The 115343-nt window shown below is 59.6% G+C and carries 105 protein-coding genes and 1 pseudogene (2 of these 106 cut by a window edge); 72 read left to right on the forward strand and 34 right to left on the reverse strand.

Annotated elements, in window-relative coordinates; genetic code table 11:
• The 5 genes in view from FHT86_RS15680 to FHT86_RS15700 are tightly spaced (at most 9 nt apart) and all read right to left on the reverse strand, a layout consistent with a single transcriptional unit that may run on beyond the window.
• Positions 1-999: the 5' portion of an ABC transporter ATP-binding protein gene (locus FHT86_RS15680; protein WP_133707707.1), read on the reverse strand. The gene continues 15 nt to the left of window position 1, outside the view; only the first 999 of its 1014 coding nucleotides appear in the window; the start codon lies at positions 997-999; its stop codon lies off the left edge, out of view.
• On the reverse strand, positions 996-2054 hold the full coding sequence (locus tag FHT86_RS15685; protein ID WP_133707708.1) for an ABC transporter ATP-binding protein: 1059 nt from the start codon (positions 2052-2054) through the stop codon (positions 996-998). Before FHT86_RS15685 ends, FHT86_RS15680 begins: the two co-directional genes overlap by 4 nt.
• 9 nt (positions 2055-2063) lie before the next feature.
• A complete protein-coding gene (locus FHT86_RS15690) occupies positions 2064-2936 on the reverse strand; it encodes an ABC transporter permease (RefSeq protein ID WP_208116660.1) in 873 nt (290 codons plus the stop codon).
• Positions 2933-3865 (reverse strand): ABC transporter permease, encoded by a 933-nt coding sequence (locus FHT86_RS15695; protein ID WP_133707709.1) that lies wholly within the window; start codon positions 3863-3865, stop codon positions 2933-2935. Before FHT86_RS15695 ends, FHT86_RS15690 begins: the two co-directional genes overlap by 4 nt.
• Before the next feature lie 6 nt (positions 3866-3871).
• Positions 3872-5449, reverse strand: a complete 1578-nt coding sequence (locus tag FHT86_RS15700) for an ABC transporter substrate-binding protein (protein WP_133707710.1) — start codon at positions 5447-5449, stop codon at positions 3872-3874.
• 251 nt (positions 5450-5700) lie between these two features.
• Here FHT86_RS15700 and FHT86_RS15705 point away from each other — a divergent pair, with 251 nt between their 5' ends.
• From FHT86_RS15705 to FHT86_RS15715, 3 genes are all read left to right on the forward strand, one after another.
• On the forward strand, positions 5701-6252 hold the full coding sequence (locus tag FHT86_RS15705) for a TetR/AcrR family transcriptional regulator (RefSeq protein WP_246779526.1): 552 nt from the start codon (positions 5701-5703) through the stop codon (positions 6250-6252).
• Positions 6253-6683: 431 nt separating this feature from the next.
• Complete coding sequence (locus FHT86_RS15710; RefSeq protein ID WP_133707712.1) at positions 6684-7457, forward strand: SDR family NAD(P)-dependent oxidoreductase; 774 nt, start codon at positions 6684-6686, stop codon at positions 7455-7457.
• Positions 7458-7505: 48 nt separating this feature from the next.
• On the forward strand, positions 7506-7808 hold the full coding sequence (locus FHT86_RS15715; protein ID WP_133707713.1) for a putative quinol monooxygenase: 303 nt from the start codon (positions 7506-7508) through the stop codon (positions 7806-7808).
• A 12-nt stretch (positions 7809-7820) separates the two neighbouring features.
• Here FHT86_RS15715 and FHT86_RS15720 read toward each other — a convergent pair whose 3' ends face one another.
• Complete coding sequence (locus FHT86_RS15720) at positions 7821-8930, reverse strand: LacI family DNA-binding transcriptional regulator (RefSeq protein WP_133707714.1); 1110 nt, start codon at positions 8928-8930, stop codon at positions 7821-7823.
• 470 nt (positions 8931-9400) lie between these two features.
• On the opposite strand from FHT86_RS15720, the gene FHT86_RS15725 reads away from it, so the two are divergent.
• The 6 genes from FHT86_RS15725 (at position 9401) to FHT86_RS15750 (ending at position 16356) form a co-directional block, all read left to right on the forward strand.
• On the forward strand, positions 9401-10435 hold the full coding sequence (locus FHT86_RS15725) for a ketopantoate reductase family protein (protein WP_133707715.1): 1035 nt from the start codon (positions 9401-9403) through the stop codon (positions 10433-10435).
• Positions 10436-10536: 101 nt separating this feature from the next.
• The gene (locus tag FHT86_RS15730) at positions 10537-11598 is read left to right on the forward strand and encodes a ketopantoate reductase family protein (RefSeq protein ID WP_133707716.1); all 1062 of its coding nucleotides are present in this window, start codon (positions 10537-10539) and stop codon (positions 11596-11598) included.
• Positions 11599-11656: 58 nt separating this feature from the next.
• Positions 11657-12763 (forward strand): sugar ABC transporter substrate-binding protein, encoded by a 1107-nt coding sequence (locus FHT86_RS15735; RefSeq protein ID WP_133707717.1) that lies wholly within the window; start codon positions 11657-11659, stop codon positions 12761-12763.
• Positions 12764-12779: 16 nt separating this feature from the next.
• The gene (locus FHT86_RS15740) at positions 12780-13805 is read left to right on the forward strand and encodes an ABC transporter permease (protein ID WP_133707718.1); all 1026 of its coding nucleotides are present in this window, start codon (positions 12780-12782) and stop codon (positions 13803-13805) included.
• Positions 13802-15319, forward strand: a complete 1518-nt coding sequence (locus FHT86_RS15745) for a sugar ABC transporter ATP-binding protein (RefSeq protein ID WP_133707719.1) — start codon at positions 13802-13804, stop codon at positions 15317-15319. The genes FHT86_RS15740 and FHT86_RS15745 overlap by 4 nt, the downstream gene beginning before the upstream one ends.
• Before the next feature lie 56 nt (positions 15320-15375).
• Positions 15376-16356 (forward strand): ABC transporter permease, encoded by a 981-nt coding sequence (locus FHT86_RS15750; RefSeq protein WP_133707720.1) that lies wholly within the window; start codon positions 15376-15378, stop codon positions 16354-16356.
• Positions 16357-16496: 140 nt separating this feature from the next.
• On the opposite strand, the gene FHT86_RS38065 is transcribed toward FHT86_RS15750, so the two are convergent.
• Both FHT86_RS38065 and FHT86_RS15760 read right to left on the reverse strand, forming a co-directional pair.
• Positions 16497-18218 carry an extracellular solute-binding protein gene (locus tag FHT86_RS38065; RefSeq protein WP_133707721.1) on the reverse strand — a complete coding sequence of 574 codons (1722 nt, stop codon included), beginning with the start codon at positions 18216-18218 and terminating at the stop codon, positions 16497-16499.
• A 68-nt stretch (positions 18219-18286) separates the two neighbouring features.
• Entirely contained in the window at positions 18287-19213 is a 927-nt protein-coding gene (locus FHT86_RS15760) for an NAD(P)-dependent oxidoreductase (protein ID WP_133707722.1), read from the reverse strand.
• Positions 19214-19793: 580 nt separating this feature from the next.
• Between FHT86_RS15760 and FHT86_RS15765 the strand changes: the two genes are divergently transcribed.
• The 16 genes from FHT86_RS15765 (at position 19794) to FHT86_RS15840 (ending at position 36593) form a co-directional block, all read left to right on the forward strand.
• Entirely contained in the window at positions 19794-20582 is a 789-nt protein-coding gene (locus FHT86_RS15765; RefSeq protein ID WP_133707723.1) for a glucose 1-dehydrogenase, read from the forward strand.
• A 10-nt stretch (positions 20583-20592) separates the two neighbouring features.
• Positions 20593-20760: a hypothetical protein gene (locus FHT86_RS15770; RefSeq protein WP_166656830.1), complete on the forward strand. Its 168-nt coding sequence runs from the start codon at positions 20593-20595 to the stop codon at positions 20758-20760.
• A 17-nt stretch (positions 20761-20777) separates the two neighbouring features.
• Positions 20778-21851, forward strand: coding sequence for a zinc-binding dehydrogenase (locus FHT86_RS15775; RefSeq protein ID WP_133707724.1), 1074 nt, complete (start codon positions 20778-20780; stop codon positions 21849-21851).
• 2 nt (positions 21852-21853) lie between these two features.
• Positions 21854-22621, forward strand: a complete 768-nt coding sequence (locus FHT86_RS15780; RefSeq protein WP_133707725.1) for an SDR family NAD(P)-dependent oxidoreductase — start codon at positions 21854-21856, stop codon at positions 22619-22621.
• 18 nt (positions 22622-22639) lie between these two features.
• The gene (locus FHT86_RS15785; protein WP_037198012.1) at positions 22640-22924 is read left to right on the forward strand and encodes a YciI family protein; all 285 of its coding nucleotides are present in this window, start codon (positions 22640-22642) and stop codon (positions 22922-22924) included.
• Positions 22921-23934: a Gfo/Idh/MocA family protein gene (locus tag FHT86_RS15790; RefSeq protein WP_133707726.1), complete on the forward strand. Its 1014-nt coding sequence runs from the start codon at positions 22921-22923 to the stop codon at positions 23932-23934. The genes FHT86_RS15785 and FHT86_RS15790 overlap by 4 nt, the downstream gene beginning before the upstream one ends.
• 10 nt (positions 23935-23944) lie before the next feature.
• Entirely contained in the window at positions 23945-24928 is a 984-nt protein-coding gene (locus FHT86_RS15795; protein ID WP_133707727.1) for a zinc-binding dehydrogenase, read from the forward strand.
• 3 nt (positions 24929-24931) lie between these two features.
• The gene (locus tag FHT86_RS15800; RefSeq protein WP_133707728.1) at positions 24932-25990 is read left to right on the forward strand and encodes an SDR family oxidoreductase; all 1059 of its coding nucleotides are present in this window, start codon (positions 24932-24934) and stop codon (positions 25988-25990) included.
• Positions 25991-26009: 19 nt separating this feature from the next.
• On the forward strand, positions 26010-26891 hold the full coding sequence (locus FHT86_RS15805; protein WP_133707729.1) for an intradiol ring-cleavage dioxygenase: 882 nt from the start codon (positions 26010-26012) through the stop codon (positions 26889-26891).
• 10 nt (positions 26892-26901) lie between these two features.
• Positions 26902-27966: a maleylacetate reductase gene (locus FHT86_RS15810; RefSeq protein ID WP_246779527.1), complete on the forward strand. Its 1065-nt coding sequence runs from the start codon at positions 26902-26904 to the stop codon at positions 27964-27966.
• Between the two features lie 200 nt (positions 27967-28166).
• Entirely contained in the window at positions 28167-28451 is a 285-nt protein-coding gene (locus FHT86_RS15815) for a YciI family protein (protein ID WP_133707731.1), read from the forward strand.
• A gap of 364 nt (positions 28452-28815) precedes the next feature.
• On the forward strand, positions 28816-29841 hold the full coding sequence (locus FHT86_RS15820) for an ABC transporter permease (RefSeq protein ID WP_133707732.1): 1026 nt from the start codon (positions 28816-28818) through the stop codon (positions 29839-29841).
• On the forward strand, positions 29838-30905 hold the full coding sequence (locus tag FHT86_RS15825; protein ID WP_133707733.1) for a substrate-binding domain-containing protein: 1068 nt from the start codon (positions 29838-29840) through the stop codon (positions 30903-30905). The genes FHT86_RS15820 and FHT86_RS15825 overlap by 4 nt, the downstream gene beginning before the upstream one ends.
• A 71-nt stretch (positions 30906-30976) precedes the next feature.
• Positions 30977-33481 carry an ATP-binding cassette domain-containing protein gene (locus FHT86_RS15830; protein WP_133707734.1) on the forward strand — a complete coding sequence of 835 codons (2505 nt, stop codon included), beginning with the start codon at positions 30977-30979 and terminating at the stop codon, positions 33479-33481.
• A gap of 130 nt (positions 33482-33611) precedes the next feature.
• On the forward strand, positions 33612-34127 hold the full coding sequence (locus FHT86_RS15835; protein ID WP_133707735.1) for a VOC family protein: 516 nt from the start codon (positions 33612-33614) through the stop codon (positions 34125-34127).
• A 693-nt stretch (positions 34128-34820) separates the two neighbouring features.
• Positions 34821-36593, forward strand: a complete 1773-nt coding sequence (locus tag FHT86_RS15840) for an FAD-dependent oxidoreductase (RefSeq protein WP_133707736.1) — start codon at positions 34821-34823, stop codon at positions 36591-36593.
• A 137-nt stretch (positions 36594-36730) separates the two neighbouring features.
• Here the strand turns inward: FHT86_RS15840 and gcvA are convergent, their stop codons facing one another.
• The gene (gene gcvA, locus FHT86_RS15845; protein WP_133707737.1) at positions 36731-37633 is read right to left on the reverse strand and encodes a transcriptional regulator GcvA; all 903 of its coding nucleotides are present in this window, start codon (positions 37631-37633) and stop codon (positions 36731-36733) included.
• A 227-nt stretch (positions 37634-37860) separates the two neighbouring features.
• On the opposite strand from gcvA, the gene leuC reads away from it, so the two are divergent.
• The 25 genes from leuC (at position 37861) to FHT86_RS15970 (ending at position 60839) form a co-directional block, all read left to right on the forward strand.
• Positions 37861-39276, forward strand: coding sequence for a 3-isopropylmalate dehydratase large subunit (gene leuC / locus FHT86_RS15850; protein WP_133707738.1), 1416 nt, complete (start codon positions 37861-37863; stop codon positions 39274-39276).
• A complete protein-coding gene (gene leuD, locus FHT86_RS15855) occupies positions 39273-39911 on the forward strand; it encodes a 3-isopropylmalate dehydratase small subunit (RefSeq protein WP_133707739.1) in 639 nt (212 codons plus the stop codon). Before leuC ends, leuD begins: the two co-directional genes overlap by 4 nt.
• Positions 39908-40792, forward strand: a complete 885-nt coding sequence (locus tag FHT86_RS15860; RefSeq protein ID WP_166656831.1) for an oxaloacetate decarboxylase — start codon at positions 39908-39910, stop codon at positions 40790-40792. Before leuD ends, FHT86_RS15860 begins: the two co-directional genes overlap by 4 nt.
• A 103-nt stretch (positions 40793-40895) precedes the next feature.
• Positions 40896-41894: an ABC transporter substrate-binding protein gene (locus FHT86_RS15865; RefSeq protein ID WP_166656832.1), complete on the forward strand. Its 999-nt coding sequence runs from the start codon at positions 40896-40898 to the stop codon at positions 41892-41894.
• A complete protein-coding gene (locus FHT86_RS15870; RefSeq protein WP_133707742.1) occupies positions 41891-42697 on the forward strand; it encodes an ABC transporter ATP-binding protein in 807 nt (268 codons plus the stop codon). Before FHT86_RS15865 ends, FHT86_RS15870 begins: the two co-directional genes overlap by 4 nt.
• Positions 42697-43449 (forward strand): ABC transporter permease, encoded by a 753-nt coding sequence (locus FHT86_RS15875; RefSeq protein ID WP_133707743.1) that lies wholly within the window; start codon positions 42697-42699, stop codon positions 43447-43449. The genes FHT86_RS15870 and FHT86_RS15875 overlap by 1 nt, the downstream gene beginning before the upstream one ends.
• Positions 43449-44195: an ABC transporter permease gene (locus FHT86_RS15880; protein ID WP_133707744.1), complete on the forward strand. Its 747-nt coding sequence runs from the start codon at positions 43449-43451 to the stop codon at positions 44193-44195. Before FHT86_RS15875 ends, FHT86_RS15880 begins: the two co-directional genes overlap by 1 nt.
• A gap of 318 nt (positions 44196-44513) precedes the next feature.
• Positions 44514-45287, forward strand: coding sequence for a GntR family transcriptional regulator (locus FHT86_RS15885; RefSeq protein WP_133707745.1), 774 nt, complete (start codon positions 44514-44516; stop codon positions 45285-45287).
• Positions 45284-46207 (forward strand): carbohydrate kinase family protein, encoded by a 924-nt coding sequence (locus FHT86_RS15890; RefSeq protein ID WP_133707746.1) that lies wholly within the window; start codon positions 45284-45286, stop codon positions 46205-46207. Before FHT86_RS15885 ends, FHT86_RS15890 begins: the two co-directional genes overlap by 4 nt.
• Complete coding sequence (locus FHT86_RS15895; RefSeq protein ID WP_133707747.1) at positions 46204-47052, forward strand: BtpA/SgcQ family protein; 849 nt, start codon at positions 46204-46206, stop codon at positions 47050-47052. The genes FHT86_RS15890 and FHT86_RS15895 overlap by 4 nt, the downstream gene beginning before the upstream one ends.
• On the forward strand, positions 47049-47768 hold the full coding sequence (locus tag FHT86_RS15900; RefSeq protein WP_133707748.1) for a hypothetical protein: 720 nt from the start codon (positions 47049-47051) through the stop codon (positions 47766-47768). The genes FHT86_RS15895 and FHT86_RS15900 overlap by 4 nt, the downstream gene beginning before the upstream one ends.
• Before the next feature lie 9 nt (positions 47769-47777).
• Complete coding sequence (locus FHT86_RS15905) at positions 47778-48086, forward strand: hypothetical protein (protein ID WP_133707749.1); 309 nt, start codon at positions 47778-47780, stop codon at positions 48084-48086.
• A complete protein-coding gene (locus tag FHT86_RS15910; RefSeq protein WP_133707750.1) occupies positions 48083-48853 on the forward strand; it encodes an ATP-binding cassette domain-containing protein in 771 nt (256 codons plus the stop codon). Before FHT86_RS15905 ends, FHT86_RS15910 begins: the two co-directional genes overlap by 4 nt.
• On the forward strand, positions 48850-49899 hold the full coding sequence (locus FHT86_RS15915) for an ABC transporter permease (protein WP_208116661.1): 1050 nt from the start codon (positions 48850-48852) through the stop codon (positions 49897-49899). The genes FHT86_RS15910 and FHT86_RS15915 overlap by 4 nt, the downstream gene beginning before the upstream one ends.
• A 37-nt stretch (positions 49900-49936) precedes the next feature.
• Positions 49937-50884: an ABC transporter substrate-binding protein gene (locus FHT86_RS15920; RefSeq protein ID WP_133707751.1), complete on the forward strand. Its 948-nt coding sequence runs from the start codon at positions 49937-49939 to the stop codon at positions 50882-50884.
• 180 nt (positions 50885-51064) lie between these two features.
• Positions 51065-51799, forward strand: coding sequence for a GntR family transcriptional regulator (locus FHT86_RS15925; RefSeq protein ID WP_166656833.1), 735 nt, complete (start codon positions 51065-51067; stop codon positions 51797-51799).
• Between the two features lie 209 nt (positions 51800-52008).
• Positions 52009-53526 carry an ABC transporter substrate-binding protein gene (locus FHT86_RS15930; protein WP_133707753.1) on the forward strand — a complete coding sequence of 506 codons (1518 nt, stop codon included), beginning with the start codon at positions 52009-52011 and terminating at the stop codon, positions 53524-53526.
• Positions 53527-53633: 107 nt separating this feature from the next.
• A complete protein-coding gene (locus FHT86_RS15935; RefSeq protein ID WP_133707754.1) occupies positions 53634-54491 on the forward strand; it encodes a BtpA/SgcQ family protein in 858 nt (285 codons plus the stop codon).
• Between the two features lie 7 nt (positions 54492-54498).
• A complete protein-coding gene (locus FHT86_RS15940; protein ID WP_133707755.1) occupies positions 54499-55407 on the forward strand; it encodes a PfkB family carbohydrate kinase in 909 nt (302 codons plus the stop codon).
• Position 55408: 1 nt separating this feature from the next.
• Positions 55409-56401 (forward strand): ABC transporter ATP-binding protein, encoded by a 993-nt coding sequence (locus FHT86_RS15945; protein ID WP_133707756.1) that lies wholly within the window; start codon positions 55409-55411, stop codon positions 56399-56401.
• Positions 56398-57483, forward strand: a complete 1086-nt coding sequence (locus FHT86_RS15950; RefSeq protein WP_133707757.1) for an ABC transporter ATP-binding protein — start codon at positions 56398-56400, stop codon at positions 57481-57483. The genes FHT86_RS15945 and FHT86_RS15950 overlap by 4 nt, the downstream gene beginning before the upstream one ends.
• Complete coding sequence (locus FHT86_RS15955) at positions 57480-58424, forward strand: ABC transporter permease (RefSeq protein WP_133707758.1); 945 nt, start codon at positions 57480-57482, stop codon at positions 58422-58424. The genes FHT86_RS15950 and FHT86_RS15955 overlap by 4 nt, the downstream gene beginning before the upstream one ends.
• The gene (locus FHT86_RS15960; RefSeq protein ID WP_133707759.1) at positions 58421-59263 is read left to right on the forward strand and encodes an ABC transporter permease; all 843 of its coding nucleotides are present in this window, start codon (positions 58421-58423) and stop codon (positions 59261-59263) included. Before FHT86_RS15955 ends, FHT86_RS15960 begins: the two co-directional genes overlap by 4 nt.
• 17 nt (positions 59264-59280) lie before the next feature.
• The gene (locus FHT86_RS15965; protein ID WP_133707760.1) at positions 59281-60054 is read left to right on the forward strand and encodes a glutamine amidotransferase; all 774 of its coding nucleotides are present in this window, start codon (positions 59281-59283) and stop codon (positions 60052-60054) included.
• Between the two features lie 491 nt (positions 60055-60545).
• Positions 60546-60839, forward strand: a complete 294-nt coding sequence (locus tag FHT86_RS15970; RefSeq protein ID WP_133707761.1) for a DUF6916 family protein — start codon at positions 60546-60548, stop codon at positions 60837-60839.
• Here the strand turns inward: FHT86_RS15970 and FHT86_RS15975 are convergent.
• The 5 genes from FHT86_RS15975 to FHT86_RS15995 all read right to left on the reverse strand — a co-directional run bounded on the left by FHT86_RS15975 (position 60832) and on the right by FHT86_RS15995 (position 69531).
• Positions 60832-61410, reverse strand: a complete 579-nt coding sequence (locus tag FHT86_RS15975; protein WP_133707762.1) for a GNAT family N-acetyltransferase — start codon at positions 61408-61410, stop codon at positions 60832-60834. The two genes, FHT86_RS15970 and FHT86_RS15975, sit on opposite strands and share 8 nt — an antisense overlap.
• 5 nt (positions 61411-61415) lie before the next feature.
• Positions 61416-62009 carry a phage tail protein gene (locus FHT86_RS15980; protein WP_208116662.1) on the reverse strand — a complete coding sequence of 198 codons (594 nt, stop codon included), beginning with the start codon at positions 62007-62009 and terminating at the stop codon, positions 61416-61418.
• On the reverse strand, positions 61979-62509 hold the full coding sequence (locus FHT86_RS15985) for a phage tail protein (RefSeq protein ID WP_133707764.1): 531 nt from the start codon (positions 62507-62509) through the stop codon (positions 61979-61981). Before FHT86_RS15985 ends, FHT86_RS15980 begins: the two co-directional genes overlap by 31 nt.
• A gap of 37 nt (positions 62510-62546) precedes the next feature.
• The gene (locus FHT86_RS15990) at positions 62547-63077 is read right to left on the reverse strand and encodes a phage tail protein (protein WP_133707765.1); all 531 of its coding nucleotides are present in this window, start codon (positions 63075-63077) and stop codon (positions 62547-62549) included.
• A 295-nt stretch (positions 63078-63372) separates the two neighbouring features.
• On the reverse strand, positions 63373-69531 hold the full coding sequence (locus FHT86_RS15995) for a putative Ig domain-containing protein (protein ID WP_133707766.1): 6159 nt from the start codon (positions 69529-69531) through the stop codon (positions 63373-63375).
• Between the two features lie 1278 nt (positions 69532-70809).
• Between FHT86_RS15995 and FHT86_RS16000 the strand changes: the two genes are divergently transcribed.
• Complete coding sequence (locus FHT86_RS16000; protein ID WP_133707767.1) at positions 70810-72093, forward strand: DUF3422 family protein; 1284 nt, start codon at positions 70810-70812, stop codon at positions 72091-72093.
• Positions 72094-72100: 7 nt separating this feature from the next.
• Positions 72101-72222: pseudogene (locus tag FHT86_RS38070) on the forward strand (IS6 family transposase); the annotation flags it as partial.
• On the opposite strand, the gene FHT86_RS38475 reads toward FHT86_RS38070, so the two are convergent.
• The 3 genes from FHT86_RS38475 to FHT86_RS38480 form a co-directional block, all read right to left on the reverse strand.
• A complete protein-coding gene (locus FHT86_RS38475; RefSeq protein WP_281413686.1) occupies positions 72189-72314 on the reverse strand; it encodes a hypothetical protein in 126 nt (41 codons plus the stop codon). The pseudogene FHT86_RS38070 and the gene FHT86_RS38475 overlap by 34 nt on opposite strands.
• A 318-nt stretch (positions 72315-72632) precedes the next feature.
• Entirely contained in the window at positions 72633-73802 is a 1170-nt protein-coding gene (locus tag FHT86_RS16005; RefSeq protein ID WP_312862356.1) for an aldose epimerase family protein, read from the reverse strand.
• Positions 73803-73959: 157 nt separating this feature from the next.
• Positions 73960-74088: a hypothetical protein gene (locus tag FHT86_RS38480; protein ID WP_281413673.1), complete on the reverse strand. Its 129-nt coding sequence runs from the start codon at positions 74086-74088 to the stop codon at positions 73960-73962.
• A gap of 336 nt (positions 74089-74424) precedes the next feature.
• Here FHT86_RS38480 and bioB point away from each other — a divergent pair, with 336 nt between their 5' ends.
• The 6 genes from bioB to FHT86_RS16035 all read left to right on the forward strand — a co-directional run bounded on the left by bioB (position 74425) and on the right by FHT86_RS16035 (position 81010).
• Positions 74425-75417, forward strand: coding sequence for a biotin synthase BioB (gene bioB / locus FHT86_RS16010; protein WP_166656843.1), 993 nt, complete (start codon positions 74425-74427; stop codon positions 75415-75417).
• Entirely contained in the window at positions 75414-76559 is a 1146-nt protein-coding gene (locus FHT86_RS16015) for an 8-amino-7-oxononanoate synthase (protein ID WP_133707768.1), read from the forward strand. Before bioB ends, FHT86_RS16015 begins: the two co-directional genes overlap by 4 nt.
• Positions 76556-77194, forward strand: coding sequence for a dethiobiotin synthase (gene bioD / locus FHT86_RS16020; RefSeq protein WP_133707769.1), 639 nt, complete (start codon positions 76556-76558; stop codon positions 77192-77194). Before FHT86_RS16015 ends, bioD begins: the two co-directional genes overlap by 4 nt.
• Positions 77191-78459 carry an adenosylmethionine--8-amino-7-oxononanoate transaminase gene (locus FHT86_RS16025; RefSeq protein ID WP_133707770.1) on the forward strand — a complete coding sequence of 423 codons (1269 nt, stop codon included), beginning with the start codon at positions 77191-77193 and terminating at the stop codon, positions 78457-78459. Before bioD ends, FHT86_RS16025 begins: the two co-directional genes overlap by 4 nt.
• Complete coding sequence (locus FHT86_RS16030) at positions 78459-79445, forward strand: beta-ketoacyl-ACP synthase III (protein WP_133707771.1); 987 nt, start codon at positions 78459-78461, stop codon at positions 79443-79445. Before FHT86_RS16025 ends, FHT86_RS16030 begins: the two co-directional genes overlap by 1 nt.
• Before the next feature lie 299 nt (positions 79446-79744).
• Positions 79745-81010, forward strand: coding sequence for a S41 family peptidase (locus FHT86_RS16035; protein ID WP_246779528.1), 1266 nt, complete (start codon positions 79745-79747; stop codon positions 81008-81010).
• Positions 81011-81209: 199 nt separating this feature from the next.
• On the opposite strand, the gene FHT86_RS16040 is transcribed toward FHT86_RS16035, so the two are convergent.
• From FHT86_RS16040 to FHT86_RS16055, 4 genes are all read right to left on the reverse strand, one after another.
• A complete protein-coding gene (locus FHT86_RS16040) occupies positions 81210-82505 on the reverse strand; it encodes an acetamidase/formamidase family protein (RefSeq protein WP_133707772.1) in 1296 nt (431 codons plus the stop codon).
• Positions 82506-82527: 22 nt separating this feature from the next.
• Entirely contained in the window at positions 82528-84150 is a 1623-nt protein-coding gene (locus FHT86_RS38485; protein WP_133707773.1) for an amino acid ABC transporter permease/ATP-binding protein, read from the reverse strand.
• An 86-nt stretch (positions 84151-84236) separates the two neighbouring features.
• Positions 84237-85112 (reverse strand): ABC transporter substrate-binding protein, encoded by an 876-nt coding sequence (locus FHT86_RS16050; protein ID WP_166656835.1) that lies wholly within the window; start codon positions 85110-85112, stop codon positions 84237-84239.
• A gap of 67 nt (positions 85113-85179) precedes the next feature.
• A complete protein-coding gene (locus FHT86_RS16055; protein WP_133707775.1) occupies positions 85180-86112 on the reverse strand; it encodes a polysaccharide deacetylase family protein in 933 nt (310 codons plus the stop codon).
• A 419-nt stretch (positions 86113-86531) separates the two neighbouring features.
• Between FHT86_RS16055 and FHT86_RS16060 the strand changes: the two genes are divergently transcribed.
• Complete coding sequence (locus FHT86_RS16060; protein ID WP_166656836.1) at positions 86532-87233, forward strand: FadR/GntR family transcriptional regulator; 702 nt, start codon at positions 86532-86534, stop codon at positions 87231-87233.
• Between the two features lie 248 nt (positions 87234-87481).
• Here the strand turns inward: FHT86_RS16060 and FHT86_RS16065 are convergent, their stop codons facing one another.
• On the reverse strand, positions 87482-88159 hold the full coding sequence (locus tag FHT86_RS16065) for a GntR family transcriptional regulator (protein WP_133707777.1): 678 nt from the start codon (positions 88157-88159) through the stop codon (positions 87482-87484).
• 201 nt (positions 88160-88360) lie between these two features.
• On the opposite strand from FHT86_RS16065, the gene mdcA reads away from it, so the two are divergent.
• The 8 genes from mdcA to FHT86_RS16105 all read left to right on the forward strand — a co-directional run bounded on the left by mdcA (position 88361) and on the right by FHT86_RS16105 (position 96025).
• Positions 88361-90007 carry a malonate decarboxylase subunit alpha gene (gene mdcA, locus FHT86_RS16070; RefSeq protein ID WP_133707778.1) on the forward strand — a complete coding sequence of 549 codons (1647 nt, stop codon included), beginning with the start codon at positions 88361-88363 and terminating at the stop codon, positions 90005-90007.
• Positions 90008-90023: 16 nt separating this feature from the next.
• Entirely contained in the window at positions 90024-90341 is a 318-nt protein-coding gene (mdcC, locus tag FHT86_RS16075; protein ID WP_133707779.1) for a malonate decarboxylase acyl carrier protein, read from the forward strand.
• The gene (locus FHT86_RS16080; protein WP_133707780.1) at positions 90338-91237 is read left to right on the forward strand and encodes a biotin-independent malonate decarboxylase subunit beta; all 900 of its coding nucleotides are present in this window, start codon (positions 90338-90340) and stop codon (positions 91235-91237) included. The genes mdcC and FHT86_RS16080 overlap by 4 nt, the downstream gene beginning before the upstream one ends.
• Positions 91224-91940, forward strand: a complete 717-nt coding sequence (gene mdcE / locus FHT86_RS16085) for a biotin-independent malonate decarboxylase subunit gamma (protein ID WP_133707781.1) — start codon at positions 91224-91226, stop codon at positions 91938-91940. Before FHT86_RS16080 ends, mdcE begins: the two co-directional genes overlap by 14 nt.
• Positions 91933-92580: a malonate decarboxylase holo-[acyl-carrier-protein] synthase gene (gene mdcG / locus FHT86_RS16090; protein ID WP_133707782.1), complete on the forward strand. Its 648-nt coding sequence runs from the start codon at positions 91933-91935 to the stop codon at positions 92578-92580. Before mdcE ends, mdcG begins: the two co-directional genes overlap by 8 nt.
• Complete coding sequence (gene mdcB / locus FHT86_RS16095) at positions 92577-93428, forward strand: triphosphoribosyl-dephospho-CoA synthase MdcB (protein WP_133707783.1); 852 nt, start codon at positions 92577-92579, stop codon at positions 93426-93428. The genes mdcG and mdcB overlap by 4 nt, the downstream gene beginning before the upstream one ends.
• A complete protein-coding gene (locus tag FHT86_RS16100) occupies positions 93422-94342 on the forward strand; it encodes an acyltransferase domain-containing protein (RefSeq protein ID WP_133707784.1) in 921 nt (306 codons plus the stop codon). The genes mdcB and FHT86_RS16100 overlap by 7 nt, the downstream gene beginning before the upstream one ends.
• A 315-nt stretch (positions 94343-94657) precedes the next feature.
• Positions 94658-96025: an acetyl-CoA hydrolase/transferase family protein gene (locus FHT86_RS16105; RefSeq protein ID WP_133707785.1), complete on the forward strand. Its 1368-nt coding sequence runs from the start codon at positions 94658-94660 to the stop codon at positions 96023-96025.
• A gap of 65 nt (positions 96026-96090) precedes the next feature.
• On the opposite strand, the gene FHT86_RS16110 is transcribed toward FHT86_RS16105, so the two are convergent.
• From FHT86_RS16110 to FHT86_RS16125, 4 genes are all read right to left on the reverse strand, one after another.
• Positions 96091-97164 (reverse strand): ABC transporter ATP-binding protein, encoded by a 1074-nt coding sequence (locus tag FHT86_RS16110; protein ID WP_133707786.1) that lies wholly within the window; start codon positions 97162-97164, stop codon positions 96091-96093.
• Between the two features lie 22 nt (positions 97165-97186).
• The gene (locus FHT86_RS38085; RefSeq protein WP_208116663.1) at positions 97187-98071 is read right to left on the reverse strand and encodes a carbohydrate ABC transporter permease; all 885 of its coding nucleotides are present in this window, start codon (positions 98069-98071) and stop codon (positions 97187-97189) included.
• Positions 98068-98970, reverse strand: a complete 903-nt coding sequence (locus tag FHT86_RS16120) for a carbohydrate ABC transporter permease (protein ID WP_133707787.1) — start codon at positions 98968-98970, stop codon at positions 98068-98070. Before FHT86_RS16120 ends, FHT86_RS38085 begins: the two co-directional genes overlap by 4 nt.
• A gap of 154 nt (positions 98971-99124) precedes the next feature.
• On the reverse strand, positions 99125-100465 hold the full coding sequence (locus tag FHT86_RS16125) for an ABC transporter substrate-binding protein (protein ID WP_133707788.1): 1341 nt from the start codon (positions 100463-100465) through the stop codon (positions 99125-99127).
• Positions 100466-100738: 273 nt separating this feature from the next.
• On the opposite strand from FHT86_RS16125, the gene FHT86_RS16130 reads away from it, so the two are divergent.
• The gene (locus FHT86_RS16130) at positions 100739-101761 is read left to right on the forward strand and encodes a LacI family DNA-binding transcriptional regulator (protein WP_133707789.1); all 1023 of its coding nucleotides are present in this window, start codon (positions 100739-100741) and stop codon (positions 101759-101761) included.
• A gap of 155 nt (positions 101762-101916) precedes the next feature.
• Positions 101917-103416 (forward strand): aldehyde dehydrogenase family protein, encoded by a 1500-nt coding sequence (locus FHT86_RS16135; RefSeq protein WP_133707790.1) that lies wholly within the window; start codon positions 101917-101919, stop codon positions 103414-103416.
• 261 nt (positions 103417-103677) lie between these two features.
• Here the strand turns inward: FHT86_RS16135 and FHT86_RS16140 are convergent, their stop codons facing one another.
• On the reverse strand, positions 103678-105087 hold the full coding sequence (locus tag FHT86_RS16140; protein ID WP_133707791.1) for an FAD-binding oxidoreductase: 1410 nt from the start codon (positions 105085-105087) through the stop codon (positions 103678-103680).
• Positions 105088-105196: 109 nt separating this feature from the next.
• On the opposite strand from FHT86_RS16140, the gene FHT86_RS16145 reads away from it, so the two are divergent.
• Positions 105197-106102 (forward strand): LysR substrate-binding domain-containing protein, encoded by a 906-nt coding sequence (locus tag FHT86_RS16145; RefSeq protein WP_133707792.1) that lies wholly within the window; start codon positions 105197-105199, stop codon positions 106100-106102.
• 206 nt (positions 106103-106308) lie between these two features.
• Here FHT86_RS16145 and FHT86_RS16150 read toward each other — a convergent pair whose 3' ends face one another.
• Positions 106309-107859: a trimethylamine methyltransferase family protein gene (locus FHT86_RS16150; RefSeq protein WP_166656837.1), complete on the reverse strand. Its 1551-nt coding sequence runs from the start codon at positions 107857-107859 to the stop codon at positions 106309-106311.
• Between the two features lie 88 nt (positions 107860-107947).
• Between FHT86_RS16150 and FHT86_RS16155 the strand changes: the two genes are divergently transcribed.
• The gene (locus FHT86_RS16155) at positions 107948-108874 is read left to right on the forward strand and encodes a LysR substrate-binding domain-containing protein (protein WP_133707793.1); all 927 of its coding nucleotides are present in this window, start codon (positions 107948-107950) and stop codon (positions 108872-108874) included.
• 47 nt (positions 108875-108921) lie between these two features.
• Here the strand turns inward: FHT86_RS16155 and FHT86_RS16160 are convergent, their stop codons facing one another.
• On the reverse strand, positions 108922-109419 hold the full coding sequence (locus FHT86_RS16160; protein ID WP_133707794.1) for an SRPBCC domain-containing protein: 498 nt from the start codon (positions 109417-109419) through the stop codon (positions 108922-108924).
• Positions 109420-109507: 88 nt separating this feature from the next.
• A complete protein-coding gene (locus FHT86_RS16165) occupies positions 109508-110494 on the reverse strand; it encodes a zinc-dependent alcohol dehydrogenase family protein (RefSeq protein WP_133707795.1) in 987 nt (328 codons plus the stop codon).
• 101 nt (positions 110495-110595) lie between these two features.
• Between FHT86_RS16165 and FHT86_RS16170 the strand changes: the two genes are divergently transcribed.
• Entirely contained in the window at positions 110596-111501 is a 906-nt protein-coding gene (locus FHT86_RS16170; RefSeq protein ID WP_133707796.1) for a LysR family transcriptional regulator, read from the forward strand.
• A gap of 176 nt (positions 111502-111677) precedes the next feature.
• Here FHT86_RS16170 and FHT86_RS16175 read toward each other — a convergent pair whose 3' ends face one another.
• The 4 genes from FHT86_RS16175 to FHT86_RS16185 form a co-directional block, all read right to left on the reverse strand.
• Positions 111678-112925 (reverse strand): MFS transporter, encoded by a 1248-nt coding sequence (locus FHT86_RS16175; RefSeq protein WP_166656838.1) that lies wholly within the window; start codon positions 112923-112925, stop codon positions 111678-111680.
• Between the two features lie 224 nt (positions 112926-113149).
• Positions 113150-113284, reverse strand: a complete 135-nt coding sequence (locus tag FHT86_RS38490) for a hypothetical protein (protein WP_281413674.1) — start codon at positions 113282-113284, stop codon at positions 113150-113152.
• On the reverse strand, positions 113274-114581 hold the full coding sequence (locus FHT86_RS16180; protein WP_133707798.1) for an aspartate aminotransferase family protein: 1308 nt from the start codon (positions 114579-114581) through the stop codon (positions 113274-113276). The genes FHT86_RS38490 and FHT86_RS16180 overlap by 11 nt, the downstream gene beginning before the upstream one ends.
• On the reverse strand, positions 114578-115343 hold the 3' portion of the coding sequence (locus tag FHT86_RS16185; protein ID WP_133707799.1) for a phosphotransferase. It continues 293 nt past the right edge of the window; the window shows 766 of its 1059 coding nt (coding positions 294-1059); its start codon lies beyond the right edge, outside the window; its stop codon occupies positions 114578-114580. The genes FHT86_RS16180 and FHT86_RS16185 overlap by 4 nt, the downstream gene beginning before the upstream one ends.

The raw sequence follows: 115343 nt of genomic DNA on the forward strand, positions 1-115343 counted from the left end.
ACTTGCAAGAGATGGAGCCGGTTCAGCCGGCATTGCCGCCCAGCAGGCAACCGAATGGCCCGGGGCAACCTCGACTGCCTCGGGTTGGCTGACGGCACAGCGTTCGAAGGCGAGAGGGCAACGGTTTCGAAAGCGGCAGCCGGTCGGCAGATGAACGGGATCGGGCGGGTCGCCGAGGCGCGGTACGGGCTCGTCACGTCGGGCAATATCCATGGATGGGACGGCCGCGAGCAAGGCCTGCGTATAGGGATGTTGTGGATTTTCAAACAGGCGCTGCCGGGGAGCTATTTCGACGATGCGTCCGTAATACATCACGGCAACCCGATCGGCGATATATTCGACGACCGCGAGATTGTGGGATACGAACAGCAAGGCGAGTTCGAATTCCTCGCGCAGATCCCTGAGCAGATTCAGGATCTGTGCCTGCACGGAAACATCGAGCGCCGACACTGGCTCGTCGCAGACGATCAAACTTGGCTGCAGCACGAGGGCACGCGCAATGCCGATGCGTTGCAGCTGTCCGCCGGAGAGTTCGTGCGGATAACGGAAGCGATGCTCCGGCCTGAGACCGACCTTGGCAAAAATCGCCGCCACGGCGTCATCCCGCTCGGACGGCTCCAGCATCTCCTGAATGTCGAGCGCCATGCGCACGGAGGAGCCGACTGTTCGTCGCGGATCGAAACAGGCCTTGGGATTCTGGAATACAAGCTGCGCAAACCGGCGCTGCTGCTTGAGTTTTTCCGGCGGCAGGGAAAACAGATCCTGGTTACGGAAGAAGACTTGGCCCGAACTCGGGCGTTGCAAAGCGAGAACGGTCCGTCCGAGCGTGCTTTTGCCGCAACCGGATTCACCGACAAGGCCCAGGGTCTCGCCGCGCTCGAGCGTGAGACTGACGCCGTCGACCGCATTAACGTAGCCCGAGGTGGCGCCGAACAGTCCCTTGCGCACGGGGTATCGAACGTGCAGCGAATCGACCTGTAAAAGCGGCGGCAATTTCATGGTCTGCCCTCCAGCGGAAGAGACATCTCCGCGACGCTCTGCGGCAGGTTGATCGATCTGTCGCTTGCCCAGCAGCGTGTCCGGTGCCCCTCATGCGACGTCTGAAACGGCGGCTGCTCCGTGAGGCAACGGTCGAGCTGCAGCGAACGGCGAACCTCGCATCGCGGCGCAAAGGCGCATCCTGGCGATGGACGGCTGAGATCGGGAATGCCGCCCGGAATATCCTGCAGGCGGCCCGCGCCGGCATTGCCGAGCCGTGGGGCGGCGCGCAGCAGACCGCGGGCATAAGGGTGCTGTGGCTCTACCAACATCTCAGCCACAGGGCCGTCTTCGACAATTCGCCCCGCATACATGACGGCGACGCGATCCGCGAGTTTGGCAACCACGCCAAGATCATGGGTGACCAGAAGCAGAGACGTTCCGAAATTGCGACAGCTTTCGCGCAGAAGCTCAAGAATCTGCGCCTGAATGGTGACATCGAGCGCGGTTGTCGGCTCATCTGCGATCAGCAGCCGTGGTTTCAGCGCCAGCGCGATGGCGATCATCACGCGTTGTGCCTGGCCGCCGGAAAGTTGATGCGGATAGGCAAGCGCTTTTTCCTCGGGCGCGGGGATGCCGACCGAGCGCAACAGCGCAATCGCACCGTCCCATGCCGCACGGCGATCGAGGCCGCCTTGATGACGCAGCGGCTCCGCGACCTGCCAGCCAATCCGGCGCACCGGATTGAGACAGCCATGCGGCTGCTGGAAGATGATCCCGATGTCGCGGCCGCGCAGTTGCGTGAGCTCCTTCTTTGACATGCCGAGTACATCGCGGCCGTCAAACAGGATCTCGCCGCCGGCAATCGTTCCAGGCGACTGAATCAGCCGGAGGATCGAGAGCGCCAACACCGACTTGCCGGAACCGGATTCCCCGACCAGTCCCAGGATCTCACCGGGCGCGATCGTCAGATCGACGCCTTGGACAGCGTTGACGGTACCGCGCTCCGATTTGAATTGCGTCTGGAGGGCGCGGATATCGAGAAGCGGTTTGGCGTGTGAGGGAGGGGAGGTCATCAGCATATCTCAACTCTGCGGGTCCAGGACGTCCCGCAGCCCGTTGCCGAGGATGTTCAAGCCAAAAATCGAAATGAAGAGAGCCATGCCCGGCGCCGCGACGGCCCACCAGGCCGAGAAAAGATAGGTGCGCGAATTGACGAGCATGACACCCCATTCGGGTGCAGGCGGCTGGGTTCCGAGTCCTGCGAAGGACAGCGCCGACGCGAGAAGTGCGGCGAGCGGCGTTGCGAAGGAGAGATAGACGATCAGCGGTGAGAGCACGTTGGGCAAGACCGTGAAGAAGAGGATTTCGGTCTCGCTCGCTCCAAGTGCTCGAGCGCTGACAACATAGTCTTCACGCTTGACCGTCAGGACGGTGCTGCGCACCAGTCGCGCATACCCTGGTATGCCGGCAATTCCGACCGCGGCCATGCCTGTCCACAGGCTCGGACCCAGGATTGCGACAACGACCAGCACCATGAGGATGTAGGGAAAAGCCAGCAGGATGTCGATCATGCGCATGATGATCCCATCGGCAAGCGCCGAACCCGCGCCGGCGATCAGCCCGAGCGTCGTGCCGATCGTCGCTGAAATTGAAGCGGTGACCGCGCAGATGAGCAGGAAGTAGCGCGTGCCGTACATGATGCGGCTGAACAGGTCCCGGCCGACTTCGTCGGTACCGAACCAATGCTGCCAGGTCGGTGGCTTCAGCCGGCCCATCGGATTGATAGCAAAGGGATCGTAGGGCGTGATCAGAGGCGCGAAGGCCGCGAGAAGGATAAGTACGGCGAGCACACTGCCGCCGAGCGCGGCAGACGGATTTCGGAGCAGGCGGCGAAAGAGCTGTCGCCCGCGTGATGGCATATGAAAGATCGGTTCTTCGATGAGGATATCGCTCATGACACCAACTCCACGCGTGGATCGAGCCAGGCATATAAAACGTCAGCAACGAGATTGATGACGAGGTAGGTCACCGCGCTTACCAGGATGATCGCCTGCGTCAGGGCAAAGTCTCGCCATTGGATCGCGTTGACCGCCAGTTCACCGATGCCATGCCAGCTGAAGATGGTTTCGACGATGAAGGCGCCGCCGAGCAGATTGCCGATCTGCAACCCGACCACCGTTAAGACGACGATCAGGGCATTGGGAAGCGCGTGCCGCAGGAGGAGCGCGGTTTCACTGGCACCCCTTGCGCGCGCCGCCTGGATGTAGTCCCGGCGCAGGACATCGATCATGCTGGCGCGTGCGACACGCGATAGCGGTGCCGCTTCAATCAGGCCTAGCGACAACGCAGGCAGAAGAATGGCCATCGGACCGTGCGGGACGACGGGCAGCAGTCGCAACCATACCGACACGACCAGGATCAGCAGCAGTCCGAAAAAGAATGCCGGCATTGAGATGCCGAACAAGCCGATGGTGGTGGCCGTGACGTCAAGCCAGGTGTTGCGCTTGGCCGCGGCGAGAATGCCGGTGACAAGTCCGATCACCAGCGCAATGACGAGCGATGCGCCGGTCAAAAGGATCGTATTGACGTAGCGGTAGCCGATTTCGTCGATGACGGGCTTACGCAAGCGTATGGACTCGCCGAGATTGCCGTGCAGCAGATCGGCCACATAGAAATAGAACTGCTGATACCATGGCAGATCCAGATGGTATTTGGCGCGAAGCGTGGCGATCGCCTGCGCGGCATCCTTTTCCGACAGCTGTCCCTGGTACATGGCAGTGACAGCGTCGGTCGGGATCAGGGCCTTCATCAGGAAGGTGATCAGCAAAATGCCGATCACCACCGGGATGAGGAGGAGTAGACGCCTGACAACGTACTGAGCCATGGCCGGTTATGCCGTAATCTTGAGATCGCCAGCGTAGAGATAGCCAAGATAGTCGAGGCGATACCCCTCGAGCGTCTTTTGGGTGACGGTAATCGGCCAGTCAGTCAGTAGCGGCAGGATCAGCCGGTCTTCCAGTATTGCCTGTTGCGCATCGCTGACGAATTGCATGCGCTTAGCCGGATCGAGTGCCGTGTCCGCGCCGTCCAGGGCGTTGTCGATTGCAGAATTGACAGGCAGGAGCTGCCGGTGGCCTGGAGAGCGGAAGAGTTGCGACATGACGCTCGGATCGGACCAGGTCCAGCGATTGAGATCCATGTCCCAATCGGGCTTCAATAGGCCGGGGTAGAAAGTGCCCCAGTCGGCTGTGCTAACATCGACCTGAATGCCGACTGCGGCCAGATTGGCCTGAATGACGGCTAGGGCTCGTTCCGTTGTGCTGTCGGCATAGCTACGAACGGTGAAGTGGGCGGCGACACCATTCTTGGCGCGGACGCCGCCGTTGTCTTTCCAGCCGGCTGCGTCGAGAAGCTCCATGGCCTTTGTCGCATTGAAGGGCGTGCCGTATTTCTGGGCTACGGCGTCGTCGTAGCCGGGAATGCCGCGAGACAGCGGGCCGAGCGCAATCGTGCCGTTGCCGCCGAATGCCGCCGCCAGCACGGAATCGCGGTCGATGGCATAGCTGATCGCCTCGCGGAACGCCTTGTCGTCGAAAGGTGCCTTCTTGTAGTCGAACTCCATGAACATCAGGTTCTTGGCATGCTGATCGTTGATGATCGCGTATTGCGGGTCATCGGTCAGTGGCTTCACCGCGTCGGCCGTCAACTGAGCCGCATCAAGTTCCTGCGTCTGCAGCGCCGAGGTGACGACGCCTTCCTCGGTCATGACATTGAGCGTGATGCCATCGAGATAGGGCAGACCTTGATTGGCGGCGTCCGGACGGAACTGTTTGAAATTCGGATTGCGGACGAGTTCGATCTTCGTGCCGGGCGTCCAGCTGTCGAACATGAACGGTCCGGTGCCGACGGGGTGGCGTGCATAGGCGGAACCGGCGGCTTTGACGGCTGTCGGCGAATTGAATCCGAAATAGGACTGCCCGAGGAGATTGATGAACGGCGCGAAGGGCTTCGAGAAATGGAAGACGACGGTGGTGTCGTCAGGTGCGTCGACCTTCTGCAGCGGACCGATAATGCCCTTGGAAGGCGAAGCGCTATTCGGATCCAGGATCGTATCGAACAGGAATTTAACGGCATCGGCGTTGAACGGCGTGCCGTCGTGGAAGGTTTTGCCGCTCTTCAGCTTGAAGGTGATGGCCGTGCCGTCCGCGCTTGCCTGCCAGGATTCGGCGAGCCACGGCTGAGCCTGACCCTTGTCGTCGAGGTAGATCAGGCTTTCGAGAATGTAGTTGCCCAATACGCTGCTGACGGCAAGCGATATGCTCTGCACATTATAAAGGCCTTCAGGATCAATTTGTAGGCGAAAACGCGCCACTGACGGCGATTGGGCGCGAGACGGAAGCGGAAGGCCAAGCGCCAGAGTGCCGGCAGATACAGCGGATAAAAGCGTAAATTGACGTCGGTTAAGCATGGAAATTCCCCTTTTTATTATTGAGGGAATGATTCCGTGACACCCATTGGTGCAAAGGGGCGTCACGCCCTCTAATCCGAATATTTACTCGGATTTGCGTTTGACGCAAGGGCAGATATTTGTGCAGGTGCAATTTTCTTGCCAGAATGGAATCGTGCCGGAAAAGGGAGAATCAAATGCCGGGGAAATCGAGCGCGGCGGCCAAGCGAACACCGGTTCAGGCCCGCTCGCGTAAAATCAAGGCGACGATCATGGAGGCTGCCCACAACGTCATGAGGGAGCGGGGAATCCGGGCCATCACGACGAATTCGATCGCCGAGCGCGCCGATATCAAAGTCGCTTCGATCTACGACTATTTTCCGAACAAAGAAGCAATCATCGCCGAGATCTACGAGGAGAAGCTCGCTCAGGTCCGCAATTTCCTAGAGAAAGGCACGAAGAAGATCGAAAAGAAGGACTGGCGCACACAGCTTGCCGGTCTTCTGCGGGAAACCTGGACTTATCAGCTGGATATTGGGCTAGATCGTACAATAGTCGACGCGTCCTACTACTACGAAGATCTGCTGCGTATCGCCCGTGCTCACTCACATTTGTTTGCCTCGAATTACGTGGAGCTTTTAACCCGGCTAGGCTCGAGGTGGACCGAAGATCAGCTCTTCGATCTTGGAATCAGCATTTATACGCTGGTAAATGCAACATGGAGTTATTGGCGTCTAACCGAAACGCAGGAGCCCGTCGCCATCGAACGCCAAATCATGCTCACTGTGGCACTGATCGAGCCTGCTCTGGAACAGCCTGTTTAGGAATACTGGCATTGAATATGCCTTTCCAATGCCGCTTGGCAGATGGGTTGGTTGCACGCCTCCCGCCGGCATCGAAAGTGCCATGAGTATGTGGTCCATGAGCCATGGATGGGCATGATTTCCACTGCTGGTCGACGGTCCTACTCCCCGCCGACGCTTTCGGGAACAGATCAAAATACCATTGATGCCATTGTCGCCGACGCGGCAGAGCGATGGCGATCCTTCTTGGGTGGAGACGACAGTAGATGTCGTCCCCACCCAGTGGGATCATGCACTGCTGTAAGGGCAGCGCGTCGCTGAGTTTTCCGTTTCTGGATCGACGCACTCCGCTAGAGGTGAACGGATGAAATCCAAAATGGATAATTGTACGGTTCTCATCCCGAAAATTATTCGTAGTCTTTCCCGAAGAGCTTGGGAGGAGCGACGAAATAATGGCGGATACGAAGCTTTGCATTCTGACGGGTGCTGCCGGTGAAGTTGGTCGGGCAACAGCCAGACGCTTCGCGGAAAGCGGCTGGTCGATGATCCTGTGCGATCGCACTACCGAGGTCGCAATTCTTGCGAAGGAACTTTCGGCCGAGTTCGGCCGCACCTGTCTGGGCATTCAGATGGATCTGGCGAACGATCAGGAAGTCGACCAGGTTGCAAAGACGGCTTCTGACACCGGCATTCCACTGCGCTTTCTAGGCCTCGTGGCCGCGATCAACCATCCGGCTGTCAGCATCGAGAACATGGATATGGCCATATGGGACCGGGTGCACAACGTAAATCTGCGCGCGAACGTCAAGTTCATCAGCGCGTGTGTGCCGCTGCTGCGCAAGGCGGGTAAGGCTTCCATCGTGACTGTTGCCAGTTTCTGGGGCCGTGAAGGCCATGCCTATTTCAGCCCCTATTGCGCATCGAAAGCCGCACTGATTTCGCTGACGCAGAGTGTCGCCGCGGAACTTGCGCCGGATATCAGGGTAAACTGCGTTGCTCCGGGCAATATCAACACGCCGATGCATTTCAACGCGCTTGCGGTTGAGGCCGAAAAACGCGGAATTTCCGCGGATGAAATGCGTGAGATCGAATGGGGCAAGATCCCCATGGGTCGTCCTGCGGAAACGGCGGAGATAGCATCTGCAATTCATTTTCTGTCTACCGACGACGCCAGCTATTTCATAGGCGCGACGCTGGACGTCAACGGCGGCTGCCGATTCACCTAACTAGGCGGCAATCGAGACGCGAATTGGAAGTTCAGGGGAGAAGAACGAATGTCGGACCAGCTAACGGTCATCGCGCATCTGGTGGCGCGCCCGGATAAGATCCAGGACACCAAGGAATTTCTGATGTCGCTGATCGAGCGCACGCGCTCGGAAGCGGGCTGCGTCGATTATCATTTGCATCAGAGCCAGGAAGACCCTGCGAACTTTGCGTTCTATGAAAATTGGACCAATCGCGCAGCGCTGGATGAGCATATGGAAACGCCGTATCTCAAGGAACTGATTGCACGAAAGAACGAGTTTTTCAAAGTAGACCCGGACATCCGCATGTTGACGATGATTTCGCCGCGATGACATCCGTCTGGTTCAAACGCTTATCGGCTCCGATTGGGTAACAATCGGCGAAGGATCGGAACTCGATCCAGGCTTGCGTGCCGGTCCGGTACTGCCTCTTAGCACCAGATGAGGGGTGAGGAGTATGCGTTTTACCGGTTGCGAGTGATTTTTGATCAGGCTCATCAGCAGGTCGGCGCTCTCGAATCCGAGGTCGCGGCCGGCGGTGTGCAAAGTGGTCAATGGCGGCGACAACAGGTTCATGAACGGTAGATCGTTGACGCCGGCAAGTGAAATCTGTTCGGGACAAGCGACGCCAGCCGACTTCAGGGCGACGAGGCAGCCGACGGCGAGCAGGTCGTTGAAGGCGAGGACGGCGGTGCTGGTCAGTCCGGATGCAAGCATATGTCCCATGATCCGCTCACCTTCCGCGACATCATAGGCTCGCGCCTCAACGACATCGAAACGACAACCGGCCGCCTTCGCAAGGCGGGTCGCCGCATTGAACCCCGCCAGCCTGTTTTGAGCGGTAGAGGCCGCGAGCGGCGGCGTTACATAGGTGATGTCCTTATGACCCAGTTCAAGAACGTGCTCGACGATCGCCTGAACGCCTGCCGCATCGTCCATCGCGACCGAAGACATCCGGGCGTGCCGAGGATCCCGAAGAACGGCGACGGTCGGTATGCCCAGTTCCAGGCAAAGCTCGACTGACGGGTCGTTCAACTCGAAGCTTGCGACGACGAGCCCAGCGACGAACTGGCTGCTCATGCGCTCGACGATTGATCGGAGTTTGATGGGACTGTAGTCCGAGTTCGCAACGAACGTGACATAGCCATCTTCCGCGACGCGTTCTTCTACCGAAGCGATGATGGGAGAAAACAGGGGATCGCTGAGATTGGGGACGATGAGGCCGATCGTTCCCGTCTTCTGCGTCCGAAGGCTGGAGGCGAGACTGTTGCGCTTGTAGCCGAGCTGCTCGGCAACCTTTTCGATCTTGCGGACGACCTTGCTCGATATCCGATGGCTCGTCCCTGGATTCAGCGCACGCGACGCGGTCGAGACGTGCACGCCGGCGCCGTTGGCGACGTCGACGATGGTGACGCGCGGGCGCTTGCTTTGGTGACGCTGCGGGGTATCGCTCATTCGGTGCCGGGTTACTTCAACGTTCGGATTCGATTAACTGGGAAAATAAGCGATCAAACCTTTGCACACAAGGTGGGTAATAGAGTGACGGCGGCCGACTTACAGTCACCCCAGGCGAACGAGCTATTTCCATCTATGCAATCTTTGATGTTGAGTGCTGTTCGGAATTCCCCTTTTGGTAAGCGACGGCGCAGTCGGCAAGCCCTGAGCGCGTCCTTTTGCCGGCCTGCTTTTTCGAAAGCGTGACACTGTTGAAAAAGTTTTTTTAGATTTAGACAAACGGTTGCTCTTACTTCAAATTTTTATAAGCGGTTGGATAATTTATAAAAATCGACAAAAGGCCGGGTTTTTGGACGAGCAGTTGCAAAAATTTGAGCAAACGTTTGCACTTGACTCGATTGGCGATGCTCTCTAACCATGCCTGCGGATGGAACGGCACAGTGCGGTGCCGGAAATGGAGAGAACGCACGATGTCCTGGGAATCTGAGCGCAATTTGAAGATTGCATTCGTCGGCACCGGCGCGCAGGGCGCGTCGATCGGCGCCGACTTTGCGCTTGCCGGCCTCGACGTGACGTTCATCGAACAATGGCCGGAGCATGTCGACGCAATGAACAAGCACGGCATCACCGTCAACATGCCTATGCGGTCCATTTATGCAAACGTTCGCGCAAAACATCTTTGCCAGGTGGCCGAATTACGGCAGCGGTTCGACGTCATATTCCTCGTGGTCAAGGCTTATGACACCCGCTGGACATGTCAGCTGGTTGAGCCGGTTCTTGCGTCTGAGGGACTTGTCGTAGGTGTCCAGAACGGAATGACGCAGCATGCGATCGCGTCCGTCGTCGGCGCTGAGCGAACGGTCGGGGCCGTATTCGACATGGCCTCCAACATGTTCACGCCCGGCGTGACAAACCGGCAGAACGATCACGATACGTCCTGGTTTGCGCTCGGCGCGCTCGATCCGGCGAATCGTGAGCGTGTGGAAAGAGTTGCTGAATTGCTGCGGCTGAGCGGTCGCGTCGAGGTAACGGACGATATCGCCTCGGCCAAGTGGATGAAGCTGATCGTTAATGCAGCGCAGTTGGTTCCGTCCGCGATCCTCAATCTGCCGTTTGCAGAGGCGGTCAGGGTGCCCGGGATGGCAAAGGTGATGCGAGCAGCCGGTTACGAGGCGATGCGCGCGGCTCAGGCTGACGGTGCAAGCATTGTTCCGATCCTTGGTATGCCTCCGACGACGACGAATGATCCCGAGCGCTATGTCGACGAGATCTTCGACGAAGTGCTCAAGACCTTCATGATGCCGGATACGCTGACGACCGTCCTTCAGGACTGGCGCAAGGGTCGGCGCGGAGAGGTCCTGGATATCAACGGACATGTCGTGGAGACGCTGGAAAGAGCGGGGCAAGGCGCTCCGGTCAACCGCCGGATCGTCGAGATCGCCCGCTCGATCGAGCAAGGAAGTCTGACGGCGCAAGTGACGAACAGTTCCCTCTTTGCGGCGTGACAAGGCGCTTGCGACCTGAGGTTCAAAGGTCCGGCAGACCGGACAGGATTGACTGAAACAATGCGTGCACGAGCCGCACGCCATCGGAGAAGGAGAGTCATATGGGTTGGGATAAGGCGCGCGGCCCGCGGATCGCATTTCTGGGAACAGGGGCACAAGGCGCGTCCATCGGGGCCGACTTCGTATTGGCCGGGCTCGACGTCACCTTCATCGAGCAGTGGCCGGACCATGTCATGGCCATCCGCGAGCACGGGATCACCGTGAATCTGCCGAGCCGCACCATCAATGCGAAGGTCCCGGCGCTGCATCTCTGCCAGGTGGCGGAAATCAAGGAGCCTTTCGACGTCGTTTTTCTCGTGGTCAAGGCCTACGACACCAAGTGGGCATGCCAGCTCATCGAACCCTGCCTTGCTCCGGACGGAGTGATCGTCGGGCTTCAGAATGGCATGACGCATGAGGACATCGCCGCCGTGGTTGGTCGCGAGCGCACGATCGGTGCTGTGATCGAGATCGCTTCCAACATGTTCGTTCCCGGCGTCACGAACCGGCAGAACGATCATGACACGTCGTGGTTCGCACTCGGCGCGCTCGACCCCAAGACGCAGGAGCGGGTGGAAGACGTTGCCGATCTGCTGCGCAATTCCGGCACGGTCGAAGTGATGGAAGACATTCGTTCCGCAAAGTGGATGAAGCTCGTCGTCAATGCCGCCGAGCTCATCCCATCGGCGATCATCAACCTGCCGCTGGCGGATGCTGCACGCGCACCCGGCATGCTCGAGGTCATGCGGGCGGCGGGATACGAGGCAATGCAGGCAGCATTGGCGGACGGCGCCAAGATCGTCCCGATCATCGGCATGCCGCCGGTCACGACGAACCATCCGGAGCGCTACGTCGATCAGATCTTCGAGGAAGTGCTGAAGACCTTCTCGCAGGCCGACACGCTGACGACGTCGCTTCAGGACTGGCGCAAGGGGCGCCGCGCTGAGGTGCAGGAGGTCAACGGATGGGTCGTCGATATCCTTCGTGCCCATGGGCAGAAAGCGCCGGTAAATCAGCGCGTTATGGAGGTCGCCTACGATATCGAGGCCGGCCGGATCGAAGCGCGACCAGAGAATGCGGCCCTAATGATCGAAACATACCGGGCCGTGGCCGACCGTCGATAAGTCGCGGCGGTCGGGCGGCAGGCGAAGCATCAACTTTTAACCTGAGGAGGAGAATGGCATGAAATCACATCTGAAATTCGGCGCCATCGCGCGATGGCTTCTGACGTCCGCAGCGGTCTGCGCGAGCATCGCATTACCGGCCGCGCATGCGAACGCCGGCGAGGCGAAGGGTGGCAAGCTAATCGTCGGCATCGACGAGACGGCTTCCGAATATTGGTCGGAATATCTGCAGGGCGTGAAGGACATTGGCGAGTCGCTCGGCAAGGATCCGACCGTGCTCACCAGCAACTATCAGGGCGATCAGCTGCTCGCGCAGCTCGGGGCCACCTATTCCGCTGGCTGCAATCAGTGCGCTCTTGCCACCGATCCGTCGTCGAATGCGTTCGTCAAGGCTGTGGTCAACCGGTCGGCCAAGGCGAAGGTCCATGTCGTCACGATCTGGAATCGGCCCGAGGACATCCATCCCTGGGATACGGAATCCAAATATTGGGTCGCCCACACCTCCTTCGATGGTGTGATGTCGGGCTATTATCAGGTCATGGCGCTTTGCAAGGCGCTGAACGGCAAGGGCAAGATCGCCGCGATCGAAGGCGTGCCGTCCACCCCACCGGCCTATCAGCGCATCGCCGGCCTGAAAAAGGGCCTAAAGGAATGCCCCGGCCTTGAGCTCGTCGACACGCAGGTCGGCGACTGGCAGGAAACCAAGGCGCAGAATATCACCCGCACCTGGCTTGCGCGCTATGGAGATCAGCTGCAGGGCATCTTCGCATCCAACGATGCCATGGGCCGCGGCGCTGTCGCCGCGCTGAAGGAAAAGGGACTGAACGGCAAGGTTCTGGTCACCGGTTCCGACGGTTCGAATATCGGGCTGGAAATGGTCAAGAACGGCGACATGCTGGCGACCGTCTGGAACGATCCCGTCCTGCAGGGCGCAGTTTCCATGTCGCTTGCCTATGCGGCCGCCGTCGGCGACATCGATGCCGAGAAGCTCACCCATGCGCAGCGCGACTTCTACATCAAGCAGGATGTCGTGACCAAGGACAATGTCGACAAGTATCTCGACCTGAAGAAGAACGCGCCGAAATACACCTACGACGAAATCAAGAAGGACTTCTGGAAGGACTCGGCAGGTCAGATTCCGGAAGGCGCAAACGAGAACAAGTAATCGGAAGGAGGGGTCGATGGAGGCCGCTACCAGTATGAACTCCAAAACGGTCGCTCGCTCGCTGACGCTTTTTGGCGAGATCAGAAGCAAATCGTCATGGACCCAGTTTGCGGGCCCCGTTGTGGCGCTCATCGTGCTGTCCGTGGGCTTCCAGCTGGTCAGCGGTAGCTTCTTTACGATCGACAACCTCAAATCCGTGATAGAGGCAGCGGCGGTTCCCGCAATTCTCGCCGCTGCCATCAGCTTCGTCGTCATCATGGGATCCATCGATCTATCGCTGGAAGGCACCATGGCGACGACGAGCATGATCGTTGCCCTTCTCGTCGCAAACGGGGTCAACGGCAACGATTACGGCATGGTCGGATTGCTGGCGGCGCTGGCCGTCGGCCTCGCCTTCGGCCTCTTCAACGCCGTCCTCAATGCGGTGCTGCAGATGCCGTCGCTGATCGTGACGCTCGGAACCTGGTTCGTCGGGCTGGGCATCGCGGCAGTCCTGTTTCCTGCCCGTGTCCCGCAGATCAACGATCCGCTCATTCTCAACCTTGCCCGCCTCCGGCTCTTCGATTTGAGCCTGGTCGTCTACATCGCGCTCGCCGTCATCGTCGTCAGCCAATTGGTCCTGAACTTCACGAGGCTCGGGCGCATGATCTACGCGATCGGCGGCGACGAAGGCCTGCTCGTGGCTTCCGGCCTGCGTATTCGATGGGTCAAGATCGCCGCTTTCTCGATTTGCGGTTTGCTGGCCGGCATGTGCGGCGTGCTGCTGTCCGCACAGCTCAGCACCGGAAATGCGAATATCGGCAGTGGACTTCTGTTTCCGGCCATCAGCGCGGCCGTTCTTGGCGGCACTGTGCTGACGGGCGGGCGCGGCGGCGCGGTTCAATCCGCGCTCGGTGCGTTGATCCTGGAGGTGCTGAACAATGGCCTCATCCAGATCGGCGCCGGTCCCTACACCCGCCACATCATCAGCGGCGCGGTCATCGTGATCGCCGTCGCCGCAGGCGGCTGGCATCGCCGCCGCAAACTGAGGGTCGTAAAATGACAGGCTCGCTCGTTCTCAAAGGTGTCCGCAAGACCTACGGCAGCGTCGTCGCACTCGAAGGCATCGATTTGGAAATTCCCGCGGGCCAGGTGCTCGGGCTGATCGGCCAAAACGGCTCAGGCAAGTCCACACTGCTGAAGATATTGGCGGGGCTGGCGGCGCCGGATCAAGGTGAGATCATTCTCGACGGGCAGCCGATCGTCCTGGATTCGGCCGCGACAGCTAGTCGCTACGGCATCGGCATGGTGCATCAGGAGCAGTCCCTGATCCCCAACCTGACCGTTGCGGAAAATATCTTCCTGGATAAGCCGCACCCTGCCAAGAGAAACGGCCTCTACCGATGGGGCGCTCTGAACAGGGCCGCACAGGCGCAGCTGCATAAGATCTCGGTCGAGTTGCCGACCCGCGCGCTTGTCGAGGATTTGCGGTTTGCCGAGCGCCAGCAGGTCGAACTTGCCAAGGTTCTGGCGATCGAGGAACTCGTCGACAGACCGCCGATCATCCTGTTCGACGAGCCGACCTCGGTTTTGACGCCGGATGAGATCAAGCTTCTCTTCAAGCAGATCAACAGATTGCGCGGCAACGCGACGATCGTCTTCGTGTCGCACCGTCTGGAAGAGGTCTTGGAAATCAGCGACCGCATCGTCGTCATGACCGACGGCCGCAAGGTGGCCGAGAGAGACAGCGGTTCGGTTGACCGCAATGAACTCTATGAACTGATGGTCGGTCGGCAGCGGGTTACCGATGCCAGATCGGATCGGAAGCCCGCAGGGCAGGCCTCGACGCCGGTTCTCAAGATCGAGCGGCTGAGCAGCGGCCAGCATTTTCGCAACGTCAACTTCGAACTTCGGCGCGGCGAAATCCTCGGCATCGCCGGCGTGCTCGGCTCCGGGGCCGAGGAAGTTTGCCGGGCAGTCTTTGGCGCCGAACGCGTCGATGCGGGAAAGATCGCGATCGAGGGCAGGGCGGCAAATCCGGCCAGCCCGCGAATAGCGGTTCGGCAGGGTATCGGATATCTTCCGGCCGACCGCCGCGCGGAGGGGATGCTTCCGAGCCGATCGCTGTTCGAGAATGCCGTTCTCACATTCGGGCTGGACTACGGCTGGCGCTCCCTCGTTTTGCGGCGCGGCAAGGAACGGCCGGTTGCACTCGAATGGATGAAGCGTCTAAAGGTGAAGATGCACACGCCCTATGCGCCCATCTCCAGCCTCAGCGGCGGCAACCAGCAGAAGACTGTACTTGCGAAATGGCTGATGGCCAGGAAACTCAAGGTCCTCCTGCTCGACCATCCCAGCCGCGGGCTGGATCCCGGCGCGCGGGATGATCTCTTCACCGTCATCCGGGAACAGGCCGACAAAGGCCTGTCGATCGTCTTCGTTGGCGACACGATCTCCGAGTTGTTGGAGCTTTCCGACCGGATCGTCGTGATGCGGGACGGCGAGATTACCGCCCGTTTCGACCTGACGGTTGGAGCAATGCCGAAGGAAGAGGAAGTCGTTGCGGCCATGGTCTGACGTGGTTTGGCCAGGCTTCGCTTCGAAGCTGAATTTGGAATAAGGGAAGAACGACCATGGGTAATGCACTGGACAGCACATTGATCGCCGCTCTTCGGGGACGCCGATCGACCCTGTTGCGAGGGCTTGGCCCCTTGGCGGTTCTGATCGCGCTCGTGGCGATCAGCGCCATCATCGCGCCGGGCGTAGTGGAGGTGGACTCCCTCGTCAGCTTCTTGTCTGATGCCGCGCCGATCATCGCGCTGGTCATCGGCGGTACGCTCCCCATTCTGGCAGGCAGCATCGATCTGTCGGTCGCCGGCGTGGCGTCGCTGACCGGGGTGCTCGTCGTCGCCCTCAATCCGATTTTCGGCCCGTGGACGTCCATCGTCGTCATCCTCATCGCGATGGCGTTCGGCGCGACGCAGGGTCTGCTGCACTCATGGCTGCAACTGCCGTCCTTCATCGTCACGCTCGGCACGCTGAGCATGCTTTCGGGTCTCGCTCTGTTGCTGTCGAATGCGACTGCGGAACCCATTCCGGACAATGATCTCTTCGTGACCTATCTCTCCGACAGCACCGGCGATATCCCAAATACGGTCATAGCACTTATCGTCATCATCGCGGTGCTGGGACTATTGCTTCGCTATCTTCGTCTCGGGCGAGATATCTATGCGCTCGGCACCGGCGAGCGGGCCGCGATCATGTCTGCCGTGAACGTCGTCGCCGTGCGGACGATCATTTTTGCGATTTCGGCCGGCTGTGCCGCGATCGCAGGCCTCTTCCTGATCTCGATAACGACGTTCAGCTCGCCGACGCTTGCCGGCAATTTGCTGCTGCTCTCCATCGTGGGCGTGGTCTTAGGCGGCACGGCGATTTCGGGCGGTGTCGGCGGACTGTTTCCCGCGGTCGTGGGCGGCCTGATCACGTCATGGCTGCGCATTGTGACGGTTATCATCGGCGTCCAGCCGACGGCCCAGAATATCGTCTTCGGCTTGACGGCATTGGTAGCGGTCGCTCTGACCACGGACCGAAGCAAGCTCGGTATCATCAAGTGAGTTCCCCCGGCTACGCCGACCGATCGGCGTAGCCGGGGCCGAATGCGAGAGAGCGGCGGTTCGACTGAACTGCCGCTTCGGAACAGTTCCAGCAAAAGTGTAACGCGGTTTTGCGTCCGGAAGCGCTCAATCCATCTCCGCTAAACCACGCTCTGCCTCGCCCACGTCTTATGAGCGGATTTCAGGCTGGCCTCGATCTGTGCGGCTGCGTGCTCCAGGGCTAGCCTCGGCGATTTATTACCAAGCAGCGCGTCATGGATGTCCTCGCCAAGAACCTTCTCGATCGTCGTATATTGCGGGATCTTAGGGCGCTGCCAGGTGTGCAGCAGGTTCTTCTTCGCCAGCTGGTCCACGAAGCGGACGATCGGGGAGCTTGCGGCAGCTTCCGGATCGGCGCTGACCGAAAAGCGCGGAGCGACCGGAAATCCGTTCTTCACATGCGCCTTCATTGCTTCCCTGGAAGCCATCCATGCGATCGCGTCCGCCGCCAGCTCTACTCTTTCCTCTGGCAGATTGGTCGGAATACAGAAAAGAAAGCCGCCGATCGGAGAGGCGCGGGTGCCGCCGGGGCCGTATGGCTGCGGCAGATATTCGACTCGCCGCTTCACGACCGACTGGACGTCATATTCGAAGCGGGCCGCGCGCATCGTCCAGAAATAGCCCAAGCTCGCTTTTCCCTTCAGGAAGACTTCCAGGGTTTGATCCCAGGCCATCTCCAGAATCCTTGGCGGCGAAATTTCCATCAGCCTGCGCATGTACTCGAGGGCGCCGAAACCGGCATCCGACAAGATAGTGCAACTCAATTCTTCCAGGTTTGCGCCTTCGAGCGTGAAGCCGGAACGCGTCTTGCGCAGGGAGATCGCCGGCTGCCCGCAGGCGCCCATGAAGAATAGAAAGCTCGACGCGATCGGCATGCCCCGCGCGCCATCCCAGACGGCTCCGAACATGCCTTCGTCCGGAGCATGAAACTTGCGACCGGCGCTGATGACATCATCGAAAGTCTTGGGAAAGGAGAGGCCCGCATCGGAAAAAAGATCCCTCCGCGCCGCCAGAAGTTCGACGGTACAGTAGCCCGGAACGCCGTAGTCCCTTCCTTCCCAGGTTGCCGATGACCAGATGGATGGGTGGAAATCGAGCGGATTGATGCCGGTCTTCTGAATATACTGATCGATCGGCCGAATTACGCCGCTCTCCGCGAATTCCCCGAGCCATGGCATGTTGATGGCGATGACGTCATAGTCGGACAGTGGTTTTGCGCCGTTTTCGCGCGCGCGCCGATAGAGATCGGGAAGCGGCAAAAGGTCGAAGTTCTTACGCGACGCGAGGTTGTTGCGGAAGTCGGCCCACATGTTCCGCATTGCGGAGAAGTAGTTATCGTCGTTCAAGAGGAAGCGAAGCTCGATCTGCGATTCGGCACGCTTCTGGACAAGCCTCATCGGCGGAATGATCTGCGAACCGAGAGGCGTACCGCCGAAATAATACTCGTCTTCCTCCTCGCCGGCACGCAGCCCCAAGGTCTGCGCGAGGAGCGATTTCGTCTTGCGGGCATAGGTTTCGAACGAACGAAGCAACTGCTCGCTCGGCTGCAGCGCGAAGCTCTTGCCAGTCGAACCCTTGGCGACCTTGAGAATATAGCCGCTATCGATGAGACGGTTGATCAGTCTCATCGAGGTCGCATAAGGGAGACCGGATTCCTGTCCGAGCGTCGAGATCGAGACAGTCTGGCTTAGTATATGCGATTTGATCAAGAAGGTGACGATCAGCCAAATCGCATCGTCATCGGCGGCTGCGACCACCTCCCTGAATGGGCGGCGCGTTTTCTCGATGAAATCGATGACGCGCAGCATTTCATATTCGTTCACGTCGGCCTCCCAACCGTCGCGCTGTGGACGATCAGACTAGCTGGCAAATTTTCCTTTCGCCAGCCCGCTCAGATGGCTTTTAGCGTCTCTGGTGCGGCGGTCTTGTCTCGGGTCATCCCCGCCAGCCGCTCGTACTGTTCGAAAAGAACGAAGAAGTCCTTCTCGGCAAGCCCGTCGGCGAATGCTGCTTCGTATTGCTGCCGGATCATGGAAGCGAGATACATCGGCACGTGATCGGATTTCGCCGCGCCCAGGATAAGATCGAAATCCTTCATCATCTGCGACACGGAGAACGCCGGATCGAAATTGCGGCTGACCAGGAGATCGCGCTTGTAAGCAATCAGCGGTGAGGCGACCGCGCTTTCGCAGATGACGTTGAGCATGGTCTCGACCGAGAGGTTTCCCTTCAGTCCGAGCGTCAGCGCTTCTCCGAGCAGGGCAGCCGTCGCCCCCACCAGCGCATTCAGCACCAGCTTAAGATAGCGCGCTTCCTCGCCATCGCCGAGATAGAATCGCTTGGACGAGAAACTCGCGAGGATGGGCTCGATCTTGCGATAGGCCGCCTCCGGCCCGGAGACCATGACGGAAAGCATGCCGGATGATGCGGTGATGGTGCTTCCTGATACGGGTGCGCGCAAATAGGCCACGCCCTTGCGCCCCAGAGCCTCGGCGATTTCAGCGGAGATTTCCGGGGAAACGGTGCTCATCTCGACCAGAATTTGGCCGGGTTTCAAAAGATCGACGAGGGCGGATGGCGCCAATGTCAGCTGGCGCAGAACGGCATCGTTCGGGATGGTGAGCATCACCACGTCCGACGCCTCGACGAGATCTTCAAGCGCGTGCGCCACATTCGCGCCCTGGGCGACGACGGAAGCACGGTTTTCGGGAAGAGGCTCGTAGACGGACAGAGGATATCCGTTTTCAAGGACGCGCCTGCTCATCGGGGCGCCCATCTTTCCGATCCCGGCCCAGCCCACTCTCAACGTCTCAGTCATGCACAACCTTCCTTCCCTGGCGGCGATCGCTGGCCAGAAATATTCAATGCCGCTTTTTCACGGAGGAGCGCATGAACTGAAATAAGTTCCACGTTCGGCGCAAGTGCCGCTTCCTCCCAGTAGAAATCTTAGCGTCTGAATCAGATCGATTGCTTCACCGAAAATATCCATTTCGGATAATTAAAGGTTTGTCGAAGCACATGTTCATCCTCTAGCTTTGTTTTCGGATCGCACGGCGGTTCCTGTGGGAGGAATAAAAGCCGTCAACAAAATATAAATGCTGCGGATGCGAAGTGTCTCCGCAAGCGATACTTTGTTGCCAGCGATTTAATCATTTCATCGGAGGAGGAATTGAAATGAGATGTAAGGCGATCGGCGGCAGCAAACCCTTGGCGCAGTTATCGCTCGGACAGCATTCGACCGCTGCGTCCGCAGCGCTGGTGACGCCCGCAACTCCTCGTCATCTACCGAATGAATTGCGCCGCTCGTGCCGCGTCGCTGGGCTCGATCTTCCTGCGTCACGGGGCGTGGGCTTGGGCCTGCATGCCCGCGCAACGCTCGTTCAATAAGAGAAAATGCCATGAGTGGGTTGGTCAACAACAAGGTTGTCATTGTTACCGGAGCAGCGCGCGGCATCGGCGCCGGCATTGCCGCGGACCTTGCCGAAAAAGGCGCACATGTCGTCATCGCCGACCTGAATGCCGACGCCGCGCGGCAGACGGCGTCGAAAATTTCCTCGGGCGGCAACAACGCGATCGCGGTTACCGTAGACGTTTCCAGCCGTGCGAGCGTCAAGGCCCTGATCGACGAGACAGTATCCCGCTTCGGCCGGCTGGACGTCATGTTCAACAATGCCGGCATCAGCCAGACCTGCCCATTTCTCGAGGTCACGGAAGAGGACTTCGACCGGATTATGAAGATCAACGGCCTTGGCGTTCTGATCGGAACCCAGGAGGCTGCAAAGCAAATGATCGCGCAGGGCCATGGCGGCAAGATCATCAATACCGCCTCGGTGGCGGGCAAACAGGGTTATCCGCTGTTTGCGCATTATTGTGCCTCCAAGTTCGCTGTCGTTGCGATCACCCAGGCAGCAGCCCGTGCACTCGCCGAGCACAAGATCACCGTCAACTGCTTCGGGCCAGGCGTCGTGAAGACGGAGCTTTGGGAGCAACTTGACCGCGAATTCATGGAACGAGGGCTGACGGAAAAGCCGGAACAGGCGATCAACGAGTTCTCGCAATCAATCCTGCTCGGCCGTGTCTCGTTACCGAAGGACATTGCGGGCGTCACCACGTTCCTGGCATCCGATGCGTCGGACTATGTCACAGGCCAGACCGTCATGGTCGATGGCGGCATGGTGCTGATCTGAGGAGGACGCCATGAGGCCGCTGAGCAACAGGGTCCCAATCAACGCCGGCATCGGCGAGGAAGACGCCGCTCCGCATATGGGCCGGGATCATCATCTCGTCCTTATCCGTGCTTCCGGCGAGACCCGTTTAGGGACGCGCAGCAGCATGGTCTGCGACGGTGGCTACACAGCACAGTAATCATGAAAGGCATGACAATGAAAGCTGTACGATATTATTCCAAGAAAGACATCCGCGTCGAAGACGTACCCGCACCAAGCGGTCCGCTGGGCGACGACATGGTGCTGATCGAGCCATTGGTCTGCGGCATTTGCGGAACTGACTTGCACGAATACATCGCGGGACCGATCGTGACGCCCGCCACCCCGAACGTCTATTCCGGCGCAACTTTGCCGCAGATCCTCGGCCATGAATTTTCCGCCAGGGTCTTGGACGTGGGCAAGAAAGTCACGCACGTCTCCCCTGGCTCGCGCGTTTCCATCCAGCCGCTTATCTCGCCGCGCGACGATTACTACGGCCGCCGCGGCCTCTTCCATCTCAGCGAAAACATGGCGGTCGTCGGGTTGTCCTGGGATTGGGGCGGCATGGGTGAACGCGCCGTCATCAATGGCTACAACGCCATTCCCGTGCCGGACACCGTCTCGGACGTTCAGGCAGCCATGATCGAGCCGGCCGCCGTCGCGCTATACGGCGTTGATCGCGGCGGGGTGACCAGCGGCAGCAGCGTCCTCGTTTCTGGCGTCGGCCCGATCGGCGCGCTTGTCCTGCTGGCGGCCAAGGCGGCCGGCGCGACGAAGATCTTCGTGTCCGAGCTCAATCCGAACCGTCGCGCTCTGGCGCAACAGCTTGTTCCGGAGGCGGTCGTCTTCGATCCGCGCGAAACGGATACGGACAAGTTGTTCCGGGAGCAGACGGAAGAGGGTGTGGGCGTCGACGTCGCGCTCGAATGCGTCGGCGCCGAGGCGTCGCTCAATCTTTGCGCCAAGGCCGTGCGCCGCCGCGGCACCGTCGTGCAGGTCGGCCTGCATGTGCGGCCGGCCTCGGTCGATGCGATGCTCTGGGCACTGAAGGATATCACTGTCGAGGCAACGTGGTGCTACCCCGTGCAGATATGGCCCCGTATTGCTTCGATGATCGGTGCCGGCATCTTCCCGGTCGAAAAAGTGGTCACGGCGCAAATCGCGCCCGAAGACGTGGTCGAAAAAGGCTTCGAAGCGCTGCTCGATCCCAAGGCCACCCACATGAAGATTCTCGTCGATATGAAGGCCTGATCATGACGAATCCGATGGATCTCAGCGGGCGGAAATTGCTGATAACCGGCGCGGCCGGTGGTATCGGGAGCACCACCTGCCGGTATCTGGCCTCGCTCGGAGCGACGATCGTTGCCGCCGATCGTGATGCCTCGGTCGAGAAGACCCGCGACGACATTCGTGCGGCGGGAGGAACGGCGGAAGCCGTCATCTTCAACGTCACTGACAAGGCATCGGTCGAGGCCGCGGCAGCAAAGGTTGCCGAGCGCTTCGGTCCTCTAGACGGCATCTTCGCCAATGCCGGCATGTCCTATGAGCGCACGGCGCTGGACCACAGCGAGGCCGACTGGCGCACCGTCATGTCGGTCAATCTCGACGGCGTCTTTTGGACTGTGCAGGCGTTCGGAAGATCCATGATCGAGGCGGGGCGAGGGGCCATCGTGATGACGGCGTCGATCGCTGGCGTCAAAGCCGTTCGGCCGGAACTCCATGTCGGCTACGACGTCTCGAAGGCGGGCGTCGCTCATATGTGCCGGGTTCTGGCGGCCGAATGGGCAAGGTCGGGTGTACGCGTCAACGCCGTCGGCCCCGGCTACACCGATACCGTCATGCTGGCGGAAGTCGGCCGCGCCCAACCCGCCGTCATGCAGAGATGGTTGGACGACACGCCGATCAATCGCCTGATCAAACCCGAGGAAATTGCTTCCACCGTCGCCTTCCTGCTCTCCGATGCGGCGAGCGGCATCACCGGCCAATTGCTGATGGTCGACGGTGGCTATTCCATCGCTTGAATTCGAAAGGAATTTTACATGTATTACGCTGTTCATTGCCTCGACCACGAGGGCGCCGTCGAGAAGCGGCTCGCCAACTACGATGCCCACAAGGCCTATCTCTCCACCGGCAAGACCAAGACGGTGATCTCCGGTCCGCTTCTGGCGGACGACAACGAAACCATGATCGGCTCTCTCTTCGTCTTCGAGGCCGACACCAAGGAAGAGATCGTCGCATTCAACAAGGCGGATCCTTTCACCAAAGCCGGTGTGTGGAAGGCCGTCAACATCCATCCCTTCAACAAGCGGGTGGACAATCGATGACCATGATCGAGGAAAACCCGGTCACCGCCGCCCTGGTCGGTCTCGGCTGGTGGGGCCGCAAGATGGCGAGCCTCGTCAATGCCGGCGGCGCGCGGATGCATTTCGTACGCGGTGTCGATCCGAGCCCTGATGCGGCCGCGTTTGCCGGCCAGATGGGTCTGCAATATTCGCCGGATATGGCTGAAGCGTTGAACGATCCGACGATCGAGGCGGTCGTGCTTGCCACGCCGCATTCGCTGCACCGGGAGCAGATCGCCCGAGTGGTCGCGGCCGGGAAACACGTTTTCTGCGAGAAGCCGCTCGACCTCAGCAGAGCCGGAGCGGAAGCGTCCGTCGCTTTGTGCCGAAAGGCTGGTCTTGTGCTTGGCATGGGCCATGAGCGTCGTTTCGAGCCTCCGATCGCCGAAATTCTGGAGGCGGCCAAGCTCGGAAAACTGGGTCGGCTGCTGCAGATCGAAGCGAATTTCAGCCACGACAAGTTTCTCGGCCTCGACCCGTCGAACTGGCGGCTGAAGGCCGAACAGGCACCGGCCGGCGGCATGACGGCGACCGGGATTCATCTGACGGACCTTGCCGTGAAGCTGATGGGCCGCGCCACCGATGTCCGCGTCGTTTGCGAGAACCTTGCTTCGAGCATTCCGCAGGGCGACACGATGAGCGCGCATATCCGCTTTGCCGGCGGAGGGACGGCCTACGTCTCGGCGACACTCGCCACGCCCTTCGTCTCGCGTTTCGCCGTCTTCGGCACGGATGGATGGATCGAAGTGCGCGACAAGGCACATGTCGAAGCGCCCGACGGCTGGGTCGTGACCGAAGGCTGGAAGAACCAGCCGATCACGGTCCGCGAGGTGTCACCCGCCGAACCGGTTCGCGACAACCTGAGAGCCTTTGCCCGCGCTGTTCGCGGCGAGGCCGACTATCCGATCACTGGCGAGGATATGATCAACAACATTGCATTGCTGGAAGCCATCGTGCGCTCTGCGCAGAGCGGCGCGCTGGTAGAGGTCTGAGGAGGAAGACGTGAAAGCTCTGGTTTTCGAAGCCCCGGAAAAGCCCGTAATCGCCGACATGGGCGTGCCTGACCTGTCGCCCAACGAGGTCCTGGTTCACACAAAGGCAGTCGGCATCTGCCACTCCGATTACGAGTTGCTGGCCGGGCGCTACATTATCCCGATCTCCTATCCGGTGACGCCCGGCCACGAATGGAGCGGTGAAATCGTCGAGGTTGGCCGCAATGTGACCGGCTTCAAGAAGGGCGACCGCGTGGTCGGGGAATGTGTGGTGCGCACGCCGGAGCGGCTGCATCATTTCGGCTTTTCCATGAGCGGCGCGGATCGCGAATTCTTCGCCGTCAATCCGGAATGGCTGCACAAGCTGCCCGATGCTGTCGATGACAAGAAGGCTGCGCTGATCGAGCCCTTTACCTGCGGCTTCTACGCCGTGCTGCGCTCAGGCGGCACGAATGCCAGCGAAACCGTCGTCGTCTCCGGCGGGGGCACCATCGGCCTGGTATCGGCTGCAGCAGCGATCGGCATGGGCGCTCGCGTCATCGTCGTCGATCCGCTCGCATCGCGCCGCGAGGTGGCAAAGCGTCTCGGAGCGGATGACGCCATTGACCCCTCGGACGGAGGTGCCGCCGAGAAAATTCGTGAACTGACCGGAGGACATGGTGCCGATCTGGTAATCGAGGCATCCGGCCATGACGCATCGCTCGCGGCCGCATTCGACTATGCCCGTGAAGAGGGCCGGATGTCGATGGTCGGTATCAACATCGGACGCAAAGTGCCTGTCGTGATCGGCCAGATACAGATGAAGAACCTGACCGTGCGCGGCTGCATCGGGTCTCCTGGCGTTTGGCCAGCCGCCATTCGCTTCCTGGAACGGACGGGCATCGATCTGTCGCCGATCCAGACCCATGATTTCGCGCTGACCGATGCCGTCAACGCCTTCTCGTTTGGTCAGGATCCGACGAAGAGCATCAAAATCACACTGCTGAATGGTTGAGCAATGAACAAACACGCACTCATAGTTGGCGCGACTGGGATCACCGGAAGCAATCTCGCCGAAAATCTCCTGGCTGAAGGCGGCTGGACGGTGTCGGGCCTGTCCCGATCGCAAAGCCCGATCGCCGGCGTCAAGACATTGAGCTGCGATCTCGTCGACGCCAATTCCGTTCGCGCGGCACTGACGGAAGCCAGACCGAGCCATGTGTTCGTCACGGCCTGGTCGCGTCAGGAAACCGAGGCGAAGAATTGCGAGGTCAACGGCGCAATCGTCCGCAACGTGCTGGACGCCTTGCAAGGGCGAGGTGTCGAGCACGTTGCCCTGACGACGGGCACGAAACACTACCTCGGCCCCTTTGAATCCTACGCCAAGACGCAGCCCGAGACGCCGTTCCGCGAGGAGCAGGAACGCCTGCCGGGAGAGAACTTCTACTATGTGCAGGAAGACGAGATCTTTGCGGCCGCTGCGAGGGACGGCTTTACCTGGTCCATTCATCGCCCGCATACGCTGATCGGTTATGCGGTCGGAAACGCGATGAACATGGCTGCCACACTTGCGGTCTACGCCTCCATCTGCCGGGAAACCGGCCGGTCTTTCGTCTTCCCCGGTTCGCCCGAGCAATGGCAGGCGGCAACGGACGTTACCGATGCCAGGTTGCTAGCGAAACATCTCAAATGGGCGGCGACGACGAAGCCAGCCGCCAACCTCGCGTTCAATGTCGTCAACGGCGAAGTGTTTCGTTGGAAATGGCTTTGGCCGCGCCTTGCGAACTACTTCGGTCTCGAAGCTGCGCCTTACTCGGGAGTACCCACGCCGCTGGAAGAGCAGATGGCCGGCGCGGAGCCGATCTGGGACGAGATGGTCAAGAAGTTCAATCTCCAGCCGAACGCGCTCTCCCGCGTGGCCTCATTCTGGCATTCGGATGCAGATCTCGGTCGCCAGATCGAGACGTTCAACGACATGGGCCGCAGCCGCAAGCTCGGCTTTCTCGACTATCAGGATACGACAAGCTCGTTCACAGACGCGTTCGATCGGCTGCGAGCAGATCGGATCATACCTTAGGATGTCAGGAGTGCAGCATATGTCCGAGCAAGCGAGCGCGAGCACGTCGCCATCCGGCTTTTTCACCGAGGAGAACTCGGTTGCGACCGTCAACGCCCGAATGGGCAAGGATGTGGATCCGCGCCTCACAGAGGTGATGGCTTGCCTCGTCAAGCATCTCCACAACTTCGCGCGCGAAATCAACTTGACCCAGGATGAATGGGACTTCGGCATCGATTTTCTGACGCGGACCGGGCAGATCTGCACGCAGGAGCGGCAGGAGTTCATCCTTCTGTCCGATACGCTCGGCCTGTCAATGCTGGTTGATGCGATCAATAACCGGCGTCCGTCCAGCGCCACCGAGAACACGGTCTTCGGCCCCTTCCATGTCGAGGGCTGCCCGGTTCGCCAGATGGGCGATGAGATCTGTCTGGACGGCAAGGGGGAAAGCTGTCTCTTCATCGGACGTGTGCTCGATCTCGATGGCAATGCGGTCGCAGGAGCCAAGATCGACGTCTGGTCCGACAACGCGGAAGGCTACTACGACGTCCAGCAGCCCGATATCCAGCCGAAGTGGAACAACAGGGGCGTCTTCGTGACAGGCGCGGATGGACGCTACAGCTTCGTCGGCATCAAGCCCGTCTCCTATCCAATTCCCGATGACGGGCCGGTTGGCAAGATGCTGAACAGCCTCGGCCGCCACCCGTATCGGCCGGCCCACATGCACTACATGGTTCGCGCGGAAGGGTTCCAGAAGCTGGTGACGCACACCTTCGTCGGCGGCGATCCCTATCTGAATTCCGATACGGTGTTCGGGGTCAAGAAGACGCTTGTTGCGCCGTTCACGCGTGTCGAGAGCGGCAACACGCTCTGGCGCTCGGACTATGACTTCGTGCTCGCACGGCCCGGTCAGACACGGTAGGAGCGGGGGATTGGAAAACTTCGTCTACAACGGAAATCCCGGCCGGGTCATCTTCGGGCGCGGCACGGTGGCCCGCCTTCCCGAAGAGGCCGAACGGCTGAAGGCGCGGCGCATCATTGTGCTCTCCACGCCTGAGCAAGCCGAGCAGGCCGCCGATATCGCGCGGCATATGGGATCCAGCGTCGTCGCGACCTATTCCAAGGCGCAGATGCATACTCCCGTCGAGGTGACGGCCGATGCCATGCGATTTGTGGACCAACATGCCGTCGATGCGCTGCTGTCCATTGGAGGCGGGTCGACGACCGGTCTCGGCAAGGCCATCGCCTTTCGCACCGATCTGCCGCAGATCGTCGTGCCTACCACCTATGCGGGCTCGGAAGCCACGCCGATCCTCGGCGAGACCGAGGGCGACCGCAAGGTCACCAAGTCGGATCCGCGTATTCTTCCGGAAGTCATCGTCTACGACGTCGATCTGACGCTGACGTTGCCCGTTTCTCTTTCCGTGACCAGCGGCATCAATGCGATCGCCCACGCCGTCGAGGCGCTTTATGCGAGGGAGGCCAATCCGATCATCTCGCTCATGGCGGAAGAGGGGATCGGGGCAATCGCCCGCGCCTTGCCGCGTATCCATTTGAGCCCGAGAGATGGGGACGCCCGCGCGGATGCGCTTTACGGCGCCTGGCTTTGCGGCGTCTGCCTTGGCTCCGTCGGCATGGCATTGCACCACAAGCTTTGTCATACGCTCGGGGGCATGTTCAATCTGCCGCATGCGCAGATGCACACGGCGGTCCTGCCGCATGCGGTGGCCTACAACGCCGACGCGACGCCGGCGGCCATGGCCCGGCTGGGCCGGGCTCTCGGCATTGCCGATCCGGCCGCCGGGCTTTTCGACCTTGCCAGAGGGCTTGGCGCGACGATGTCGTTGAAGGATCTTGGAATGCCCGATGACAGTGTCGCGGCCGCGGTCGATCAGGCGATGTCGAACGCCTATTGGAACCCCCGCGCATTGGAAAAGCGCGCGTTGACCGACTTGCTCGAACGCGCATTCCGTGGAGACGCGCCAAGGGCCGCATGAGCTATGGCGGGGCGCTGTCGATCGGCGGCGCCCTGGCGAATTTCGGTGGGAAACCGTGCAGTTATCCAGAAGTCCAAAATGGATAATTCCGTTGTTTTCTTTAGCTTTACTCCGTCTACCATTACTTTTGCGATATCCGGAATATCCGCATGTCGGAGGGGAGACGGAAGGACGATTTGGCTGGTGAGGAGCTAGAAGTCATGCTTGCAGTTCGCGTCGCTATTTCCAATCCCGAAAAGGCGGCGGCACGCGCGACCTATCTGGAGGATCACAAGCGCCATCTGCGGTCGGGCCGGCTCTGCATCGTCCAATCCGGACCGATCCTCGACGAAGCCGGCGAAGGCAGCGGGGGAGTTGTCGTAGCGGATGTCGTCTCGCTCGAAGAGATGCGTCGGTTCAGTGCGGAGGATCCTTTTGTCCTCCACGAGGTCTATTCGAGCATCAGCATCTACGAATGGCGACCAACGATCGGCGGTCGCGGATAGAGCGACGGCGATCGGACGGTCTGCATCTCTGCAGCAGCTGATTTCCTGAGGAGGAGGGAACATGAAAGCGGTAGGCACACTCAACTGGGACAGTATTCGCAATTGGCTGGCAGAAGCAGGAAGCGCCTGTAGCGGATACTATTTTGACCACGCGGAAGCGCCAAAGGCTCGCGTAAAACTGTTGCCTCGTCGACGGTGTGATCGGTCAGAAAGTGCCGAATCGACTGCAGATTGGCCAGCTAGCAACCGCAAACTCTGACACCGGTCTGGGATCTCTTTTGGCGTTTACCGAACGTGCTGCGCGGCCTTTGCGTCGAGGGCTCGAAGGTGTTGCCGTGAACATCAGTGTGAAAGGCGGGCTTGGATGACGAACGCTACCCCCATTGCTTCAAATGGACTTCCCAGGGAGACAATATTGTCAACGCCGTTGGCTCGAAGCTTTGTGACAGTCGTTTTCTCGACACTCGTTCTTCTCGTCGTGTGCCTGCTCTTCGCGCCTTCGAGCGTTTCCTGGGGCGCGCTATCGGGAAGTCTGCCTTTTGCGGCGACCATTGCCATCGTTGGCTTGGGGCAGCTGCTGGTTGTGCAACAGGGTGGTTTCGATCTCTCGCTACCGGGAGCTGTTTCGCTCGCTGTGGTTGTTTCGACCCATCATCCGCATCAGGATGATGGGCTGCTCTATCAAGCCGTGCTGCTCGCGATCGCTTTCGCCCTCGTCGCGGGCTTCCTGAACGGCATCCTCGTGAGTTTCTTTCGGCTGAACGCTATTATCGCAACGATCGGTACCAATGCCCTACTTTATGGAGCAGTGTTCGCGACATCCGGTGGTGTTCCCTCGATCACCACGAACCTTCTCGCCGAGATTGCAGGCGGCGAGACATTGGGGCTTCCGAACTCAGTCTACTTCGTGCTTGGTGCCACTGCCATCGTCTCGTTTGTGCTCAAGAAGACAGTGGTCGGGCGGAGGTTCGAGGCGATTGGCGCCAATCCATTAGCAGGGCGCGCCGCCGGGCTTCGTGTGCGTCTCCATCAGATGATGGCTTATGTCTACGCGCAGCTTCTTTACTGCCTGGCCGGCATTCTGATCGCTGGCATCACTCGCGAACCGACTGCCTTTCAGGGTGACAGCCTACTGCTGCCATCCGTTGCGGTCGTGGTTCTTGGCGGGACCTCGCTCCTCGGTGGGCGAGGCTATCCGATCTCGACGGTGATCGCGGCGTTCTTCCTTAACCAATTGAGCCAATTCGCACTCTCAGTCGGGGTTCCGTTTTCGGCTCAAACCATCATTCAGGCCTTGGCTCTGGGTTTTGGCATCGGTGTTTACTCACTCCGTTGGAGCGTAAACTTAAGACAAACGGCTGGAACAAAAAATGTGGAGGAGAAGAAATGAAATATTCTAATTTTGCAAAGGGCTTAGCCATCTCCCTTGGGGCGACGGTTATGGCACTCGGCAGCGCCAACCTTGCCAAAGCCGAGGTGCCTTCCTGGTGCGGACCAAAGAAAGCAACGCTGGCGCTGCTCGACGGTTATGGCGGTAACAGCTGGCGGCAGGTGACGACGGCCTCTGGTAAACAGACGGTAGAGCTCTGCCCCAGCATCACCAAGTACGAATATGCGGACGGTCAGGGCGACACACAGAAGTCCATCTCGGACATCAAGAGCATGGCGGCGAAGGGCGTCGATGCGCTCGTGGTGTTCGGTGATGCCGGCCCCGCGGTGCTTCCGGCGATAACCAGTGTCTTTAAGTCGGGCAAGATCATCGTGCCCTATCGTGTGGCAGTCGGCGGCAAGGAGGGCGTGAACTACTCCAAGTTCATTGGCTCGTCCTTCGAAAACGACGGGGCGACCTGGGGCAAATGGATCAAGAGCGTCCTTCCGAAGGGTGGAAACGTGCTGTTCCTCAGCGGACCGGCAGGTAACAGCCAGGGATTGGATGAACTCAAGGGTTTGAAGAGCGTCTTGGGTCCCGAATATGTTTTCGTCAATGCGCAACCTTTCGATGTCACCAACTGGGATCCGGCGCTGACCCAGAAGGTCCTGACGGCGGAAATTGCCAAGAATGCCAAGATCGACGTCATCGTCTCCGACTTCGGCCCGTCATTGGTTGGCGCGTTGCCCACATTTACCAAGCAGGGCAAGTCGATCCCCGCGCTCGCGACCTCCGACGGCAATTCGCTAGGCTGCTTCTGGCATGACAACCAGGCAAGCAATCCGGATTTCAAGCTGTTCACGGTCGCGACTGGCAATGACAATGTGAGGCTCGCTGTACAATGGGCCGTCGCACTTGCAACGGGCGGCGAAAAACCGAAGGACGCGATCTTCAAGGCACCGGCTTTTGAGGACTCGGTATCGGGCAAGCCGAATGCGGTTCTGTGCCGCAAGGATTTGCCCGGCGCGATCTACATGTCCTCTGAACTCCCGGCCGAGGATCAGGCCAAGGCCGTCGGTCAGTGATCGAAAGACACGCATGAAATTCCCCGGAGGGAAACCCCTCCGGGTAGGCTTCCCAAGACGGATGACAGGATATGGCGGAATTAGGGGTTAAAGAGATCGAGGCGGGAACGGGAGACGTGATCATCCGTCTAGCTGGCATCTACAAGTATTTCTCGGTCGTCCCGGCACTCAGCGATGTGAGCGTCGAGTTCTACCCCGGCGAGGTGCACGCGATTCTCGGCGAGAACGGCGCCGGCAAGTCGACGCTGATGAATATTATCTCGGGCACACTTCAGCCGACGCAAGGAGAGATCAGTTTCGAAGGGCGGCCAGTCCATCAAATGACTCCTGAGGTGGCGAAGTCTCACGGCATCGGCATCTGCTTCCAGCATCCTGCCATTCTCGAAGACCTCTCGATCCTTGAAAATCTACGCGTGGCCTTGCCCGCATCCGTTTTTTCGGGCCAGCCGCCGCAAGAGGTCGTGCAGCAGGTCCTGGATACGGTTGGGCTGCGAGTGCCGCTGCGCATGCGCGCCGATAGCCTGACGGTGGCGCAGAAGCATTTGCTCGAAATCGCAAAAGCGCTCGCGCTCAAACCGAAGGTTCTCATTCTTGACGAGCCAACCGCCTCTCTCGATCAGGAATCGACAGACATGTTGTTTGGTCGAATCCGTGAGATTGTCGGGGCCGGGACATCCGTCATCTACATTACACATCGTCTTGCTGAGCTTCGACAGATCGCCCACCGCGTCACGGTGTTGCGCGATGGACGCGTCCGCGGCGCAGAGCTGGTACGGAACATCAGCGATACAGATCTCGTGAACCTCATCGTCGGGCGCACGCTCAAGGCGGCTTTTCCGCCGAAGTCACAGCGGGCTTCCGAAGAGATAGGCTTTTCCATCGCTGGAGCGAACTCAAAGGATCTAACGGATGTGAGCTTTGATGTGCCCCGCGGTCAGATCGTCGGCGTTGCCGGCGTGGCGGGTAACGGGCAGCCGGAGCTTATGCGCGTGCTCGCCGGGTTACAGCCGACGGAGGGTACGATTTCTCTGCGCGGCCGCGTGCTCAATCAGCACGAATTGCTGCGCGAAGCCGCCTTCATGCCTTCCGACCGCCACATTGAAGGCGTCGCAAGCGGCCTGACTGTTCGCGAAAACGCGACGTTTTCGGCGCTTGAGAAGTTTGCGGTCGGGGGAATCATTAGCCGAAAAAAGGAACTCGCTCAGGTCGAGTCCATCTTCGGTGAACTGGCGGTAAAAACTCCGGGCATGGAAGCGCCAATTCTGTCGCTATCCGGCGGAAACCAACAGAAAGTAGTCATGTCCCGAGCGCTTTTGTCGGAGCCGGGCCTCATCATTGCCGATGAACCAACGCAGGGCGTGGATGTTGGCGCGCGCTTTGAAATCTACCGCATTCTCCGGGAAGTGTCGGCTTCGGGGACACCCGTTATAGTGAATTCCTCCGATGCGGTCGAACTCGAGGGGCTCTGCGACAAGGTGGTCGTGATGTCGAGAGGACATCTCGTCGAGACTTTAGTCGGTCACGAAGTCACGGAAGGGCGCATAGTAGCGGCAGCCGTCAAGGCAGAAACGCACGGCGGCGGAAGCGCTTCGAGGGTCAAGGCGGCGAAAACAAGTTGGATCGCGCATTTCCTGCAGTCCGACAATGCGCCGGCCGTTCCCTTGGCTCTCGTCACAGTCCTTCTCGGGCTCTATGTGTACGGCCAGAACGAAAACTTCCTTTCGGTCTACAATATCTACAACATTTTCCTCCTCGCAACAGCACTGGGCTTCATCGCGATGGGGCAGACGGTAGCATTGCTAATGGGCGGCATCGATCTCTCTGTCGGCCCGCTTGCCGGCTTCCTCGTCGTCGTCGCGTCCTTCTTCATCAATGACGACAAGTCTGCGGTGATGATGCTGGCAGGATTCCTGCTGATGTTCGCGGGCGCATTCATCACCGGGACAATTAACGGGTTCCTGATACGTTTCGCGAACTTTACGCCCATCGCAGCGACCCTCGCCATGTACATCGCTATACAAGGCTTCAGCTTTCTTCTACGCGACAACCCGGATGGCTACATAAGCTCTGCCGTCACGGATTGGGTCAACTGGCAATGGGGTCCGTTCCCTGTCGCTTTCCTCGCGCTTGTGGCTGTCGCCGTGGTTGGGGAATATGTATTGCGCCGAACGAAGGCCGGCTGGCGCTTGAGGGCAATCGGCTCGGACGAGCACTCCTCCCGCAGAACGGGCATTCGAGTCGATCTGACGTTCATCACGGGGTACATTGCCTGCTCGTTGCTGACGAGCCTCGGCGCGATAATGCTGATGACTCAGATTGGTGTCGGCGACCCTCGTCAGGGCATCAACTACACGCTTTCGAGCATCACGGCTGTGGTTCTTGGCGGAACTAGCCTAACGGGTGGGCGCGGGACCTTCATCGGAACGATACTTGGCGCCGTCCTGCTCACCGAGGTTCTGAACGCGGTGACCTTCCTGGGTCTTACACAGACTTACCAGTATCTCTTCCAGGGCGTCCTGATTGTCGTCGCCGCGCTCATCTATTCCGCGGTGCGCAGACGAGAGGCCTCCCGATAGATCAGATGTTCGTGGCATATCCTCGACCCGATCTCTTTTCTTCCAGGCGCTGAAGAAATCATTCTGGTTGAATTTCGCCACAAACATCAAAGTTTCAATCATTTAACCGCATTGTGATGAGGACTGCAACATGGCGAACAAGATCTACGGCATGCATCATATTGGCATCACGGTACCAGACATCGAAGAGGGTATTGCGTTCTTCCAAGCTGTCTTCGGTGCCATCGAGGTCTTTCGCACCGGGCCGTTCGATGTCGATCAGGATTTCATGAAGAACAAGCTTGGCGCATCGGCGCAATCAACCATTCGCGACCTGGTTTTTCTCCGATGTGGCGAGGGAACGAGTGTCGAGCTTTTCGAATATCGCGGTGAGGAAGCCTCACGACCCAGGCGGTCGTCGGAAGTCGGCGGGATGCACCTGTGCTTTGAGGTCGAAGATGTACATGCCTCGGCGGAGCGACTGCGTGCGCAAGGTATCGAGATGCTCGACGGCCCCAACCTGGTGGAAACAGGCCCTTTGGCGGGCTTCAACTGGATCTACTTTCGGGCACCGTGGGGGCTAATTCTTGAAATCGCAAGTTTCGACAAGCTCGGCTATGAAGAAAATTCGTCCCATCGCCTGTGGAGAGCGGGTCGACGCAATTGAGGCCCTGTCGCTTGGTGGTTAAACGTGAGAATGCGGCGGTTTCGGCGTAAGCGGTTTTGACCCACCTCCGGATCGCGGTAACCGCCCGGCTGTTGCCGCGCCTTGATGGGTGTGATGGTGTCTGGGTCTGAGACCTAGTGAAACTCGGGCGGCCTTGCGATGCCGGTCGATCGGGCGCAGCGCCAATCCGTCGCTCGACCTAAACCGTGCTTTGCGCAAACCTTATCTCCTAGAAAAATAGTGATCATCGTATGATCGACTACGCCACGGGTGATATCTTCTTCCCGCAAAATTGCCGTGCAAACGCTAAAGGCTTGGGAGCCGTATCGGCATTGCGTGCATATCCTATTTCACGTTCAGATCTCTGACATTGTCTCGCACCTTTCGCGAAAACGGAACCAATACCGTGACCGCGATGTTGGGAGGATCAAATTGAACAGGATGCTTTGTTTCTGGCAACGTCCCTCTTCGGCTGGCATCGCGGATCCCTATTGTTCGGCTGGAAGATGAACGGGATTGTAGAGCGTGCAAGGCTGTCACTAATCCTTTTGCTCGAGTGACGAGCAATTTTCATTCTACTTTATGCGAAATTGTTCTGTGAATAGTGAAGCATTAGCGTGCTCACTAGGTCTGCGCCTCCACTCAATTCGCTGACGATCGCGCCAAGACCAATCCGTAGTGCCAAGGGGATGGGTGATTGCGGCTACTGCCATAAGGACGTTAGCTCAAAAGTGGGGGGTGAGGATGTTTGTGGGTCCAGAGGTGTTTCAACAGGGGTTCGACGTGTGCGTCGTGGGCGCAGGCCCGGTCGGCATTGCCGTTGCGCTGGAATTGAGCAGGCGCGGCATGCGAGCGGTGCTTATCGAGGCCGGACCGAAACAATCGAAACGACCGCAACGAAACGAAACAGGCTTCGACATAGGAGACGATATCCATCACGCCGCGGACCGAGTTACTTCGGCCACCGGACTCGGCGGCACGTCCGAACGATGGGGTGGGCAATGCGTTGAGCTGGACGATATAGACTTCGAAGCAAGAGATTATGTCGCACACTCGGGTTGGCCGATTGCCCACGAAAAGATTTCGCCTTTCTATCAGCGGGCGCGGGCTCTTTTGAGCAGCAATGTCAGCGGTGAGCGATCAGAGCCGGAACCGGAGACCGATTTTCCAATATCCCGGGAAAGCTGGACGCGAATACGCAACACAGCCAGAGCCAATAGGGCTGAGCTTGCTTCTTCGCAGAACCTCTTTGTTGCCCTGGACGCGAGGGTCAAGGCTTTGGCGTTCGACCCCGTGGAAGGGCGGGTACATTCCATTTCGATTGCCTGCCGCGGCGGTTCTTACAACGTGTGCGCCGATCACTATGTGCTAGCCTGTGGCGGCAGAGGCAATACCCGGCTGCTGCTGAACCTTCAGCTCGCGTTTCCGCAATTGTTCGGCGGAAGCGATGGGCCGCTCGGGCGCTTCTACATGGGACACCTGGCGGGACAGATCGCGCAGATCGAATTCGCCAGCAAGGAGCATGCCGACCGGTATCTTTTTAAGCGCACGTCCACCGGAACCTTCGTGTGCAATCGGTTTCAACCCTCCCCCAAGCTGCAACGGGCACTCGAACTGCCGAATATCGCCTTTTGGCCGACGAACCGGAGGGCCGCTTTCGGTGAGGCCGACGCGGCGCTCTCGCTACTATATCTCTGGAACAGTCGGAAGACCGTCGTGCACAAGGCGACATGGGGCGAAGCCGACCGATCCCGTTACTATAATTTGCTGCATAGTGTACTACGCAATCCCTTTGGCGCGGCCTATTCCGCGCTGGCGCTGGTTCGCCAAAAATATGGCTTGGCCGAACCATATGTTCTGCTGCGGAGGCCAGACATGAGATACGGCCTTCGCTATCATGGGGAGCAAATTCCAAGCAGTTCAAACCGTGCCTTCCTCAAGCCCGAGCAAGATGCGGACGGCCAGTTCAAGCTCGAGGTCTCATTCCGGTATTTGCCTCAGGATTTTAGCGGGACGCTCCAAGCACATCTCGCCCTTGATCGCTGGCTCAAGGAGCGCAAGATGGGCAAGCTGATATTCGACGCAGCCCCCGAAGATCTTGAAGAGCATATCGCCGCGCAAGCCAAAGATGGCTACCATCAGATCGGGTTGACCAGGATGGGCGTCGACCGCAACCATGCCATCGTCAACGACAACTGTCGCGTCTTCGACATCGCTAACCTCTATCTCGCCGGAAGCTCCGTTTTCGCGACGTCCGGACAAGCTAACCCCACGCTTCCTGCCGTCGCCTTTGCCATCAGACTCGCCGAACATCTCGTCACTGAGGTCCGCCGTCAAAGCACGGCGGGTTTGTCGACGAGCAGCCGCTTCGAGCGTCCAAAGGGATCGCCTCTGCGTGTCGGGGCGGACGACTTGGAACGTCCTGCTATTCGGCAGCTAAGTTCAAGGCAAGGCTTGAGGCGCTGACGGAATAGAGGCGCGTCGCGGTGATTCGATCAAGGCACTGCCAGAAGCCGATCGCTGTCGCGATCCGCGATCAATTGCTCGGCTGATTGCCGCGTTACCCGTTTTTGGGGCGAGTGTTCGAGCTTGTTCAAATCCACTCAGGCCGTGTCCCCTTCCTCTTCCCGTGCCAAGGCGGTGATCCAGCTCTCGAAAGTGGTGATTTTCGGCGGCGGTCGTGGGTTGGTGTAGGTGATGTAGTATGCTTGGCCAGTTGGCACTCTAAGTTGGAAAGGCTCTATCAGCCGCCCTGTTCGCAGGTCGTCTTTCACAAAAGCATATTGCGCCATGACGATACCGAGCTCATCGGTGGCAGCCTGGTATGCCAAGGCGCTGTTTTCAAATTTCAGGCCGCTGTTTCCATCGATATGCGGCAGGTTCGCTGCGCTCAGCCAGTCCGGCCAGTCATTCGGCCGGTGCATCGAGCAAAGAAGCACATGATGCGCAAGGTCAGAAGGCTGCTGCGGCCTAGGGAACATCTTGAACAATCCCGGACTGCAAACCGGCAGCAATACCTCGCCAAACAGCCGGTGGTGCTTGACATTCGGGCTTGGGACGTAGCCCGATTGGATCGCGACATCGATATCCTCGATAGCGAAATCAGCCGGCTGATGTGATGTCGTAATCTGCACATCGATATGTCTGTTGAGGGCATGAAAGCGGGCAAGCCGCGGCACGAGCCAGCGAATGGCGAAGGTCGGCGGAAGCTTCAGCTTGAGCATGTTGGCGTCGGGCTTCTTGGTCAGCTGTTTGGTCTGGAGGTCGATCTCTTTAAAGACCGGGCTGATACCACGGTAATAGCTGTCGCCCTCCGGCGTCAGTTCGCTCCCGCGTCGGGTTCTGACGAAGAGCGGCACGCCCAGCCATTGTTCGAGCTGGGAAACATGCCGGCTCACGGCTCCCTGCGTTACCGATAGTTCCCGCGCGGCTTGCGTGAGACTGCCGTTGCGGGCCGCGGCTTCGAATGCGCGCAAAGCGTTCAGAGGCGGAAGGCGTAAGGTCATTGTGCCATGACTTTTTCTAGGGTCACTATGATTAAATTCTGGCTATCGAGCCGAGATTTCTCATGTTTATGTAACTGACAGCGATCCTCATATGCAAGAAAATCAGGATATGCCAAGCCGGTGGAATGCCGGAATATTAATCCGAACCTTGGGAGGAGGCGGGGAGAGCGAAGCAAATCGCATGTCGGCGCAAGGCGCGGCAATGCGGCTGTCCCCCTGGCATATAAATGAATAAGCCCGCTCAAAGTCTTTTTGAAAAAATCTGGCAGTCCCATCTCATTCGGCATTTTGACGACGGACGCGACCTGCTTTTTGTCGACCGCCATGTCCTGCAGGAAACGACCAGCGCCCGTGCCTTCGAGGGGCTAGTGCGTAAGATGCGTCCGGTCCTGCATCCCGAACTCAGCGTTGCCACCCAGGACCATATCATCTCGACGGAGCCGGGACGCACCGAAACGACGAACCCGCAGGGTCGCGAGCTGCTGACCCTGATGCGGGCAAACGCCTTCGCAAACCGGATTCGGCATTTCGGCGTCGAAGATCCACGCCAGGGCATCGTCCATGTCATCGGTCCCGAACTCGGCTTGGCTTTGCCCGGCGCGATCCTGGTTTGCGGCGACAGCCACACGTCGACGGCCGGCGGATTGGGTGCGCTCGGCATCGGTATCGGCACGAGCGAGGTCGAACATGTCCTTGCGACGCAGACGCTGGCCCTCGTCAAGCCGCGAACCATGCGGATCGTCTTTTCCGGCCGGTTGCCTGCCGGCGTGACTGCGAAAGACATGATCCTGCACGCGATCGGTAAGTTCGGCATTGCGGCGGGGCAGGGACACGCCGTCGAATACGCTGGCGACACAATCGAAGCGTTGCCGATCGAGGCGCGGCTGACGATCTGCAACATGTCGATCGAGATCGGCGCGCGCCTCGGTCTGATCGCTCCGGACGAGGCGACGATCGCCTATGTCACTGGCCGTGAATACGCGCCCCGGGGCGATATGCTTGAGAGAGCAATCGCGCATTGGCGTGGCTTGGTCACCGATGCCGGGACGAATTTCGACAAGGATCTTGCCATCGATTCCACCAGGATTGCACCGCAGGTGACCTGGGGAACGACGCAGCAGGACGTTGTCGGCATTGGCGAGCGCGTTCCCGATCCCGCCAGCTTCAATGAGGCGACGCGGCGCGAATTGGCGAGTGACGCCATGCGGTACATGGACCTTTCTCCTGGCATGCCGCTCGAAGGATTGCCGATCAATATCGCCTTCATCGGATCGTGCACGAACGCCCGCCTCTCGGATCTCGAGGATGCTGCGGCGGTGGCGCGAGGCCGCAAGGTTGCCGAAGGCGTTCGCGCCATGGTCGTTCCCGGCTCGATGAGCGTCAAGCGCGCGGCCGAAGCCAAGGGTCTCCACACCATATTTCAGGAAGCCGGTTTCGAGTGGCGGGATGCCGGCTGCTCGATGTGCGTGAGCATGAACGAGGACGTCGTTCCGCCGGGAAGCCGCTGTATTGCGACCTCAAATCGCAATTTCGAAAACAGGCAGGGACCACGCAGCCGGACACATCTCGCCAGCCCCGCAATGGTGGCCGCGGCGGCCATTACCGGCAAAATTTCGGATGTGCGTAAGGTGATGGCGTCATGAGTCAGGGTTTCGTCAATTTCTCAGGCATAGCGGCGGCTATGCCGGCAGCCAATATCAACACGGATGCCATCATTCCGATACCCTGGATGCGCACCGCTCATGCCGATCTCGGAAAAGGTCTGTTTGCCGTGCAGCGATATGATGATGTCGGTAAAGAGCGTCCGGAATTCATCCTGAACCAGCAGCCGTTCCGCTCCGCATCGATCTTGCTCGGCGGCGAGAATTTCGGCTGCGGCAGTTCGCGAGAGGCTGCGGTCTGGGCGTTGGTACAGTTCGGCATCAAATGCGTCTTTGCGCCGAGCTTTGCCGATATCTTTTACGAGAATGCCTTCCGCAATGGCCTAGTCGCCGGCATCATCGACAAATCCGACCTGGAAGCCTGTATTGCCCTTTCCGGCGAAGAGGGCGGCGATCCGGTTTTCGCAGTCGATCTTCTGAACGGCACACTGACCCACGCGAAAGGCTGCCAGACGCGCTTTCGCATAGCCGCCTCCCGTCGTGACGCGCTCATACGCGGCGATGACGAGATCGGTCTCACTCTTCGCTATGCAGACGACATCGCTGCATTTCATGCCGAGGGGCTTGCCAACTATCCCTGGCTTCATGCTCCGCTCACATCCAAGGTATCAACGTGACTAGACAATCCTTCCGACAGGCGCTTGCTTCCGAGCGGCCACTCATCACCCCTCTTGCTCACGATGCCCTTTCCGCGCGCCTGATCGAAGAGGCTGGCTTCAAGGCCTTCACCATCGGCGGCTCGGCCTTGCTGGCCGCGCGTCATGCATATCCGGATATCGGCCTGATCGGTCTCACCGATATGGCGCAGGGCATTAAGGACATAGCCGATGCCTCCACCTTGCCATTCCTGACGGATGCCGATGATGGCTATGGAGACGTCAAGAGTACCGTCCGGACGGTACTGGCCTACGAAGCGATCGGTGTGGGCTGCATGCTCATCGAAGATCAGGAACGCGACCGGAAGCAGCAACGGGCGGACAAGGCCGCTGCCGTAGCGGATGAAGCCGTCATCGAGGCGAAGCTTCGCGCAGCACTCGCCACGCGCAACAATCCGGAGACCTTCATCATCGGACGTACAGATGCCTATGGCGTCTATGGGCTCGACGCGGCGATGCGCCGGGCTGAGCGTTTTTTATCGCTCGGCGTAGACGGCATTTTTATTGCCGGCTTGCGGACGGAGGCCGATTACGAGCGTGTCGGCAAGACGTTCAAAGGCTCCTTCATGTCGGCGGCAATGTTTGAAGGCGGCAATACACCGTGGCTTGCGCCCTCTGTGCTCGGCGAGATGGGCTTCAGTCAGGTTTCTTTCCCTGTCAGCCTTCTTCTTCGTTCCGTCGCCGCGATGCGTGCTGGCCTTGAGGATCTGCGCAAGCATGGGCGTGGCGAGACACGCTTGCAGCCGTTCGAAGGCATCGGACAAGCGCGCGAGATTTTGGATGCAGCCGTCAACTTGACGAAATGGCGGAGCATCGAAACAGAATTCGGACAGGGCGGCTGAAGGCCGGCTGTTTCGGAAAGCAATGCCTGTGATTGAAGGAGGAGAGTTTCATTCAGCGCACAGGAAAGATCGTGCTCAATCGAATACAATGGGAGGAAAGTGCATGCCAAGTTTGAATTTTCAATGTCTGTCGCGCTCGGCGATCGCTGTGGTCGCCGGCCTGATGCTCGCCGCACCTGCAGGCGCTGAGCAGCTGGTCGTCAGCAATTACGGCGTTTCCGCCAACGGCATGCCGTTCGCAGTCGCCATGGCCAAAGGTTATTTCAAGGATGAAGGCGCGAACGTCACCGGTATCGTAACATCCGACGGCGGTGGTACCACACTTCGCAACATGCTGGCCGGCGACGTGCCCTACGGCGAAGTCAATCCCAGCGTCGTTGTGGCTGCGATCCAGAAGGGCGCCGACATCAAGATCGTCAGCGACAATGTCAGCACGGTTGCCGAATTCGTCTGGGCGGTAAAGCCGGACTCGCCGATCAAGACCGTCAAGGATCTGAAGGGCAAGAAGATCGCCTATACCAACCCGCGTTCGACCAGCCAGGCGCTTGCGACGCTTCTGCTGCAGTCCGGTGGCCTCAAGACCGAAGATGCGGAACTCGTGAAGACCGGTGGGTTTGGTGAAGGCGTTGCCGCCCTTGACACCGACCTCGTCGACATCGCGCCCATTCCGGAACCGCTTTGGTCGAAATTCAAGGATAAGTATCGGCCTATCGCCAAAGCGACCGATATCCTGCCGCCACTTGAAAACGTTGTCGGCGTCGTCTCGCAATCCCAGGCCAAGGCAAAGGGCGATTTCATTCGCGCCGTCATTCGTGCACGCCGCAAGGCAGTGGACTTCATGATCCAGCATCCGGACGAGGCAGGCGATATCGTCGCCAAGGCCTATAATCTCGATCCTGCAGTCGGTCGTGCCGCCGTTACCAACCTGACGACCAGCAGAACCCAGGGCATGCCCTATTGGGGACCGGGTACCGTGCACATGGCAGGTCTGCAGCGCATGATCGAACTGCAAAAGTCGGTAGGGGCGATCTCGGGCGATGCCGACGTGGCGAAAATGATCGATACCAGCTTCCTGCCGGACGATATCAAGGGCATCCAATGACATCAGCAGCACATGTCACGCTTCGGGCGGCGGAGAAATCATTCCAACGCCCGGGCAGCAAGGAAATCGTGCATGCAATGGGGCCGATCGACCTCGATTTGCGCAAAGGTGAATTCTTTGCGGTCGTAGGACCCTCCGGATGCGGCAAGTCGACCATGCTCGAACTGATCGCCGGATTGACGACGGCAAGCAAGGGCAGCGTCGAATTCGAAGGCAATGCCATCGGCAATCGCATCCCCGATGGCGTCGGCGTGGTCTTCCAGGAGGATGCATCCTTCCCCTGGATGACCGTGCGGAACAATATCGAATTCGGATTGCGTCGAACGAAGCTCAGCCGGGAAGAAAGGGAAGGGCGCGTTTCGCGCGCCCTTAACATGATGGGCCTGTCCGCTTTTGCCGAGAGCTACCCCGCGCAGCTCTCCGGCGGCATGCGTCAGCGCGTCTGCATAGCGCGCACGCTGGTTACCCAACCGCGTCTAATCCTCCTCGACGAACCCTTCGGAGCGCTCGATCAGCAGACCCGCTTGCTGATGGGCGACGAGCTCCTGCGTCTTTGGCGGCACACCGGCGCCACCGTCTTTCTCATCACCCATGCCTTGGACGAGGCGGCGATGCTTGCCGACCGTATCGGTGTGATGTCGGCACGGCCGGGTAGGCTGCTCGATATCGTGGAAACCGGTTGGCCCAAGGATCGCGACAGTCGCATCGTCGAGGACAACCGCTTCGGCGAGATCACGGCGCGGCTTTGGCGGTCGCTGCGAACAGAGTCGATGAAGTCCATGGGGAAGGCGGGAGCTGCATGATGAGCCGCCCCGCGATCTATCGTCTGGTGATCATCCTCGGTTTCGTTGCCCTGCTCGAAGTCCTGTGCCTGACGGGGACGATCGACGTCATAACGATGCAGGCGCCGCATCGCATGATCATGGATCTATTCGCCATGCTGTCATCTGGCAGTCTCAACGCGGCGATCGCGAAAACGCTGTCCAACGCTGCAATTGCCTTTGTGCTGGCGCTCGTTGTCGGCGTCATGACCGCGGTCGTTCTCTACCGGTTCCGCTTGGCGCGCGATGTGCTCGATCCCCTGTTCGCGACCTATTATGCCATTCCCGTTTTTGCCTTCTATCCATTGCTCATCATCGTTCTGGGCCTCGGAGATGCACCGCAGATATTGCTGGGCTTCATGCTGGCGGTGGTGGCGGTCATCGTGAACACATTGAATGGCCTGGATCGTGTACCCCGCGTCCTTCTCAAGACGGCGAGGGTCAATCACATGGGACCGGTCGAGACCGCGGCAAAAATCATGCTGCCGTCCGCGGCACCCTATGTTCTGACCGGCGCCAAACTCGCGGTCGCCTATTCGCTGATTGGCATCATCGGTGCCGAGTTCATCATGTCGCGCGGCGGCATGGGATATGAAATCAGCTTTGCCTACAACAATTTCGATAACGCCACCATGTACCCGTTGATCATCCTGATCCTGTTCGTTTCGATCAGCGTGAACACCATCCTTGCCTATTGGGAGAAACGGCTCATGCGGCGGAGAGGACAGGGATAATGTCTGGTTCGCAAACGGCACTCCGAAATGCCGCAATCCTCATTCTGCTCGTCCTCATCTGCTGGCAGCTGCTTTACTGGGATGTCGGTGATATTGCGCTGCGCTCGCCGGCACAAACGCTGAGCTATGTCGGCACGCTGCTCGTCGGCGACATGATCTGGCCGCATCTGTGGGAAACCATGCGCGCCTTCGTGATGGCCTTGATCCTGGCAATCGTCTCGGGCCTGACGATCGGGTTTACCCTGGGCTACAGCCGTTCGGCCGCACAGACCTTCGAACCCATCCTCGTTGCATTCTATTCGATCCCCAAGATCACGCTTTATCCGATACTGCTTCTGATTTTCGGGCTTGGAATATCGGCGAAGGTGGCGTTCGGCACGATCCACGGCATTATCCCGATCGCGCTTTTCACCATGAACGCCGTTCGCAATGTTCGTCCGGTGCTGATCAAGACGGGCAAGGTAATGCAGCTCAGCCAGGCCGACATGGTGCGCACGATCCTGTTTCCCGCTGCCCTGCCGGAAATATTCACCGGCCTTCGTGTGGGCTTTTCGCTGACACTCATCGGTACACTGCTTGGTGAAATGTTCGCGTCCCAGAGCGGACTCGGTTTCCTTTTGATGAATGCAATCGGCTTACACAATATCGATCTGATCATGGCGATCACGCTTATCCTGGTTGTTTTTGCCGCCACCGTCAGCAGCGTCCTGCTTTTTTACGATCACAAATTGCATGGGCAGAGATAGGGTCAATCACCGGCCCGCTTGAGGAAGTTCCTCTCCTGCCATTCGGGTGGGGCGAGCTCCGCGATGGAGGGTGCCTTCATTGCATGCATGGCGGATTTCGCGCCATGGTTGCTCAGGCGGGTACGCCGGTGACAATCTGCTCGGAAAGCGCAATGAAGGCCCCGGGATGATGCGGCGGCACTACGGCGCTGGCGATGCCCAGCAATAAGCCTGTTGGGCGCTCAGCTTACGGCGGGTCAGCCCGATATCGAGTGCAATTAGGTCCTCACGATTGGCTGCCAAGCGACACCGATCGAGAAAATACACTTGACACCTGTCATGACATTTGATTGTCATGACAATATGTGGAACGACAACGAACTTTCTCCCGGGCCGCTACCCCTCTGGTGGCAAATCTCAGATCGCCTTCGGCGCGCTATCGAGCATGGCGAGTTCAAGGCAGGAGATGTCCTGCCGTCGGAGGCCCAGTTGAACGAGGCGTTCGGCGTCAGCCGGACAACGGCACGAGCGGCTCTGGACCGGCTGGAGCAGGAGGGTCTGATCCTGCGTCGGGCTGGAAAAGGGTCCGTCGTTCTCGATCCGAAAGTCGAACAGCCGCTGAGCCGTCTTTCGAGCTTTGCGGAGGACATGCGACAGCGTGGCTTGAGTGCCAGCTATGCGACTTATCGTGTCGCGATGGATGCCGCACCTTCCGAGGTCGCCTCAGCATTAAACATCGAAGAGGGCCGCAAGGCCGTCCATATTACGCGATTGTTGAAGGCGGACGGTCTCCCGATGGGCATGTCTCATTCGTGGATCAATCCGGACATTCTCGGTAGTGCCGCAGTTCCCAATGCCACGGACCTTGATAACCGATCGCTTTACGACTGGCTCGAAACAAATCTCGCCGCGCGCATCGTCGCCGGAACTGAGATGATCGAGGCTGCCGTCACCGATCCGCGCCTTTCGCAGCAGCTCGATGTGCCTCTCGGTTCGGCGGTGCTCGTCGCACGCCGGCGCTCGCATGGACAGGACCAGCGCCCGATCGAATATGCCGTCGTCTACTACCGCGCTGATCGTTATCGCTTTACCATCGATTTGGTGCGCGAATGAGTAAGATCGCGCTGTTTGTAGGGGATGTGAGCCTGGACCTGACGATGGTTGCGGATCACCTGCCCGCACCCGATGAAAAGGTTCACGTCGATCACGCGTCCGAGGCGCCGGGAGGCGTTGTCGCAAACGCCGCTGTGGCTTGCGCGCGTACAGGCGCTTCCGTCAAGGCCTTGTTGCAGATGGGGGACGACGCGGCCGCCGATGTCGCCGCAACCGGATTGCGAGAACGAGGTGTCGATGTGGAGTTCGACACCGTGCCTGGGCGAACCTGCCGTGTTGTGGTTATCATCGAGCCGCACGGCGAGAAGCGGCTGCTGCTCGATCCAGGCGTCTCGATGTATCCTGGGCATGCTGCGATAGAGCGCGTGGATCTTGCCGACATCGGCTGGGTTCACACGGCAGTCTATGGTGATGCCGCCCGGCTGCTTGTGGAAAAATGCCGCCATGCCGGTGTTTCATGGTCGCTGGATCTGGAACCGGCATCGTTCCCCTCCGGCATTCAGACGCTGGTGGAGATGATCGACGGCGCTTCCGTCATTTTCTGCAATGACCGGGCAGCAGCGGCAATTGGGGGCGATCCCGTCGCCATGCTGCTCGCTCTCGGTGCAAAGGCCGTCATTCGGACCTTGGGGCCAATCGGCGCACAATTCAACGCCGCCGACCAGATATTCGACGTTTCCGCCCCAAAGCTTGCGAGTGTCATCGATACCACAGGCGCCGGTGATTGCCTGGCGGGCTGGTTCATCGGCGAAACCATCGCCGGCCTGACGGCGGAAGCTGCTCTGAAGGCGGCCGTGGTTGCTGCGACGCTCAGCTGCCAGGCACTTGGCGCACAGGATTCCTACCCAAACCAAACTGAAGTGGCAGCCGTCCTAAACCAAGGATTACCGGTGCCCAAAACCAAAAATGAGGAAGCATGACCGCCCCCAAGGTATTGCCCGACAAGGGAAACACGCTCGAAAAACTTTTCCCGGTGAAAAAGCCGGTGATTGGCGTCATCCACCTGAAACCGCTTCCCGGCGCCCCTCGCTATGACGGCCAGGATGTGCGGGAAATCTATGCTGCCGCAGTCGAGGATGCCCGCACGCTGGCAAGCGGCGGCATTGACGGTATAATTGTCGAGAATGCCAGCGATCTGCCCTTTGCACGGCCGGACGATATCGGCCCAGAAACGGTTGCGGCGCTGACGGCGGCCTGCCTCGAGGTCCGCTCCGCAGTTGACGTGCCGATCGGCATCACCTGTGTTGCCAACGGCGCGATCCCGGCCCTCGCCATTGCCAAAGCCGTAGGCGCGCGCTGGGTGCGCGTCAATCAGTGGGTCAATGCCTATGTTGCCAATGAAGGTTTCCTGAACGGCCCGGCGCCGGCAGCCATGCGCTACCGCTCTATGATAGGCGCGCGCGATGTGGCGATCTTTGCCGACGTTCACGTAAAGTTTGGCGCGCATGCCATCACGGCCGACCGGAGCATCGCCGAACAGGCGACCGATGCGGAATGGTTCGATGCCGATGTGCTCATTGCGACCGGCACACGCACCGGCTCGCCGACCGAACCCCGCGAAGTCGAAGAGGTTCGCGCCGGCACCAACCTGCCGATCGTCGTCGGTTCGGGCCTCGCGCCGGAGCAGGTGCCTGACCTCTTCAAGGTCGCTGACGGCGCCATCGTCGGCCAGTGGCTGAAAAAAGACGGCCGCTGGTGGAACCCGGTCGATCCGCATCGCGTCGAAACGCTGATGAATGCCGTTTCAAAAATGAGGACCAAATGACCCTTCTGACAGGTGAAACCGATGTCTTTTCGTCTGCGGGAACATCCGAGCGTTGCGTCGTGATGTTCCTGGCAAAACGCGAGGGCGGCGTGTCGGATATTTTCGGCGCGAAGGAACAGGCTGCGATCGCCGCCGTGCTCGACGAACTCAAGAAAGAGGGCTGGCTGCTGTCCATCCGTTCGATGTTCGATCCGGCGGCAAACAACCAGGCGGCAGCGCTCGATACCGGCTTCACCCACTCTGTCGATGTTGCCGGTGTCTTCGAGGCGCCGACGATTTCCGCGGCTATTGAAGGAACGGTGCGGCTGGAGAGGGCCGGATGGGCGCGGCTGTTTGCGACCGAATGGCTGATCGGGCCGCGTGAGTTCGCGCCCGTCAAAGGCACCGGCGGCGAGATCGAGCGTCCGTGGGGCTTCCTGGCACTCTGGGAATGGAACGATGCCTGGTCGGCCGCCACCCCAGAGCAGCGTGCTGAATATGACCTGGAATGCGATATCGCCTTCAAGGGCGACCTGGCGCTCGACATCAATATCGCCGGCCGTCACCGCCTGGACTGGGCACATGGCTGGCATCATCTCGGCGCCTGGGAGGCGGTCTCGCCAGAGGCGATCGATCAAGCCATCACCGGCCACGAAGATGTTGCCGATTTCATCTTCACCACCTCGCGCCACTTCATGGGTCGCGTCCGTCCGCTTCACGAGCTCATTGCAGCATAAGGTTTCGCCATGTCCGAAAGCATCTGGATTCACTATTCGCGCCCGCGGCCCCATTGGTACAGGTTGACCGCCGAGCAGCAGGCTGAAAAGAAGGCAGGCTGGGCGTTGGTCGAAAAGGCATCGATCGACGCCGGCGCCACCCGCGTCGGCAGCTACCACGTTCGCGGCCAGCACGATTTCCAGACCGTCGACATCTGGCAATTTGCAAGCCCCGAGGCCGCCTTCGATCACTGGGCGCGGCTGACGTCGGCGGGCTACAACGAGCTCTTCGCCTTCTCCAACAATGTCGGCATCGCCCTGGAGGAAGGCCACTCATGACGGTACCGCTTCTGGCAGCATCGGATATTCACAAGCGCTTCGGCCATGCTCATGTGCTGAAAGGCATCGATTTCGCCGTTTATCCAGCGGAAATCTGTGCCCTGATCGGCGACAACGGCGCCGGCAAGTCGACGCTGGTGAAGATATTGTCGGGAGCGGAAAAGCCGACCAAGGGAGAGCTCAGCATTGCTGGCAAGCGCGTCTCTTTCTCCTCTCCGGGGCAGGCTCAGCAGCACGGTATCGCCACCGTCTACCAGGACTTGGCGCTGGCGCCCGAACTGACACCTTCCGATAACCTGTTTCTCGGTAGCGAAATGCTCCGGCCCGGCCTGCTCGGACGGTTTGGCATTCTGGATCGCGCGGAAATGCGCCGCCGTGCGGCCGAGCAATTCGCCCGGCTCGGCGTGAAGCTGCGCTCCGCCAAAGTCCCGGTTTCATCGCTGTCGGGCGGTCAGAGGCAGTCGGTTGCCATAGCGCGTGCGGCGATGTGGGCCGACAAGGTGATCTTCATGGACGAGCCGACGGCGGCGCTCGGCGTTGTCCAGACGGAGCGTGTGCTGGAACTCATCCGGCAGGTCAAGAATGCTGGAATTTCCGTGGTGTTGATCAGTCACAATATGCCGCAGGTGCTTGAGATCGCCGACCGCATCGTCGTGCTGCGCCTCGGGCAGAACGTGGCGGAATTCAAGGCCGGAGAGGCAAGTGTCGAAAGCCTTGTCGCCGCCATGACCAGCGGCGTAGCAAAGTCAGGGAAGGACGCCCAATGAGCGTTGCAGCGGAAAAGGACGGTCTCCCCGAGGCTGAGATGGAAACGGCGCGGGAGCGTGTAGCACGGATCCTTGGCGGCGGATGGATATTCCTGTTGCTTATCGCGCTGGTCGTCATCTTCTCGGTGCTGCGTCCAGCACAGTTCAGCTCTTCCTACAATCTCTCCCAGCTCGCGATCAACGCGGCCATTTTGCTGGTCCTGTCGATTGGCCAGACCTACGTCATTATTGCCGCCGGCATCGACCTGTCGATCGGCGCCGTGCTGGTCTTCTGCTCGGTTGTTTCGGCAAAAGCGATGCTGTGGTTATCGGGCGATCCCGGCAGCACCTTTGGCACAACGGATGCGGGCTGGGGGATCATCGCGATCGGAACCTTGGTTTCGCTGGCCGCCGGCGGGATTTGGGGTGCCATCAACGGCTGGCTTGTCTCTTTCGCGCGGATTCCTGCGCTGATCGTCACGCTTGGAACGCTCGGCATGTCGCTCGGCTTCGCGCAGATCATTACCGGCGGCATCGATGTCCGCGCCATGCCGGAGCTGCTGGTTTCCGAAATCGGCGGCGGTTCCATCCTCGGCATCCCCAGCCTCGTGTTTATTGCCATCGTCGCGACCGTGATCGCCGCCATCGTGCTACATTTGACGCGCTTCGGCCTGCGCATCTTCGCGATCGGCTCGAATGCCGAGGCTGCGCGCCGATCGGGGATCAATATCAAGGCGCAGCTTATCCGGATCTACATGATCTCGGGCATGCTGGCTGGCCTTGCGGCGGTGATGTCGAATGCCCGCTTCTCGACGACGACCATCGGCGGGCATGCCATGGACAACCTGACGACCATCTCCGCCGTCGTCCTTGGCGGCACCAGCCTCTTCGGCGGTCTTGGCAGTATCGCCGGCACGGTCATCGGCGTCTTCATTCCGATCATCCTACTCAACGGCTTCGTTATCCTCGGCATCCCACCCTTTTGGCAGACAGTTGCCATGGGCGCTGTCCTGATCTTCGCCGTATGGGTCGACCAGCTCAAACGCCGCGCACAAGAACGCGGCTGAGAAAATACCAGAGAAAAACCAACCAGAGGAACAGACAATGAAAACGAGAACGCTTCTTTCCGCCATTTCCATTCTGCCGCTCCTAGTCGCCGCGGAGGCCCATGCTCAGTCCGGCGGCAACGTCGCGCTGGTGCTCGGTGTGAAGGGCAGCCCCTTCTATCAGGCACTGCAATGCGGCGCGCAGGCAAAGGCCAAGGAACTCGGCCTTACCCTGACGGTGTCCGCTCCGGATCAGTTTGCTGCCGACAGCCAGATCCCGGTCGTCAATGCCGTGACCGCCACCAAGCCTGCCGTTGCCGCCATCGTGCCGACCGACACGCAGGCGCTGGTCGCGCCGATGAAGCAGCTCTCCGACATGGGCACAAAGGTCGTCACCGTCGATCAGACGATCAACGATACATCCTTTGTCCAAACACAGATCCTGACGGACAACGAGGCCGGCGGCAAAATGGCCGCGACGGACATGAACGACCTGCTCGGCGGCAAGGGCAAGGTTCTCGTCATCACCCAGCCGCCGGGTTCTGCAGCACAGGATGCCCGCGTCACCGGCTTCGAAGAGCAGATCAAGAGCTATGCCGGCATCGAATATCTTGGGCCGCAGTATCAGAGCGATGACCCGCAGAAGGCTGCGGAAATCGTCACCTCGGCGCTGTCGGCGCATCCAGATCTTGCCGGCATCTTCTCCACCAACGATCAAGGTGCCATCGGCGCCATTACCGGCCTCAAGCAGGCGGGTGTGGCCGGCAAGATCAAGGTCATCGCCTATGATGCCGCAACGGCCGAGGTCAACGCGTTCAAGAACGGCCAGATCCATGCGTTGATTGCCCAGGATCCGAAGCAGGAAGGCGAGGTCGCCATGGAAGTGGCAGCCAAGCTGATCAAGGGTGAAACCCTGCCGAAGACGACGATGACCGACATCGTCAGCATCAAGGCTGGCGATACGGCAACGGCCGAGAAGTATGAATACAAGGCCGACTGCATGTAGGATCGATCGCCCTAAGGCTTCGATTTGAGGTGGCCGTTCCGATATCGGAGCGGCCACATGCGTTTGGAAATCAGCCCTGGCTCGATGAGGATTAATTTTCAGGCAACGAAATTTATGCCCAGAAAATAGCTTGATTTAAATGTCATGACGTTATACTCTTTTCTCATGAGATGGGATGACGTGAATTTGGATGAAGGCCCGTTGCCGATGTGGTCGCAGATCGCGGACCGCCTGCGCAGGGCAATTGAGGATGGCACCTTCAAGCCGGGCGACGCGCTGCCCGGCGAAGCCGAGATCAACAAGCGCTTCGGCGTCAGCCGCAGCACTTCGCGCGCTGCCCTCGATCATCTCGAGACCGAGGGCCTGATCAAGCGCCGTTCCGGCCTTGGCTCAATCGTGATCGAGCCGCGCGTGGAGCGCTCCTTGAACAGATTGTCGTCGTTCTCGGAAGACATGCGATTACGCGGATTGAAGCCGACGTACCGGACAAAGTCGATCAGGCTGGCCCCGGCCGGTCCGACAGTGGCGACGGAACTGAAGATCGAATCTAATGCCAATGTGGTTGAAATCGACCGCGTTCTCCTGGCGGACGGCACGCCGATGGCGACCTCGATGACTTATCTTCTGCCGTCGCTCTTCGATGCGTCGGGCATGCCGAGCATTGATGAGCTGGATCGCGGCTCGCTCTACACGTGGCTTCGCAACGCCGGCGTTTTCTTTGCGGGGGGCGACGAGCGTATCGAAGGCGCGCTTGCCGATGCGCAGACCGCGCGCGACCTCGGCGTCAGGCAGCCGGCTGCCGTGCTTGTCTGTCACAGGACATCCTGGGCGGCCGGCAAGCAGCCCGTCGAGCATGTTGTCCTGCACTACCTTGCCGATCGCTATAGCTTCCATGTGAAGCTGGCGCAGCAATGACGGCGTTCCGCCGTTCGACCAGATAATGCCTCACGGCGGATTGTCGTGAGTTAAGCCGGCAGGTGGCTTTCGACTGTAAGCCGCACCTGACGGATCCGACCAGTGTGAATACGTCCTGTCGCGGTGGGAGCAATCCTGCCGAGGGAGCGTTGTGCCGAAAATTTGTCAATAAGAATAAAGCAAAAAACAACCAGAGAAGGAACAAGCAATTGAAAAAGTTCAGAGCTTCGCTCTTTGCCTTAACCGCATTATGCCTTCCGCTTCTGCCGCTTGCTGCGTCCGCCGAGACTGCGCCGCAAAAGGGTGGGACGCTGAATATTGGTGTCGTCTCGGATCCGGTCACGCTCGACCCCGCATTCTTCGCCTCCTATTTCGAGCTTTATGCTCAGTACCTCGTCTATGAGCCGCTGCTGACGATGACGCCCGATTTGAAGGTCGTTCCCGGTATCGCGAGCTACAGGCAGGTGGATGACCTCACCTACAGTTTCGACATAAAGCCAGGCGTCACCTTCCAGGACGGGACACCCTACGACGCAGCGGCGGCGAAATTCAATCTCGACCGCATGCTTGACCCGAAGGTCGGTTCGCCGCGCCGAGGCGATCTCGGCCCGGTATCCTCGGTCGATGTCACGGGACCGTTGAGCTTCACCGTCAAATTCACCCAGCCCTACGCGCAGTTTCCGCTGGTCATGACCAATCGCGCCGGTCTGTTCGCCTCGCCGACGGCATTGCAGAAGCTTGGGGCTGATTTCGCCGCCAAGGGTGTCGGAGCGGGGCCGTTCAAGGTTGATAGCTGGACCAAGAACGGCCAGCTCGTGCTTTCGGCCTTCGACGGCTACTTCAAGGGCAAGCCGCCGCTCGACAAGATCGTCATCAGGCCGCTGCCGGACGAGACGCTACGCACGGCAAGTCTGAAGAGCGGCGATGTGCAACTGACCGATACCGTTCCGCCACAGAGCATCGCATCGGCCAAGGCCGGCGGCGGCGTCGATGTTGCCGATCTCGCCGGTCTCGGATTCAATGCCTTCTCGCTCAACACCACCCGCGCGCCATTCAATGACAAGAAAGTTCGCCAGGCGCTGATGTATTCCGTCGACAGGGATGTCGTGAACAAGGTCGCCTTCTTCAATACCGGGGCTCCTTCCTATGGACCGATCCCGCCACCGGTGAGCTGGGCCTTCGATCCAAGTTTCAAGCCTTACAAGCGCGATATTGCCAAGGCCAAGCAGCTGCTCGCCGAGGCCGGTCATGCCGATGGCGTGGCTTTCTCAATCACGGTCGTGGCCTCGCCGCTGCAGCTTCGCATCGCCCAGATCATCCAGGCTCAGGCTCAGGAAGCCGGCTTCAAGGTCTCGGTCAAACAGGTCGATGCCACCAGCCTGATCACCGTGTTGCAGAAGCGTGACTTCGATATCTGTTACTCCCCCTGGAGCGGCAGGCCGGATCCGGACGGCAACATGTTCAATTACTTCACCAAGACCGGGCAGAACAATTTTGCCGGCTACGACAGTGGTGAGGTCGATGACCTGTTGCGCAAGGCACGAGCCAGTTCCAGTCAGAACGATCGTGCAAAAATGTACCGGCAGGCACAGCAGATGATTTCCGATGATGCGCCGATGCTGTTCCTGCACTTTGACTCGACGCTGCAAGGCGCATCGAAGAAACTTCATTGGACACCCTATCCGGACAATGCATTCCGCCTCGGCGACGCCTGGCTGGAGCATTGATTTCAAGGGTGGGGCAAGACCGCACATCAAGAACCGTCGCCGCGTCGCGCTTCATCGCGTCGCGACGGCACAAGAAGAACAGATAAGCTTTCAAAAGGGCAGACATCATGAGCGAAACACCACGGGCAAAGGCCGTATTCCGTCAGAAGCCGAATGCGATCGAACAGATTTTCGGCCGGCGCAAGGCGATCATCGCCGTCATCCACTCTCTTCCGCTTCCTGGCTCGCCGGACTATGACGGGCAGCCAATGGACGAGATCGTTGATTTCGCCATCGCCGAAGCCGGACGTTACCGAGACGGCGGCGCCGACGGCTTGATCGTCGAAAACCACGGCGATATCCCCTTTGCCAAGCCAGATCGTCTCGGCCCGGAGACCGCGGCCTGCATGGCGGTCATGACCGATGCCGTACGTCGCCAGAGCGGTCTGCCCGTTGGCGTCAACGTTCTCGCCAATGGTGCCGTTCAGGCGCTCGCCGTCGCCAAGGCGGCTGGTGCCGCCTTCGTGCGTGTCAACCAGTGGTCCAATGCCTATGTCGCCAATGAAGGCCTGATGGACGGTCCGGCAGGCGAGGCTATGCGGTATCGCGCCTGGCTGCGCGCCAAATCGGTGCGCGTTTTTGCCGACGTCCATGTGAAGCACGGCGCCCACGCCATAACAGGCGACCGCACCATTCAGGAGCTGGCGCGCGACAACGAGTTCTTCGATGCCGATGCGGCGATTGCGACCGGTCAGCGCACGGGTGACTCCGCCACGATGGAAGAACTGCAGACGATCGCTGCAGGCACTGCGCTTCCCGTCATCGTCGGCTCCGGCGTTACCCCGGACAATATCGGCGATATCTTCACGGTTGCCGATGCCGTGATCGTCGCAAGCTATCTGAAGCGTGACGGCGTGTGGTGGAATCCGGTTGATCCCGAGCGCATGAACATCTTCATGCAGGCCGTGAACAAAGCCAGGAGCTGATAGCGTCATGGCTCGCGTCCTCGTTCTCGGCAATGCCGGCCTTGATATCAGCCTCGCCGTCCCGCGCTTGCCCGAGCGCGGCGAGACCCTGCTTGGCGACGGTGTCAGTCAAGCGCCGGGCGGCAAGGGACTCAATCAAGCCGTGACCGCCGCTAGAACGGGTATCCTGACGCGATTCCATGCTCCGGTTGGGCGGGATGCGCAGGCAGAAGAAATCCGGTCGGCGCTTTCGGTCGAGGCGTCGCTTGAGTTCGATCCAGCTCCCCTGGATCACCCCAGCGATTTCTCCCTGCTGATGGTGATGCCGGATGGCGAAAACAGCATTGTCAGCGGCGGTCCCTGTGCGACGTCGTTTTCTGCTTCCGCAGCGACAGACTTCGCCGTCACTGCGGAAGCCGGCGATGTTATCGTCCTTCAAGGAAACCTTACACAGGAAGCAACGCTTGCAGCCCTCAAGGCTGCTTCGGATCGCGGCGTCACGACGCTGCTCAATCCGGCGCCGCTATGGTGGGAGGTAGGACCGCTTCTGCCCTTCTCGACGATTGTCGTCGCGAACAGGGGCGAGGCCGAGGCGATTACAGGTGTGGCCGATCCCGCGAACGCGGCTGCCGCGCTTCGGCAACAAGGCGTGTCGATCGCTATCATTACCCTCGGAGCGGAGGGCTGCCTGGTGCGGCAGGGCACGACGATTGCGCACTACCGGGCGATGCCGGTCGATGTGAAGGACACCACCGGCTGCGGCGATACATTCTGCGGCGTTCTCGCCGCAGCATTGACGATCGGTCGCACGATCGACAATGCGATCGATCTGGCCCAACGGGCGGCGGCGATCACGGCAACACGGGCGGGCGCCTACGCCGCCTTGCCGAGCAGGCAGGAACTCGCGGCCATTTTCTCGGGAAATGAAAGGCATTGAGATGACGATTGATGTCGCCAACCCGCTTCTCGATATCGGGGCCATGTCGGTGGCCCTCGGGCCGGCCGGGCGCCGCGTGACCGTCGTCGACAGGCTGTCGGTTACGATCGACCGCGGTCGAATCCTTTGTGTCGTCGGTGAATCGGGCTCGGGCAAGAGCGTTTTTGCCATGTCGCTGATGCGGCTCATCTCCGAAGATATCTGCGTGATCTCCGCGGATCACGCCAGATTGGAAGGGGAAGAGCTGACGGATCTCAGTGAGCGCGACATGCTGCGCCTGCGCGGCGGCAAGATGGCCATGATCTTTCAAGAGCCGATGACAAGCCTCAATCCGGTCTTCACGATCGGCGACCAGATCGCCGAAGCCGTCAGGCTTCATCAAGGCCTCTCGTCTCAGGCGGGGCGACAAAAGGCGCTGGCGGCACTTAAACAGGTTCACATTCCCGCGGCAGAACGGCGGCTCGATACCTATCCGCACGAACTGTCCGGCGGAATGCGCCAGCGCGTGATGATCGCCATGGCGCTTGCCTGCGAGCCATCACTGCTGATTGCCGACGAGCCGACGACGGCGTTGGACGTGACCATTCAAGCGCAGATCCTCGCTTTGCTGGCAGAGCTGCGCGACCGTACCGGTATGGGCATCCTGTTCATCACCCACAATCTCGGTGTCGTCGCCGAAATCGCCGATGACGTCGCGGTCATGTATGCCGGCCGGATCGTCGAGCGGGCGCCGGCCGCCACGCTTTTTGCCGATGCCCAGCATCCCTACACGCTGGCTCTTCTCGCAGCGATGCCGCATCTCGACGGACATGCCGAACGGCTGGAGCCAATTCCGGGGCGTATGCCCCCGCCCTGGGAGGCAACGGCGGGCTGTCGTTTCGCGCCGCGCTGTCCCTTCGCCGACGCGGTCTGCTCAGAGCAGCCGCCCTTACGCGCCGTCGGTGATCGCCATGATGTCGCCTGCTGGCGCGCGCCGGTGGAGGGCCTTGCATGAGTAAGCCGCTTCTCATTGCAAACGATCTCGTCAAATCCTTTCCCGTTTCGGGTGGCGGAAACCAGGCACGTTTTCGCGCAGTCGATGGTGTCAGCCTCAGCGTCGACCGCGGCAAGACGCTCGCGGTCGTGGGCGAATCCGGCTGCGGCAAAAGCACTGTCGGCAGCCTGCTTCTTCGTCTTCAGGATGCCGATTCAGGCCATATCCTGCTGGACGGGGAGGATGCATTGGCGCTCGACCGCGCCGGTCTTCGTCGCTTTCGCCGTCGCGTGCAGGTGGTGTTTCAGGACCCTTTTGCGTCGCTCGATCCGCGCGAGCGCATCCGCGATGTGCTGGTCCGGCCGATGCTGCTGCATGGGCTCTGTGACCGGGCGACTGCCTTGAAGCGTGCGGCGGAGCTGATGGACGCGGTCGGTCTGTCGGCAACCCAGCTCGAGCGCTTTCCGCATCAGTTCAGCGGTGGCCAGCGGCAGCGCATTGCAATCGCGCGGGCACTTTCAGTGCAACCGGATCTGATTATCTGCGACGAGCCGGTGTCGGCACTCGACGTTTCGGTTCAGGCGCAAGTCGTCAATCTGCTGCAGGATCTGCAGCGCGATACCGGTGTCGCCTTCATCTTCATTTCTCATGATCTGGCCGTCGTGCGGCATCTCGCCCATGACGTGGCGGTCATGTATGCGGGCAGGGTGGTCGAGCGGGCCGTAACAACGGAGCTGTTCGGCAATCCATACCATCCGTATACGCGCGCTCTGCTTGCGGCAGCGCCACGGATCGATGTAGGTGCCAAGGGGCACGCGCTTCTCGCCGGCGAGCCGCCGGATCCGGCAAATCCCGCTCCGGGTTGCCGCTTCGCCGGCCGCTGCCCGCATGCCCAGCCCTCGTGCACGGCGGGCGACCAGCCGCCATTGAGCGCGGTTGTGCCGGGGCATCTCTCCGCCTGCCTCTTTGCCAGAGATCTTCCGCCTTTTGCCGAAGCGCAATCGAACGCTGCGCACACGCCGGCGGCGCTTAGAGTCGCGGCCTACCGCCGGGCGCGCGACCGCGAGGCACGGAGCGGTGATGCAGAGGGGCTGCGAACATGAAAATGCTTCTGTCTCGCATCCTGTCCATCATTCCCGTGCTGTTCGGCCTCTGCGTTCTTTCCTTTACACTGCTTGCCATGATCCCCGGCGATCCCGTGACCGCTATGCTCGGGCTGGACGCCGATCCGCAGGCCGCAGCAGCACTAAGGACGAAGTTCGCCCTCGACCAGCCTTTGCCGATCCGCTTCATCTCCTGGTTCGGCCATCTGCTGACCGGCGATCTCGGGCGTTCGATCCAGACCGGACGGCCGGTGCTGAACATGGTGATGACCGCGCTGATACCGACGATGGAGCTTGGTCTTGTGGCATTGATCGTGTCGTTGCTCATTGCCATTCCCGCCGGCGTCATCTCGGCATCAAAGCGCAACAGCATTGCCGACTACAGCGTTTCGCTGATTTCCTTGGCTGGCCTGTCTCTGCCGAGCTTCTGGCTTGCCATCCTGCTCATACTGTTCCTGTCGATCCGGCTGCAGATATTTCCATCCTCGGGCTACGTCCCCTTTCTTGAGGACCCAGTCGCAGCAATCCAACATATCGCCCTGCCGGGGATCACGCTCGGCGTCGCCATGGCAGCCGCCACGATGCGAATGACCCGTGCGGCGATGCTCGATGTCTTGAATGCGGACTATATCCGCACTGCCCGCGCCAAGGGTCTGCCCCGGCGCGGCGTTATCTGGCGCCATGCTCTGCGCAATGCGCTCATTCCCGTGACCACGCTTGTCGGCTTGCAGCTCGGCCAACTGATGGGTGGTGTCGTCGTCACCGAAACGGTCTTTGCCTGGCCGGGCATTGGCAAGCTGACGGTCGACGCCATTTTCGCCCGGGATTTCCCGGTTGTCCAAGGCGCGATCCTTGCATCCGCTGTCCTGTTCGTGGTCATCAACCTGATAACGGATCTGCTCTATGCGACGCTTGATCCGCGATTGAGGAGGCGCCTATGAGCTCCGCCGCCGCTTCGCCCTCCCTCCTGCGTCGCCTGATCGAGGACAGCCGCAGCGCCATGGGCATGGCCCTGGTCGCCATTCTGGTGGCCGCTGCCATCTTCGGCCCCATGCTGTCTCCTTATGGTCCTGACACGGCGGACTTCCTGGCCACGCTCGCGCCGCCGTCATCCGCACATCTTCTCGGTACCGACGATCTCGGGCGGGACGTGCTGTCCCGCATCCTCGCAGGTGCCCGCGTGTCGCTGCTCGTGGCCGTGGCGAGTGTCGGTTGCGCGCTTGTCGTGGGTGTGCCGATCGGTCTTGTCGCCGGCTATCGAGGCAAAAGAACGGATGCGGTGCTGATGCGCTGCATGGACGTCCTGCTGGCCTTTCCCGGCATTCTTCTGGCATTGGGGATTGCGGCGGCCCTCGGCGCCTCTTTGGTCAATACCATTATCGCGATCGCCGTCATCAATACGCCGACTATCGCACGGGTGGCGCGGGCGCAAGCGATGCTCGTCAGCCGTCTGGACTACGTGAAGGCAAACCGGGCGCTCGGTTTCGGCGACATGACTATCATGCTGCGTTGCGTACTTCCGAACACGCTGTCGCCTGTGCTGGTGCAGGCCTCCCTGATGCTAGCCTCCTCGATCATCACGGAGTCCTATCTTTCGTTCCTCGGCTTGGGGGTTCAGCCGCCGACGCCGACATGGGGCAACATGCTCAAGGATGCAATCAGCTTCATCGACCAGGCAACATGGCTTGCCTGGTTTCCAGGAGCCGCGATCTTCTTGACCGTTCTCGGTTTCAACCTCTTCGGTGATGGCCTGCGGGATCGTCTGGATCCACGCGACTGATTTTTGAAGGAATGACTATGACGAAGAAAAAAGTTCTTCTTGCAGGGGAATCCTGGGTTTCGACCGCCACGCACATCAAGGGCTTCGATCAGTTTCCGACCGTCACCTACCATACCGGTGCAGACGAGCTGCTGTCGGCGTTAAAGGAAAGCGCCTTCGACGTCACCTTCATGCCGTCGCACGAAGCGCAGCGAGATTTCCCGCAAACGATCGAGGCCTTGTCGATCTTTGATGCCGTGGTGCTGTCGGATATCGGCGCCAATACGCTGCTTCTGCATCCCGATACCTGGATCCACTCGAAGACGACGCCGAACCGGCTGCGCCTGTTGCGCGACTATGTCGGCAATGGCGGCGGTCTTCTGATGTTCGGCGGCTATTACAGTTTTCAGGGCATCAATGGCGGCGCACGTTATCGAAAGACGCCTGTCGAAGATGTCCTGCCGGTGACGTGTCTCTCCATCGACGATCGCGTCGAGGTGCCGGAAGGCTTTGCCCCTGTCGTCAGCGGCGAAAGCACACATCCCATCTTGCGTGGTCTTGGAACAGCGTGGCCCGTGCTGCTCGGCTTTAACGAGGTGACGGCGAAGCCGGATGCAACGGTGCTGGCGACCGTCTCATCCGACTACGGCTCCTTGCCCCTGCTGGTGACAGGCACCTACGGAGCGGGTCGCACCGTCGCCTGGACATCGGATGTCGGTCCGCATTGGCTGCCGCCCGAGTTCATCGCCTGGAACGGCTACAAGGCGCTGTTCGAACAGATGCTGTCCTGGGCGGTCGGCGAAGAAGGCTAAATGACCGGCTTAGGGTTCGAACCCTTTCAAGGCGATCATTTTGAGTGGATATTTGGTCAGGTTGACGATGGAAGCGTGAGATCGAGGCAAGGGCATCCGGGGAAAATGGCCTCCTCTGGCTTTAGCAACGGTGCAATCATTCGCAGTTGACGCGCCGCATTGATGACGAAGTCCTAACCATTCTCTTTCAGGGTTGAGCGTGAGAGGGACGGCGGATGTGTAAGCAAGCACGTGAACGACTGGGAGCGTCTTCCGAGAGTTGCCGATATCTTTGGGGAAATGCCTCCGCGGGCTCCTATAGTCGGGGGCCAGTCTTCTGTCGCGCGGGCGAATTTATCTTTAGCGAAACGCAAGAAGTTTTGAACGCATCCTCATGAAAAACAAGTCTTGGGCAGGAACTGCTTGCTTCCCTCTAATCTCTTGATAAACTTCAATTAAAGGCGTAGAGAAATAGCCTCTGCAATTACGGCGCGAACAACATTGGGGGCGGGATGGGGATTGCAACGCTGGATCATTTCACCCGCTGTGTCGGGGAAGGGTTCGAAATCGATATGGGGACAGGGTCGCTTGTTTTTACCCTGACCGAGGCGCGGCCCTTGCCCGAACGGGGCTTCCCAGGAATGACGAGAGCGCCGTTTTCGCTGCTGTTCCGCAGCGGATCAAAGGTTTTACTGCCACAACAGATTTACAAATTGAACAACGCTACACTGGGGATCCTCGATATCTTCCTAGTGCCAGTCGCCAGGGATCAGCACGGCATCATCTATCAGGCTATCTTCAATTGACGCCTGAGCGCCCGTCGGCGGGTTTCGGCATGGCCTCGTATGATAACCATTGCATGCGTATGTGAGTTTCGGTAGCTCCGGCGACCTCAAATCCCGACGCCTGATAGAGCTTCCGCGCACGTCCATTGGCTTTATCGACATGCAGTATGATGCCTGGATTTTGCCCAGCCATTGCCGCCGCCTTTATATCATTCAAAAGTGCCAGTCCTATTCCCCGATTGCGCCATTCGGGCAGCAGACCGATATCGATAATGTGCCAGATATCCGCACTAAGATCGATGTAAAGGCGGCCGATGCGGACGCCTTCCCTTTCAATGATCAGAAAGTCCGTTTGCGGGAACGCGGCGATGTAATAGCGATGCTGGAGATTAAACTGCTGGTTCAAAAAGGCCTGCTTGTCTTGCGGCGGCCACGGCACCCGCGCCAGTTCATCGGCGCGAAACGAATGATAAAGCTGGCGTAAAAACGTCAAGTCATCCAGCCCCGCCGGCCGGAGGGTACATGTTGTGACGAACAGCCTGTTGCCAACCGTTCGCGCAGGGAACTTTGGCAACTGGCCCGTCTGTGTCATGACCGTCAACCGAAGGCTGGAAAGACGCCGGCCAGCGAAATACTGAAGTTGACCGCCAGATAGGGCTGGCGGTTTTCATGCGGTTGGCCGCTGCCTGCAATGCCGATGACGTTCTGTGCAAACTGCGTGTTCGGTTGGGCACTGGGGAGAAACGGACTGCTCGAACTCGGCACGCTCAGGGCGTTGCCTTCGCTTGGCGAAGCGGCGCGCTTGGAGGTGTCGCTTTGACTATAGATGGTCAAAGAATGCGTGTGTGCCGGCATTTCCGCCTGGGTCAGCGTTATGCTGTTGTTGCCAAAAGGCTCCCCGATGGAATGTGCCGTCAAGCCTACCCCCTGACCTTGGTTGCAGCCCGCACGGTTGGTAAAGTTTGGGAGTTGGAATGTGCTGGTGCCGTTACCGCCATACTGGGTGCCAAGCAGGGAAAAAAGTGCCGCGTTCTGTTGGATCGGAAGCGTTGCACCGTTGCAGAATGCCCATTGATAGGGAGGAAAGTTGAAACCGAACAGTTGGATCTCGCCGAGAAAAGGTTGTGTCATAGCAATGTCCTTGTTGGATGATCCGCGGTTCAGCTCTGCGTGGGAAAGATGCCGGCCCATGCGATGCAATACTGCACCGTCAGTGTCGGCATCGTATTGTCATGCATAACAGTCGATCCGCTTATTTGGGTGGACGCTTGCGATGTTTTGATCGCGGTCGCCCCGCTTACATCGGTGGCATACATCGTGTCGCCAGCGATTGCTCCGAGCTCGACCGACGATCCGACCGACTTGGTATTCGCCAAACCATTGGTGGCAAGATACGGATGCGAATGTGGCGGCATTTGCGTGGGCAGAAGCGTGACATTCTCGCTGCCTGCGGCCTGACCAATGACATATGTCGACAGGCCCAGGCCGCTACCCTGGTGTATTGGTACGCGCCCGGAAAGATTGGGCGTCGCAAACGTTGTCTGTCCATCGCCGCCATACGTCGTCCCGATCAGCGTGTACAATGCTTGATATTCGGAAATGGGCAGCAGAGAATTGTCGCAGGGCAGCCACCCGTTTGGCACTCGGGAAAAGCCAAAAAGCCGGATTTCTCCGACATAGGGAGTGCTCATTGTTGATCCTCCGAGCCAATGGGTTGATAGGAGATGGTCAGTTGCGGGACGGAAAAACTCCCGACAGCGCGATGCAATAATTTATCACATCGTAAGGCTGCATATTGTCATGGGGCTGGCCATTGCCGGCTGGCGTTACAGTCTGGTTCGACAACGTAACCTGAGGACCGGAAGAAGGGCCGTAGATATTGGCCGTGTTGGAGCCATAGAGCGCATTGCTAGGATTGCGCAGGGTACCGTTGCTTGTCGTACCGGTCGCTACGTGGGTGTGCTGAGGCAATTGCTGCCCAACCAAAGTTACATTTTCGGCGCCGCCCGTTTCACCAATCTGGTAAGGTGATGGCTGCCAACTGGGATCGACAGATGGTCCAAAACCGACGGCGGTGCGGCTCTGCATATTAGGCAGGGCGAACGTCGTTCTTCCATCGCCGCCGTAATAAGTGCCTAATAATGAAAACAATGCCTGGTTCTGGCTAATGCTAAGGAGTTGGCCGCTGCACAGGGCGAAGCCCTTAGGCGCAAATTGAAACCCCGCAAGCATAATCTGACCGAGAAAAACTTCTGACATACCATACCCCGAATGTTTCTATTTGCCGCCATCATTCGTCAATCAGTGCGCTAGATGCAAGAACAAATTGGGACGACTTTGAGTTTAAAATTTAAGAGCTGTCTCTTACATTTTTTAAATGAAATGAAGAGTTGCCCTCACGGTCTGCGCATGCGTAAGGCTTTCGCTTGCATTGGGATAATGCTCAGAAGAATGTGACCAACCTTGATCGGGCGGCTTGAAGCCATAGATTGCGTGAATTCCCCCAACCGGCTCCCGTCAGGATTGATCGATTGGCGGAATTAAGAGGCATATTCTAAAATTTCTTAGCTGCCGAGACCTTGGCGCCGACGGATTTCTGGCCGTCGCCCTCGATGTTGAAGAGCAGGCTCGTGTCGAGCATCCAGAAGTCCATGGTCTGCATTGCCAGCCCGGCGGTAACGGTACCAAAGGCACCCGATCCGTCAAGCCCGGAGAAGCCGCCGGTGAGGCCGAGTTTAGGTGTCAGCTTCGTGCCGCTCTCGAGCACGAAGGACCGGGCGATTTCGGCACCCAGGCTGACACGGAACTGGTCCTCGTTGAAGCCGTCGATAGTGATGGCATCGCCGGCACCGTTCTTGACGGTGTAGTTATCGACCTTTTCCGAGAAGTAGATCGCCCGCAGTTTTGGCGAGATCGTGGTTTCTTCGTCCAAGTTCCACTGTCCTTCAATGGAAGTATCGCCCATCCACCGCGTCGTGTTGAAATTGCCGTCCCAGAACTGAGTGTCGATAGTGTTGCTGGAACCGCCATAGCGCAGGCTGCTGTTCCAGAACACGCCCTTGCCGAGTTCCAGTGAGGCATAGGGTCCAGCAAGCCAGCCATTGCCCGTCAGCTCAGCATCCTCATCGGTCGGATCTGTCATGCGGTCAAAGTGGAAGGACAGGCCGAGCAACGCCTTGTCGGAGATCAGATAGTCTGCTCCCATGTTGACCATCGCAAAGCTGCCCCATTTGCTGGTGTTGTCGGTCTTATTCTTGTCGTCATGGGCGAGGAAGGCGCCCCCGATCCAGACGTTGAAGGGCGCCGAAGCTGCATCCGCCTCACCGCTGGCCGCCCGCATCTGCGACAGGCTCGTGGAGAAGCCGAGCGTCATGCCCTCCTCGGACGGCATCATGCGCGCGGTGATCGGATCGGTCGCCTTCTGCATCTGCCGACGCTGCAGGAGCCCCGGCACCTCGATCGTATTGGCGATCATGTTCTGCCTGGAACGCACGAAGTCATGGACGAGATTATCGATATCCTCGGCAACCTTGCCGGCGTCATAGCTGACATTATAGGTGACCGTGCCTGTGTTGGAGGCTCCGAGTGCGCTGACGAGCTCGTAGCCGACGCGGACCTGGCCGGAATAGGCCGGGTTCGGCGTATAGTGCAGATACCAGCCGACCGGGGCAGTGACCGGGCCTGCCTGCGCCAGCTGACCCTGGATGATGGTCGCGGTGCCGGCATTGGCGGGCTCCACAAATGCGAGGACCGCGGAGGTGAACGGACCACCGGTCGCACCGCGATTGAGGTAGACGTCGGGAGGCGTCGATCCGGCCGGCACGTTGACAACCATGTCCACGACACCGACGGATCGAGTCTTGACCTTCAGCGTATAGGAGGCTCTTCCAGTTGCGCCGTTGCTGTCGCGGACCTCAATCGCAAAGCTGTAGTCCCCTTCCGTACCGGTTGCCAGCGGGCCGGTCAGCTGGCCGGTCGAGATATTGAGCACCATGCCGTTCGGCAGGCTACCGGAGGCGAGGCTATAGATCTTCGTGCCGGTGCCGCCGGTTGCCGAGATCTGCTGACTGTAGGCCTCGCCCGCCATGGCTTCGGTCAGCGCACCGCCGGCCGGCGAGAAGACGAAGGTTGTCAGCGGTGGTGCAATTGCGATCGTATAGGCGGCCGACGTCGTGGCGCTGTTGGCGTCGGTGACCGTAATGGAGAAGCTATAGTTGCCTGACGCCGTCGGCGTGCCGGTGATCGCACCCGTCGAGTGGTTGAGCGTCAGCCCGGGCGGCGGCGTACCGGTGACGCTATAGCTATAGGGGCTGGTTCCGCCTGAGGCGGTGACTGTCTGGCTGTAGGCGGTGCTGACCGTGCCAGCGGGCAGGGCGCCGCTTGGCGGCGAGAATAAAAGCGTCGGCGGAGTGATCGTCATGGTCACCATTGCGGGCGCAGAGGTGCCGGAGCCATTCGTTGCGGTATAGGTGAAGCTGTCAGAACCGCTATAGCCTGCGGTCGGCGTATAGGTGATAGACGTTCCGGATGCGGTCGCCGTTCCGTGGCCAGCTCCGCTTGCGATCGCAACCGAGGTCGGCGCTCCGCCCGTGATGTTGAGCGTGATCGCATTGTTCGACGAGTTGGCGGTAACGGTTGCTGCAACGCTGCCCGCGACCGGAGGCTGGACGCCGACCGCCAGGCTGTAGGCACGTGAACCAGTGAACGGTCCCGAACCGCCCGAACTATCCGTCGCGGTGATTGTGACGTTGAAAGTGCCCGACACCGTCGGGGTGCCGGAGAGGACGCCGCCCGCCGACAGCGTAAGCCCGTTCGGCAGAGCACCCGCCGTGACCGCGTAGCTGTAAGGGCTGGTGCCGCCCGATGACGTGATGGTCTGACTGTAGGCAGCGGCAACGGTTGCGGCCGGAAGTGTGGCCGGTGCGATCGTGATCGAGGGCGAGCCGATGACCAGGCTATAGGCCTTTGAACCGGTAAATGAGAGACTGTCTGTCGCAGTGATGGTGAAGTTGAAGGTCCCGCCGGCAGTCGGTGTCCCGGAGAGCACGCCGGCCGAGGAAAGTGCCACGCCAGCCGGCAGAGCGCCAGCCGTCAGTGAATAAGTATAGCCGCCGGTACCGCCCGAGGCCGTAAGGGGCTGGCTGTAGGCGGTTCCGGCCGCGCCGGCCGGCAGGGTTGCCGGTGTGATGGTGATCGTCGGTGCGCCGATGCTGATGCTATAGGCCTGTGAGCCGGTAAATGTGAGGCCGTCGGCTGCCTTGACGGTGAAGTTGAAGGTCCCGCCCGTCGTCGGTATCCCGGAAAGTACGCCGCCCGGGGAAAGGGCCACACCCAACGGAAGGCTGCCGGTCAACAGGCTATAGGTATAGGAGCCGGTGCCGCCCGAAGCCGTGAGGGTCTGGCTATAGGCGGTTCCGGCCGTGCCGGCCGGCAGGGTTCCCGGTGCGATGGTGATCGTCGGGGCAGCAATGGTAAGTGTGTAAGCCTGCGAGCCCGTAAAGGGCCCTGTACCCGTGGAGCTGTCGGTCGCGGTGACGGTAAAGTGGAACGGACCTGCTACCGTTGGCGTCCCGGCAAGCACGCCGGCCGAGGAAAGGGTTACGCCAGCCGGAAGAGCGCCAGCCGTCAGTGAATAAGTATAGCCGCCGGTACCGCCCGAGGCCGTAAGGGGCTGGCTGTAGGCGGTTCCGGCCGCGCCGGCCGGCAGGGTTGCCGGTGTGATGGTGATCGTCGGTGCGCCGATGCTGATGCTATAGGCCTGTGAGCCGGTAAATGTGAGGCCGTCGGCTGCCTTGACGGTGAAGTTGAAGGTCCCGCCCATCGTCGGTATCCCGGAAAGTACGCCGCCCGGGGAAAGGGCCACACCCAACGGAAGGCTGCCGGTCAACAGGCTATAGGTATAGGAGCCGGTGCCGCCCGAAGCCGTGAGGGTCTGGCTATAGGCGGTTCCGGCCGTGCCGGCCGGCAGGGTTCCCGGTGCGATGGTGATCGTCGGGGCAGCAATGGTAAGTGTGTAAGCCTGCGAGCCCGTAAAGGGCCCTGTACCCGTGGAGCTGTCGGTCGCGGTGACGGTAAAGTGGAACGGACCTGCTACCGTTGGCGTCCCGGCAAGCACGCCGGCCGAGGAAAGGGTTACGCCAGCCGGAAGGGCGCCAGCCGTCAGTGAATAAGTATAGCCGCCGGTACCGCCCGAGGCCGTAAGGGGCTGGCTGTAGGCGGTTCCGGCCGCGCCGGCCGGCAGGGTTCCCGGTGTGATCGTGATCGTCGGGGCAGCAATGGTAAGTGTGTAAGCCTGCGAGCCCGTAAAGGGCCCTGTACCCGTGGAGCTGTCTGTCGCAGTGATGGTGAAGTTGAAGGTCCCGCCGGCAGTCGGCGTCCCGGAAAGCACGCCGGCCGAGGAAAGGGTTACGCCAGCCGGAAGGGCGCCAGCCGTCAGTGAATAAGTATAGCCGCCGGTACCGCCCGAGGCCGTAAGGGGCTGGCTGTAGGCGGTTCCGGCCGCGCCGGCCGGCAGGGTTGCCGGTGTGATGGTGATCGTCGGTGCGCCGATGCTGATGCTATAGGCCTGTGAGCCGGTAAATGTGAGGCCGTCGGCTGCCTTGACGGTGAAGTTGAAGGTCCCGCCCATCGTCGGTATCCCGGAAAGTACGCCGCCCGGGGAAAGGGCCACACCCAACGGAAGGCTGCCGGTCAACAGGCTATATGTGTACGAGCCGGTGCCGCCCGAAGCCGTGAGAGTTTGGCTATAGGCGGTTCCGGCCGTGCCGGCCGGCAGGGTTCCCGGTGCGATGGTGATCGTCGGGGCAGCAATGGTAAGTGTGTAAGCCTGCGAGCCGGTAAAGGGCCCTGTACCCGTGGAGCTGTCGGTCGCGGTGACGGTAAAGTTGAACGGACCTGCTACCGTTGGCGTCCCGGAAAGCACGCCGGCCGAGGAAAGGATTACGCCAGCCGGAAGAGCGCCAGCCGTCAGTGAATAAGTATAGCCGCCGGTACCGCCCGAGGCCGTAAGAGGCTGGCTAAAGGCCGTCCCTGCCGTTGCGGATGGCAAAGAGGTAGGGCTGACCACGATTGTCGGCGCGGCAACGGTCAAACTGTAAGCCCTCGAACCGGTGAACGGTCCGGTCCCGGTCGAGCTGTCGGTCGCGGTGATGGTAAAGTTGAACGGGCCAGCCGCCGTCGGCGTGCCGGAAAGCGCACCGGTCGTGGGCGACAGGCTCAAACCGGTCGGGAGAGAGCCGGCGGTGATGGTATAGGTGTAGGGGGCGGTGCCGCCCGAGGCCGTGATGGTCTGGCTATAGGCCGTCCCGATAGCGCCAGATGACAGTGTCGAAGGGCCGAGCGAGATTGTGGCTGGGCTGACGGTTATTGTGACCGTTGCCGGCGTGGAAGTGCCGCCGCCATTGGTCGCGGTATAGGTGAAACTATCCGGACCGGCGTAGCTTGCTGTCGGAGTATAGGTGATTGAAGTACCACTGGCCGAAGCGGTTCCATGAGAGGCTTGCGTCGCAACGGCCACCGATGAAGCCGTTCCCCCCGACAGGTTCAGTGTAATCGCATTTGAGCTGCTTCCATGGTTCACTGTTGCGCTGACCGGACCAGCAACAGGCGGAGCTACGTTTTGAACACTCAGATTAAGCGTAACAACATTGAAATAAGGTCCTGGCGATATGCCGTGCAGATTCGGACTGCTATCAGTTACAGCAACCTGAAAACTGAAGTTTCCCTGAGACGTTGGCGTTCCGCTGATCGTACCATTGCTGGCCAATGAAAGTCCCGGAGGAAGGCTTGAGCCGGTATTGAGCGCAAAACTATATGGGGCCAAAGCGCCTGACGCGGAAAGCGTTGCACTGTAAGCAACATTCACACCGGCGGCTGGCGGCCCGGCAACTGCAATATTGTTGGATGGGTTCGGGACTGAGATTGCATAGGACTTGGTGGTTGTTGTCCCACCATTGTCCGTGACGGAAAATGTCGCTGTATTATTACCCGCCTGCGTGGGAGTGCCGCTGATAGTTGATCCGCTGAAGGATAGGCCCGGCGGCAGTGAGCCGCTGGTGAGGGCGAAGGTATAGGGTGCCGTGCCGCCGCTTGCGCCTAGCGTTTGGCTGTAGCTTGTGCCGACTTGCGGGCTGGTTAGCGATGCCGGGGAAACGGTGATGGGGCTTGTGGCTCCCGCAATTGCCACATTTATTGTGAAAGGGTTTGCACTCGCATCTGCCACGACGAAGCTATCGCTGGTGGCTCCATCCCCATTATTTGTATATGTCACTACCCCAGCAACGGAATCGACGCTTACCGAACCATGCTGGGGAGAGGTCGTGTTTGGTCCAGGATATGGGTTGAGGCCAAACGGATCACACTGAATACCGATGTTGATACTAATCGACCCGCCGGAAGCCATCGGGTTCGTCGACGGCGTCGTGTTCGCATCGGGCACATTGAAGGTTGAGCAAGCGGCATAGGCGATGCCTGGGGCCGCGAACGTCAGACCAGTAGAGAACAGAATAACAATCAGCGCTATCTTAAAAAGTGACGTATAAGCATGCGCACCAGCAGGGTTTAATCCTAGAGCTGCTTCTATCGCATGATTTACACGCCGCCCCGTGCAGCACATCCAGCGTTTGACAAGATCGAGTTGCGATGTGCAAGTTTCCGTCCCAGGACAGTGCCCGCATCTTGCAAGTCCGGTACCCAGCCATTCATCGATTTTCATTTGCCCAACCCAAAGATCGAGCGCACACCCGACCAGCAGGAGTTGCTCGCATAATTGCCTGCCCGCACTTCGGCTTACGCCCTCGACTTGATTTCACTACTATCGGAAGTGCTTGCGTGGCAATTTGCTAATCTTGCAATTGCTATGGATTGAGTTTTTGAGGAAATTATTCAATCGAATGTTGTATATTCACCACAGTGCGGGATGAGCGGTATGGCGTTGTTAACCGGCAGAGTCATGACGTTGTCACATTGTCCTCGGCTTAACGGCGGATAGTTGCAATGAGATGCGCGCAACCATTAGTTGCAATATCCCTCTGCGCATCGAGAAGGTGCTCGCCGCCATCGCGGGCTGGAAAGCTCTAATTTGAGAATGTCCTTGATCTTTCCCGGATACACCTCGTTTCACCATCGAGCGCACACCATGACAAGCGCCGTACTGGTGAGAGGTAGACCGATAGAATTTGGCGCTGGGATTGGGACCATAGCGGGCGTTGAGGTCGCAGGTTGCCTCGGCATGCCTAGGCTCGCGGGTGGCAATTGCCTCTGGGCGTCGACAAGATTGGCGTGTGTGCCGGTGTAGCCTTCCCCCGGATGTGCAGTCATGCGGCCAGGCGCGCTGACGCATAGTGATCCCGGGGGAAACATACGCCATTCTGGCGAGGCCGAGATTGATGCCGTCCGCTAGGATCGCGGTGAAAAGCGCGAGTTTTTTGTCGGCTCTCTATTCCGCAAAACAAAACGGCCGCGACCAAGTTGTCGCATCGCGGGGTGTGGTCACAGTGAAACACGCGAGTTGAATGAAAAGTGTGGCCAGTGATGCGGCATTGCTGCCTTGATCTTTTTTCCCTTCAACTAAGAGGTCGAGAATGCCACCATGAATAACGCAGCCCAGAAAAGGGCGGACATTTCAGCGGCCAACAAGAATCCAAAAGCTCTTTCGCTCATAAATTCCTCCTCAAGCAACCTCCATTGCCATCAGGAAACTATACGGGGGGCCGTATAGTTGCGCTAGCCATTGCTCAAATGAAATTGATGTTCCTTACGGATCTTCCAAGGCGTCGCCACGCGCCATGGAATGTGTGCGACGTTCAATCGCCACAGCCGGTCGCCGTTTGATGACAAGCGGAGGAGCGGAATGAACTCGACCTGATCGAACCGGATCTCGCGCCGGCTGGACAGATCGATGACGTCGCGGCCGCGTCCCCGCCGGCGACCATCGGCTTTCGTGTCAGCATGAAAGTTGCTATGCCGTTCGAAACCTGTGGTGGGGGGGAAAATGGACGGCAGCAGATTCCGATTGCCCAGTTCGCCTGAACGCGATCGGGCGCTCAACGAGATCCACGCTCGGCCTTATATGCTGGTTGAAACCCCGCGCGTCATCATTCAGGTCGCTTTCCAGAGAAACAAGGGTGACGCTGCGGATCGCGCCGCGATTGCCTCCCTCAGCCAATCGTTCGGGGAAGCCGCACCTGGATCCGATGCAAACCACTATGTCGCTACCAACGATAATGGCTCCTTGCAGTGGGAGAGGCACACCGAATTCTCCACTTACTTCTGGGATACGCTGACGACGGAAATCTTCGGAGGCGATATCTCGTGTCTGCCATTTGACGAGACGTCCATGCCCGGAGACTTCATTTCCGGAATTCGGCTTGAACTACGGTCTGGGGATCTGCCCACCGAAGAGGCGCTTCGCTACTTCGATCCTCAGAGTTTGTGCTACAGTCAAGTCAAGACGAACCAGGCGACGATCTTGACTGATTTTCGTCAAGATGAAGACGGGCTCACCCGGATTCTCGTGATTGACCACAGTCTCACGAGCGCGGGGCGTGGAGCTCTGGTTCAGCGCCTGCTCGACATCGAGACCTATCGCACGTTCGCCATGCTTGGTTTGCGCGTCGCCCTTTCGGCTTCCCCGGGGATTGCGAAAATCGAGGACCGTTTCACAGCAATCACGCAACGCATGAACGACCATGCGAGGGAAGAGGCTGATGAGCTCCTTGTGGAGATGACTCACCTTGCCGCAGAGTTGGAAGCGAGCGCCGCGTCTTGCCTCTATCGCTTTGGGGCAAGCCGCGCCTACTACGACATTGTCCAGGAACGGATTAAGATGTTGGGCGAAACGCCTATCTCAGGATACGAAACATTCGGCTCGTTTTTGGAGCGCCGGCTCGCGCCAGCCATGAGGACGTGCAGATCCGTGGAGACGCGACAAGCGGAGCTGTCGCGAAAGCTCGCACGTGCCACCGGACTTCTTCGCAGCTGGATCGATGTCGAACTCGAGCGACTGAACACGACCCTCCTCAATTCGATGGATCGGCGAGCTCGGTTGCAACTTCGCTTGCAACAAACAGTGGAAGGTCTCTCAGTGGCGGCGATTTCCTATTACATCGTCGGCCTGTTCGGTTACGTCGCGAAGGCAACACACGGGCTCTTCCACATCGAAGCGGAAACGATGACGGCATTTGCAGTGCCGCTAGCCGTTGCTGGCGTTTGGATGATTGTTCGTAGCATTCGCCGCTCCCATTCAGATCACGAGATCGCCGAGCAAAACAAATAGGCGGAATCGATCCGATGGCGCAGCGAGGCGGGAGATCGTGCCCAGCGTCGAGCATTGTTCGCATAGGACCTCAACAATCGGGCGGAGAATTGTCGTCAGCCGATCCGGCGACGGGAAAAGATCATGAAGCTGGTGCCGCCGCCTTCCGTGCACATAGTGGTCATCCTGATGGTCGAGCCTTGAAGCGCTCCAAGACCATTGTGCGGACGCTCCGATGTCATGCCGCCAGATCCTGCCGCGCGGGCGCGAGGATTTCGTGGCTGTACGCCGCCAAATTGAGAGCGTGCGGGCTGGCGTGTCCCGTGTGAAACAGCATCCTGGGTGGGGTCATCATCGGCGCCGTTCTTGACCCCACCCAATTTCCATTTTCCGGCTTTAGATCAAAGCCTTACGCTCTTGTCATAAGGGGTCAGCCTTCGGCGCCGATGACCCTCACTAGTGACTTCGCGGTCACTTCCGGATCCTGGATATTGATGCCGCGAAGATCGCGGCTCGACCCATTTCGGACTCAGCAACCCGGAATGCACGCACCTGTAGCTCTAGGACGCATCGGTGGATAATTTGTGTACCGTAGTCGACTTCAGCGTTTCGCCCGGTTTCAACACCGTTGTCGGAAAGGACGGCTGGTTCGGCGAATCCGGGAAGTGCTGCGTCTCGAGGCAGAAGCCGTCTGTCTGGCGGTATTGCTGACCGGCCGCGCCGACGAGCGTCGAATCGAGGAAGTTGCCGCTATAGAACTGGATACCGGGCTCGGTGGTCGATATCTCCATGATCCGACCCGAGCGCGGCTCGTAGACTCGCGCGGCGAGCGAAAGCCCACTTCCCGACCGGTTCAGCACGAAGTTGTGATCGTATCCGCGGCCAAAAACCATCTGTGGGTCGCTCGCGCGGATGCGTGCGCCGATCGGCATCCCTTGGCGGAAGTCGAACGGCGTGCCGGCCACGGAGGCGAGCTGCCCGGTTGGGATTAAGGTCGCGTCGACCGGCGTGTAGCGATCAGCGTTGATCGTGAGGATGTGATCGCCGATCCCGCCCACACCGTCGCCGGCGAGATTGAAGTAGGAGTGACTCGTGAGATTGACCACGGTTGGTTTGTCCGTTGTCGCCTCGTAATCGATGCGCAGCTCGTTGTCGTTGGTGAAAGTATAGACGACCCCGACCGTAAGCGTGCCGGGATAGCCTTCCTCGCCATCCTTGCTCGTATAGCTGAGTCGCGCCGCCGCGCCGCTCTCGCTGGTCAGTGGCTCGACTGCCCAGACGACCTTGTCGAAGCCTTTCTTGCCACCATGCAGGCTGTTCGGCCCGTTATTGGCGGCGAGCTGGTACTGCGTGCCGTCAAGGGAGAACTTCGCGCCGCCGATACGATTGCCGTAGCGCCCGATCAGGGCGCCGAAATAGGGATTCTTGGATTCGTAATCGGCGAGTTCCTTGAAGCCGAGCACGATGTTACCGAGCTTGCCCCAGCGGTCGGGCACGTTGATCGCCGTGATGATACCGCCATAAGCAATGAACTTGACGGACGCGCCTCTGTCGTTGGTCAGCGTGTAGAGATCGACGGCTTTGCCGTCCTGCGTGTTTCCGAATGGGGTCTTGTCCACAGAGCCAGCTCCGGCGTTCGTTCCCGTCAGGAGCACGCCCATGCCAAACAAGGCCGCGCCGAGCACTGACCTGTCCCAAGTACGCGATATGTTGTGATCGACCCACATCATAGTTTCCTCCCATAGACTTTTCGCGGCGGGCTTTGGGCGAGCCGCCTGAACGACCAATACTAAACTCATCTTAATATTAGGGTAAGCGAATATATGCGCGGATTCCGAGGTAATTCGCTACGGCATTCCGAAATGATGCCGCCCCCGATTCCGTAAATTAACCGCCGTATCGTTCCCGAGCGGGTGCGCCAGTTGGGTGCCGCGCGTCGATGCCGATCATCATGCCATTCTTGATCATCTGCGAAAGCGCGAGGTCGGCCAGGTCGTCGTCGTGCTGGAGCGGCACAGAGGATCGTCCTAAAGCCCATCCAGTTTGTATCGCGCGCAGCAGGCGAAGCATTCGCCATAGAGGGCCGAGCGCAAGGCGCCGATAGTCTTCTTCTCTTCCGAGACAGAGACGAGTTCGAAACACAGGGCGCCTAGCAACTTTGTGTTGGACTTCGTTGGGCATGCCGGATCCGATACACCGGCAGCGGCTTGCAGCTCATATCCTCCCTTAGTTGCGCCGCAGCAAGCTTTTCGAGAATAAGGTTGTTGCAAGTGCGAACGTTTTCTAAAAGTATAGATAAAAATACGATTCTATCTATTTGTATGATGAATGGAGGCGCAATTGACTTTCGAAATGACACCGGTGGACCGCCCGCCTCACGATGAGCGCGCAACGGTAGCATCCCAGCGATTTAATGAAGCAAAAATTATCTATAATTTGCCGTTCAACGATCTCCTGTTCCGTGCTCAGCAGGTTCACCGCGCGAATTTCGACCCAAACGCCATCCAGATGAGCCGGCTTCTCTCGATTAAGACCGGCGGCTGCGCAGAGGATTGCGGCTATTGCAGCCAATCCGCCCACTACCGGACCGGTCTCAAGGCATCGAAGCTCATGGAGGTCGGGCGTGTCTTGGCGGAAGCGAGGAAGGCGAAGGAAGGCGGTGCGACCCGCTATTGCATGGGGGCTGCCTGGCGCAATCCCAAGGATCGCGACATGAATGCGTTGGTCGCTATGGTCGAAGGCGTGAAGGCGCTCGGAATGGAGACCTGCATGACGCTCGGCATGCTGACGCCGGAACAATCGGCGCAGTTCGCAGATGCCGGCCTCGACTACTACAACCACAATGTCGATACCTCCGAGCGCTATTATTCGGAGATCATCACCACCCGCACTTTCGAGGATCGGCTGGAGACGCTTGCCAATGTCCGCGATGCCGGCATCAAGGTCTGCGCTGGCGGCATTCTCGGCATGGGCGAGACTGCCGAGGATCGTATTTCGATGCTGGTGACGCTCGCCAATCTGCCGGCGCCGCCAGAAAGCGTGCCGATCAACATGCTGATGCCGATTCCCGGTTCCAAACTCGCGGACGCCGCGCCGGTCGACCCGATCGATTTCGTGCGGACCATCGCGCTTGCACGTATCCTGATGCCGCTTACGCATGTGCGCTTGTCCGCCGGCCGCACGGGAATGAGCGATGAAATGCAGGCCCTCTGTTTCTTCGCTGGGGCGAATTCCATCTTCGTCGGCGACACGCTGCTGACCGCCGACAATCCCGGCGAGGATCATGACACCGCTCTTTTCCGCAGGCTCGGTTTGAAGCCGATGGAACTGGAGTCGTCGCGGTGAATTCGCCGGCACTCGCCCGCTATGAGGCCACGCTTGCCGGCCTTGCGCGCAAATCGCGGCTCCGCGCACTCTCTCCGCAGCAAGGGGTAGACTTCACCTCCAATGACTATCTGGGGCTCGCCAATGCACCCCGCCTGAAAGCGGCCATTGCCGCAGCGATCGAAAGCGGCGTGCCGGCCGGCGCGGGTGGTTCGCGGCTGCTGCGCGGCAACCATGCCGAACATGAGGCTCTGGAAACGGAAGCGGCGGCCTTTTTCGGAAGCGAGAAAGCTCTCTATTTCGGTAGCGGGTTTTCAGCCAATGTAGCGCTCTTCTCATCCCTGCCGCAGCGCGGCGACCTGATCGTCCACGATGCGTTGATCCACGCGAGTGCCCATGACGGCATATCCGCCAGCAAGGCGCAATCGGTCTCCGTATCCCATAACCACGTCGAATCCTTTGATCGCGCGATCCGCGAGTGGCGACGGAATGGTGGCAAGGGTCACCCGTGGATTGCGGTGGAGAGCCTCTACTCTATGGATGGAGACAAGGCGCCGGTTTTCGAGCTTGCAGACCTCGCCGACCGACATGACGGTTTTCTCGTCGTCGACGAAGCCCATGCCTCCGGCGTGCTCGGCCCCGGCGGCCGTGGCATCGCCTTTGGATTGGAAAATCGTGGCAATGTTCTGATGCTGCATACCTGCGGCAAGGCGCTTGGGGTGTCCGGCGCGCTTCTCGGCCTGCCGACGGTTCTCGCCGACTATCTGGTCAATCGCGCGCGCAATTTCATCTATTCGACTGCGCCGTCTCCGCTAATGGCGGCTGGCGTGCGGGAGGCATTGCGCATGATCGTCGACGCGCCCGAGCGGCGAACCGAGCTGGAGAAACTGAAGAATTTTGCGAGTGAACGCCTGCATTCCCTTTTGGGTGTCAGGCCCAGCGGTTCGCAGATCCTGCCGGTGATGATCGGCGACAATGCTCGCTCGCTCCGCATCGCAGACCGGATGCATGCCGAAGGTTTCGACGTGCGGGCAATTCGGCCGCCAACCGTGCCGGAAGGTACGGCGCGCCTGAGGATTTCCATCACGTTGAATGTCGACGAAGACCAGATCGCGGACATGATCCAGCGGCTGGCAGTCGCAATCGAGAAGGATAGGCCATGATCCCCCGCTTCGTCGTCTCCGGGACCGATACCGGTATCGGCAAGACGGTGTTTTCCGCTGCACTTGCCGGCGCTTTGAACGCCTATTACTGGAAACCCGTGCAGTCCGGCCTGGATGACGAGACCGACAGCGAGGCTGTGGCGCGGCTCGGGGGCGTGTTGCCGGAGCGCATAGTACCGGAGGCCTATCGCCTTTCGACACCCGCCTCGCCGCATCTTTCGGCCCGTCTCGACAGTGTCGCGATCGACCCAGGCCGGCTTGTCCTGCCAGACATCGACGGTCCGCTGGTGATCGAAGGGGCAGGAGGGCTTCTGGTCCCGTTGACTGAAGAACTCCTGTTTGCAGACATTTTTGCCCGCTGGCGAATTCCGGTCGTCCTTTGCGCCAGGACCTCGCTCGGCACGATCAATCACACGCTGCTCTCGCTAGAAGCGTTGAAGCACCGCGGCATCCCGATATCAGGCATTGCATTCATCGGTGACGAAAACCACGAGACGCAACGCATCATCGTGGACATGAGCGGTGTCCGTTCACTTGGCCGGCTGCCGCGACTTCCAGTCATCGACGCCGTCACGCTTTGTCAGGCATTCCGGGACCATTTCGATCTCGCTTCCTTCGCGGAGATGTCCGCATGAACCGCTCGGCCATCTGGCATCCTTTCACCCAGCACGCGCTGGAATCGCCGATGAAACGCATCGTCTCGACGGACGGCGCCTATCTGATCGATGAGGACGGTTATCGCATTCTCGATGCGATCTCGTCCTGGTGGGTGATCACCCATGGCCACCGGCATCCCGCGATCATGGAGGCGATCCGTGCTGCGACAGAGGCCTATGACCAGATCATCTTTGCCGAATTCTCGCATGAACCGGCCGAAAGGCTGGCTGAGGGGTTGGTCGAGATCGCGCCGGCTGGATTGAAGCACGTCTTCTATTCCGACAGCGGTTCAACTTCTGTCGAGGTGGCGCTCAAGATGGCGCTCGGCTATTTCCACAACAGGGGAGAACCGCGCGACCGCGTCGTCGTGATGGAGCATGGCTATCATGGCGACACGATCGGCACCATGTCGACCGGGGAACGGGGTGTGTTTAATGCCGCCTATGAGCCGCTGCTGTTCGGCGTCGACCGGCTTCCGTTCCCGGGAGCAGGCGACGAGCAGCGGACGCTCGACATGTTCGAATCCTTCTGCCGTTCGGGCCGCGTAGCTGCACTGGTGATCGAGCCGCTGGTTCTCGGCGCCGGCGGCATGAAGATCTACGATGCCGGCGTGCTTGCCCGGCTGAAAGAGATCGCCCAACGCCATGGCTGCCTGTTCATCGCCGATGAAGTGATGACCGGCTGGGGTCGGACGGGGACGATGTTTGCCTGTGAGCAGGCCAATGTCACGCCAGATATTCTTTGTACGTCCAAGGGCCTGACCGGCGGTGCCCTACCACTCGCGGCAACCCTCTGCACCAGCGACATCTTCGACGCACACCTCTCGACAGATCGGCGCAAGACCTTCTTCCATTCGAGTTCATACACCGCCAATCCTATTGCGTGCGCTGCCGCCGTTGCCAATCTTAAAATCTGGCGTAGCGAGCCGGTCCTTGAGCGGATCGGAAATCTTGAAACGCTGCACCGGCAGAATCTCGAACGGTTTCAGGGCGACGAACGGTTTTCCAACATACGTCAGACCGGGACGATCGCGGCACTCGATCTGATCGTGCCATCTGGCGGCTATCTCGCCGAGGCCGGTCCCCGCATGCGAAAACTGTTTCGCGAACGCGGGTTGCTCATTCGTCCGCTCGGCAACGTTGTCTATCTGATGCCACCCTATTGCGTGAATGCGGATGAGCTTGGCCACGCCTATGATGCGATCGACGAGGTAGCCTCGATCGTTCTGGGGAGTGCGCGCTGATGTTAGGCGGCTCCTCCCGCATAGCCGGTTTCGGGCATGCTGTTCCGGCGCGACGTATCGACAATGCGGAGATCGAGGCGCGCCTCGGTCTCGAAACAGGCTGGATCGAACGCCGGACCGGCATCCGGTCGCGCCATTGGGCCGAAGATGGCGAGACGCTGAGCGGCCTTGCCGCCGCGGCCGGGAAAATGGCCCTCGAAGATGCTGAGATTGCCCGCGACGAGATTGCCCTGACGTTGCTTGCGACCTCGACACCGGATCATCTCCTGCCGCCCTCGGCGCCGCTCGTCGCTCATCGGCTGGGCCTCGAAAAATCCGGTGCGATCGATCTCGCCGGCGCCTGCTCGGGCTTTCTCTACGCACTCACCCTCGCCGATGGCTTCGTTCGCACCCATGGCCGCGCCGTCCTGGTGGTGGCCGCCAATATCCTCAGCCGCCGCATCAATCTCGCCGAACGGGCGAGTGCGGTGCTCTTCGCCGATGCGGCGGGCGCCGTCGTGCTCGTGCCGGATCGGGATCGCCAGCGCGGTCTTCTCTCCGCCGATCTCACTTCGGATGGAGGTGGCTATGATCTGATCCACATACCGGCTGGCGGTAGCAACCGGCCCTTTTCCACGGGAATTGGAGCGGAGGAGTTTCTGATGACCATGCGGGACGGCCGCGAAGTCTTCTCCCGCGCTGTCGCTTTGATGACCGGAGCCTCTGCGCGGGCGCTTGATCAGGCGGGGATCGCCTCGGCGGACATCGACCGCTTTATTCCCCATCAGGCCAATGCGCGCATGTTCGATGCGGTATCCGGCAATCTCGATATCGATCCGGCGAGGGTCGTCCGCACAATCGAAACCTTCGGGAATTCCTCCGCTGCCACCATCCCGCTGTCGCTCTCGGTTGCGAATGGCGCCAAGCGTTTCGCTAAGGGCGAGACGCTGCTGTTGACGGCAGCCGGGGCTGGCCTGACGGGCGGGGCGGTCGTTTTTCGGATGTAGTCACAACCGTGCCCCGGCGGTCCAGCGTGTAGTGCTTGGCAATCGCCCTTTCATCATCCGGGATGGTTATCGCCTGTTGCCACCATGTCTCGCTCAATAATGCTCTTTGCGCCATTCTCTGATCTGCCGGTTTATTTCGGCCAGCGCAGTTCGAAGTACGCTCTTGGTCAAACCTCCGTGAACCTGTTGTTTTATGCCCCGACAACAGGTGACATACGACTAATCTGGACCATGCAATCAGAGGGCATAATGAAGCTCCGATCACTTTTGTCACCTTTCAATGCGGTGGACGCTCGACCTTGTCACCCTTAGCACCAACGGCCATAGGAGGCGTTGAGGCCACCCATGCGGCCCAGTTTCGTGATCCGGATGTCGCAGATCGTGCCTATATCGCTGCGATGGTCTACCACGTGGTCAAGCGCTACTTTGCCCATGCGGAAGCCCTGCCCGCCGGTTATGATTTCGAGGCCCGTTACCGTGCCTATCTCGCCGAGGCTATAGCAGCCCCCGACCGGAAGGATTTTTCCCTGGCAACAATGCGATTGTTCGCAAGCCTGCGGAATGGCCATACGTCCTTCAATGACGAAGAATTGCGGCAACAGGCAGGAACAATTCCGTTCACGATAATGCGGATCGATGGTCGCTGGACCGTCGTGCGGTCGAGAATGCCTGAGTTGCATCCCAGCGACGTGGTGACCATGATTGACGACAAACCCGCCGATGATTGGCTTGAGCCCATCCGCGAACATATCGGTCCATCCAGCCAAACGGCGCTCGATCGGGCAACCTGGCTTCGTCCCTTTCTGTTTCCAAGGCACTTCACGATTGGTACGGATGACGGCCGGCAAGTGCCAGTCGATTTGAACGCGTCATATAGCGGGCCGGAACGAGGTTTCACGCTTGCAAAGGAGGTCGAAACCGTCCGGCGTCCAGATGGATTGGTCGTGATCCGCATCCCAAGCTTTGCAGATCCGAAATATGAGCAAGCTGCGATCGCGGCCATTCAAGCTGCGGGAGACGCGCGTGCCATCCTTCTCGATCTGCGCGACAACACCGGAGGCAGCTCGCCGGGCAAGCTACTTTCCGCTATTATGACGACACCCTATCAGGGCACGTTGGTCGCCACTCCTATGACAATCGCGATGAACGATGCTTCCAACTCCTTCAACGGCGGCATTTCGGCTCTGCCAACCACGATGATGCGCTACGGTCCGGATAGAGCAGACCAGTTGCCAGACGCCTGGAAGGGAAAGATAGCGCTGCTCGTTGATGGGGGCTGCGCTTCGGCATGCGAGGACTTCGTTTTGCGCTTCAAGGACGGCAACCGGGGCCTCGTGCTCGGCGAGCCTACGTTTGGATCGACCGGGCAGCCATACTTTGTGCAATTCCCCGAATTCGGAATGTCGTTCAGAGTGTCGACAAAGCGCGAGTATTTTCCCGATGGGGGTCAATTCGAAGGAGTCGGTATACAGCCCGACAAGTCTATCCCTATTTCGCGGGAGGAATTGAGGAGTGGCATCGACACTCAGCTCGAACTTGCGGCTAAAGCTGTCCTGACCCCGTAGTTTTGAAGATCAGAAAACAAACTGAAAACACCTGCCTACAAGCCGACGTTTGGCGGTTCCACAGGTTTGTCCGCAAATCTTGCCATTCGCTGCCACCAAATCTGCCCCACTTACGTCGAGGACTACGGGATTGACATTGCGCGATCATCCACTCGCGTTCCTGCGCCGGGTACCCGGCAATGGCTTCAAAAGGGAAGCTCTATGCGAGGAACATATCCTTGCGAAGTATGGCATGGACACCGACATTTCCGTCGACCACCTGGCTGACTCCGAAGTCGACACCGACGGACATCAGAGAAATTGCTTCATCCTCGCTCAGGTTCTTCGTCACCATCAGGAAGCGCCGCATCTTGTGGAACGCGTCGCGCATGGCGCTGTCGAGCGTGGACTGCGTGAAGACCTGGCCTCTTTTTTCGACATCAAGCTCCGCGAGATAATTGGGATAGCTGAAGCCGTGCACGACCCATTCGTTCGCCGTTTCGAGCAACGGATAGTCGAGGCCTTCAAGCGGCGTGCCTGCCAGCCGGTCGCGCTTGTGCAGGATGAACTGGAAGGTGCCGGTTAACGAGCATTCGATCGCCGTACCGCAGAGTTCGGCGTCGCCTTGGGATGCGTGCGAGTCGCCGACAGAAAAAAGCGCACCCTCGACCGAGACGGGAAGGTAGACGGTACCGCCCTTGCCGATGCGCCAATTGTCAATATTGCCGCCGAAATAGCCGGGCGGAATCGAGTTCACCATATCAGCTTCTTTCGGGGCGACGGCAATCACACCGAAATGCGGGCGGATCGGCACTCGCACACCCTTTAAGATCTCGAAGTTCTTTTCGATTGTCGAATGATCGACTGGTACACCGGGATAGTCGATGGTGGGATGAGATTTGCCGAAGGGATCGGTTTGCGGCACCCAGCGGTAATTATAGACCGCCTCGGCCCAATTGCGCGCGCCGGTCGAATCCACTTCGTAGATAGTAATCACCTCGCGTGGCTTTGGCTCGGTCAAGAGATCGTTGTAGTGATAACCCCAGTTGGCTGCAGCGTTGCTGCCGAAAGTCTTGCCGGTATATTTCGGCAGACCGGCCGGACGCGGACGGACATCAAGGATGCGGACTTCGAGAACATCTCCAGGCTCAGCGTCGCGAATGAACACCGGGCCCGTGCATATGTGCACGCCAAGCCCCTCGCCATCCTCGCCATCGCCCGCGCCGCGTCGGATGACGGCTTTTCCCTCCCTGGTCCAATGGAAGACGCTTTCCGCTCCGGGATCGCCCTCGATCATCCGTTCGGCGTCGTCATTGGCATGATGCGTCAGGACTTCAATCGTCGCATAATCGCCCGAGTCGATTTCGATCTTCGGGACAATATTCTTGCTGAAGTAACCCCAGTGCACGGTATCGGCGTTTGCCGGCAGAAACGCATGCCGGCCTTTGACCGTCGCACCATCTCCGGAAACGGCTTCACATATCAGGTTTGGGTTGCTGTCGTGATCCATACACATGCATTCTTCCCTGTCTTGTCCGTTAGGCCGATACGACTTCTGCTTCCTCGGTCTTTTCCTCGACAAGGCGAAGGAAACGACGCGTGCGTTCGTGCCTTGGATTGCCGATCACCTCAGAGGGCTTGCCTTGTTCGACGATGCCGCCCTCGTCCATGAAGATGACGCGATCGGCGACGTCGCGGGCAAAACCGATCTCATGGGTGACGACGATCATCGTCATGCCGAGGTCGGCGAGTTGACGAAGCACGGCGAGCACCTCGCCGACGAGTTCGGGATCGAGCGCTGAAGTCGGCTCATCGAACAACATCAGCCGTGGCGATATGGCAAGCGCCCTCGCAATGCCGACGCGTTGTTGCTGGCCGCCCGAAAGGCGATGGGGCAGGTGGTCGGTGTGGTTGCTGAGGCCGACCATCGTCAGCAGCCGCATCGCTGTTTCGCGCGCCTTCGCTGCGTCCTCGCGATGAACACGGGTCGGCGCCTCTATCACATTTTCCAGAGCCGTGAGGTGATCGAATAAATTGAAATGCTGGAACACCATGCCGATGCGGGCTTTGGCGCGGGCGGAAGCAAGATCGCCCGTCGGCCGAAAGGCGCCGTTCACGCGCTCGTAGCCGATATGTTTGCCGCCGACGAGGATTTCTCCCTGGTCGATCGATTCCAGGTGATTGACCATGCGCAACAACGTGCTTTTACCGGAGCCGCTGGGTCCCATGATGACGACGACTTCGCCGCGATTGACGGTGAAATCGACGCCCTTCAGAACCTCACGGTCGCCATAGGATTTCCAGAGATTGCGACCGATCACAAAGGGACCGCTGTCCGTGTCGCCATTGCCGGCGCCACTCGTAAGGCTCTGCAGCCATTCGCGATCGAGCACGACGGCACCGGATTTCACCGGTTTGCCGATCGCGGCAGCCGGGGGCGGTGTAGCCGCGCGACCGAAATTGAAACCGAACAGCCTGTTGCCGTCGGCCGGCTTGCGCTCCAGCTCGAAATTGAAGCGGCGTTCCAGCAGGATCTGTATGCCCGCAATCGCGCTGGTCATCACCAGGTAGATAATACCGGCCGCGGCAAAGACGGTGAAGAACTTGAAGTTCTGGCCGACGATCTGTTGCGAGCGGAACGTCAATTCGTTGACGAAGATCACAGAGGCGATCGAGGTGCCCTTGATCATCGAAATCGTATCGTTCGCCATTCCAGGCAGGATAGCGCGCATGGCCTGCGGCAGGATGATGCGACGCAACGTCAGGAGCGGTGGCATGCCGAAGGCGGATGCGGCGATGGACTGGTTGCGATTGACCGAAAGAATGCCCCCGCGGATGATTTCGGCGCTGAAAGCAGCCTCGTTAAGCGCAAAGCCGACGACGGCGGTCGTAAAAGTATCGAGTTTGATTCCGATGATTGGCAGGGCATCATAGAGGAAGACCAGCTGCAAGAGCTGGGGCGTGCCACGGACGAACCAGATATAGAACCAGGCGATCCATCGCACCGGAGCGACGCGCGACAGCCGCATCAATGCCAGTCCGAGGCCGAGGATGATGCCGCCGACCATGGCAACCGCGGCGATCTCGATGGCGGTGACCGCGCCCTGCAGCAGGAACGGCTCGACCACATAGCCGGCAAGCTCTTTCAAAACACTAGGCATCTGGCTCTTCCTCTCCGTGGAAATCCGCAAGGCGGGAGGGGGCGGCCCCGCCTTGCGGACGCTACAGCCGAAATCCTCCCCGGCGCCTATTGCGTCAGGATCTCGGTCGGCAGTGCCTGCTTGTGATCGAAATTGTATTTCTTGTAGATCGCTTCTTCGGTGCCGTTGGCCTGAAGGATCTTCAAGGCATCGAATATGGCCTGGCTGAGTTCCTTGTTATTCTTGGCGACACCAACGCCGACCTTGTAGTCGGTGAGGATCGAGAAAGCCAAATCGAAGGAATCGGGGTCCGCGGCGATGAAGCTGTTGACGAGACCGAGGTCGATCATCAGAAGATCGGCGCGATCATTCTTGACGAGGCGCGAACCGGCAGGGATATCCGGGAAGGTGACGATTTCGATCGCCGCCTTGCCGGCCGCGACACATTTTGCCGAGAGATCGCGGAAGACGGCCTCTTCGGTGCTGCCAAGGCCCGCGGTCGCACGAATCCCGCAGACATCGTCGAGCGACTTGATCTTTTTCGGGTTGTTTTTCTGGACGAGCCCACCGGTGGCCGCCCGGAGATAGATAACGAAATCCGCCTCCTTCGCGCGCTCGGGCGTATAATAAAGCGTATCCCACATAACATCGGCCTGACCGGCAATGACGGCCGGCAGCAGGCCGGACCAGGCGCCAATCATGAAATCGACCGGCACGCCAATGCAATCAAAGGCCGCGTGAGCCATATCGTTGTCGAGCCCGATCAATTTGTTGAAATCGTTCGGATCGCGCATGCTATAAGGCGGCGTCGCACCGTCGGTCGCGATCTTGATCGTTTTGCCGACGAGGCTCGGATATTTCGTCGCGAGCTGTTCGGGATGACATTTTGCCTCTTGAGCCATCGCCGCATGCGTGCCGAAAGCGACGGTAAGCGTCAGCGTACATATGTAGATAATTCGCTTCAAACCTTGGAAGACTCTCATCATTCGACATCCTGGTTGCGGGTTTCGATGGGAATGCACTTCACGTCAGGCATTTGGCATTGAGGTCTCAGGGCTTATGATGCCGATGCCAATGTTCGGCGACATCGCGCCCGGTGCAGAACCAGACGCGGTCGTGTTTCTTCACATGCTCGAGGAACTTGATCAGACCGACCGCCTTTCCTGGGCGACCCAATAGCCGGTCGTGTATGCCTATGCTCATCAGCTTTGGATTGTCTGCGCCCTCGGCGTACATCAGATCGAACGTATCGATCATGTATCGCGCGAAATCGTCGGCGCTGCCAAAGCCAGTGTTGCGGTCAAAACGGTTGTCGTTGGTTTCCAGCGAATAGGGCACAATCAAGTGCTGCTTGCCGTCAACCTCCACCCAATAGGGCAGTTCATCGTTGAGGGCGTCACGATCGTAGAGAAAGGTGCCGGCTTCCACGAGCAGCTTGCGTGTATTGGCGCTCGGTCTGCCGTTGAACCAGCCGGCGGGTGCGCTGCCGGTGATCTTTTTGATACCCTCGATGGCGAGGCGCACATGCTCGCGCTCTTCGTATTCGCTCATATTGTGATAATCGATCCAGCGATAGCCGTGGCTAACGATCTCATGCCCATCCGCGAGAAATGCTTGAACAGCCTCGGGGCATTTCTCAAGCGCGCGTACGACGCCGAGAATGCTGATGCGGATATCGAACTGTTTGAAAATTCGAAGTAAACGCCAGACGCCGACGCGTGGACCATATTCGAACACGGTTTCGACGATCGGGCTGCGCACGCCGTAATAGGCAGGAAAGCCGATGTCGGTAAGCATATCCTCGGACTGGTTGTCACCTTCGAGCAACGACCGTTCGCCGCCAGCCTCGAAATTCAGGTTGAAATTGATGGCGATGCGGGCCTCTCCGGGCCAATGTGGGTGTGGCGGATTGGGACCGTACCCGTAATAGTCGCGCGATGATCCGAGATCGCGCACCTGTCCTGCCGTGCTGCTGCCCGCCATAAACTCACTCCCATGTATTGCTGTACCGTACGCTCGGCGCGGCTCACCAATCAGGTTGCCCAGTTTTTGGTCACGCCGATCCTATGCGCAGAAAGCTAGCAGTGGGTTTCAAGAATTGCAAACCATTTGTGAATTGGTATCAGACATGGTTCAATGCCAATTTGTGGGCGATCCGCCCAAATAATCGGCACCAGATCTTCTCGAATCGATTTAATTCCATCATGAATCGTGGAGAAAATGCATAATTGGGCCGAAAAGGCGCTCAACATTGATGAAAGGTGCGGCAAAATATTTTCGGAAAAAGAAGCCAGGTAAGTCCGCACTTAAGAAAATAGGGCTGGAAGTACCCAAGTTCATCGTAGATTTGGAACCAATATTTGAATATGGTTCCAAAAGGTATCGGCCATAGCGAGGAGATAATGCAGAAAGAAGCACCCAAGGATATTGCGCTGGCTGAATTGCGGCGGCGTCTTGAAGCAGGCGATTACGACAATCTGAGGTTACCTCCGGAGCGAGAACTCGCAGCCATGCTGGGTGTCGGGCGGCGGGCAGTTCGCGAGGCGCTCGACGCCTTGGAGAAAGAGGGGTCGGTCTGGAGGCGTCAAGGGCAGGGCACATTCGCCGCCGGATCGCACACATTGCTGGGTGAACAGGAGATTGCCCGGCTTGCACATCGCGTGAATCCACTTGAAGCGATCGAAGCGCGGCTGGCGATTGAACCGTTGCTCGCGCGCCGCGCCGCTTTGCGCGCATCGCAGGCCGATATTGAAGCGATCACAAGACTTGCCGATTCCGCACGAACTGCCAAGGATGCACGCACCTACGAGACCTTTGACATCGCTTTTCATCGCAAGATCGTCAATTGCGCCGGTAATGCGCTTTTCCTGTCGATGTTCGAAATGATCATCAGCGTCAGGCAGAAGGCGGACTGGAAGCATGTGCGCGAATATTATTTCGAGCATGACGGAGCAGAGCGATCCTACGTCGAGCATCGAGCCGTTATCGATTCCATCGTCGAACGTCAGCCAGCTGCAGCCGAAGTGGCAATGCGCGACCACCTCAGCAAAGTTGCGACAGACCTTCTCGGCGTCGACGGCTTTTATCTGAATGTCGCAAAATAGATTTTCAAGCTGACATTCTGGACCGTCAAAATGATCCGTGCGCTTCAAGGTTTTCAATTTTGGTGAGCTTCATGCGATCGTCCCATTCGCTTTGATCGCGACGGTACGAGACCTTGCCCCGATTTTGGACCAGCAAAGCTCGGTCATTTTGCCACAGCCGACCGTAACCGGTGTTGGCGAGGCGGTTCGCAACGCGGAAACCGGCGCGCTGAACGGGTTTTTGCGCCCCTCCGCTATACTGACGTAGACTAGTGAGCCTCTATATAGCGGCGAAGCGCAGTCGCGGCATTGAGCATATGTGCTCTCATGCGCCGGGATGCCGCCTCCCCATCGCCTTCCGCTATCGCTTGCATGATCGCATCGTGCTCGTCCCTCGACCGGCGGAGACGTTCACCCTGTCGAAGCTGCGTGCGCCGGAAGGCAATGAGCCTGGTGCGCACCGCTATCGCATGTTCGGCGAGGAATGTGTTATGCGTGGCGCGATAGATAGCTTCGTGGAACTCGCGATTGAACGCATCATAGGCGTCGAAATCACCTTCCTCGACCATCGGCAACGAGAGATCGTGCAATTCGATCAGATGGCTTCGCTCAAGCGGCGTCATACGATAAGTCGCCAGCCTTACGCACATCGCCTCGATTTCGGCCGATGTTTCGAACATGTCCATGATGCGCTCGGGCGTCATGCGCGCGACGATAACTCCGCGCCGCGCACGCATCTCGACGAGACCGCTGACCGCCAGTTGACGTAGCGCCTCCCGAACGGGAGTCCGCGAGGCGCCGAAACGATCGGCCAATTGCTGCTCATCCAGCGCCGCACCCGCCTCCAGCACGCCCGACGTGATCTCGTCCGTCAGGGCATTGCGAATACGGTCGGACAGCAGGCCCCGATCATCAGCATCGTCCTCGCCCTCAAATCCACTCATCATTTCGCAATCTCCCGGTCTTCCATGCGGTCGCATTATGGAGCGGCCGCGCAGCGGCTGTATGCAAACACCTGCAAAAGCGCCCATATCGCATGCATATTCAGCTAACATAAACCCAATGGGCATGCAATTGTTGACAGCCACTGCGTTTAAGTATACATAGAAATGAAGAACGCCAGATTTTGCATACATGGAGCACCGGAAATGCCAAACTGGAATACACAAAAGGAGGCACTCGCGCTTCGACGCGATGCCGGCCAGCGATATGCCTCCGGCAAAAAGGTGGCCATGGGCGACCTTCCGCGATTTCTTGAAGCCGTCCTCCGGCCCGGCGATCGCGTTTGCCTGGAAGGCGACAACCAGAAGCAGGCCGATGTTCTCGCCAAGGCGCTTGCCGATCTCGATCCCGGCAAAATCCATGATCTTCACATGGTACAGTCGGGCGTCGTGCTTCCGGAGCATCTCGACGTGTTCGAGAAAGGCATCGCTAAGCGGCTGGATTTCTCCTATTCGGGGCCGCAATCGGCGCGCATCGCGCGAATGCTGTTTGGCGGCAAGATCGAGCTCGGCGCCGTTCATACTTATCTCGAACTCTTCGCCCGTTATTTCATCGATCTGACGCCGCAAGTCGCGCTGATCGCCGCCGTCAGTGCAGACCGCGACGGCAATCTCTATACCGGCCCGAACACCGAAGATACGCCGACCGTGGTGGAGGCCACCAGTTTCAAAAGCGGGTTGGTCGTGGCGCAGGTAGCCGAAATCGTAGACAAGGTGCCGCGTGTCGATATCCCTGGAGACCTCGTCCACTTCGTAGTCGAAGCGGAGAAGCCGTTCTATGTCGAACCCCTGTTCACGCGTGATCCGGCCGCGATCACCGAGACACAAATTCTGACGGCGATGCTCGCCATCAAGGGACTTTACGCGCCTTACGGTGTTCGGCGCCTCAACCACGGCATCGGCTTCAACACCGCCGCGATCGAGCTGCTGCTCCCAACCTACGGCGAAAAACTCGGCCTGAAGGGCAAGATCTGTACGCATTTTGCGCTCAATCCGCATCCCAGTCTCATCCCGGCGATCGAAGCGGGGTGGGTCGAGCAGATCCACAGCTTCGGCTCCGAGGTCGGCATGGAAGACTATCTCTCAGCACGCTCGGACATCTTCTTTACCGGTCCGGATGGATCGCTTCGCTCCAATCGTGCCTATAGCCAGGTCGCAGGACTCTATGCCTGCGACATGTTTATCGGCTCGACGCTACAAATCGACCTTCAGGGCCATAGCTCGACGGTCACGGCCAACCGCATCGCCGGCTTCGGCGGTGCGCCAAACATGGGGTCCGATCCGCGAGGACGCCGTCATCCGAGCGAACCCTGGCTGAAGGCGGGCGCCGATGCGGATCCTGACGCATTGCCCAGCCTGCGCCGTGGACGCAAGCTCGTGGTGCAGATCGGCGAGACCTTTGGCGAAAAGAACGTGCCGCTGTTCGTTGAACAGCTCGACGCGCTGGAGCTCGCCGACAAGCTCGATCTCGATCTGGCTCCTGTCATGATCTACGGCGACGATGTCACACATATTATCACCGAGGAAGGCATCGCCAATCTCCTGCTCTGCCGCGACAAGGACGAGCGCGAACAGGCGATCCGTGGTGTCGCGGGATATACGGATGTCGGCCGGGCACGCGACCGCAAGATGGTCGAACGACTGCGTGAGCGCGGCGTCATCCGCCGCCCGGAGGATCTCGGCATCGATCCGCTCGAAGCCGACCGCCGCATGCTGGCTGCGCGTTCGATCAAGGATCTCATGCTCGCCTCGGGCGGCCTTTACCAGCCTCCGAGCCGGTTCCGAAATTGGTGATGAGGAAGATCAGCCTATGGAAAAGCTCAGTTTCACAATGAAAGCGACAAGCGCCGCAGCCGGAACGCGTGACCGCGCCATCGTCGGAGTCGTCGGCTCCGGCAATCTGGAAGTCCTTATCGAGCGGCGTCTGCCGGCGGATATCTGCAAAATCGATGTCGCCACGGCGGCGCACGGCTTTGCGGCGGTCTGGGAAGCGGTGATCGACGATTTCGTGACGCAACGGCCCGCCGGCGGCCTGCACATCTCCATCAACGACGGCGGAGCACGCCCCGACATGGTCTCCCTCCGCCTCGCTCAAGGCGTTCGTCTGCTCGAGGAGCGTGAATCATGACATCCGCAAATAGTTGGTACGAGGCAGGCGCTCGTCAGCGCGTCGCTGCGCTTCTCGACCCCTGCAGCTTCGTCGAATTCATTGGCCCCGAACAGCGCGAAATCAGTCCGCATCTGGCAATCTTCGATCTCCCGGAACAATTCGACGACGGCATGATCGTCGGTCGCGGCACTATCAAAGCGCGGCCCCTATTGATAGCAGCCCAGGAGGGGCGCTTCATGGGGGGCGCCTTCGGCGAGGTGCATGGCGCCAAGCTCACCGGCCTTCTCCGCGCGGCGCGGGCGCTTGGCCAAGACGTGCTGATCCTGTTCGATACCGGCGGCGTCAGGCTGCAGGAGGCCAATGCAGGTGAACTCGCCATAGCCGAAATCATGCGCGCACTCGTTGAGGCGCGGATGGCTGGCGTGAAAGTCATCGGCCTGATCGGCGGCCGCGCTGGATGTTATGGCGGCGGCGGTTTGATCGCCGGATGCTGTACCGCGCTGATCGTTTCGGAACAGGGACGCATCAGCGTCAGCGGTCCCGAAGTGATTGAGACGAACAAGGGCGTCGAGGAGTTTGACTCACGCGACCGCGCCCTTGTCTGGCGCACGATGGGCGGCAAGCACCGCTATCTGATCGGCGGCGCCGATGCCTTCGTCGATGACGACGTTCCGGCGTTTCGAGACGCAGCCTTCTTGGCGCTTGCTGGCAAAGGCCGGCTCGATATCGATGTATTGGAGGCCGAGCAGCAGCGTCTCGAACGTCGCCTTCATCGTTTCGACAAGGCGCATGACGCCGTCGATATCTGGACAGCGCTTGGCGTCAGCAAACCGGCCGAAATTCCCAGCCTTGCAACCAACGATTTTCTGAGCCGCAGCACAGACAAGAGGGAGACGGCCAATGACGCTCGCTGATATCCTTGCCTCATTATTCCCCGCCGGTCATGAAGTTGCTATCGCGGACAATCTGATTGCCGGCCGTGGAACCATCGACACCACCCCGGTTCATGTCATCGGTATCGCCGACGAAAGCCCGCTCGGCTGTGACGGGGCGCTCATCCTCGCGGGCCGGGTTCTGGATATCATCAGACAGGACGACACGGCACCCATTCTTGTGCTGATCGATTCCTCCAGCCAGCGAATGAGCCGGCGCGACGAATTGCTCGGCCTCAGCGAATATCTGGCCCATTTGGCAAAGACGCTGCTGTTGGCGCAAGCACGGGGCCATCGTACCATAGGCCTGCTATATGGTGGCAGCGCCGCCGGAGCCTTCATCGCTACCGCTCTTGCGACCGGCACACTCGTAGCACTTCCTGGTGCACACCCGGCGGTGATGGATCTCCCTTCGATGGCGCGTGTCACCAAGCTCCCGATCGAGGTGCTGAAGGCAAAGGCCGCAACGACGCCGGTTTTCGCGCCCGGACTGGAAAATCTGGCTCAGACCGGAGCCATTCACGCCGTATGGAATCCCGACCAGTCTCTCGCCCAGCAGTTTCTCGCACTTCTGGCGGAGTCGGCCAGCAACGACGCACGCGATCGTCTGGGACAAGACCGGGGCGGGCGCCCAAAGGCGGCATCTATTGCTGAGCGCGTCGAAAAGGAATCTTCCCATGCCTGAGATCTTCCGGCGGCACACCATGGTAAAACCCTCGTCTCGCGCATGGGCCGCATTGATGATGCAGCGTCCTGATCTGGCGAATGAACCTCTCGTCGCGGGATGGGCCGACGCCGGCTTTCCGCTTGTCGTCCGGCGAGCTCTCTGTGATGAGACGCCACAGACTATCTCTCTCGGCCTTCCCTTGCCGCCGGCACAGGGCAAGCGCCGCATTGCGCTAACGCTCGATCGGAATGATATCCTGGCCGCCGAGCCACCGCCATTGCTGTCGGACGCCGTGGTATCCGCGCCCGTTTCCTGGCACGCAAGCATCGATCGATTGATCCGCCTTGATCCGAACGTAAGGACTTTCGGCAGCCTGGCTTGGCAATATCTGACGGGATTGCCTTACCTTTCCGCTGGCTCGGACCTCGACCTGCTCTGGCGGTTGCCGACCAACGGCGATATCGACTCACTGCTTGAGGGCATTTCGGCCATAGAGCGGATATCGCCCATGCGCATCGACGGCGAGATCGATAGCGCCGTGGGCGCCGTACAGTGGCGGGAACTGCGAAATACCGGCGCGGATGGCGTTCTCGTCAAGACGCTGCATGGTGTAATAGCCGTTCCCCGCGTGGATCTTTTCGTGGGGAGCATGCAATGATCGCCGCGACCCTTCATCACTCCGCGCCCTTGCCGAATTTGGGCAGCGAGGAGATCGGCAGCCTTGCCGCACGCTGCCTCCGACTGGAAGTCGAAACCTACCCCAAACCCGGCCTTGTCAGCCACATCGACAACGGCGCGCATCGCGACATGAACGCTGCATTGTTGATCCGCAGCGCGGAAACGCTTGCGCCCTTTTTCACCGATCTTGCCGCGGCGGGTGCCGCGGGCGCGGGCATGGATCGACTGCGCGCGATCGGCATTGCCGCCGAACAGGCCATGCTGACTGCGACCGGCGGGGTGAACACGCATCGCGGCGCAATTTTCGGCCTCGGTCTTCTTGCCGCCGCAGCCGGTTTTCGGCAGGCCTACGGCATCCGCCGCGCTCTCGGTGCTATCATCGCCGAGCGATGGGGACCTGCAATCCTGTCTGGCCCCGCCTCGCTTCATAGCCACGGCGCCAATGCGGCTCGGCGTTATGGTGCCGGCGGCGCTCGCGCCGAAGCGGCTCAGGGCCTGCCATCGGTCTACGAGATCGCCCTGCCGGCGCTGCGAACCGGCCGGGCCGCCGCTTGCGGCGAGGAGGCCGCACGCGTCCATGCCTGCATGGCCCTGATCGCTTCCGTCGAAGATACCAATCTCCTGCATCGGGGTGGCGTGGAGGGGTTGACCTTCGCACAGGCACAAGCCGCGACTTTCCTCCGGGAAGGCGGCGTTGCCCACACGGACTGGCAGGTTCGGGCGGCCTCGATCCACCAGGCCTTCACGGCCCGCAATCTCAGCCCTGGCGGTTGCGCCGACCTGCTGGCCATGGCGCTGTTCGTCGATCGGTGGGAGACATCATGCTAGCTCTGCTTTGTGGCGGGCAGGGATTGCTGTCCGCGAATATGTTCGATCTTGTCGGCGACCGGCCGGAGGCGGCGGCGATATTCGAGGAGGCAACCCAACTCCTCGGAGGCGATCCGCGCGAACTCGTCCACGGCAATTCGGATGATCGGCTCGCGGACAACCACATGAGCCAGATACTCACCGTAACCTCGACGCTGACGATCTACGCCTGCATTCGGGATATCCTGCCCAGCCAATTCGCTGTCGCCGGCTATAGCGTTGGCGAAATGGCCGCCTGGAGTATCGCGGGAGTTTGGACCACCGAGACCGCGCTGAGACTTACGGATGAGCGCGCCCGCGCCATGAACGCCGCCGGCGGGTTCGGCGGCCGGCTGGGCTATGTCCGCGGACTGCGCCGGCCAGTGGTGCAGCGTCTGGCTGAACAGCATCATTGCTCTATCGCCATCATCAATCCAGGCGATCTCTTCGTGATAGGCGGCCTTGAAACCGATGTCGTCGCGTTCTGCGCAGAGGCATTGTCGGCTGGCGCGATGCGCGCCGATCTTCTCGCCGTAAAAATCGCCTCCCACACCCCGCTTCTCGCAGCGGCGGTCGCTCCGCTACGGCAAGCGTTCGCCGCAGCAACATCCGGTGGACCGACCGCCGGTCGCCTGCTGCTGGCCGGAGGTGACGGCGAACGTGTCGTCGCCGCGACAACCGCAACAGCGAAGCTTGCTGCGCAGGTCGCGTCTCCAATCGATTGGGCCACGACGCTTGAGGTTCTTTCCGAATTCGGCGTGACGCACGCCCTCGATCTCGGACCTGGCCATGCACTCGCCGAGATGGCGCACGCCGCACTTCCCGATGTCCGAAGCTACGCCGCCGAGGCTTTCCATTCCATAGAAGGGGTCCGTGACTGGATCGTATCCCAATGAACCGCAAGAACCTTCAGCGTCCGTCGATTCCAGCGACGGGTCGTTCGCGCCACGCAGCATGACCCACTGCCCAGCTCAACTAGCTCTTGGCAGGCCTGATCCTAAACCTGCGTACAACGCATTGCCTTACGAGATCTCACTCGAAGGCCACGTCAATGCGCGTCCAGTCTTGCAAAATGGGAGTGTTGCGCGCTTTTTATAGAGCGTGTTCTGCGGCAGACGTAAGCGCCCGCAACGGTCGCAAATGCCGGTGAGGATGTGATCATGGATATGGATGCTGATTTGTACTGAAAAGTGCACTGGGAGGAGGGCCCAATGACCACGATCTATCAGACGCTGTATCGCGAACGGCTGACATCCGCAAAGAGGGCGGTCACTATGATCCCCTCGGGCGCGAAGGTCGCGATGCCGATAGCCGCGGGTCAGCCACCCGCCATTCTTGCGGCACTTGCCGAGCAGGCCCGGGCCGGAGCCGTCGACAATGTACGGCTCCATTATCTCCTTTGTACCGGTGTGGCGGGCACCAGCGTCTTCGATTTCGACCTGCGCCACCGGATCATCCCCATAAGCTATTTTCACGGAGGCGTGGAGAGAGCGCTCGACCAGAGGCGATCGGCGGAGGCATTGCCCGCTGTCGACCTGGTGCCCTGCCATTTCAGTCAGGTGCCGCGCTCGTTGGTCGAGCACGTCGGGGTAGATACGCTGATTGCAACGGTTGCGCCGATGGATGCGGACGGCAATTTCAGCCTCGGCGCCAGCACCGACTATGCGCTCACAGTATCGCGGAAGCCAGGAATTCGGCTGATCCTCGAAGTCAATGCCAAGATGCCCTATGTGCGGGGCGATTGCATGATCCCCGTATCGAGCGTAACGGCGCTGGTCGAAAACGATGTCAGCCTGCCGATCCTGCCGCCTGCGCCACGCAACGAAGTCGACGATGCCATCGGTGCGATCGTCGCGGGGCTCGTGGAAGATGGTGATTGCCTGCAAATGGGTATCGGCGCGCTGCCGGATGCGGTGTGCTCGCGGCTTTCGCATCATCGCCACCTTGGCATCCATACGGAAATGATGACGGTGGGTCTCGCCAATCTGGTCAAGGCGGGCGTGGTCGACAACAGCCGCAAGCAGACGCATGTCGGGCGGTCAATCTTCACCTTTGCACTGGGGGATCAATCGCTTTACGACTTCCTGAACAACAATCCGGATGTCGAAGCCCATCCGGTCGACTATGTGAACAACCCTTTCGTCATTTCGCGGAACGACCGGGCGGTGTCGGTCAACGCGACGCTGCAGATCGATCTGAACGGCGCGTGCAATTCGGAATTCATGAATGGCAGGCAGTTCAGTGCATCCGGAGGCCAGGTCGATTTCGTGCGCGGCGCCTATGCTTCGCGTGGAGGGCGGTCGATCATCGCCTGTCACGCCACGGCGGCGAAGGGCACGCTCTCGCGCATCGTTCCGGCTTTGACAGGGCCGGTGACGACATCACGCAACGACACGCATATCGTCGTCACGGAATATGGATGGACGAACCTCAAGGGAAAGTCCGTGGCTGAGCGGGCAAGGGCGCTGATCGCATTGGCCCACCCCGATTTTCGCGAGGAGCTGGACCGGGCAGCTCATGGAGCGGGGCTTTATGCTGATACTGCGCTGGATACACGGACTTTGAACACCGAGCATTAAGATGAGAAGCTCGTCGGGTTGAGTTTGCCGACGCGTGGTCTCCACCCGAGTGCTTTTGTGTCTGACTAGGCGAGATCGCGACTAAATCTTCGCCAGGCCTTGCCTTCCGCATCGAAAAGATGGAGCTCGGCCATGTCCAGTACCAGCCCCACCGTTTCGCCGACCGAAAGTCGCGCATTGCCGGGCAGGCGCACGGTAACCAGCTCGCCCTCGCCAAGTGCGATATAGGCATAGGTGTCCGATCCCAGCCGCTCGACCACATCGACTTTGCCGTCGATATTGCCCTGGCCGGCGGCAGCGACCGTGATATTTTCCGGCCGCGCGCCGACTTTCGCAATGTCGGCCTGTGCGGAAGGAAGACCGAGGTGCCCTGTGCCTGCGATGCGAAGTCCGCCGTTGACATGCGCGGCATCGAAGACGTTCATCTTAGGCGATCCCAGGAACTGGGCGACAAAAAGATTAGCCGGCCTTTCATAGAGATCGATCGGTGAACCGACCTGCTGGATCGCACCGTCCTTCAGCACGACGATCTTGTCGGCGAGCGTCATCGCCTCCACCTGATCGTGGGTGACATAGATCATCGTCGCGCCCAGCCGCTGATGCAGCTTGGCGATTTCGATGCGCATCTCGGCCCGGAGCGCGGCGTCGAGGTTCGACAGCGGCTCGTCAAACAGAAACGCGACGGGATCGCGCACGATGGCGCGGCCGATTGCGACACGCTGGCGCTGGCCGCCGGAGAGTTCCTTCGGCTTGCGGTCGAGATAGGTCTCAAGCCGAAGCGAGGCGGCGGCGGCCTGTACGCGCCGCTCGATCTCCGCTTTCGGCGTCCTCGCGACTTCCAGCCCGAAAGCCATGTTGCCGCGCACCGTCTTGTGCGGATAAAGCGCATAGGATTGGAAGACCATGGAAAGGCTGCGATCGGCCGGCCCGAGGTCCGTCACATCCTCGCCGTCGATCAGGATGTTGCCCGACGTCACCTCTTCAAGCCCGGCGACCAGGCGCAGCAACGTCGACTTGCCGCTGCCCGACGGGCCGACGAAGATCACGAATTCTCCGTCCTCGATGCGCAGGTCGACGCCGCCGATGATGTTCAGCGAACCGAAGGATTTACGGATGTTGCTAAGTTCTATGACAGCCACTTTTGTCTCCTTTGCGCCCGCATCAAGCCTTGACGCCGCCGGCCCCGAGGCCGCCTTGCCAGAAGCGCTGCATGACGATGAAAGCGATGATGACGGGAACGATGCTGAGAAGCGCGCCGGCAAGAACCAGCGTGAACAATGCCGCGCCGCCGCCGCTACCGACGGTTGCGGTCGCATACCATTGCGCCAATCCGACCGTGACCGGGAAGTATTCGGCCGAACTCAGCACCACGAGCGGCAGGAAGTAATTGTTCCAGGTGGCCACGAAGGCGAGGATCAAGACCGTCGCGAAGCCGGGCATCAGCAGCCGGAGCGTTAAGGCCGTGAAGATATGGAATTCGCCGGCGCCGTCGACACGGCCGGCATCGATCAATTCGTTCGGAATGGCATCGTCGGCATAGACCCGCATCAGGAAGACGCCCGGCGGGAAGACCAGCGACGGCAGGATGACCGCCCAGGGCGTATTGACCATGCCGACCTTCGACATCAGCAGGAAAAGCGGCACAACCAGCGCCGTCTGCGGGATCATGACCGCACCGAGAATGATGGCGAAAACCAGCCGCTTGCCGAAGAACTGATATTTCGCCAAAGCATAGCCCGCCATCGTGGAAAATAGCGCCGCTCCGACGCCGGCGGCCGTCGCGTAACCGATCGTATTCAGCAGCCAGCGACTAAAAATGCCGTCCTGATAGGAAAAGACGTCGTGAATGTTCTGGAGCAGGTGGAAATCGCTCGAGAACCAGAGCCCGAAAGTCGTGAAGAGATCGTTGTTCGACTTGGAGGCCGAGACCACCACATAGAACAGCGGCAAGATCGTATAGAGCCAGATCACGAAAAGAATGGCGCTCAGCATCCAGCGATTGCGCCGGAAGCTCGGGGAACGTTTGGACTTGCCGACGATCGTCATGCGCGGCTCCCCCGGTTCACGATCAGCATGAAGACGTAGGAGATGACGGCCGTTACCGCCCCGAGGACGAAGGAGACGGCAGCCGAATAATTATATTGCTGGTTGGAGAAGGCGAGCGAATAGGCGTAGTAGTTCGGCGTGTAGGAATTGCTGATCTGCGCCGGCGCAATGTTGTGGAGCAGATAGGGTTCGGAGAAGAGCTGCAACGAGCCGATGATTGAGAAGATGATGGTCACCACCACCATCGGCGCGATGAGCGGCAGTTTGACCTTCAGCGCATAGATGAAACCGTTCGCGCCATCCATCGCGGCCGCCTCCTCGAGATCGGCTGGAATTGCCTGAAGCGCGGCGTAATAGATGATCATCTGGTAACCGGTATATTCCCAGTTGGCGATATTGGCGATTGACGGCAGCACTGTGCTGGCCGCCAGGAAATCCGGCGCCGGCAGATGCAGCGCGTTAGCGAGCTGGGTGAAGGGGCCGAAGGCCGGACCATAGAGATAGCCCCAGATCAGCGTCGCGATCACCGCCGGCACGGCATAGGGCAGGAACAGGCTGACGCGGAAGAAGCTCTTCAGATACACGGTGCCGCTATCGAGGATCAGCGCAATCAACAGTGCGACCGCCACCATGCCGGGGATCTGGATGATGGCGAATTTCAGGAGAACGATGACCCCCTGCCAAAACTTCGGGTCGCCGAGCGCACGGATGAAATTGTCGGCTCCGACGAATTTCGTGCCGGCGACGACGGTCGTCCGGTAGATCGCCAAATTGAAGGCATAGACCATCGGGGCGATGAGGAAGGCAAGAAACAGCAGGGTGAAGGGAGCAAGGAAAAGATAGGGTGCGACGCGCTTGCTGATAAGGTGTCGCCGCTTCTTCGGTCTCGGACCGGCCATGCATCAGCCTCCGGAATGTCACTGGATAAAAAAAGGGGATGCCGACACAAGATCGGCATCCCAGGGGGCTGCCAAAGCAATTCCGGAAAAATGCGCTGCAATTTTCCGTTTTGAATTGCGAAAGACAAAACCAGAGCGGTTCGATGGAACCGCACTAGTTGGAGACGGTATAGCCCTGGTCGTTGGCGTAGGCGGTCACGGTATCCTGCAGACGGTCGAAGGCGTCGCCGAGCGAGCCCTTGCCGCCGATGGAAGCCGAAAGTTCCTGCTGCACCTGGCCGGCGAGATAGTCCTGGAACGGCGCATATTTGAAGGATACGTCGACGTGCTTGGCGCTTTCGGCGAAGACTTCGTTGACTGCCTGGCCGCCATAGAGATCGTATTTGTGGCTCATGATCTCCGGGTCGGCGACCAACGCCTTGGTGACCGGGAACAGGAATTGCTTGGTCGTCCAGAGCTTGGTCGTTTCCGGATCGCCACCAAGGAACATGGCGAGCTGAGCGGCTTCCTTCGGATGTTTCGTCGTATTGAAGACGGCAATCGTCGAACCGCCGAGATTGGCCGACACATATTGGCTGGCGTCCCACTGCGGCATGGGCGCGGCGCGCCAGTGTCCGAAGCTTTTCTTGGCAAATTGCGGAATGAAGACGGCGCCCCATGCACCCGTGATCCAAGAAGCGTAGACGCCTTCATCGAGACCGGTGAACCAATCGGTCGTCCACACCGGTGTCTTGACGCCGACGGCATTGGCGTCGATCAGGTCCTGCCAGAAGGCAGCCCATTTCTTGGCGACCGCGTCATTGAGATTGAGCTTGAGGTTGGTCCCGTCGAGCTCGAACGGTTTCCAGCCGGCTTGCGCCAGCAGCGCAATCACCCATCCGCCATCGGCCGTTCCGCCGAAATTGGTGAGGAAGGTGCCTGGGGAGGCTTTTGAAAGAGCCTTCGACTGCGCGGAGAAATCCGCCCAGGTCTTCGGCACTTCGATCTTGTGATTGTCGAGCACGTCGGCGCGATAGAGGATGCCCATCGGGCCGCTGTCCCACGGAATGCCGTAGACGGCGTCGCCGATCGAGGCGGAAGACCACGTCCAGTCGATGAACTTGTCCTTGACGTCGTTGGCGCCGTATTTGGTGAGATCGAGGAGTGAATTGAGCTGGGCAAAGCCCGGAATGTTGGTGAACTCGATCTGGCAGACATCTGGCAGGCCCGTGCCGGCGCGGATTGCGTTGCGCACCTTGGCATATTCGTCGGGGCCTTGACCGGCATTTTCCAGCTTGACGCTGATGTTCGGGAAGGCCTTGGCGAAGAGATCAAGCTCTGCCTGGGTGTTCGGCGTCCAGGCCCACATGGTCAATTCGACCTTCTCCTGTGCCCCGGCTGGCGTTGCAACGCCCGACAGCGCAAGGCCGGCGGCGCCGGCACCGGCTGCCTGCAGGAATTGGCGGCGACCAAGCATCAAAGCCTGCAAGAAATCGTCCCTGCTCTCATTCGTCATGGATTTTTCTCCTCCCGATCGGCCGTGCACCGCACAGGCCGGACACTCAAAACAGAAATGACAATCGCGAACCCCGCCTCATTCGCAGTCGCAATAATCCAGCATACGCAATTTGCATTGTCAATTGCGCAAATTCTCGTTTTATGCAAATTTGTCCTGCACGTTTTCGTTACGGAGATGGATCGCATTGACCACCTGGCCGTCGATATCGAGGCACTGGGATGGATTTACAGTGGGAATCACCGATTATGAGGACAAATAAGGGGGCTCAGCTTGGTTCGTTCACGTAAATCCGACGCAAACCAGATCGCCATCGCCAAGGCGGCGGGCGTCTCGGTCAGCACCGTTTCCCGCGCTCTGTCGGATGCGCGCGGCATAAGTGACGAACGGCGCATGCAGATCCGCAAACTCGCAGAAGATGCAGGCTACCTCGGCCGCGGCAAGCAGCAGCCGGTCGAGACGCGCCATTTGCGCGCCTATGTCACCGGCAGCCTTGCAACCGGTGGCCTTGCCCCTTTCTACGAGGCCGTCATTGCTGGTCTGCGTTCGTCAGCACGCGACGCAGGCTTTACGCTCTCGATCCGAATGGTCGATGAGGCAAGCCTTGGCCCGGAACGGATGATCCGCGACCAGGAACTGGAAACCGCCGCAATGACGATCTTTGTCGGCATTGACCTGACCGACGCGCTCGCCGCACATTTCCTGAACGGCGTCGACAAGGTGATCCTCGTCAATGGCTACGACCCCGCGATGCGTTTTGATTGCGTCGCGCCTAACAATTTCTTCGGCGCCGAACTTGCAGGCCATACGCTGCTTCGGGCTGGACACCGAAATCTCCTTTATGTTCATGATCATACGCGCTGGACAACAACGCAGCGCCGGCGCGGCTTCTATTCCGCCGTGGAGGCTTATGCGGGCACCACCTGTGCCGCCGTAACGGTTGCGGGTGGCGTCGATACCGAACTCCTGCTCGAAGTCGAGCGGCGCGTGCGGGGGCAATCCCAATGGACCAGCGTCTTCTGCGCCAACGATATGGGCGCCTTCCGGCTGATGAGTGCGTTGGAGGCCGCGGGGCTTAGCGTTCCCGACCAGATCTCCGTCATCGGCTTCGACGATCTGCCTTATGCCGCGCTGATGCATCCACGGTTGACAACGATGCGGGTTGATTGTGCCGAGATGGCGCGCCAGGCCATTGCACTGGTCCAGCGCCGCCTGGCCTATGTCGAAGCGACGCCTCTGCAGATCGAATGCGGTGTTCGGTTGCAGCCCGGCGAAACCGTTACGCAAATTGCGTGATTTTTCGAAACATGCGTAAATTGCTTGCGTAACTTGCGTCTGTGTGCGATCCAAATGCAGGCGTCTGGCCGTGATCGTATCATTGTCGCTTGCTGATCATCGTCGGGCATATCCGTCTTGGCCGTCCATAGAGGTGGCGAAAAGGGCTTTTCAAGATGACCGCTCACTACCGCTTCATTGCCCCCCGCCTCGATGATCCCCGCCTGCTTGGGGATCGCCGCTATTCCATGCTGATCGGCGGCGCTAGCGTTCCTGCCCTTTCCGGCGAGACGATCACCCGCGAAAGTCCCGCCCATCCCGGTCACATCGTCAGCACGATCCCGAAGGGATCGCGCGCCGACGCCGAGCGCGCCATCGCCGCCGCCCGCGCCGCCTTCGATAGTGGTCCGTGGCCACGCATGACCGGCGCCGAGCGTTCACGGATCATGTACCGCATCGGCGAGTCGATCGAAGCGAATATCGAGGAACTCGCTACCATTGAAGCGCTGGAGGTCGGCAAGGCGATTAGCCAGGCGCGCGGCGAAATGGGTTATTCCGCCGAACTCTGGCGCTATGCTGCCGGTCAGGCGCGTGGCCTCGAAGGGGAGACCTATAACGACCTCGGCACAAATACGCTTGGCCTTGTGCTTCGCGAACCTGCCGGCGTCGTCGGTATCATCACGCCCTGGAATTTCCCGCTGCTGATCGGCTCCGAACGCATCCCCTGGGCGATCGGTGCAGGCTGCACGGTCGTCATCAAGCCGAGCGAATTCACCTCCGGCTCGACAATCCGCATGGCGGAACTGGCGCGCGAGGCCGGCCTGCCGGATGGCGTGCTCAATGTCGTCACCGGTTATGGCGCGGATGTCGGTCAGGTCTTTGCGGAACACCCCGATGTCGATGCCGTCAATTTCACTGGCTCGCAGCGTGTCGGCCGCGTCATCGGTAGCTTGGCAGGCCAGAACATCAAGCGCGTCGGTCTGGAACTTGGCGGCAAAGGGCCGCAGGTGGTTTTCTCTGACGCCGATCTGGACGCCGCCGCCGCCAAGATCTCAGGCGGAGCCTTCCATTGCTCCGGCCAGGCTTGCATCGCCGGCAGCCGTCTGATCGTCGCCGACTCCATCGCCGACAAACTCCTGGAAAAGGTCGAGGCATTGGCGGCAAAGATCGTTACCGGCGACCCGCTCAACGACGCCAGCAATGTCGGCGCACTGATCCACCATGCCCATTTCGAAAAGGTCGCGGGCTATGTGGAAGAAGGCAAAGCCGACGGCGCCACCATTTATAGCGGCGGCACCAGGCTTGGCGAAGCCGGCGCCTTCTTTGCCCCGACAATCTTCACCGGCGTCAAGCCCGAGATGTCCATAGCTCGCGATGAAATCTTCGGCCCTGTGCTCAGCACCTTCCGTTTCAGCGATCCGGAAGAGGCAATCGCACTCGCCAACGACACGCCGTTCGGTCTCTCTGCCTGTGTTTGGACAAACAACTTATCGACCGGACTTCAGGCAATCCGCCGGATCAAGGCCGGCCGCACGTGGATCAATGGCATGGGGGACGGCACGCCGCAAATGCCGATCGGCGGCTACAAGCAGAGCGGTATCGGCCGCGAACTCGGTCGCCACGGCTTTGACGAATATTCCGAATTGAAGAATATCCACGTCACGCTGACCCGGTAGCTCGAAGCGGCTAGCCGATAGCGTCGAGCAATGGGCATAGAAGCTCCCGTCGGTCGGACCAAGCTTCCCCATGATTGCGGCGACCGCGACATCGTCGGGCCCCTCGATGCGTATTGCGCGGCCGCTTTGCGTCGCACGAATATGGGCCGGTCTTCAATCTCCGGGATTTCCTGGTCAGCCAGTCGATCACGTTGCGGCCGACAAAGTTCTTAAAAGGACAACATCGCCGAACGGCCTTCATGGGTTCCTGGTCCGGCTCGGTCAGCGCTTTGGCAAGACTACTGTCGGTCTGATGTTCTGATTCAGGAAAAACACATTGGTCGGGTCGTACTTGTTCTTCAGCTCCAAAAGCCGCTGATAGTTCGGCCCGTAGGCTGCCTTCACTCGGTCTTGACCTTCGTCGCCGAGATTGTTCACGTAGACGGCGCCGGTCGAATAGGGCCGTATTGCCGCCCATGCCTCGCGGATCCAGCCCATGTTCTCCTCGTCCCGGTCTGGATCATCCCACATGCCGATCGGAAAGCAGTCGAATTCGGCGTCCCGGCACGCATAGGCGGTTTCTGAAACCGGGACGCGCCTGATCGCCCCGCCGACTTGCTGGAGGACGAGCAGCGCGTTCTCGTTCGGAGCTTTCCGATAAATATCCAGCAAAGCGTCGATTGCATCGTCGGTCAGTTCGTGCATGAACTGTGCCTTCCAAGAGTAACGGCGTCCGCGTGGGAACAAGGCGTCAGCAGCGGATTGCACTTGCAGGTAGGGCTTGCGCATGAGCTGCTCGCTCACCGCCCTGCCTTTGGCATATCCAAGCAGAGGAGCGATGACCTTTTCAGCCTCTCTGGGTACGCCGGAATAGAAAATGGAAACGCTGAACATCCGTTCGCCCGCGGATGTGACCAGAGCAGCGTCAAGGCTGAGTTCCTCCGGCGCCGCCCTCGCGAACTCGTTATAGAACCTCAGCGCATCGCGCGCCTGCGCTTCCGGAAAAGTGACGGAACCGGCAAGAACCTCTGTCCCGATCTCGTAGAGCTGGTATTCGAAGCGGGTGACGATACCGAAGTTTCCACCGCCGCCGCGCAACCCCCAGAAAAGATCCGGATTCTCGTCTGCACTCGCCCGCAAAACCCTGCCGTCAGCGGTGACGATCTCCGCAGACAAAAGATTGTCGCAGGCCAGCCCGTAGCGGCGCCCGAGCTTGCCGAAGCCGCCGCCCAGCGTGAGACCGGCAATGCCTGTGTCGCCGTTGACACCCATGGTCGTTGCCAAGCCGAAGGCTTGCGTGGCACTGTCGAATTCGGCGAGCGTCAGGCCGGCGTCAGCCCAGGCTATGTGCCGCTTGCCGTCCACCGACCTCTTCTTCATGCGGGACAGGTCGATGACAAGTCCGCCTTCGCATACGCAGTTCCCCGCCACGTTGTGCCCGCCGCTGCGCACCGACAGCGGCACATTGCTTTCTCGCGCGAAGGAGAGTGCCGCGACCACGTCGTCAGTGTCTGCACAATAAGTGATCGCGGCTGGCCGTTTGTCGACGAAACCGTTCCAAACGCGCCGTGCCTGCTCGAAGCCGGCATCGGTTGGCAATACCAGGTCTCCGCGAAGGGCGCGGCCGAGCCGGGCTGCATCTCGCAAGCTGCTGCCCGCACCTGCGGTGTGCGTTCCGACATGGGACTGCATTTTCTCTCCCCCCCGAACGATCCGCAGACAGCCTCTCACGAGGGTAGCGCATTTGGCAAAATCGAAGAAATCAGGTGACGGATGAGCTCAATTCATCTACGTTAAAACGATGAGGAAGCTGCCGCCGCTCAATGCGTTGCGAGCCTTTGAGAGCGCCGCCAGGCACCTGAGCTTTCGGCTCGCGGCGGCGGAGCTCGGTGTCACGCCTACCGCAATCAGCCATCAAATCCATCTTCTTGAGGAGATTTGCGGCCAATCTCTCTTTCATCGGCGGCCGCGCCCCCTGCGCTTGACCAAAGCCGGCGAATTGCTCTTTCCCGTCCTGCGCAACGGATTTGACTCCTTCTCCGCGGCGCTCGCAGCGCTTCCCGGCGCAGCGGGAGGCGAGACCTTGCGGGTCACCACGCCCAATGCTTTCGCCAGCCGGTGGCTCGTGCCGCGATTGCCGAGATGGCGCGAAGTCCAGCCTCGGATCGCACTTGAGGTGATCGGTACCGATCGCCCCTTGAACCTAGCGAGCGAAGAGGCCGACGTGGCGATCCGATATGCGCGTCGAATGCCCACCGAGCATGTTGCGCAGGAGCTGTTTCGCGATAGCTATTTTGCGATCTGCCGCGCTGAACTGCTTCCTCAGGGTAAACCTCTTAACCAGCTGGCCGACATGTGCCGGCTACCGCGCATCCACTACGACTGGATGAAGAATGATGCCGAGACGCCGACCTGGCGGCGCTGGTGGATGAAGGCGCGCGAGATCGAGCCCGGACTGCCGCGCGACGCCGACGCCTGCCAGCTCAGCTTCCGCGAGGAGGCGCACGCGATTGCCGCTGTGCTGGCCGGCCAAGGGGTGGCGATTTGCAGCGACATCATTCTGGCGCCGGAACTCGAGCGGGGCGAACTGGTGAAGGCGCACATGCTTTCACTGCCCGGACTGGGGTTTTACCTGCTCCGTCTGCCCGAGCATCCCCGCAAGCACTTGATCATGCTTTTCGCCGACTGGCTCCGCAGCGTGGCGTGATCGCTCATTGGAGAGCCCTTGCAAGAGTGGCGATCCATGCAAATCTATCAAAAAATGCGCCGGCCAGATTAAACTTGGCATCACCCGTGAACATCTGCAGCCCGGTGATTTTGGACCGAGGTCGGATCTTTGTGGCGCTGCTCTAGAATTTCGCGTGCCCGCCGAAGAGCTGTGGCCGCCTCCTTGCTCGAGCGCCGTCTTCCTATTTAGTACCATCCATCGGCCATCGAAGCCTTGCGTTGGGCGACGAAATCGCAGAGTGCTTCGTCGACAGCGGCGTCGAGCGGCGGCGCTTCATATCGTTCCAGGGTCCTTTTCCATTGCCGATTGGCGCGTGTCGCAATATCGGTTGATCCGCCTTCCTCGCTCCATTTCTCGAAGGGTTCGTTATCCGAAAGTGTCGAATCCCAGAAGGCCGTTTGGTAGTTCCGCATCGTGTGCGCTGACCCAAGGAAATGGCTGCCAGGTCCGACTTCCTCGAAGGCGTCGAAAGCCAGCGTGTTGTCATCCACCGTGACCCCGGCGAGGTAGGAATGAAGTGCGCCGCATAGGTCCGTGTCCATCACGAACTTTTCGTAGGACATTGCCAGCAGGCCATCCAGAAATCCCGCCGAGTGCAGAATGAAATTTGCTCCGCAATGAATGGCCGACAGCATTGACATCAGACCCTCCTGCATGGCCTGGCCGTCAGGTAATTTCGAATTGGAGAAGTTGCCGGCGCACCGGAGAGGCAGTCTCAGCCGCCGTGCAAGCTGGCCGATGACCATGGAGCCGATGGCCGGCTCCGGCGTTCCGAAAGTGGGCGACCCCGACCGCAGGGACATGGATGAGAGAAAATTCCCGAAGATAACGGGCGCGCCCTTGCGTTCCAGTTGTGTGAGCGCGCAGCCGGCGAGCGTTTCCGCATAGGATTGAGCGATGGCTCCCGCATTGGTCACCGGTCCCATCGCCCCGCCGAGGATGAAGGGAACGATGACAGCAGCCTGATTGGCGCGGGCGTAGGCCCGCAGCGCCTTCGTCATGGTCCCGTCCCAGACGAGTGGCGAGTTCACATTGACGTTGCCCAGGATGACGCAGTTCCGGTCGACAAAATCTCTACCGAAGAGAATGCGCGTCATCTCGATCGAATCCTCGGCACGATCTTCCGCCGTGACGGATCCCATGAACGCTCGGTCGGAGTACTTGATGTGACTGTAGACCATGTCCAGATGGCGTTTGTTGACAGGCACGTCGACCGGCTCGCAAATCGTACCGCCTGAATGGTGAAGCCACGGGCTTGCTTGGGCGAGTTTGATGAAGTTGCGGAAATCCTCGATCGTTCCGTAGCGACGGCCGCGGTCGAGGTCCATCACGAAGGGCGAACCGTAGGCAGGAGAGAAGACGACCCGATCGCCGCCGATCTCGACGCTGTTTGCGGGGTTGCGGGCATGCTGGGTAAAACTGCTGGGCGCCGAGGAGACGATGTCACGAAGCATGCCCGGCTCAAATCTGACACGCACGCCCTGGACGTCGGCTCCGGCACGCTTCCAGTGATCCACCGATACCGGGTCGTCGCGAAATTCTATGCCGATCTCCGCGAGAATGCGGTCGGCCGTCCGCTCGATCTTCTGGAGGTTTTCCTCTGACAGTATGTCATAAGGCGGAATATTGCGAACGATATAGGGCACCCCGCAAGGCTTCGCGGTCCCGTCACGCCGGGCGGATCGGTTGCTTCGCCCACGTCTACCAACCTTTTCCTCGATAGGCATCTCAGTCATGTCCGCCTCCATAATCCAGACAAAGGCTAGGCCGACACCTGGATCTTGTAACGCTGGAAAAAACTTGGTCTTTGTATAAGTTCACCTTATGGAAACACTGCGACGACTTTTGCCGACGGCATCGACACTGATCATTTTCGAAGCTGCGGGACGACACCAGAATTTTAGCCGGGCTGCCGAGGAACTCGGCATGACGCAGGCCGCCGTCTCCTATGCAGTCAGGAAGCTTGAGGACCAGCTTGGCGTGCCTCTTTTTCATCGCGAGCACCGCAGTGTCGAACTGACCGACGTCGGGGAGCGCTTTCTTGCCGACGTTACCATGGGTTTGTCGCGTATCCAGAGATCGGCCGAAGACATCCGGACGAAAGGCCGTGAATCCAATGTTACGCTCGCAGCGTCAACGGCCTTTGGGTCGATGTGGATGCTGCCGCGACTGGCGCGTTTTCGGGCCGACCTTCCCGAGATCGATCTGCGCATCCAGACCAGTGTCCGGGACCTCGATCTGGACGAGGAGCCGATCCCGCTCGGCGTTCGCGGTGGCGATCCTGCAAGCTGGCCGCGCTATCATTCTGCCATGCTCGCGCCTGAGGTGGTTTTTCCGGTTGCCAGCCCCGGCTTCGTTGAAAAGCGTGGACGGCCAGAGCGGCCGGAGGACCTTCTGAGACTACCGCTGATCCATCTTGAGGAGCCTGTCCGAGCGGCTTGCGATTGGTCCGAATGGTTCGCAAGCACAGGTGTTCGTTATACTGCGCAGCCTAGGCGGCTTGCGATCAACGATTATGTCCTCGTCATTCAAGCCGTACTCGGTGGGGAAGGGGTGGCACTGGGATGGCAACATCTTGTCGGCGAGCAGCTTAAGTCGGGCGCGCTGGTGCCTGTGGGCGGACATGTTCTAGACACCAACCTGGCATTTTATGTCGTTTGGCCACGGTCGCGTGAGCTCAACGCTCAAGCGCGGCGGGTGCGAGATTGGCTCGTCGAGGAAGGGCGACGGGACCGTGAGGGCCGTCGATAGCCACGGCTGGGCGGTCGAACATCACCGCTCAAAGCTCGCACGGCCCATCATATTTCAGTTCGCGCAACGCGTTCCTCGACGACACGCTTCAAGATGGGGAGGGTTGACCGCCAATAGAACTCGGCATGCTTCAGCCCTGATTCTGGACCAATTATCCACCCATCCCCCTGCCGGATCGGAGAGGACGGCACCTGGTGCTCGACCTTCAGCAGAACTTGGCCTCCGTCGGACGACAGGCGAAACGTGATGATGGCGTAGGATGTCGGAGTGTCGGGAAGACCGGAGACACGCGACCAATGGGCATATTGCAGTAGCTCGCAGGGCTCCATGCGCAAGACGTGACCGACGTCGTCGTAGCGTTCGTCTCCGATCATCGTCGAGATCTTAATGGGACTGCCGACCTGCCAGTCGGTCTCAAAGTGCGCATTGCGCCATTTCTCCCCCGCCCAAGAAGCTAAGAGAGCGGTCCAAACTTGCGACGGAGTAGAGATTATACGAATAGACTGAGCAACGGCCTGAAGGTCTGTAAGGCTATCTTTGTCCATAAATTCCTTTCGGCGCGGACGTCCAAGCTTGTTTCGCAACCGTCAGACGCGACCAAATCCGTTCCGGTCGATCTTCACGGAGAGGCGTCTACAGTGTCACGACGATTTTCCCGAACTGCTCGTTTGATTCCAAGTATCGATGTGCGTCAACGATCTGTTCAAAGGTAAAGGTCTTTGCGATGATCGGCCGAAGCGTTCCGGCTTCGAGTCCGTCCAGAATCCATCGCTTGGCTCTCGATAAGCGTTCGGGATCTCCGGTAATTTCATGAACGAGGTAGCCTCGCAGCGTCAGACTCTTGCTCAGCACAGCAGGAAGTGGGAAAGGCGTGGGCTTCTCGCTCAATCCGCCATACTCGATGAGGATACCGCCGCGTGCCATGGCATTCGTGAGTGGTTCAAAGATCGGCCCACCGACGGCATCGAGCACGACTTGAACGCCCGCGCTCCCGGCAATCTCATCCAGGCGCAGTGCAAGATCCTCTTCATCCGTGACGATGACATGCGCGGCGCCCGCGTCGACCAAAGCTTGCCGTTTTCCGCTGTTGCGCGTGCATGCGATCGGGATCGCTCCAATCACGTTGGCAATTTGGATCGCGGCCAATCCAACGCTGCTTGAGGCTGCGGTGATTACCAAAGTGTCGCCGCGGCGGAGTTTGGCCACCTCAACGAGGGCGCCAAACGCCGTCAAATACTGCATCCATGCGGCGGCTGCTTCTTCCCAGCCGAGGTTTGCCGGATGCTTGACCACACGATCAATCGGCACGCAGATATACTCAGCATGGGTTGGCCATTGAACCATGGAAATTGGTGGAATGACGCTTACCGCCTCACCGGGCATGAAGCCTTCAACCCCGTCACCAAGCTTCGTTACGACACCGGCGGCCTCTAGGCCGAGTCCCGATGGCGGCGCCGGTCTCTCGATGTAGGTCCCAGCGCGCATCAGTGCTTCAGCACGATTGAGGCCCAGCGCCCGGACCTGGATTTGAATTTCACCCACGCCGGGCTGTGGCGCTTCGACTGTTTCGAAGGCGAGGACGTCTGGGGCCCCATGCCGATTAAAGCAGACTCTGCGCATTCGCTCACTCCTAACCATCATGCTCTAATGGTCTTTAGCGAGCGCCGACAACCGGATAAATGTGGAGATCGGCTTTTCAGAAATAACCAATGGTTTCGAATATGGATCGACTGACGAGCATGGCGGTTTTCATTAGGGCGGTTGATCTTGGATCATTCGCCAAGGCTGCCGAGGCTCTTGGTCTGTCTGCCCCAATGGTTGGCAAACATGTCCGCTTCCTCGAGGAACGCCTGGGCGTGCATTTGATTAATCGGACGACGCGCCGACAAAGCCTGACGGACTTCGGGCGCAGCTATTACGAACGTTGCCGGCTCATCCTCGCCGAGGTGGAGGCCGCCGATGTGCTCGCGGCCAACCAGCTTTCCGAACCTCGAGGCTTGCTCCGCGTGACGGCCCCTGTGCATTTCGGCCGTCATTGCGTGATGCCGATCCTGATGGCGTTGGTCGACGAGTTTCCCGAGCTTCAACTCGATCTCTCGCTAAGCGATCGCTTCGTCGATTTGGCCGAGGACGGCTACGATCTTGCAGTGCGGACAGGTGATCCTGGAAACCAGGCGGGGATCTCAGGACGCCGTGTTGCTCGCCAGCGAATGATCGTGTGCGGATCGCCACGATATCTTGAGACCGCGAGGCGCCCCACCAGCATCAGCGATTTGCAGCAATTGAAGGGCATCGTCTATCTCCGCTCGGGCATCGTTCCGCCATGGATGTTTCCGCGGGACGGAGACACCCCCCTCGAAGTGCTACCTTCCATTAGCGCGCGTATGGACGATCTTGCTGCGATCGCCGACGCGGTGACATGTGGTGCGGGCCTCGCGTGGCTTCCTTCGTGGCTTGTTCGCGACCGACTTGTTGCCGGCTCCCTCATCGAGTTGTTGCCCGACCTGTCGGGATTTCCGTATGACGTGTCTGCACTGTGGCTGTCGACATCTGCTCCGTTGCCAAAAGTGCGGATCGCAATCGATGCATTGGCCAGGGAATTACCGAAATACATGGGCCATCAGTAGCGTTGCGGGCTCATGGCGGAGGTCGACGCCTTACACAACCACGGTGGAAAGCGGCAAGGCGCCCAGCAGATTGTGTCCGATCTCACTTTTGCGCAACATGGGCTCAAGCTAGTTTGAAAAAGCTGGGGTGGAGACTTTGTAGCATGGCATGCGACGAGGGAGCTCGCAATGCGCCTCTATTCACGTGTCTCGGGAACGTATTTTGCCAGGAGGCCAACCACAGCCACTGCACATATCGATATGAATAGGAAAGACGCCGCGTAGTCCAACTGTGCCAACGCTACGAAAAGGATAGGGCTTAGTGTCGTTCCACTTTGGCCGACAAAGCGCCATATCCCAAGAAATCTTCCCCTTGCCTCCGGGGGCGCAACATCCGCGCCGACGGTCTGAATGGAGCCTCCCGTTAGCGCTTGCAATATAACAGCGATAAAAAACAGAACGATATACCAATCTAGCCCCAGCCGCAGCCAGGTGGATAAGCCCAGTGCTGCCATCGAGAGCGCAACTCCCCCGAAACCAGGAACCATTGTGCGCAGTCTGCCGTAACGATCCATCATCCACCCGGCGATAAAGCCGATCGGCCATGCAAGCAGGGCCGCTCCAGTCGCCAAATACCCGATCTGCTGTGGACCCAGATGGTAGGCGAAGGCAGCATAAAGATGCAGGAGATCAGCAAAAATAGGTCCCCTGGTGAGCCCGGCAAACAAAGCGACACCAAAATAGGGCAGGCGAGGAAGAATAATCTGCTTCCACGAAACGCTGGTCGTCGTGGTGCTCTCGGAAGCCTTTGAAATGCTTTGGCGTCCCTCGGAATCGGCGAACCATAGGGCAGGAAGGAGTGCGACAAGCGCAAGGGCGCCGAAAACGATGAAAGGTGACCGAGCCCCCCAAAGACTCGTTATCATTCCCCCCATGATGGGACCGGCAAGAGCGCCTGTATTGTTCATGCCGAACATCCAACTGACGTGCTTGCCGCGTTCACGGGGAGCGGAAGCTTGTGAGATCGCGGCCAGGCGGCCCATCAGCCACATTTGTGCTGCAAAGCCGTCCAGAAAGCGCAGAAGCAAAAGCTCCTGAAATGAGAATGCAAAGGCACAAAGAAAGGCCATAAGCGCTGTTAGCAAAGGGCCGGCGATCATAATCGGCCGCCGCCCAAAGCGGTCGATGAGCCAGCCGCAAGGAAGGGTTCCGACGAGATTGCCGAGGAGGAATGAGGTTACGATGCCACTTGCGGCGCTGAATTCTACGCCGAATGATTTCGCCAGAGTCGGGACGGCCGGAACAGCGATCCCGGTACCGAGCGCCAGAATAAACGCTGGCAGGTAAGTGGAGTAGATCGCTTTTTTAGATGTGGCTTTCGGCCCGAGCTCCAGCGGAGGCGAGGTCGCCAAATCGCTGGAGACGCGTGAATAACTCTCGGTCATTTGCAATACGACTACTGGAAAATTTGGAGACATGGAAAATGATCGCCGGGACATAAGCCACGGTGCCGCCTAATGTCCAGGAATTGGAATTCCATACCATTCATTTTTTTGTGTAACGCGAGATATCCTGGCGGCCAAAGATTGATTTCGGCAGTTCAATCCCGACGCGGAATTACGCAAATCTTTTCTTCAGAAAACAACCGCTTCGAATCCTGTCAATGCGATCAATCGGGAAGGTTCAGGCGGCTCTGGTTCGGAATATTGGGGTGACATGCCCATCGACCTTCATGGCTGAACAGGCCGTGCAGGATAGTCGGCTGGTCGAAGACATTGGTGCTGCTTAGTTCTTCAGACGACATCTTTCAACGTCGCATCGAAAGCCTCTAGAAAGCAGCAGGCATCTGCACGGGAAAACACCAATGGCGGTCGGATTTTCAGGACATTGGCGTGCGGTCCGCTTGCGCTGATAAGAACGTGTCGGTCGCGAAGTCCGTTGACGATTCGTGCCGCGGCGGCAGATGATGGCTTTCCGCCGTCGATGACATCGACGCCGATGAAGAGACCGGCGCCGCGTACGGACCCAATTAGTGGCGAGCGATTGATATATTCTGCGAGCTCGGTTCTAAGATAGGCGCCGACGGCCCGGGCGTTTGCGACCAGCTCCTCTTGCTGAATAACGTTGAGGACGGCCTGACCTGCAGCCGCTGCGACCGGATTGCCGCCAAACGTGTTGAAGTAACGGGCATTGCGGCCGAAATCGGCGATGATCTCAGGCCGTGCAATCAGCCCTGCCATCGGATAACCATTGCCCATCGGTTTACCGATCGTCACCAAGTCCGGAACGACACCGTGGCGCAGAAAACCCCATAGGGCATCGCCTGTGCGCCCGAAACCGGGCTGGACTTCGTCGGCAACGAAGATGCCGCCGGCCTGGCGGATTGCCGCGACGGCTGACTTCAGGAAGCCGGGCGGATCGGCGATGACGCCGTCACTGGAGAAGATCGTATCGACGATCAGCATGGCAGGTTTAATCCCGTGTCGTTTGAGGTCGTCAATCGCGGCCTCGACTTCGCGGGCAAAGGCCGCTTCGATTTCAGGCGCAGGCAAATGCGGATTTGGCGGTGAGATCGTCCTGACGTGGATACCAAGATTGACGTTTGGACCCAGCGAGGGAGAAAACTCAGCGACCGTGCTGGTGACGCCGTGATAGGCATGCGATGTGACGATGATGCCGGTCCCGCCGGTATAGGTTCTTGCAATTCGAACCGCGAGATCGTTCGCCTCGCTTCCCGTGCAGGTGAACATGACCTGGCTGAGTTCGGGTGGACAGGTCGCCGTCAGCGATTCCGCATAGGTCAGGATGTTCTCGTGAAGATAGCGTGTGTGTGTATTGAGCGTTGCGGCCTGTCGGCTGATAGCCTCGAGAACCGTTGGATTGCCATGGCCGACCGAAGCCACGTTGTTATAGGCGTCGAGGTAGGCTTGACCGCCGGCGTCATAGAGCCAAACGCCTTCGCCGCGCACGAAATGGACCGGGCGCTCGTAAAAGAGGCGATAGGCCGGCCCGAGCACGCGTTCGCGCCGCGCGATCATCGCCTGCTCCGCTTCGCTCAAGCGGTTGAAATCGTCAGAGCCAAATGCATTTGCCATCGTCATGAGAGGTCTCCGATTTTCTGCCGGAAGAAAGCGCCAAGATCCGCGTCGGTGTGATCGACAAGGCGTGTGAGGCCGGCGAGTGCGATTGGGTGATTGCGAAGAATATAGTCCCGATTGTCCGGGTAAAGGGCGGCGCGCCACTCGGTAATGATGACGGTCATCGCAAGCCGTGTACGCAATAAGGTCGGAAGGCAGGTGATTTCCAAGGGATCGAGCGGCCTGACGCGGTGATAGGCTTGAAGCATGGCAACGGCGTCATCGAGACTGTTTTCGGCGCCGATCTGATATGAGAGCGCGACGGCAAGATCGTTGATCAGCGGCGCTTCGACCATATCCCCGAAATCAATGACGCCGGTCACCATGGCGGGATCGGTCTCCGAAACAAGAATATTGTGCGGATTGAAGTCGTTGTGGATAACCTGCCGCCGCAATGTCCGCATCGCCCCGTTGGCAAGCTTGTCGAAGCTTTCGAGGGCATGACTGACCATCGTTTGCCGCAAAGGCTCGACGTGAGGGACGAAGGCGATCAGCGCCGCGGCATTGCAGATGTCCCAAAGTAGGGTCTGCTGCGGTACTTGTGGCCGGAAATCCGCAAGACCCTTGCCGAGAAGCGCAAGCATCTTGCCCAGCGCATCCATCTGCTCGAAGGAACGCCGTGCCTTGTAAAGTTGCTGACCGTCAAGAAACGTTAGTAGCCGCGCAGTCCGCCGTTTGTCAGCAAGAGGCAGGGCGAGCAGCATCTCTCCATTTTTCGTAGGGACG

It is taken from the genome of Rhizobium sp. BK313, assembly GCF_014193655.1.
Taxonomy (GTDB): domain Bacteria; phylum Pseudomonadota; class Alphaproteobacteria; order Rhizobiales; family Rhizobiaceae; genus Rhizobium.

What these genes read in the sequence shown, in the direction of transcription:
- FHT86_RS16180 (WP_133707798.1), bottom strand. Translation starts at nt 114,581, where the DNA reads ATGACGATGGCAAATGCATTTGGCTCTGACGATTTCAACCGCTTGAGC.
- FHT86_RS16170 (WP_133707796.1), top strand. Translation starts at nt 110,596, where the DNA reads ATGGATCGACTGACGAGCATGGCGGTTTTCATTAGGGCGGTTGATCTT.
- mdcE (WP_133707781.1), top strand. Translation starts at nt 91,224, where the DNA reads ATGACGCTCGCTGATATCCTTGCCTCATTATTCCCCGCCGGTCATGAA.
- FHT86_RS15890 (WP_133707746.1), top strand. Translation starts at nt 45,284, where the DNA reads ATGAGTAAGATCGCGCTGTTTGTAGGGGATGTGAGCCTGGACCTGACG.
- FHT86_RS15740 (WP_133707718.1), top strand. Translation starts at nt 12,780, where the DNA reads ATGGAGGCCGCTACCAGTATGAACTCCAAAACGGTCGCTCGCTCGCTG.
- FHT86_RS15760 (WP_133707722.1), bottom strand. Translation starts at nt 19,213, where the DNA reads ATGACTGAGACGTTGAGAGTGGGCTGGGCCGGGATCGGAAAGATGGGC.
- FHT86_RS16125 (WP_133707788.1), bottom strand. Translation starts at nt 100,465, where the DNA reads ATGACGAATGAGAGCAGGGACGATTTCTTGCAGGCTTTGATGCTTGGT.
- FHT86_RS15990 (WP_133707765.1), bottom strand. Translation starts at nt 63,077, where the DNA reads ATGTCAGAAGTTTTTCTCGGTCAGATTATGCTTGCGGGGTTTCAATTT.
- leuC (WP_133707738.1), top strand. Translation starts at nt 37,861, where the DNA reads ATGAATAAGCCCGCTCAAAGTCTTTTTGAAAAAATCTGGCAGTCCCAT.
- FHT86_RS16160 (WP_133707794.1), bottom strand. Translation starts at nt 109,419, where the DNA reads ATGGACAAAGATAGCCTTACAGACCTTCAGGCCGTTGCTCAGTCTATT.
- FHT86_RS15940 (WP_133707755.1), top strand. Translation starts at nt 54,499, where the DNA reads ATGGCTCGCGTCCTCGTTCTCGGCAATGCCGGCCTTGATATCAGCCTC.
- FHT86_RS15745 (WP_133707719.1), top strand. Translation starts at nt 13,802, where the DNA reads ATGACAGGCTCGCTCGTTCTCAAAGGTGTCCGCAAGACCTACGGCAGC.
- FHT86_RS15725 (WP_133707715.1), top strand. Translation starts at nt 9,401, where the DNA reads ATGTCCTGGGAATCTGAGCGCAATTTGAAGATTGCATTCGTCGGCACC.
- FHT86_RS15935 (WP_133707754.1), top strand. Translation starts at nt 53,634, where the DNA reads ATGAGCGAAACACCACGGGCAAAGGCCGTATTCCGTCAGAAGCCGAAT.
- FHT86_RS16060 (WP_166656836.1), top strand. Translation starts at nt 86,532, where the DNA reads ATGCAGAAAGAAGCACCCAAGGATATTGCGCTGGCTGAATTGCGGCGG.
- FHT86_RS38475 (WP_281413686.1), bottom strand. Translation starts at nt 72,314, where the DNA reads ATGACATCGGAGCGTCCGCACAATGGTCTTGGAGCGCTTCAAGGCTCG.
- FHT86_RS15920 (WP_133707751.1), top strand. Translation starts at nt 49,937, where the DNA reads ATGAAAACGAGAACGCTTCTTTCCGCCATTTCCATTCTGCCGCTCCTA.
- FHT86_RS15705 (WP_246779526.1), top strand. Translation starts at nt 5,701, where the DNA reads ATGGAGGCTGCCCACAACGTCATGAGGGAGCGGGGAATCCGGGCCATC.
- FHT86_RS16030 (WP_133707771.1), top strand. Translation starts at nt 78,459, where the DNA reads ATGTTAGGCGGCTCCTCCCGCATAGCCGGTTTCGGGCATGCTGTTCCG.
- FHT86_RS15870 (WP_133707742.1), top strand. Translation starts at nt 41,891, where the DNA reads ATGACATCAGCAGCACATGTCACGCTTCGGGCGGCGGAGAAATCATTC.
- mdcG (WP_133707782.1), top strand. Translation starts at nt 91,933, where the DNA reads ATGCCTGAGATCTTCCGGCGGCACACCATGGTAAAACCCTCGTCTCGC.
- FHT86_RS16165 (WP_133707795.1), bottom strand. Translation starts at nt 110,494, where the DNA reads ATGCGCAGAGTCTGCTTTAATCGGCATGGGGCCCCAGACGTCCTCGCC.
- FHT86_RS15700 (WP_133707710.1), bottom strand. Translation starts at nt 5,449, where the DNA reads ATGCTTAACCGACGTCAATTTACGCTTTTATCCGCTGTATCTGCCGGC.
- FHT86_RS15750 (WP_133707720.1), top strand. Translation starts at nt 15,376, where the DNA reads ATGGGTAATGCACTGGACAGCACATTGATCGCCGCTCTTCGGGGACGC.
- FHT86_RS15730 (WP_133707716.1), top strand. Translation starts at nt 10,537, where the DNA reads ATGGGTTGGGATAAGGCGCGCGGCCCGCGGATCGCATTTCTGGGAACA.
- leuD (WP_133707739.1), top strand. Translation starts at nt 39,273, where the DNA reads ATGAGTCAGGGTTTCGTCAATTTCTCAGGCATAGCGGCGGCTATGCCG.
- FHT86_RS15800 (WP_133707728.1), top strand. Translation starts at nt 24,932, where the DNA reads ATGAACAAACACGCACTCATAGTTGGCGCGACTGGGATCACCGGAAGC.
- FHT86_RS15895 (WP_133707747.1), top strand. Translation starts at nt 46,204, where the DNA reads ATGACCGCCCCCAAGGTATTGCCCGACAAGGGAAACACGCTCGAAAAA.
- FHT86_RS15950 (WP_133707757.1), top strand. Translation starts at nt 56,398, where the DNA reads ATGAGTAAGCCGCTTCTCATTGCAAACGATCTCGTCAAATCCTTTCCC.
- FHT86_RS15710 (WP_133707712.1), top strand. Translation starts at nt 6,684, where the DNA reads ATGGCGGATACGAAGCTTTGCATTCTGACGGGTGCTGCCGGTGAAGTT.
- FHT86_RS38490 (WP_281413674.1), bottom strand. Translation starts at nt 113,284, where the DNA reads ATGTCGTCTGAAGAACTAAGCAGCACCAATGTCTTCGACCAGCCGACT.
- FHT86_RS16105 (WP_133707785.1), top strand. Translation starts at nt 94,658, where the DNA reads ATGACCACGATCTATCAGACGCTGTATCGCGAACGGCTGACATCCGCA.
- FHT86_RS38085 (WP_208116663.1), bottom strand. Translation starts at nt 98,071, where the DNA reads ATGACGATCGTCGGCAAGTCCAAACGTTCCCCGAGCTTCCGGCGCAAT.
- FHT86_RS15980 (WP_208116662.1), bottom strand. Translation starts at nt 62,009, where the DNA reads ATGGGCCGGCATCTTTCCCACGCAGAGCTGAACCGCGGATCATCCAAC.
- FHT86_RS16135 (WP_133707790.1), top strand. Translation starts at nt 101,917, where the DNA reads ATGACCGCTCACTACCGCTTCATTGCCCCCCGCCTCGATGATCCCCGC.
- FHT86_RS15770 (WP_166656830.1), top strand. Translation starts at nt 20,593, where the DNA reads ATGAGGCCGCTGAGCAACAGGGTCCCAATCAACGCCGGCATCGGCGAG.
- FHT86_RS15875 (WP_133707743.1), top strand. Translation starts at nt 42,697, where the DNA reads ATGAGCCGCCCCGCGATCTATCGTCTGGTGATCATCCTCGGTTTCGTT.
- FHT86_RS16025 (WP_133707770.1), top strand. Translation starts at nt 77,191, where the DNA reads ATGAACCGCTCGGCCATCTGGCATCCTTTCACCCAGCACGCGCTGGAA.
- FHT86_RS38485 (WP_133707773.1), bottom strand. Translation starts at nt 84,150, where the DNA reads ATGCCTAGTGTTTTGAAAGAGCTTGCCGGCTATGTGGTCGAGCCGTTC.
- FHT86_RS15720 (WP_133707714.1), bottom strand. Translation starts at nt 8,930, where the DNA reads ATGAGCGATACCCCGCAGCGTCACCAAAGCAAGCGCCCGCGCGTCACC.
- FHT86_RS16050 (WP_166656835.1), bottom strand. Translation starts at nt 85,112, where the DNA reads ATGAGAGTCTTCCAAGGTTTGAAGCGAATTATCTACATATGTACGCTG.
- FHT86_RS15905 (WP_133707749.1), top strand. Translation starts at nt 47,778, where the DNA reads ATGTCCGAAAGCATCTGGATTCACTATTCGCGCCCGCGGCCCCATTGG.
- FHT86_RS16005 (WP_312862356.1), bottom strand. Translation starts at nt 73,802, where the DNA reads ATGATGTGGGTCGATCACAACATATCGCGTACTTGGGACAGGTCAGTG.
- FHT86_RS15955 (WP_133707758.1), top strand. Translation starts at nt 57,480, where the DNA reads ATGAAAATGCTTCTGTCTCGCATCCTGTCCATCATTCCCGTGCTGTTC.
- mdcB (WP_133707783.1), top strand. Translation starts at nt 92,577, where the DNA reads ATGATCGCCGCGACCCTTCATCACTCCGCGCCCTTGCCGAATTTGGGC.
- FHT86_RS15995 (WP_133707766.1), bottom strand. Translation starts at nt 69,531, where the DNA reads ATGAAAATCGATGAATGGCTGGGTACCGGACTTGCAAGATGCGGGCAC.
- FHT86_RS15715 (WP_133707713.1), top strand. Translation starts at nt 7,506, where the DNA reads ATGTCGGACCAGCTAACGGTCATCGCGCATCTGGTGGCGCGCCCGGAT.
- FHT86_RS15780 (WP_133707725.1), top strand. Translation starts at nt 21,854, where the DNA reads ATGACGAATCCGATGGATCTCAGCGGGCGGAAATTGCTGATAACCGGC.
- FHT86_RS15975 (WP_133707762.1), bottom strand. Translation starts at nt 61,410, where the DNA reads ATGACACAGACGGGCCAGTTGCCAAAGTTCCCTGCGCGAACGGTTGGC.
- gcvA (WP_133707737.1), bottom strand. Translation starts at nt 37,633, where the DNA reads ATGACCTTACGCCTTCCGCCTCTGAACGCTTTGCGCGCATTCGAAGCC.
- FHT86_RS15790 (WP_133707726.1), top strand. Translation starts at nt 22,921, where the DNA reads ATGACCATGATCGAGGAAAACCCGGTCACCGCCGCCCTGGTCGGTCTC.
- FHT86_RS16175 (WP_166656838.1), bottom strand. Translation starts at nt 112,925, where the DNA reads ATGACCGAGAGTTATTCACGCGTCTCCAGCGATTTGGCGACCTCGCCT.
- bioD (WP_133707769.1), top strand. Translation starts at nt 76,556, where the DNA reads ATGATCCCCCGCTTCGTCGTCTCCGGGACCGATACCGGTATCGGCAAG.
- FHT86_RS16140 (WP_133707791.1), bottom strand. Translation starts at nt 105,087, where the DNA reads ATGCAGTCCCATGTCGGAACGCACACCGCAGGTGCGGGCAGCAGCTTG.
- FHT86_RS15815 (WP_133707731.1), top strand. Translation starts at nt 28,167, where the DNA reads ATGCTTGCAGTTCGCGTCGCTATTTCCAATCCCGAAAAGGCGGCGGCA.
- FHT86_RS15695 (WP_133707709.1), bottom strand. Translation starts at nt 3,865, where the DNA reads ATGGCTCAGTACGTTGTCAGGCGTCTACTCCTCCTCATCCCGGTGGTG.
- FHT86_RS15835 (WP_133707735.1), top strand. Translation starts at nt 33,612, where the DNA reads ATGGCGAACAAGATCTACGGCATGCATCATATTGGCATCACGGTACCA.
- FHT86_RS15690 (WP_208116660.1), bottom strand. Translation starts at nt 2,936, where the DNA reads ATGAGCGATATCCTCATCGAAGAACCGATCTTTCATATGCCATCACGC.
- FHT86_RS15965 (WP_133707760.1), top strand. Translation starts at nt 59,281, where the DNA reads ATGACGAAGAAAAAAGTTCTTCTTGCAGGGGAATCCTGGGTTTCGACC.
- FHT86_RS15865 (WP_166656832.1), top strand. Translation starts at nt 40,896, where the DNA reads ATGCCAAGTTTGAATTTTCAATGTCTGTCGCGCTCGGCGATCGCTGTG.
- FHT86_RS16055 (WP_133707775.1), bottom strand. Translation starts at nt 86,112, where the DNA reads ATGGCGGGCAGCAGCACGGCAGGACAGGTGCGCGATCTCGGATCATCG.
- FHT86_RS15735 (WP_133707717.1), top strand. Translation starts at nt 11,657, where the DNA reads ATGAAATCACATCTGAAATTCGGCGCCATCGCGCGATGGCTTCTGACG.
- FHT86_RS15825 (WP_133707733.1), top strand. Translation starts at nt 29,838, where the DNA reads ATGAAATATTCTAATTTTGCAAAGGGCTTAGCCATCTCCCTTGGGGCG.
- FHT86_RS15885 (WP_133707745.1), top strand. Translation starts at nt 44,514, where the DNA reads ATGACATTTGATTGTCATGACAATATGTGGAACGACAACGAACTTTCT.
- mdcC (WP_133707779.1), top strand. Translation starts at nt 90,024, where the DNA reads ATGGAAAAGCTCAGTTTCACAATGAAAGCGACAAGCGCCGCAGCCGGA.
- FHT86_RS15970 (WP_133707761.1), top strand. Translation starts at nt 60,546, where the DNA reads ATGGGGATTGCAACGCTGGATCATTTCACCCGCTGTGTCGGGGAAGGG.
- FHT86_RS16155 (WP_133707793.1), top strand. Translation starts at nt 107,948, where the DNA reads ATGGAAACACTGCGACGACTTTTGCCGACGGCATCGACACTGATCATT.
- FHT86_RS15915 (WP_208116661.1), top strand. Translation starts at nt 48,850, where the DNA reads ATGAGCGTTGCAGCGGAAAAGGACGGTCTCCCCGAGGCTGAGATGGAA.
- FHT86_RS15775 (WP_133707724.1), top strand. Translation starts at nt 20,778, where the DNA reads ATGAAAGCTGTACGATATTATTCCAAGAAAGACATCCGCGTCGAAGAC.
- FHT86_RS16065 (WP_133707777.1), bottom strand. Translation starts at nt 88,159, where the DNA reads ATGATGAGTGGATTTGAGGGCGAGGACGATGCTGATGATCGGGGCCTG.
- FHT86_RS15900 (WP_133707748.1), top strand. Translation starts at nt 47,049, where the DNA reads ATGACCCTTCTGACAGGTGAAACCGATGTCTTTTCGTCTGCGGGAACA.
- FHT86_RS16040 (WP_133707772.1), bottom strand. Translation starts at nt 82,505, where the DNA reads ATGTGTATGGATCACGACAGCAACCCAAACCTGATATGTGAAGCCGTT.
- mdcA (WP_133707778.1), top strand. Translation starts at nt 88,361, where the DNA reads ATGCCAAACTGGAATACACAAAAGGAGGCACTCGCGCTTCGACGCGAT.
- FHT86_RS16080 (WP_133707780.1), top strand. Translation starts at nt 90,338, where the DNA reads ATGACATCCGCAAATAGTTGGTACGAGGCAGGCGCTCGTCAGCGCGTC.
- FHT86_RS16000 (WP_133707767.1), top strand. Translation starts at nt 70,810, where the DNA reads ATGGACGGCAGCAGATTCCGATTGCCCAGTTCGCCTGAACGCGATCGG.
- FHT86_RS15960 (WP_133707759.1), top strand. Translation starts at nt 58,421, where the DNA reads ATGAGCTCCGCCGCCGCTTCGCCCTCCCTCCTGCGTCGCCTGATCGAG.
- FHT86_RS15685 (WP_133707708.1), bottom strand. Translation starts at nt 2,054, where the DNA reads ATGACCTCCCCTCCCTCACACGCCAAACCGCTTCTCGATATCCGCGCC.
- FHT86_RS15765 (WP_133707723.1), top strand. Translation starts at nt 19,794, where the DNA reads ATGAGTGGGTTGGTCAACAACAAGGTTGTCATTGTTACCGGAGCAGCG.
- FHT86_RS15910 (WP_133707750.1), top strand. Translation starts at nt 48,083, where the DNA reads ATGACGGTACCGCTTCTGGCAGCATCGGATATTCACAAGCGCTTCGGC.
- FHT86_RS16100 (WP_133707784.1), top strand. Translation starts at nt 93,422, where the DNA reads ATGCTAGCTCTGCTTTGTGGCGGGCAGGGATTGCTGTCCGCGAATATG.
- FHT86_RS15820 (WP_133707732.1), top strand. Translation starts at nt 28,816, where the DNA reads ATGACGAACGCTACCCCCATTGCTTCAAATGGACTTCCCAGGGAGACA.
- bioB (WP_166656843.1), top strand. Translation starts at nt 74,425, where the DNA reads ATGACACCGGTGGACCGCCCGCCTCACGATGAGCGCGCAACGGTAGCA.
- FHT86_RS15985 (WP_133707764.1), bottom strand. Translation starts at nt 62,509, where the DNA reads ATGAGCACTCCCTATGTCGGAGAAATCCGGCTTTTTGGCTTTTCCCGA.
- FHT86_RS16150 (WP_166656837.1), bottom strand. Translation starts at nt 107,859, where the DNA reads ATGACTGAGATGCCTATCGAGGAAAAGGTTGGTAGACGTGGGCGAAGC.
- FHT86_RS16120 (WP_133707787.1), bottom strand. Translation starts at nt 98,970, where the DNA reads ATGGCCGGTCCGAGACCGAAGAAGCGGCGACACCTTATCAGCAAGCGC.
- FHT86_RS15830 (WP_133707734.1), top strand. Translation starts at nt 30,977, where the DNA reads ATGGCGGAATTAGGGGTTAAAGAGATCGAGGCGGGAACGGGAGACGTG.
- FHT86_RS15880 (WP_133707744.1), top strand. Translation starts at nt 43,449, where the DNA reads ATGTCTGGTTCGCAAACGGCACTCCGAAATGCCGCAATCCTCATTCTG.
- FHT86_RS16145 (WP_133707792.1), top strand. Translation starts at nt 105,197, where the DNA reads ATGAGGAAGCTGCCGCCGCTCAATGCGTTGCGAGCCTTTGAGAGCGCC.
- FHT86_RS15785 (WP_037198012.1), top strand. Translation starts at nt 22,640, where the DNA reads ATGTATTACGCTGTTCATTGCCTCGACCACGAGGGCGCCGTCGAGAAG.
- FHT86_RS15945 (WP_133707756.1), top strand. Translation starts at nt 55,409, where the DNA reads ATGACGATTGATGTCGCCAACCCGCTTCTCGATATCGGGGCCATGTCG.
- FHT86_RS15805 (WP_133707729.1), top strand. Translation starts at nt 26,010, where the DNA reads ATGTCCGAGCAAGCGAGCGCGAGCACGTCGCCATCCGGCTTTTTCACC.